The 114419-nt window shown below is 61.4% G+C and carries 109 protein-coding genes and 1 tRNA gene (2 of these 110 cut by a window edge); 82 read left to right on the top strand and 28 right to left on the bottom strand.

Annotation, left to right across the window (positions count from 1 at the left end; all coding sequences use genetic code 11):
- From PWM43_RS07815 to holA, 6 genes are all read left to right on the top strand, one after another.
- Positions 1-454: the 3' portion of a LysE family translocator gene (locus tag PWM43_RS07815; protein WP_289841936.1), read on the top strand. Its footprint begins 176 nt before the window's first position; 454 of the gene's 630 nt are visible here — the last part of the coding sequence; its start codon lies off the left edge, out of view; it ends in the stop codon at positions 452-454.
- 744 nt (positions 455-1198) lie between these two features.
- Positions 1199-3244 carry an AfsR/SARP family transcriptional regulator gene (locus PWM43_RS07810; RefSeq protein ID WP_289841935.1) on the top strand — a complete coding sequence of 682 codons (2046 nt, stop codon included), beginning with the start codon at positions 1199-1201 and terminating at the stop codon, positions 3242-3244.
- A 101-nt stretch (positions 3245-3345) separates the two neighbouring features.
- A complete protein-coding gene (locus PWM43_RS07805; protein ID WP_289841934.1) occupies positions 3346-3858 on the top strand; it encodes a DUF3576 domain-containing protein in 513 nt (170 codons plus the stop codon).
- A gap of 42 nt (positions 3859-3900) precedes the next feature.
- Complete coding sequence (leuS, locus tag PWM43_RS07800; protein ID WP_289841933.1) at positions 3901-6501, top strand: leucine--tRNA ligase; 2601 nt, start codon at positions 3901-3903, stop codon at positions 6499-6501.
- Position 6502: 1 nt separating this feature from the next.
- A complete protein-coding gene (locus PWM43_RS07795; protein ID WP_289841932.1) occupies positions 6503-7192 on the top strand; it encodes a hypothetical protein in 690 nt (229 codons plus the stop codon).
- A 30-nt stretch (positions 7193-7222) separates the two neighbouring features.
- Positions 7223-8224, top strand: a complete 1002-nt coding sequence (gene holA, locus PWM43_RS07790; RefSeq protein WP_289841931.1) for a DNA polymerase III subunit delta — start codon at positions 7223-7225, stop codon at positions 8222-8224.
- An 80-nt stretch (positions 8225-8304) separates the two neighbouring features.
- On the opposite strand, the gene PWM43_RS07785 is transcribed toward holA, so the two are convergent.
- On the bottom strand, positions 8305-10626 hold the full coding sequence (locus tag PWM43_RS07785) for a TonB-dependent receptor (RefSeq protein ID WP_289841930.1): 2322 nt from the start codon (positions 10624-10626) through the stop codon (positions 8305-8307).
- Positions 10627-10838: 212 nt separating this feature from the next.
- On the opposite strand from PWM43_RS07785, the gene PWM43_RS07780 reads away from it, so the two are divergent.
- The 45 genes from PWM43_RS07780 to PWM43_RS07560 all read left to right on the top strand — a co-directional run bounded on the left by PWM43_RS07780 (position 10839) and on the right by PWM43_RS07560 (position 49734).
- Positions 10839-11081: a hypothetical protein gene (locus tag PWM43_RS07780; protein ID WP_289841929.1), complete on the top strand. Its 243-nt coding sequence runs from the start codon at positions 10839-10841 to the stop codon at positions 11079-11081.
- A 95-nt stretch (positions 11082-11176) separates the two neighbouring features.
- Complete coding sequence (locus PWM43_RS07775) at positions 11177-12409, top strand: DNA recombination protein RmuC (RefSeq protein ID WP_289841928.1); 1233 nt, start codon at positions 11177-11179, stop codon at positions 12407-12409.
- Between the two features lie 48 nt (positions 12410-12457).
- Positions 12458-13183, top strand: a complete 726-nt coding sequence (locus tag PWM43_RS07770; RefSeq protein WP_289841927.1) for a response regulator transcription factor — start codon at positions 12458-12460, stop codon at positions 13181-13183.
- Positions 13170-14636 carry a sensor histidine kinase gene (locus tag PWM43_RS07765; RefSeq protein WP_289841926.1) on the top strand — a complete coding sequence of 489 codons (1467 nt, stop codon included), beginning with the start codon at positions 13170-13172 and terminating at the stop codon, positions 14634-14636. The genes PWM43_RS07770 and PWM43_RS07765 overlap by 14 nt, the downstream gene beginning before the upstream one ends.
- Positions 14637-14790: 154 nt before the next feature.
- Positions 14791-17976, top strand: a complete 3186-nt coding sequence (locus PWM43_RS07760; RefSeq protein ID WP_289841925.1) for an efflux RND transporter permease subunit — start codon at positions 14791-14793, stop codon at positions 17974-17976.
- Positions 17973-19304, top strand: coding sequence for an efflux RND transporter periplasmic adaptor subunit (locus PWM43_RS07755; protein ID WP_289841924.1), 1332 nt, complete (start codon positions 17973-17975; stop codon positions 19302-19304). The genes PWM43_RS07760 and PWM43_RS07755 overlap by 4 nt, the downstream gene beginning before the upstream one ends.
- Positions 19301-20953, top strand: a complete 1653-nt coding sequence (locus tag PWM43_RS07750) for an efflux transporter outer membrane subunit (RefSeq protein WP_289841923.1) — start codon at positions 19301-19303, stop codon at positions 20951-20953. The genes PWM43_RS07755 and PWM43_RS07750 overlap by 4 nt, the downstream gene beginning before the upstream one ends.
- 103 nt (positions 20954-21056) lie before the next feature.
- Positions 21057-21491, top strand: coding sequence for a 50S ribosomal protein L11 (gene rplK, locus PWM43_RS07745; protein WP_289841922.1), 435 nt, complete (start codon positions 21057-21059; stop codon positions 21489-21491).
- Positions 21492-21495: 4 nt separating this feature from the next.
- A complete protein-coding gene (gene rplA / locus PWM43_RS07740) occupies positions 21496-22188 on the top strand; it encodes a 50S ribosomal protein L1 (protein ID WP_289841921.1) in 693 nt (230 codons plus the stop codon).
- Positions 22189-22472: 284 nt separating this feature from the next.
- Positions 22473-22991 carry a 50S ribosomal protein L10 gene (gene rplJ, locus PWM43_RS07735; protein ID WP_289841920.1) on the top strand — a complete coding sequence of 173 codons (519 nt, stop codon included), beginning with the start codon at positions 22473-22475 and terminating at the stop codon, positions 22989-22991.
- A 73-nt stretch (positions 22992-23064) separates the two neighbouring features.
- Positions 23065-23436 (top strand): 50S ribosomal protein L7/L12, encoded by a 372-nt coding sequence (gene rplL / locus PWM43_RS07730; protein WP_289841919.1) that lies wholly within the window; start codon positions 23065-23067, stop codon positions 23434-23436.
- 240 nt (positions 23437-23676) lie between these two features.
- The gene (gene rpoB, locus PWM43_RS07725) at positions 23677-27852 is read left to right on the top strand and encodes a DNA-directed RNA polymerase subunit beta (RefSeq protein ID WP_289841918.1); all 4176 of its coding nucleotides are present in this window, start codon (positions 23677-23679) and stop codon (positions 27850-27852) included.
- An 88-nt stretch (positions 27853-27940) separates the two neighbouring features.
- Entirely contained in the window at positions 27941-32131 is a 4191-nt protein-coding gene (rpoC, locus tag PWM43_RS07720) for a DNA-directed RNA polymerase subunit beta' (RefSeq protein WP_289841917.1), read from the top strand.
- A 354-nt stretch (positions 32132-32485) separates the two neighbouring features.
- Positions 32486-32857, top strand: coding sequence for a 30S ribosomal protein S12 (gene rpsL / locus PWM43_RS07715; protein ID WP_042059465.1), 372 nt, complete (start codon positions 32486-32488; stop codon positions 32855-32857).
- 14 nt (positions 32858-32871) lie between these two features.
- Positions 32872-33348: a 30S ribosomal protein S7 gene (gene rpsG / locus PWM43_RS07710; RefSeq protein ID WP_289841916.1), complete on the top strand. Its 477-nt coding sequence runs from the start codon at positions 32872-32874 to the stop codon at positions 33346-33348.
- Positions 33349-33452: 104 nt separating this feature from the next.
- Positions 33453-34643 (top strand): elongation factor Tu, encoded by a 1191-nt coding sequence (gene tuf, locus PWM43_RS07705; RefSeq protein ID WP_289841915.1) that lies wholly within the window; start codon positions 33453-33455, stop codon positions 34641-34643.
- A gap of 123 nt (positions 34644-34766) precedes the next feature.
- The gene (gene rpsJ, locus PWM43_RS07700) at positions 34767-35075 is read left to right on the top strand and encodes a 30S ribosomal protein S10 (protein ID WP_007282720.1); all 309 of its coding nucleotides are present in this window, start codon (positions 34767-34769) and stop codon (positions 35073-35075) included.
- A 10-nt stretch (positions 35076-35085) separates the two neighbouring features.
- Complete coding sequence (rplC, locus tag PWM43_RS07695) at positions 35086-35769, top strand: 50S ribosomal protein L3 (protein WP_289841914.1); 684 nt, start codon at positions 35086-35088, stop codon at positions 35767-35769.
- Positions 35770-35781: 12 nt separating this feature from the next.
- A complete protein-coding gene (rplD, locus tag PWM43_RS07690; protein WP_289841913.1) occupies positions 35782-36396 on the top strand; it encodes a 50S ribosomal protein L4 in 615 nt (204 codons plus the stop codon).
- Positions 36397-36437: 41 nt separating this feature from the next.
- The gene (locus tag PWM43_RS07685; protein ID WP_289842035.1) at positions 36438-36734 is read left to right on the top strand and encodes a 50S ribosomal protein L23; all 297 of its coding nucleotides are present in this window, start codon (positions 36438-36440) and stop codon (positions 36732-36734) included.
- 16 nt (positions 36735-36750) lie between these two features.
- Positions 36751-37581 (top strand): 50S ribosomal protein L2, encoded by an 831-nt coding sequence (gene rplB, locus PWM43_RS07680; RefSeq protein WP_289841912.1) that lies wholly within the window; start codon positions 36751-36753, stop codon positions 37579-37581.
- 16 nt (positions 37582-37597) lie between these two features.
- Positions 37598-37876: a 30S ribosomal protein S19 gene (gene rpsS, locus PWM43_RS07675; protein ID WP_289841911.1), complete on the top strand. Its 279-nt coding sequence runs from the start codon at positions 37598-37600 to the stop codon at positions 37874-37876.
- 2 nt (positions 37877-37878) lie between these two features.
- Complete coding sequence (rplV, locus tag PWM43_RS07670; RefSeq protein WP_289841910.1) at positions 37879-38313, top strand: 50S ribosomal protein L22; 435 nt, start codon at positions 37879-37881, stop codon at positions 38311-38313.
- 1 nt (position 38314) lies between these two features.
- Complete coding sequence (rpsC, locus tag PWM43_RS07665; protein WP_289841909.1) at positions 38315-38992, top strand: 30S ribosomal protein S3; 678 nt, start codon at positions 38315-38317, stop codon at positions 38990-38992.
- Positions 38993-39034: 42 nt separating this feature from the next.
- The gene (rplP, locus tag PWM43_RS07660) at positions 39035-39451 is read left to right on the top strand and encodes a 50S ribosomal protein L16 (RefSeq protein WP_289841908.1); all 417 of its coding nucleotides are present in this window, start codon (positions 39035-39037) and stop codon (positions 39449-39451) included.
- A 1-nt stretch (position 39452) separates the two neighbouring features.
- Entirely contained in the window at positions 39453-39686 is a 234-nt protein-coding gene (gene rpmC / locus PWM43_RS07655; RefSeq protein ID WP_289841907.1) for a 50S ribosomal protein L29, read from the top strand.
- Between the two features lie 13 nt (positions 39687-39699).
- Positions 39700-39975, top strand: a complete 276-nt coding sequence (gene rpsQ / locus PWM43_RS07650; RefSeq protein ID WP_289841906.1) for a 30S ribosomal protein S17 — start codon at positions 39700-39702, stop codon at positions 39973-39975.
- Positions 39976-39989: 14 nt separating this feature from the next.
- Positions 39990-40358 (top strand): 50S ribosomal protein L14, encoded by a 369-nt coding sequence (rplN, locus tag PWM43_RS07645; RefSeq protein WP_007399629.1) that lies wholly within the window; start codon positions 39990-39992, stop codon positions 40356-40358.
- Positions 40358-40678, top strand: coding sequence for a 50S ribosomal protein L24 (gene rplX / locus PWM43_RS07640; RefSeq protein ID WP_289841905.1), 321 nt, complete (start codon positions 40358-40360; stop codon positions 40676-40678). Before rplN ends, rplX begins: the two co-directional genes overlap by 1 nt.
- Before the next feature lie 10 nt (positions 40679-40688).
- Positions 40689-41252 (top strand): 50S ribosomal protein L5, encoded by a 564-nt coding sequence (rplE, locus tag PWM43_RS07635; RefSeq protein WP_289841904.1) that lies wholly within the window; start codon positions 40689-40691, stop codon positions 41250-41252.
- Between the two features lie 115 nt (positions 41253-41367).
- Entirely contained in the window at positions 41368-41673 is a 306-nt protein-coding gene (gene rpsN, locus PWM43_RS07630; RefSeq protein WP_289841903.1) for a 30S ribosomal protein S14, read from the top strand.
- 11 nt (positions 41674-41684) lie between these two features.
- The gene (gene rpsH, locus PWM43_RS07625; RefSeq protein WP_289841902.1) at positions 41685-42083 is read left to right on the top strand and encodes a 30S ribosomal protein S8; all 399 of its coding nucleotides are present in this window, start codon (positions 41685-41687) and stop codon (positions 42081-42083) included.
- 10 nt (positions 42084-42093) lie between these two features.
- On the top strand, positions 42094-42630 hold the full coding sequence (gene rplF / locus PWM43_RS07620) for a 50S ribosomal protein L6 (RefSeq protein WP_289841901.1): 537 nt from the start codon (positions 42094-42096) through the stop codon (positions 42628-42630).
- Positions 42630-42992, top strand: a complete 363-nt coding sequence (gene rplR / locus PWM43_RS07615) for a 50S ribosomal protein L18 (protein ID WP_289841900.1) — start codon at positions 42630-42632, stop codon at positions 42990-42992. The genes rplF and rplR overlap by 1 nt, the downstream gene beginning before the upstream one ends.
- Positions 42993-43005: 13 nt before the next feature.
- Positions 43006-43587, top strand: a complete 582-nt coding sequence (gene rpsE / locus PWM43_RS07610) for a 30S ribosomal protein S5 (protein WP_289841899.1) — start codon at positions 43006-43008, stop codon at positions 43585-43587.
- Positions 43580-43768, top strand: a complete 189-nt coding sequence (gene rpmD, locus PWM43_RS07605) for a 50S ribosomal protein L30 (protein ID WP_289841898.1) — start codon at positions 43580-43582, stop codon at positions 43766-43768. The genes rpsE and rpmD overlap by 8 nt, the downstream gene beginning before the upstream one ends.
- A 1-nt stretch (position 43769) precedes the next feature.
- Positions 43770-44258 (top strand): 50S ribosomal protein L15, encoded by a 489-nt coding sequence (gene rplO / locus PWM43_RS07600; RefSeq protein WP_289841897.1) that lies wholly within the window; start codon positions 43770-43772, stop codon positions 44256-44258.
- Positions 44259-44365: 107 nt separating this feature from the next.
- Entirely contained in the window at positions 44366-45766 is a 1401-nt protein-coding gene (gene secY, locus PWM43_RS07595) for a preprotein translocase subunit SecY (RefSeq protein WP_289841896.1), read from the top strand.
- Entirely contained in the window at positions 45763-46431 is a 669-nt protein-coding gene (locus PWM43_RS07590) for an adenylate kinase (protein WP_289841895.1), read from the top strand. Before secY ends, PWM43_RS07590 begins: the two co-directional genes overlap by 4 nt.
- 250 nt (positions 46432-46681) lie before the next feature.
- Positions 46682-47059, top strand: a complete 378-nt coding sequence (gene rpsM, locus PWM43_RS07585) for a 30S ribosomal protein S13 (RefSeq protein WP_289841894.1) — start codon at positions 46682-46684, stop codon at positions 47057-47059.
- Between the two features lie 35 nt (positions 47060-47094).
- On the top strand, positions 47095-47487 hold the full coding sequence (rpsK, locus tag PWM43_RS07580; protein ID WP_289841893.1) for a 30S ribosomal protein S11: 393 nt from the start codon (positions 47095-47097) through the stop codon (positions 47485-47487).
- 156 nt (positions 47488-47643) lie between these two features.
- Positions 47644-48663 (top strand): DNA-directed RNA polymerase subunit alpha, encoded by a 1020-nt coding sequence (locus PWM43_RS07575; protein WP_289841892.1) that lies wholly within the window; start codon positions 47644-47646, stop codon positions 48661-48663.
- A gap of 31 nt (positions 48664-48694) precedes the next feature.
- Complete coding sequence (gene rplQ / locus PWM43_RS07570; RefSeq protein WP_289841891.1) at positions 48695-49120, top strand: 50S ribosomal protein L17; 426 nt, start codon at positions 48695-48697, stop codon at positions 49118-49120.
- A gap of 116 nt (positions 49121-49236) precedes the next feature.
- Positions 49237-49497 (top strand): hypothetical protein, encoded by a 261-nt coding sequence (locus PWM43_RS07565; RefSeq protein ID WP_289841890.1) that lies wholly within the window; start codon positions 49237-49239, stop codon positions 49495-49497.
- A gap of 57 nt (positions 49498-49554) precedes the next feature.
- Positions 49555-49734: a DUF1328 domain-containing protein gene (locus PWM43_RS07560; protein WP_289841889.1), complete on the top strand. Its 180-nt coding sequence runs from the start codon at positions 49555-49557 to the stop codon at positions 49732-49734.
- 154 nt (positions 49735-49888) lie between these two features.
- Here PWM43_RS07560 and PWM43_RS07555 read toward each other — a convergent pair whose 3' ends face one another.
- The 7 genes from PWM43_RS07555 to PWM43_RS07525 form a co-directional block, all read right to left on the bottom strand.
- On the bottom strand, positions 49889-50719 hold the full coding sequence (locus tag PWM43_RS07555; RefSeq protein ID WP_289841888.1) for an NADPH-dependent oxidoreductase: 831 nt from the start codon (positions 50717-50719) through the stop codon (positions 49889-49891).
- Positions 50720-50748: 29 nt separating this feature from the next.
- The gene (locus PWM43_RS07550; protein WP_289841887.1) at positions 50749-51300 is read right to left on the bottom strand and encodes an adenine phosphoribosyltransferase; all 552 of its coding nucleotides are present in this window, start codon (positions 51298-51300) and stop codon (positions 50749-50751) included.
- A 102-nt stretch (positions 51301-51402) separates the two neighbouring features.
- Positions 51403-51771 carry a response regulator gene (locus tag PWM43_RS07545; RefSeq protein WP_289841886.1) on the bottom strand — a complete coding sequence of 123 codons (369 nt, stop codon included), beginning with the start codon at positions 51769-51771 and terminating at the stop codon, positions 51403-51405.
- Positions 51768-53108 carry a multidrug effflux MFS transporter gene (locus PWM43_RS07540; RefSeq protein WP_289841885.1) on the bottom strand — a complete coding sequence of 447 codons (1341 nt, stop codon included), beginning with the start codon at positions 53106-53108 and terminating at the stop codon, positions 51768-51770. Before PWM43_RS07540 ends, PWM43_RS07545 begins: the two co-directional genes overlap by 4 nt.
- A gap of 174 nt (positions 53109-53282) precedes the next feature.
- On the bottom strand, positions 53283-54053 hold the full coding sequence (locus PWM43_RS07535; protein ID WP_289841884.1) for a TVP38/TMEM64 family protein: 771 nt from the start codon (positions 54051-54053) through the stop codon (positions 53283-53285).
- Positions 54054-54112: 59 nt separating this feature from the next.
- Positions 54113-54604, bottom strand: a complete 492-nt coding sequence (locus PWM43_RS07530) for an aminoacyl-tRNA deacylase (protein WP_289841883.1) — start codon at positions 54602-54604, stop codon at positions 54113-54115.
- 28 nt (positions 54605-54632) lie between these two features.
- Positions 54633-55061, bottom strand: a complete 429-nt coding sequence (locus PWM43_RS07525) for an Lrp/AsnC family transcriptional regulator (protein ID WP_289841882.1) — start codon at positions 55059-55061, stop codon at positions 54633-54635.
- A gap of 118 nt (positions 55062-55179) precedes the next feature.
- Between PWM43_RS07525 and PWM43_RS07520 the strand changes: the two genes are divergently transcribed.
- The gene (locus PWM43_RS07520) at positions 55180-56253 is read left to right on the top strand and encodes a saccharopine dehydrogenase family protein (RefSeq protein ID WP_289841881.1); all 1074 of its coding nucleotides are present in this window, start codon (positions 55180-55182) and stop codon (positions 56251-56253) included.
- A gap of 414 nt (positions 56254-56667) precedes the next feature.
- Here PWM43_RS07520 and PWM43_RS07515 read toward each other — a convergent pair whose 3' ends face one another.
- On the bottom strand, positions 56668-56883 hold the full coding sequence (locus tag PWM43_RS07515; protein WP_289842044.1) for a hypothetical protein: 216 nt from the start codon (positions 56881-56883) through the stop codon (positions 56668-56670).
- Between PWM43_RS07515 and PWM43_RS07510 the strand changes: the two genes are divergently transcribed.
- Positions 56794-57933 (top strand): Hint domain-containing protein, encoded by a 1140-nt coding sequence (locus tag PWM43_RS07510; RefSeq protein ID WP_289842034.1) that lies wholly within the window; start codon positions 56794-56796, stop codon positions 57931-57933. The two genes, PWM43_RS07515 and PWM43_RS07510, sit on opposite strands and share 90 nt — an antisense overlap.
- 348 nt (positions 57934-58281) lie before the next feature.
- On the opposite strand, the gene glnA is transcribed toward PWM43_RS07510, so the two are convergent.
- Positions 58282-59808, bottom strand: a complete 1527-nt coding sequence (gene glnA / locus PWM43_RS07505; protein ID WP_394356051.1) for a type I glutamate--ammonia ligase — start codon at positions 59806-59808, stop codon at positions 58282-58284.
- A 273-nt stretch (positions 59809-60081) separates the two neighbouring features.
- On the opposite strand from glnA, the gene PWM43_RS07500 reads away from it, so the two are divergent.
- The 3 genes from PWM43_RS07500 to PWM43_RS07490 all read left to right on the top strand — a co-directional run bounded on the left by PWM43_RS07500 (position 60082) and on the right by PWM43_RS07490 (position 63575).
- Entirely contained in the window at positions 60082-61251 is a 1170-nt protein-coding gene (locus tag PWM43_RS07500; RefSeq protein WP_289841880.1) for an aminotransferase, read from the top strand.
- 238 nt (positions 61252-61489) lie between these two features.
- The gene (locus PWM43_RS07495; RefSeq protein ID WP_289841879.1) at positions 61490-63067 is read left to right on the top strand and encodes a bifunctional protein tyrosine phosphatase family protein/NAD(P)/FAD-dependent oxidoreductase; all 1578 of its coding nucleotides are present in this window, start codon (positions 61490-61492) and stop codon (positions 63065-63067) included.
- A 34-nt stretch (positions 63068-63101) separates the two neighbouring features.
- Complete coding sequence (locus PWM43_RS07490; RefSeq protein ID WP_289841878.1) at positions 63102-63575, top strand: GAF domain-containing protein; 474 nt, start codon at positions 63102-63104, stop codon at positions 63573-63575.
- Between the two features lie 21 nt (positions 63576-63596).
- Here PWM43_RS07490 and PWM43_RS07485 read toward each other — a convergent pair whose 3' ends face one another.
- Complete coding sequence (locus PWM43_RS07485) at positions 63597-64130, bottom strand: TIGR00645 family protein (RefSeq protein ID WP_289841877.1); 534 nt, start codon at positions 64128-64130, stop codon at positions 63597-63599.
- A 289-nt stretch (positions 64131-64419) separates the two neighbouring features.
- The gene (locus tag PWM43_RS07480; RefSeq protein WP_289841876.1) at positions 64420-64698 is read right to left on the bottom strand and encodes an HU family DNA-binding protein; all 279 of its coding nucleotides are present in this window, start codon (positions 64696-64698) and stop codon (positions 64420-64422) included.
- A 161-nt stretch (positions 64699-64859) separates the two neighbouring features.
- On the opposite strand from PWM43_RS07480, the gene PWM43_RS07475 reads away from it, so the two are divergent.
- Complete coding sequence (locus PWM43_RS07475) at positions 64860-65150, top strand: hypothetical protein (RefSeq protein ID WP_289841875.1); 291 nt, start codon at positions 64860-64862, stop codon at positions 65148-65150.
- Positions 65151-65171: 21 nt separating this feature from the next.
- Here the strand turns inward: PWM43_RS07475 and PWM43_RS07470 are convergent, their stop codons facing one another.
- The gene (locus PWM43_RS07470) at positions 65172-65564 is read right to left on the bottom strand and encodes a hypothetical protein (RefSeq protein ID WP_289841874.1); all 393 of its coding nucleotides are present in this window, start codon (positions 65562-65564) and stop codon (positions 65172-65174) included.
- Positions 65561-66316 carry a prepilin peptidase gene (locus tag PWM43_RS07465; protein ID WP_289841873.1) on the bottom strand — a complete coding sequence of 252 codons (756 nt, stop codon included), beginning with the start codon at positions 66314-66316 and terminating at the stop codon, positions 65561-65563. The genes PWM43_RS07470 and PWM43_RS07465 overlap by 4 nt, the downstream gene beginning before the upstream one ends.
- Before the next feature lie 109 nt (positions 66317-66425).
- Here PWM43_RS07465 and PWM43_RS07460 point away from each other — a divergent pair, with 109 nt between their 5' ends.
- The 10 genes from PWM43_RS07460 (at position 66426) to PWM43_RS07415 (ending at position 79687) form a co-directional block, all read left to right on the top strand.
- Positions 66426-68141, top strand: coding sequence for a GspE/PulE family protein (locus PWM43_RS07460; protein ID WP_289841872.1), 1716 nt, complete (start codon positions 66426-66428; stop codon positions 68139-68141).
- A gap of 6 nt (positions 68142-68147) precedes the next feature.
- Complete coding sequence (locus tag PWM43_RS07455) at positions 68148-69395, top strand: type II secretion system F family protein (protein WP_289841871.1); 1248 nt, start codon at positions 68148-68150, stop codon at positions 69393-69395.
- Positions 69392-69838, top strand: a complete 447-nt coding sequence (locus PWM43_RS07450; RefSeq protein ID WP_289841870.1) for a prepilin-type N-terminal cleavage/methylation domain-containing protein — start codon at positions 69392-69394, stop codon at positions 69836-69838. Before PWM43_RS07455 ends, PWM43_RS07450 begins: the two co-directional genes overlap by 4 nt.
- A complete protein-coding gene (locus tag PWM43_RS07445) occupies positions 69828-70241 on the top strand; it encodes a type IV pilus modification PilV family protein (protein WP_289841869.1) in 414 nt (137 codons plus the stop codon). Before PWM43_RS07450 ends, PWM43_RS07445 begins: the two co-directional genes overlap by 11 nt.
- Positions 70238-70867 (top strand): prepilin-type N-terminal cleavage/methylation domain-containing protein, encoded by a 630-nt coding sequence (locus PWM43_RS07440; protein WP_289841868.1) that lies wholly within the window; start codon positions 70238-70240, stop codon positions 70865-70867. Before PWM43_RS07445 ends, PWM43_RS07440 begins: the two co-directional genes overlap by 4 nt.
- A gap of 279 nt (positions 70868-71146) precedes the next feature.
- Positions 71147-75196 (top strand): Hint domain-containing protein, encoded by a 4050-nt coding sequence (locus tag PWM43_RS07435; protein ID WP_289841867.1) that lies wholly within the window; start codon positions 71147-71149, stop codon positions 75194-75196.
- Complete coding sequence (locus PWM43_RS07430) at positions 75193-76119, top strand: sulfotransferase family protein (RefSeq protein ID WP_289841866.1); 927 nt, start codon at positions 75193-75195, stop codon at positions 76117-76119. The genes PWM43_RS07435 and PWM43_RS07430 overlap by 4 nt, the downstream gene beginning before the upstream one ends.
- A gap of 150 nt (positions 76120-76269) precedes the next feature.
- On the top strand, positions 76270-78201 hold the full coding sequence (locus PWM43_RS07425; RefSeq protein WP_289841865.1) for a S53 family peptidase: 1932 nt from the start codon (positions 76270-76272) through the stop codon (positions 78199-78201).
- 179 nt (positions 78202-78380) lie between these two features.
- Positions 78381-78974 (top strand): cupin, encoded by a 594-nt coding sequence (locus PWM43_RS07420; protein WP_289841864.1) that lies wholly within the window; start codon positions 78381-78383, stop codon positions 78972-78974.
- The gene (locus PWM43_RS07415) at positions 78971-79687 is read left to right on the top strand and encodes an NADPH-dependent F420 reductase (RefSeq protein WP_289841863.1); all 717 of its coding nucleotides are present in this window, start codon (positions 78971-78973) and stop codon (positions 79685-79687) included. The genes PWM43_RS07420 and PWM43_RS07415 overlap by 4 nt, the downstream gene beginning before the upstream one ends.
- A gap of 75 nt (positions 79688-79762) precedes the next feature.
- Here PWM43_RS07415 and PWM43_RS07410 read toward each other — a convergent pair whose 3' ends face one another.
- The 3 genes from PWM43_RS07410 to PWM43_RS07400 all read right to left on the bottom strand — a co-directional run bounded on the left by PWM43_RS07410 (position 79763) and on the right by PWM43_RS07400 (position 83259).
- The gene (locus PWM43_RS07410; protein ID WP_289841862.1) at positions 79763-82246 is read right to left on the bottom strand and encodes a mechanosensitive ion channel family protein; all 2484 of its coding nucleotides are present in this window, start codon (positions 82244-82246) and stop codon (positions 79763-79765) included.
- A gap of 155 nt (positions 82247-82401) precedes the next feature.
- Complete coding sequence (gene bfr, locus PWM43_RS07405) at positions 82402-82890, bottom strand: bacterioferritin (protein WP_289841861.1); 489 nt, start codon at positions 82888-82890, stop codon at positions 82402-82404.
- A 292-nt stretch (positions 82891-83182) separates the two neighbouring features.
- Positions 83183-83259: transfer RNA gene (locus PWM43_RS07400), tRNA-Asp, on the bottom strand.
- A 363-nt stretch (positions 83260-83622) separates the two neighbouring features.
- On the opposite strand from PWM43_RS07400, the gene ssb reads away from it, so the two are divergent.
- From ssb to PWM43_RS07385, 3 genes are all read left to right on the top strand, one after another.
- Complete coding sequence (gene ssb, locus PWM43_RS07395; protein ID WP_289841860.1) at positions 83623-84138, top strand: single-stranded DNA-binding protein; 516 nt, start codon at positions 83623-83625, stop codon at positions 84136-84138.
- A 220-nt stretch (positions 84139-84358) separates the two neighbouring features.
- Positions 84359-85090: a DUF4097 family beta strand repeat-containing protein gene (locus PWM43_RS07390; RefSeq protein ID WP_289841859.1), complete on the top strand. Its 732-nt coding sequence runs from the start codon at positions 84359-84361 to the stop codon at positions 85088-85090.
- Positions 85091-85189: 99 nt separating this feature from the next.
- Positions 85190-86614 carry a protein adenylyltransferase SelO gene (locus PWM43_RS07385; protein WP_289841858.1) on the top strand — a complete coding sequence of 475 codons (1425 nt, stop codon included), beginning with the start codon at positions 85190-85192 and terminating at the stop codon, positions 86612-86614.
- A gap of 121 nt (positions 86615-86735) precedes the next feature.
- Here the strand turns inward: PWM43_RS07385 and PWM43_RS07380 are convergent, their stop codons facing one another.
- The 5 genes from PWM43_RS07380 to PWM43_RS07360 all read right to left on the bottom strand — a co-directional run bounded on the left by PWM43_RS07380 (position 86736) and on the right by PWM43_RS07360 (position 94768).
- Complete coding sequence (locus PWM43_RS07380) at positions 86736-89048, bottom strand: xanthine dehydrogenase family protein molybdopterin-binding subunit (RefSeq protein ID WP_289841857.1); 2313 nt, start codon at positions 89046-89048, stop codon at positions 86736-86738.
- Positions 89035-89520, bottom strand: coding sequence for a (2Fe-2S)-binding protein (locus tag PWM43_RS07375; RefSeq protein ID WP_289841856.1), 486 nt, complete (start codon positions 89518-89520; stop codon positions 89035-89037). The genes PWM43_RS07380 and PWM43_RS07375 overlap by 14 nt, the downstream gene beginning before the upstream one ends.
- A gap of 42 nt (positions 89521-89562) precedes the next feature.
- Positions 89563-90894 carry a c-type cytochrome gene (locus tag PWM43_RS07370; protein WP_289842032.1) on the bottom strand — a complete coding sequence of 444 codons (1332 nt, stop codon included), beginning with the start codon at positions 90892-90894 and terminating at the stop codon, positions 89563-89565.
- 207 nt (positions 90895-91101) lie between these two features.
- Positions 91102-93333 (bottom strand): TonB-dependent receptor, encoded by a 2232-nt coding sequence (locus PWM43_RS07365; protein WP_289841855.1) that lies wholly within the window; start codon positions 93331-93333, stop codon positions 91102-91104.
- A 205-nt stretch (positions 93334-93538) separates the two neighbouring features.
- The gene (locus PWM43_RS07360; protein ID WP_289841854.1) at positions 93539-94768 is read right to left on the bottom strand and encodes an NTP transferase domain-containing protein; all 1230 of its coding nucleotides are present in this window, start codon (positions 94766-94768) and stop codon (positions 93539-93541) included.
- A gap of 115 nt (positions 94769-94883) precedes the next feature.
- Here PWM43_RS07360 and PWM43_RS07355 point away from each other — a divergent pair, with 115 nt between their 5' ends.
- Positions 94884-95093, top strand: coding sequence for a TOBE domain-containing protein (locus PWM43_RS07355; RefSeq protein ID WP_289841853.1), 210 nt, complete (start codon positions 94884-94886; stop codon positions 95091-95093).
- A 12-nt stretch (positions 95094-95105) separates the two neighbouring features.
- On the opposite strand, the gene PWM43_RS07350 is transcribed toward PWM43_RS07355, so the two are convergent.
- Genes PWM43_RS07350 through PWM43_RS07325 form a run of 6 tightly spaced genes read right to left on the bottom strand, consistent with a single transcriptional unit; the run spans position 95106 to position 99112 of the window.
- A complete protein-coding gene (locus tag PWM43_RS07350) occupies positions 95106-95582 on the bottom strand; it encodes a molybdenum cofactor biosynthesis protein MoaE (protein ID WP_289841852.1) in 477 nt (158 codons plus the stop codon).
- Entirely contained in the window at positions 95579-95821 is a 243-nt protein-coding gene (locus PWM43_RS07345; protein ID WP_289841851.1) for a MoaD/ThiS family protein, read from the bottom strand. The genes PWM43_RS07350 and PWM43_RS07345 overlap by 4 nt, the downstream gene beginning before the upstream one ends.
- Positions 95809-96405, bottom strand: coding sequence for an NTP transferase domain-containing protein (locus PWM43_RS07340; protein WP_289841850.1), 597 nt, complete (start codon positions 96403-96405; stop codon positions 95809-95811). The genes PWM43_RS07345 and PWM43_RS07340 overlap by 13 nt, the downstream gene beginning before the upstream one ends.
- Positions 96402-96884, bottom strand: coding sequence for a cyclic pyranopterin monophosphate synthase MoaC (gene moaC / locus PWM43_RS07335; protein ID WP_289841849.1), 483 nt, complete (start codon positions 96882-96884; stop codon positions 96402-96404). The genes PWM43_RS07340 and moaC overlap by 4 nt, the downstream gene beginning before the upstream one ends.
- 1 nt (position 96885) lies before the next feature.
- The gene (gene moaA, locus PWM43_RS07330; RefSeq protein WP_289841848.1) at positions 96886-97914 is read right to left on the bottom strand and encodes a GTP 3',8-cyclase MoaA; all 1029 of its coding nucleotides are present in this window, start codon (positions 97912-97914) and stop codon (positions 96886-96888) included.
- Positions 97904-99112, bottom strand: coding sequence for a molybdopterin molybdotransferase MoeA (locus PWM43_RS07325; RefSeq protein ID WP_289841847.1), 1209 nt, complete (start codon positions 99110-99112; stop codon positions 97904-97906). Before PWM43_RS07325 ends, moaA begins: the two co-directional genes overlap by 11 nt.
- Before the next feature lie 149 nt (positions 99113-99261).
- Here PWM43_RS07325 and PWM43_RS07320 point away from each other — a divergent pair, with 149 nt between their 5' ends.
- The 11 genes from PWM43_RS07320 to nuoG form a co-directional block, all read left to right on the top strand.
- Positions 99262-100275, top strand: coding sequence for an XdhC family protein (locus PWM43_RS07320; protein WP_289841846.1), 1014 nt, complete (start codon positions 99262-99264; stop codon positions 100273-100275).
- Positions 100276-100593: 318 nt separating this feature from the next.
- A complete protein-coding gene (locus tag PWM43_RS07315; protein ID WP_289841845.1) occupies positions 100594-101727 on the top strand; it encodes an HlyD family secretion protein in 1134 nt (377 codons plus the stop codon).
- Positions 101724-103301 (top strand): DHA2 family efflux MFS transporter permease subunit, encoded by a 1578-nt coding sequence (locus PWM43_RS07310; RefSeq protein WP_289841844.1) that lies wholly within the window; start codon positions 101724-101726, stop codon positions 103299-103301. The genes PWM43_RS07315 and PWM43_RS07310 overlap by 4 nt, the downstream gene beginning before the upstream one ends.
- Positions 103301-104914: an efflux transporter outer membrane subunit gene (locus PWM43_RS07305; protein ID WP_289841843.1), complete on the top strand. Its 1614-nt coding sequence runs from the start codon at positions 103301-103303 to the stop codon at positions 104912-104914. The genes PWM43_RS07310 and PWM43_RS07305 overlap by 1 nt, the downstream gene beginning before the upstream one ends.
- A gap of 175 nt (positions 104915-105089) precedes the next feature.
- Positions 105090-106910 carry a glycoside hydrolase family 15 protein gene (locus PWM43_RS07300; protein WP_289841842.1) on the top strand — a complete coding sequence of 607 codons (1821 nt, stop codon included), beginning with the start codon at positions 105090-105092 and terminating at the stop codon, positions 106908-106910.
- A gap of 197 nt (positions 106911-107107) precedes the next feature.
- A complete protein-coding gene (locus PWM43_RS07295; protein WP_289841841.1) occupies positions 107108-107554 on the top strand; it encodes an NADH-quinone oxidoreductase subunit A in 447 nt (148 codons plus the stop codon).
- Positions 107555-107557: 3 nt separating this feature from the next.
- A complete protein-coding gene (locus tag PWM43_RS07290; protein WP_289841840.1) occupies positions 107558-108202 on the top strand; it encodes an NADH-quinone oxidoreductase subunit B in 645 nt (214 codons plus the stop codon).
- A 10-nt stretch (positions 108203-108212) separates the two neighbouring features.
- Positions 108213-109994 carry an NADH-quinone oxidoreductase subunit C/D gene (nuoC, locus tag PWM43_RS07285; protein ID WP_289841839.1) on the top strand — a complete coding sequence of 594 codons (1782 nt, stop codon included), beginning with the start codon at positions 108213-108215 and terminating at the stop codon, positions 109992-109994.
- A complete protein-coding gene (nuoE, locus tag PWM43_RS07280) occupies positions 109981-110502 on the top strand; it encodes an NADH-quinone oxidoreductase subunit NuoE (RefSeq protein ID WP_289841838.1) in 522 nt (173 codons plus the stop codon). The genes nuoC and nuoE overlap by 14 nt, the downstream gene beginning before the upstream one ends.
- Positions 110499-111824, top strand: a complete 1326-nt coding sequence (locus PWM43_RS07275; protein WP_289841837.1) for a complex I 51 kDa subunit family protein — start codon at positions 110499-110501, stop codon at positions 111822-111824. The genes nuoE and PWM43_RS07275 overlap by 4 nt, the downstream gene beginning before the upstream one ends.
- A gap of 11 nt (positions 111825-111835) precedes the next feature.
- Positions 111836-114419, top strand: the 5' portion of a protein-coding gene (gene nuoG, locus PWM43_RS07270; RefSeq protein ID WP_289841836.1) for an NADH-quinone oxidoreductase subunit NuoG. It continues 110 nt past the right edge of the window; 2584 of the gene's 2694 nt are visible here — the first part of the coding sequence; it begins with the start codon at positions 111836-111838; the stop codon falls past the right edge of the window.

Genomic DNA, 114419 nt, shown 5'->3' with positions numbered 1-114419 from the left:
TGGATTGACCGCGCTGCTTCTGGCGGTGCCGGGAGCGTTCGAAGTGCTGCGTTATGTCGGCGCTGCCTATCTGATTTTTCTCGGCGTCAAGGCTTGGCGGACGAATGAGGCGCCGATTGACGTCGGGCGGGTAGAGCCTCCGCGTTCCATGCGGGGCTGGCGCCTGTTTCGTGGCGGCTTCAGCATTGGAATCAGCAATCCCAAGTCACTGCTTTTCGCTGCGGCGTTCTTGCCGCAGTTTGTCAATTCTCACGCTCCGAAAGCCCCTCAGTTCATTGTGCTCGTAGGGACCTTCCTGATCATCGAGTCGTTTTGGTATTTCGTTTACGCCTGGGGCGGGCGTTCGATTTCACATTATCTCGAGCGACCGACAATCAGTCGGATCTTCAATCGTGTGACTGGTGGTATTTTCGTGGGTTTCGGAATCGTTCTGCTGAAATTCCGAGAAAACTGAGGGGTATCTCGAGATACGTTCAGGCGCGATGTGTTGGTGTCCGCGGCGGGATTCGAACCCACGGCCCCAGGATTCATACCACTTCGACTTTCGCCGCCGGGCATTGCGTCAAAAAGCAACGTCCGTTCGTGGTCTGGACTGTCTCTTCACCATAGGCATCGCGCCGACAGGTGCCACCCATACAGTCTCTACACCTTCCTGCCGGAACAGGCTTGGCTCGGGATTGGCAGGGTCTCGCGACCGTGAGCGTTCCCCGAATTTGAGCGGATCCGTCATGACGTTTCCGATCATGACGCCCAATTTGGAACCAGGAATCCTGTGCTCTATCCTGCTGAGCTACGCGGACACACAATCGCGTGTTTAGTAGATCTTGCCGTCTGCGGCAAGATGTCCATGCGCCGGAAGCGTCCTGGGCGCGGAAATGCCGAATACAATCGCCACGTCCGGTATTTTTAACAAAAAGACCTCGCGCCTCTTCGAAATTCATTCTCTATCATGAGTTGCTTGCTTATATTAGATGACCTATCTGAATGACGAAATCATGAAAGTATGCAACCTGCGGCAAACGCTACTTTTGCTGTTGGACGGCGTTTCCTGAACTGAGCCGCAATCTAAGATTGTATATCGTATATTATATGATGTATGAGGAGAAATCTTATGTTCGAGGTAGGGCGGCACAGCTTGCCCAAGATGGATCCGACCCTTCTTCGGATTCGCCTCATCGGGAGTATGGAAGCGCGTTCCATGAGGAGCGAGAGCGTGTTGCCCATCGGTGGGAAGACACGTGGTCTGCTGGCTGTTCTCGCGCTCGCGAATCGTAGGCCCGTCACGCGCCCGCGCCTCGCCGAACTTTTATGGAGCCAGCGTCCGGAAGAACTGGCTCGTGCTTCGCTGCGTCAGGAAATCCATCGGCTGCTGGATGCGCTCAGCCCTCTTGGCGTGGATGTCATTGATGTGCAGCGGCATACTCTGGCGCTCAAGCCTGCTCTGACGTCCGTGGATGTCGAACGTGTCTACGCGGTTGGGCTTCCGGCGATCCGGGAGCTCGAAGAGCCGTTTGCGCCGCTTCTCGCCGATCTGAATGGGATCGATCCGGCTTTTGACGGGTGGCTTGAAGAGCAGCGCACGGGGCTCACGCGGCACATCCAGAGTGTACTGACGCGTGCGTTGCAGGAAGAGGTGGACGCCGACACCCTCTTTGCCATTGCGGATCAGCTTCTTTCCGGTGACGAATACAACGAGAGCGCCTGGCGCGCGCGTATGCAGGCGGCGGTTCTTCAGGGAGAACATGCCAAGGCTCTCGAATTCGGGCGAAAGATGCTCGAGATGTTTGAGTCCCGGTTGGGGCGTCCGCCGGGGCCGGTGACGATGGATCTGCTGAGTTCGTTGCAGGCGGCGGCCGTCCCGGCGGCGAAACGGTCCGCTTTTTCGGATTCTGATCGCGATGCTCCCTCACGGGAGCTGTTCTCGGCGGAGGATGGGGAGGGCATTCTTTCATTGACGCCGCCTTCGACCCTGCGTTCCGCCAGCGAAGCGGCGCGGCGTCTGGCGATGATTGCCGTCGCACCGGTTATGCTGCCTCCGGATATGGAGTCCGGCGTCAGTTTCGAGTTGGGTGACGCGCTTGACGTGACTTTGTCGCGTCAGCATCTTTTCGGCGTTTTGCCGGCTCCACAGAGGACGGATACGGTCGAAAGGGGTTACGCGGAGACCTGCCGCAAGGCGGGGGCCGATTTTCTTCTCACCACTGCCGTGCGTAAGATGGCGGGTGGAGCGACAGCCGCGCGTACGAGTATCATTTTCCGGCTCATCGACCTCCGTTATGATAATGGCATCGTCTGGGCGAGGAAAATTGTTTTCGACGATGGTGTCGGAGACATGAGAGCCGTGCTGCCCAGCCTGATGGGTGTTGGCATCGCGTTGCAATGGGCCGTCCTGCAGTTCGAGGGGCGGGTGCAGGCGCCTCGTTCCGTCAGGGAGCTTTCGCACGGCGGCCGCGCACTGAGAGCGCTCATGCTTCTCATGCGGTGCGACGTCGCGTTGTTCCCGCAGATCGGGATGTTGCTGGAGACCCGACAAAGCGAGGCCGGTTCGCTGCGCGATCTTGCCACAGCGCTTTTCGCTTCGGTACGTGCCGTATCTTATCGCACGCCAGATGAAGACGAGACTCAGCTGGAAGCCCTCTCCCTTCTTCAGGAGTGTCAGGCCCAGACGCCCCAAAGTCCGATTTCGCGGCTGGCTCTGGCCTATGTCACGTTCCGGATGCCCGGACATGCGCCCATGGCGGAAGCGTTGACCGCATCTTTGGTCAATGACGGTCCGGATGACGGCGGTCTGCCTCCTGATCTTCCAGCCTGCTCCCTGCTCCAGGCCTTCGCCGCCGCGCATCATGGGCACTGGGAAGAGGCGAGCAGACGTACCGAGGACTACCTTGCTGCCCGACACGAAGACCCGTCCTGCGTTCTGACGGAGCCCAGCGCGATCATGCTGCTGCTGCTCGTGGGGCGCTCCAATGAGGCTGTGCGCATGAGTCGCTCCTATGTCTGCACCTTCCCAAGGTTTCCGGCCGCGCTCATTTATTATGTCGCGGCTCTGGTCGAGGCGGGTCTCGACAGTGAGCTTGAAATTGCACGCGCGCAGCTACTTGCCCTTTGCCCGTCGCTCTCTCTCGATCAACTCATGAAACGTCATATGTTCCTCCCGGAGGAGGCTCAGGAACGTTTGCGCCGCGCATGGCTCAAGAGCGGTGTGGTCCATGAGGACAATAAGACGACGGCATGCTTGGCGTGACGGTCCGGGCGCGATATGTAGGGCGGCTTATTTAATGGTTTCCGCGCCCCTGTGGCGCGCGGGGTTTCTCCACGCGGCCATACTCGGCCTACAGGGACATCATGACGCCTCCTTCACAGCCGACCACTCTTTTGTCTTCCGGAATTCGGGTCCGTCACTGGGGGGCGCTTGGCGTCCTGCTGGTTCTTTCGGCATGCGGCAATAATCGCAGCCCGAACAGTCTGACGACGCCCCGCAATCATCTCGCCGAGTTCGACCGGGGTGCGACGGGTGGTGATGACCAGTTGAAGGGTGGCGTGAATGCCTATCTGTGGCGCGGCGCGCTCGATACGCTGTCCTTCATGCCGTTTGCTTCGGCGGACGCCGTGGGCGGCGTGATCCTGACGGACTGGTATCAGCCGCCTGGCGCGACGAACGAGCGTTTCAAGATCGCGACCTACATCCTTGACCGCCGTCTGCGTTCCGATGCGTTGCGCGTATCCGTTTTCCGGCAGGTCAGGCAGGACGGTGAGTGGAATGATATGCCGCCAGCGGTCAATACGGTTTCGGACATCACCTCGCGCATCCTTGCCCGCGCCCGCCAGTTGCGGGCCGAAAACGGCGACCGCAACTAACGGGACACGGGTGCCGCCGCGCACCCGTCACAAACGGACGATATGAACGATCAAGAGACCGCTACCTTCGATTTCGCGAAGGCCGAACCCCGTTGGCAGGAAGCCTGGGCCCGCAAGCGCGTTTTTGCCGCGGATGACCATCCGCCGACGGATCGTCCCAAATACTATGTGCTGGAGATGTTCCCCTATCCGTCGGGCCAGCTTCATATGGGACATGTGCGCAATTACGCGCTGGGCGACGTCGTCGCCCGCTATAAGCGCGCGCAGGGTTTTTCGGTCCTGCACCCGATGGGATGGGATGCATTCGGGCTGCCGGCCGAAAACGCGGCGCGGGAGCGCGGCGTTCATCCGGGCCAGTGGACGATGGACAACATCGCCGCCATGCGTGGGACGCTCCAGCGGCTCGGCTTCTCGCTCGACTGGGATCGTGAAATCGCAACCTGCCTGCCGGAATATTATGGCAAGCAGCAGAAACTGTTTCTCGACATGTGGGACAAGGGCCTCGTCGAGCGCAAGGAATCGTCGGTCAACTGGGATCCGGTGGATCATACCGTCCTGGCGAATGAGCAGGTGGTCGATGGTCGCGGCTGGCGTTCGGGCGCCCTGATTGAAAAGAAGCGGCTGTCGCAGTGGTTTCTCAGGATCACGGATTTTGCCCAGCCGCTTCTCGATGGTCTCGGTGCGCTGGACCGCTGGCCCGCGCGTGTCCGGGTCATGCAGGAGCGTTGGATCGGTCGCTCCGAAGGGGCGCGGGTGCGTTTCCCGCTGCACGGAGCCCCGGAGGGATTCGACAGTGATCTCGATTCCGTCGAAGTTTTCACGACGCGCCCCGACACGCTGTTCGGCATGAGTTTCTTGGCGATCGCGGCCGATCATCCGCTGGCGGCCAAAGTGGCCAGCGGCAATCCGGAAGTGCGCGCGTTCGTCGAAGAGTGTCAGAGGCTCGGAACATCCGAAGAGGCGATCGAGATCGCGGAAAAGCGCGGTGTCGACACGGGATTGCGTGTGGCCAATCCGTTCTCGCCGGATGAGACGTCGCCAGTCTGGATCGCAAATTTCGTCCTGATGGACTATGGCACCGGCGCGGTGTTCGGTTGCCCGTGCGGCGATCAGCGCGACCTGGATTTCGCTCGTAAATACGATCTGCCGATCCGGCCCGTGATCCTGCCTGCGGGTGAGGAAGCCGCGACGTTCACCGTTGGCAAAACGGCGGCGAGCGGTGACGGCACGCTGATCAATTCCGGCTTTCTCGACGGACTCACGACGGCGGACGGTAAGCGCAAGGCGATCGAGCGGCTCGAAGCCATGGGCGTCGGACGGGGGGTCGTGAACTGGCGTCTGCGCGACTGGGGCATCTCCCGTCAGCGCTACTGGGGCTGCCCGATTCCGGTCATCCATTGCGAGGCCTGCGGCGCCGTGCCGGTGCCGCAAGATCAGCTTCCCGTCGTTCTGCCGGAGGACGTCACGTTCGATCGTCCCGGCAATCCGCTGGATCATCATCCGACCTGGAAGCATGCGGACTGCCCCAATTGCGGCAGACCCGCGCGGCGCGAGACGGATACGTTCGATACCTTCGTCGATAGCTCCTGGTATTTCGCGCGTTTCACCGCGCCGCACGCCGAAACGCCGACCGATCCGGCGGCGGCCAACGCGTGGCTACCGGTCGATCAGTATATCGGCGGCATCGAGCATGCGATTCTTCACCTGCTCTACGCGCGTTTCTTCACGCGTGCGATGCACGCAACCGGTCATCTCGACGTCGATGAGCCATTTGCCGGGCTTTTCACGCAAGGCATGATTACGCACGAAAGCTATCGTGACGAAAACGGCTGGCTGGCGCCCGAAGATATCGAACGCACTCCGCAAGGGACGCTCGTGCGTCGTGACAACGGCGTGGCGGTCACGGTCGGCCGCTCCGAGAAGATGTCGAAATCGAAGCGCAACACGGTTTCTCCTGTGGCGATCATCGAACGTTTCGGCGCGGATACGGCGCGGTGGTTCGTGTTGTCGGACAGTCCGCCCGAGCGTGACATGGAGTGGACGGAAGCCGGGATCGCGGCTTCGGCGCGTTTCGGCCAGCGGCTGTTCCGGCTGGTCGCCAGCGTCGCCGCCCGTGACGCGGCTGACAGCGCGCACGACACGGGCGGCGAGGATCTGCGCCGCATGACGCATCGCACGATCGCAGCCGTGACGGAGGCGCTGGACGGCTTCTCACCCAATGTCGCGGTGGCGCGTCTGCATGAGCTGACTTCCGCGCTGGCCGAGGCTGAAAAATCCGATGCGTCGGGCATGGCGGCGGCGCGACGCGAAGCCGCGCTGACGCTCTGTCTGCTCTGCGCGCCCATGCAGCCGCATCTGGCCGAGGAAATGCTCTCGCATCTGGAGCCATCTGGTCCCATGGTCGTCGAGCGGGCCTGGCCCGTGGCCGACCCGCAATGGCTGGCGGTGACGCGCGTGACGATCGGGGTGCAGGTGATGGGCAAGCTGCGCGGGACCATCGAAGTCGCTCCCGATGCGCCAGCGAACGAGGTGATCGCCCAGGCGGAAGCGGACCCGAATGTTGCGCGGATGCTCGAGGGCAAACGGATCGTCAAGAAAATCCATGTGCCGAACCGTATCGTCAATTTCGTGATCGCGGGTTGATATGAGCCGCGGCCGCTATTTCCCTCGCGTTAGCCTCGTGGCCCTGCATTCTACGGTCGTGCTGGCGTCGCTACCGCTTGCCGGATGCGGCTTCCAGCCTCTTTATGGGCAGGTGGATGGCGGTCAGCCGCAGATCGCGGAGACGTTGCAGAACATTTACGTCGCCAACATACCCGAAAGAAACGGGCAGCAATTGCGTCTGGCGTTGCAGGAAAACCTCGGTGGCGCGAGCTCGGCCGCCCCCGAAGGTTACACATTGCGGGTGTCGCCCGGGTTTTCATCGGAATATATCGATATCCACTCGGACAATACATCCGGTCGCGTGCGCGAACTGGCATCGGCGCACTGGCAGCTTTATACCGTCGAACAGGCTCCCAAGCTGGTGGCGCAGGGCGATGCGAGCACGCTTGATGGTATGAATACGCAGTTCGAACAGTATTTCGCCCAGACGATGAACCACGAGACAGCGCAGGCGCGTATGGCCAAGACGCTGGCCAACGAAATCACCCAGCAGATCGCGACCTGGTTCCGCAGTCACGTCACGCCACCGAAAGCCAACAAGAAAATTCGTGAACGTTATTTCAATCCTAATGCCATGCCGGGCAAGAACGGAGCGCAGTACGACGATAGCGGTCCTGACGGCTTCCCGGCAGCGGCGACGGGTCGCCGTTCCAACGGCATTCTGGACTGATCCCGCGGCCCGGATCATGGGGGTGGCGTCATGAAGATCGATGCGCGTAATGCCGGAAAAGCGATTGCGGATGCCGCTTCATGGCGCGCCATTCTTCTCTATGGCGACGACGCGGGTCTGATTCGCGAACGTGCCGCACAGGCCGTGCGTGTCGTGGGGGAGAGTCTCGATGATCCCTTCCGCGTCGCGATGCTGGATCGTGAAACGCATGACCGGCTCGAGGAAGAGGCGACCGCGCTTTCCCTGATCGGCGGTCGGCGTGTCGTGTGGGTGCGCGAGGCGCAGGATGCGCTCGTGCCTGCTCTCAAACGTCTTTTCGAGATGCAGACCGACACATTGGTCGTGCTGGAAGCGCTAGGTCTTGCGTCGCGTTCAAAGCTCCGAACCCTGTTCGAAACCGCGAAGGAAGCCGCCTCGATCGGCTGCTATCCCGAAGAAGGACGGGCACTTTCCGCGACGATCGGCGACATGCTGACCGCGGCTGGCGTGCGGATCGACCGGGACGCCATGACATGGCTTCTGGGGCGTTTGGGTTCCGACCGTGCGGCCGTGCGGGGAGAGATCGAGAAGATCACCCTCTATGCTGGTCGGGGCGGGACGCTGACGGTTGAAGATGTGCAGGACTGCATCGGCGATGCCGCCAACGCCACGCTGGAGGATGCGACGAGCGCGGCGCTTTCGGGCGATCGCGCGGCGGCGGATCTCGCTTTGGAACGGGCCTTCGCGGATGGCGCCAATCCGATTGGCGTTCTGCGGGCCGTGCTCTCTGCTCTGACGCGTCTGCTGCGTGTCGCGCAGGCGGTTGAGGGCGGGCTCGGGCGGGCCGAAGCCATGAAGACCTTGCGACCGCCGGTTTTCTTCAAGCGCGCGGAGGCTTTCAATCGTGCGCTGGATCGGTGGACCGTATCTTCTCTGCTCGGTGCCTGCGCGCAGACGCAGGCGCTGGAACTGGCCTGCAAACAAACCGGAACGCCGGACATGGCGCTGTGTCGGCGCCATCTCGCGGTCCTTTGCGCTGGCGGGCGGCGTTGAGATCGGGGTCGTGAAACATCAAAAGGGCGGTCGGGATGTTCCTTCCGCGCCGCCCTTTCTTATCGCTTGCCCGGATTGGATCAGAAGCGCTGCGAAATTCCTGTCAGGATCGTGCGACGCAGACCATATTGGGGAGCGCCGACGCCGATGCCCGAGCCCGAGCGGATTTCGTAGGCCTTGTCAAAGAGATTGATGACGTCGAGACGCAGTTCCGTCCGCTTGAGGAAGGGAATGTGGAAGAGATCCTTGAAAGCCTGCACGGCTGCGAAGTTGAACGTCGCGTATTTCGGGACGGAAGCGCCGTTCGGCGTCGCGCCGTCGGCGCGAAGGCCCGATCCGTAGAGCATGGTGGCTGAAAGACGCAGCGGATGGCCGGTTTTATGGAAGAACGCGTAGCTCGCGCCGGCCGACGCGGTCCAGCGCTGGTCATGATCGAGATGAATCCAGTGTTGCCGGATATAGGCCAGATCGTCCGGATCGAAGTTCCACTGGGCTGACGTAATGTCTTTGCCGATGGCTCGCGACCAGGCGAAATTGCCGTAAACGGTGAAAGCGCCACGTGTGTAGTCGGTCGCGAACTCGTAACCATTGACCTGGCCGCGGCGGTAATTGAACCCCGAGAGAATGATCGGCGAACCGAACTGGCCTTCGTCGATCAGGTTGCGGGCCAGCTTGACATAGGCGTCGAAGGAGGCGTGCCAGCCGGGCAGGATATCCTGTGCGAAGCCTGCGTCGAAATAGTGGTCGCGCTCGGCCTTGACGGTTGTGTTGAGCACGGTTTCCGGAGCACCCGATGTGCCCTCGAACCTGTTGAGCTGCGTTCCGCCCACGATCTCGAAAGGCGGCGGCGTGAAGTAGCGCGAATAGCCCGCATGAAACGTGCCGCCACGCCATGGCGTGTAGACCAGATTGACGCGTGGGCTGACCTGCTTGGAATGGGTGTACTGATCCACGCCGTCGAAGCGCAGGCCGTAATTGATGGTCAGGTTGCGGACGGGCTTCCACTCGTCCTGCGCGTAAAGGCCATAATACCAGCCCGTGCGACCCGTGCCGTCATGGATGGAGGCGATCTGGTCGCTGAAAGAGGGATCGCCGTTTGCGTCGATGCCGTCCTGAAGAAAAACGGCGGAGTCCGATTTGGCGATCGTGCGCTCGACATAGGCCTGAAATCCGAAGCGCACGGTATGCTGGCTGTTCGCGTGCCAGGTCAGGTCGGTCTGGTTGCCGGACGAAAACACGGAGCGCTGGGCGCGCTGCGCCAGGCCGTTATAGACGAGTTCGCCCAGAACGTCAGGCGAATAGCCGAGCGAGCTGTAACGTACGATCGCCGAGGTCTGGAGGCTGACCTGTCCCATGTCCTTCTGGAGCGACAGAATGCCGAAATCGGTGATTTCCTTCTGGCGCTCATTAAGACTGGAACTGTCCACGGTCCCGTTGAGGCGCTGCCCGAGTGCGCTGCTGGTGTAATCCGGATTGGCGAACTGGGTCTGCTGGCCGGGATTGTTGGGCAACTGATATTGAGCGTTCGATACCCCCGCCGTGAAGCTGACGCGCGTATTTTCATCGGCCGTATAACGTAGGTGTCCGAGGAAATGGTACTGGTTGGACAGATCGTGGATCGCGTTGAAATCCGGGGTCGGATTTTCAATGCCGACACGGTTGTGCACGAAATCCGCTGTCGCGAAATAGTCCCATTTTCCGGCATGGCCGCCATATTGCAGGGATGGCAGGAAATAATCCCGCGCACCGCCATAAACCGAAGCGTTGCCGCCGGCATCGGCGCTGCCGTTCTTGGTCGTGATGTCAACGACGCCCGCTTGCAGGAAGCCATATTCACTGGGCAGCGCGCCTGTCGTCAGCGACATAGAGTGGGCAAAACGTGTCATCAGCGCCTGACCGAAGACGCTCATCCCTTCCGGAAGCATGACGCCGTCGAGACGGAACTGCACCTCGTTGTGATCGCCGCGGACATGGATCTGGCCATAGCTGTCCTGCGCGACGCCGGGTGCCTGGAGGAGAACCTGATTGAGCGGCGCATTGTCGCCCCCCGGAATTCTTTCGATATCCTGACGCGTGAAGCGATAGGTTGTCGCGCCCGTGTCCGGCTGCAGACTGGCGCGCTTCTCGTCGAGATGGGCATTGACCATGATGTGTTCTTCACCGGACTGGACGTCGTCCGTCACCGTCTGGCGCGCGCTTTCACTGTCAAACGCAACGCGGCCTTTTTCAGGCGTGGTAGCGTCTGTCGTCACGGGGGTTTTTTTTGTCTTCGCTTTTTGCACATTCGTCACGCTGGCTTCCGGCGCGCTCTGGCCTGTCTGTGCAAGGGCGTGCTGCACGGGGAAGAGCGTGGCCGTCGTAAGCAGGAACCTGAGGGAGCGGAGAGGGCGTGAACGGGTCATGGCTAATCCGGGTGGAGGTAAGATCGGGAAAGGCTATAAACCGTATGATATAACATATCAATCTATTTCGTTGCGAATTGATGCTGTATGAATTTTCCGAGACCTGTCCCGCCTTCTTCCTGCCCGGATGCGGGTCATAATGAACGAAGCGGTCCGACACCCGTTGGGCCAATGAGAGTGCCCGGAACGGGCTTACAAAGAGGGTGTGAAAGATGCGTTTTGCACGGATGTTCGCAGCGAGTGCGATGACACTTGGATGGCTCATCACGCTTTCCGGATGCACGGGCACGGCAGCGCCCGGTCCCACGCCCCCCGGCATGCAGGTCGTCGGCTATGGCTATACGTGCAAGGCGGGCATTTACACCTGCAAGATGCCGACGCAGGTGCCGCTGGGGAATCCCTGCTCGTGTCCCGGCATCGGGGCCGCGTCCTACGGGAACGTACACCAGCCCTGAGCGTCTAGCGTTCGGAGCGGTTTCCGATCTGGTTTTGTTCGTTCGATGTTCTCCATATAAGGAGAAACATCTGATGATGATTCGATCGGGAGTTCATGATGGAAAGCGGCATGGCGGTGGTGTTGCCCTGGATCGTGGCGGGGCTCGCGCTGCTGGTGGCGCTCTTCGCATGGGTCAGGCAGGGAAGCGGGGTCAATCCGGCGGACCTGCGTGATATCCTGGGGCGTTACGTGGACGAGCAGCGTGCGGAAGCGGGTTTGCAGAGGCAGGCTCTGGCCGAGGTCGAGCGGCAGCTTTCGCGGCGGCTGGATCAGTTCAGGCTGGAGCTTTCGGAGCGTCTGGGTGGCCTGACGCGTGGTCTGGGGCAGGATCAGGCCGAAGCGCGCGTGGCGCAGGCGGAGGCTTTGCGCGAAATGGCGCGCGTCAACGCCGAGCAGCTCGAACGCATTCGCAAGGCCGTTGACGAGCAGTTGCATGTGGCAATCGAACGCCAGATGCAGAGTTCCTTTCAGCGCGTGGTCGAGCAGTTCACGGCCATGCAGAAAGCCATTGGGGAAGTGACGGCCGTGACGGCGCAGATCGGCGACCTCAAGCGTCTGTTCGGCAACGTCAAGACTCGCGGCGGCTGGGGTGAGGCGCAGTTGCGCGCCATTCTGGATGACGTCCTTCCGCCTGAGTCCTACGACAGCAATTTTCGGGTGGGCGATGGGGGCGCCGTCGTGGAGTTCGCGCTCAAAATGCCGGTGCGTGGGAGCGATGCGCCCCGTCTGGCGATCGACAGCAAATTCCCGACGGAAGCCTATGAACGCCTGCTCGACGCCGTGGATCGCGCCGATGGCGATGCGGAGCGTGCGGCGCGCCGGGGACTGGAAAGTGCCGTCCGTCTGGAGGCGCGCAAAATCGCCGAAAAATACATCTGTCCGCCTGTTACCGTGGAATTCGCGGTGCTCTACCTGCCGACGGACGGCCTCTATGCAGAGGTGGCGCGCGTGCCTGGCCTGATCGACGAAATCGGGCGCACGCAACGCGTCATCGTCATGTCTCCGGCTCTGATCCCGGCTCTGTTGCGAACCGTGCATCTCGGTTACGTCACGCTCGCTCTTGAGGAACGGACGGATGCGATCGCCCATCTTCTGGGACAGACCCGGCAGGAGATGCTGCGTATGGACGGCGTCCTGGAAAAGCTCGCCCGCAATGCCGGTGCGATGGGCAACACGATCGAGGAAGCCAGGCGCCGTACGCGCGTTCTGGGGCGGCATCTGCGCGGTCTCGATATGCCGGGAAATGGCGTGCCACAGGACGAAATCATTGTGACAGAAGAGATTTAAACGGCTTTTTACTGGTCGTCGCTCTCTGTCACGTTCATTGATGGGTCGATGACTGATGACGAGACCCAAACCGGACAGAACCTCGAGTCTCCTCCGGGTCGGCGCGTCCTTTTCGTGGAAGACGACGAGACGCTGGCGGGAGAGGTGATGGAAGAGCTCATGGGACGAGGTTTTCTTCCTTTTCACGAAGAAACGGGACCTGCTGGCCTTCAGGCGGCGCTGACCGATACGTTTGACGTGATGATTCTCGACCGGATGCTGCCGCTCATGGATGGACTGGCCGTGGTCGAGCGGATGCGGACTCATAACGTTCGAACCCCGGTTCTCGTGCTTTCCGCGCTCTCAGCCGTGGATGATCGCGTCAGTGGCCTGAAGGCGGGCGGTGATGATTATCTGACCAAACCTTTCGCGATGGATGAGCTGGTGGCGCGTATCGAGGCGCTTTTGCGCCGCCCCAACGATACGCGCGCGACCGTGCTCCGTGCGGGCTCGCTGGAGATGGACCTCATCGATCGTATCGTGCGTCGTGGGGAGCGCGAGATCGAGCTGCTGCCGCGTGAGTTCCGTCTGCTGGAATATCTCATGCGTCGACCGGACCAAGTGCTGACACGGGCGATGCTGCTGGAAGATGTCTGGCATTATCGCTTCGTGCCGCAGACCAATCTGGTCGATGTGCATATCGGGAAGCTGCGCCGCAAGGTCGACGCACCCGGTGAAACTCCTCTGATTCAGAGTATCCGGGGTGCCGGGTTCATGTTGCGTGTTACAGACTGATCTCTTTCGCACAGCAACGTTTCGGCTCACGCTGGCCGTGGTGGCCGCCATGATCGGTGGAATGCTGCTCCAGTTCACCGTCATATTTGTTGAACTTTCTCAATACGAAACGACCCGCGCCACGGCGCTTCTCGAGCGTGATGCTGAAATTCTCACGCGGGAGAGCCCGACCCGGCTGGAATACATGGTGCGCGAGCGGGCGACGACCGAACTGCGTGTCGCCCTGAATGGCGCGGCTCTTTTCGATTCCGGTTTTCACTTCGTCGCCGGCGATATCAAGAACTGGCCCGACGGCCTGATCATTGACGGTCACGTTCAGCGTCTTTGGGTGCATCCGCCCGAGGATGCGCCTTACGAGATGCGCTTCCTCGCGGAACGCGTGGCGGGCGATCGTGTGCTGGTGCTTGCGCGATCCTTTCACTTGTTGTCGGAGCTGCATTTCGTGACCCGCCGCGCCATCATGATTTCGATCGTGCCGGTTGTCGCATTCGCGCTTCTGACGGGAATCATTCTCAGTCATCGTGCGTTGGCGCGTGTCAAGACGATGCACGAGGCGATCGACCGCATCATGGAAGGGGACCTTCACGAGCGTCTGCCCGCCGGGCGTGAGCGTGACGATCTCGAACGGCTCGCGGGCTCGGTCAATCGGATGCTGGATCGGCTGGAATATCTGCTCGACGAGATACGCGATGTCGGAAACGATATCGCCCATGATCTGCGCACGCCGCTCAGCCGTGTGCGCGCACGTCTGGAGCGGGCTTCATCCAGTCCTCGTGATGCGACCTATCTGACGACCGTCATAGAAAAGGCGACGCAGGATCTCGATCAGTGTTTTCTCGTGATCACGGCCATTCTGCGAATTGGAGAGATCGAGAACGGACGGCGTCGGGCCGGGTTCGGACAGGTCGATATGGCCGAGCTGATGGACGATGTGTTCGATCTGTACGAGCCGATTGCCGAGGCGAAGGGCATAACGTTGCGCGTCGTGCATCCGGTCGGGCTTCTTTCCGTGACCGGAGACAGGGATCTTCTGGTTGAGGTTCTGGCGAACCTGATCGACAATGCCGTCAAGTTCACGGATGCCGACGGCGAGGTCACTGTCAGCGCCACGCGGATTGCTGATGGTGTCGAGAGCGGGCATGTGCGGTTGAGCGTTGCCGATAACGGAATCGGGATCGCCGAAAACGAACGTGATGCGGTCCTCGGGCGCTTCTACCGGTCCGACAAAAGCCGTCATGTGCCGGGGAGCGGGCTGGGGCTGAGCCTCGTGTCCGCCATCCTTCGCTTGCATGGCGCGAGACTTGCGATTGCCTCCGCGGGGCATGATCCGGAAAGGCCGGGCGCCCTGTTTGAAATTACGTTCCCGCTCGGTGATGCGGGAACCGTTCCTGGGACGAACTGGCGGGACAATGTCTTGTCGGCGCAGGGGCAGACATCGGGAGCGATGTCATGAGAGAGCCTGATCTGAAGACTAGAGATGAGGGTAGGTTTCCTGCCCGGCATCGGGAGTGCTGCGGAATGATGATGGGATTGAGTCACGTGACGATCGGCGTATGCCGACGGCTCCGTGTCCGGATGCGCACCGTGCGCGGGGTCGGGCATCGGACATGAATCAGGTTGTTGTTGTCGCGCTCAAGCGTCCACTGACATTCGTCGTTCTTTCGATCCTGATTCTTATTTTTGGAATCAAGGCCATTTTCACGACGCCGACGGACGTCTTTCCAAACATCAAGATCCCGGTCATCGCCGTCGTGTGGAGTTATGTCGGGCTGATGCCCGAGGATATGTCCGGTCGTATCGTCTATTATTACGAACGCGCCGTGACGACGACGGTCAATAATATCGAGCATATCGAAAGCGGCTCATATTACGGACGCGGCATCGTCAAGGTGTTCTTCCAGCCTGGAACGGACACGTCGGCGGCCCAGGCGCAAATCACGGCTGTTTCGCAGACGATCATCAAGCAGTTGCCGACCGGAGCAACCCCGCCGCTCATTCTGAACTACAATGCGTCTTCGGTGCCTGTGCTGACGCTCCAGGTCGATAATCCGAAACTCAGCGGCTCGGAACTCTATAACCTGGCTTCGAATCTCATCCGCCCGCAGCTTGTTTCCGTTCCGGGGGCGGCCCTGCCGAACCCGTATGGTGGTTTGGCCAACTATGTGACGGTGGATATCGATCCATCCAAGCTGATGGCGCACAATCTCTCGGCGACGGATGTCGCCAACGCGCTTAACAGCCAGAATATCGTGCTTCCGGCTGGCGATCAGCGTATCGGACCCTTCGACTACATGGTTCACACCAACGCGCAGCCGCGCGAGGTCGAGTGGTTCAACAACATACCGCTGAAACAGGTCGGCAACTCAGTGGTCTATCTGCGTGATGTCGCTCACGTGCATTACGGCGGCGCGCCGCAGGCCAACATGGTTCTCGTGCGTGGTCAGCAGGCCGTCATGATGGTGGTGATGAAGAGCGGAGACGCCTCGACGCTTAATGTCGTGGCGGGCGTCAAGAAACTTTTGCCGCAGGTCATGACCACGCTGCCGACCGGAACGTCGGTGAAAATCCTCACCGACGCCTCCGGCTTTGTGAAGGATTCGGTTGAGGACGTGGTGCGCGAAATGGTCATCGCGGCCCTGTTGACCAGCCTCGCCGTGCTGCTTTTCCTTGGATCATGGCGCTCGACGGTCATCATCGCCACCTCCATTCCCCTGGCCATGCTCTGCTCGATCATCGGACTGGGCTGGGCCGGGCAATCCATCAATGTCATGACGCTGGGTGGCCTTGCGCTTGCGGTCGGTATTCTCGTCGACGATGCCACGGTCATGATCGAGAATATCGATACGCATCTCGAAATGGAGAAAGATCTCGAACAGGCGATCATCGACGCCGCCAACCAGATCGTGGTGCCGACCTTCGTCTCCACGACGTGCATCTGTATCGTCTGGTTGCCGCTCTTCGAACTGACCGGCGTGGCCGGATGGCTGTTCATGCCGATGGCCGAAGCCATCATTTTCGCCATGATCGCCTCTTTCATCCTCTCGCGGACACTCGTGCCGACCATGGCGAAATACATGCTCGCGGCACAGGTCGCGGCGCATCGCAATCCTCATGATTCAGGACCGCCGGGTTTCTTCGGAAGGTTTCAGCGCGGTTTTGAAAACGGTTTTGCGCGGTTTCGGGAAAACTACCGGACACTCCTCATCGAGCTGGTGGAGACGCGACGCCGGTTCGTCATTGGGTTTCTCGTCTTCGCCGTGGGCTCGCTGAGCCTCTATGTCGCTCTGGGTCAGGACTTTTTTCCTGAAATTCGATCCGATTCCCTGCAGCTTCATATGCGAGCGCCGATCGGCACGCGTCTGACCGAAGCGGGCAAGATCTCCGTGATGATCGAGAAGAAGATCCGCGAGGCTCTGCCCGGACAGGTCGAGGGCGTTCTGCAGAATTGCGGCCTGCCATTCTCACAGATGAACCAGGCCTTCATTCCCAGTCCTACGGTTGGCACGGAAGATTGCGACATCACGGTCACGCTCAGGAACGGGGAAAGCCCGACGGCGGAATATCGTCGCATGCTCCGCAAAATTCTTATCGACACGTTCCCCGGCACGCAGATTACCTTCCAGCCGGCAGATCTGACGGCGAAGATTCTGAACTTCGGTCTTCCGTCTCCGATCGATGTGCAGGTCGTTGGCCGGGACCTGTATGGCAACTTCGCCTTCGCCACGAAGATGGCACGGGCCATGCGCGCCCTGCCCGGCGTTACGGACGTTGCGGTTCAGGAGCCGATGACGATGCCGACGCTGGCGGTCAATACGCGCCGGTCGTTCGCACTGGGCACGGGCATCACCGAGCGTGACGTGGCGCAGAACGCCCTGACCGTGCTGTCGGGCAGCGCGCAGGTCGGACAGGTCTATTACCTCAACCATCAGGGCGTTTCGCAGCTGATCGACGTGCAGACCCCGGCCGAATATCTCCAGACGCTGGATTCGCTGAAAACCGTGCCGATCGACCGTGGCGACGGGAACCCGACCAATGCCCAGCCGCAGCTTCTGTCGGCACTGTCGGACATCCAGCTGACCGGCACACCCGCCGAGGTCGCGCATTATAACATCATGCCGGTGTTCGATATTTATGCGTCCAACGAGGATGCCGATCTCGGCATGGTGGCGCGGCAGGTGCAGCGCGTCGCGGACTCCATGAAGGGGGAGATCCCGAAAGGGTCGCGGCTCGTGATTCGCGGACAGGGAGTCACGATGACCGATGCCTATACGCAGCTCATCGTTGGCCTGGCGATGTCGATCGTGCTCGTTTATCTGATCATCGTCGTGAACTTTCAGTCCTGGCTGGACCCGTTCGTGATCATCATGGCGCTTCCCGGCGCGCTTGCCGGAATCGCCTGGAGCCTGTTCCTGACGCATACGACGCTGTCGGTTCCGGCCCTGACGGGCGCCATCATGTGCATGGGCACCGCCACGGCCAATGCCATCCTCGTCGTGGCGTTCGCCCGCGAGCAGATGGATCTCCACGGCGATGCGATCAGGGCGGCGGTCGAAGCGGGGTATGAGCGCATGCGCCCCGTCGTCATGACGGCGCTGGCCATGATCATCGGTATGGTGCCGATGTCGATCAGCAATTCCGACAACGCGCCTCTGGGTAAAGCCGTGATCGGCGGCCTCATTATTGCGACCATGGCGACGCTTCTGTTCGTTCCGTGTGTTTTCGCCATCGTCCATTACAGGAAGCCCCCCCACAGGAAGCCCACCGAGACCGGTGATGAAGGAGCCCACGCATGAACACGGTTTCCCCCGAAGGACGCAGCTCCGGCGATCAGAACCCCGGAGGGAAGCCCCCCGGCGGAAAGTCCCGCACGCGCCTTCTCGTCATCATCGTGGTGCTTCTGGCCGTCATCCTGGCGGCTGTGGGGCTCATCGAGCGGATGGCGCATTACCATTCGCTCGAAACGGAAGCGGACGACTGGTCTCGCGCGCGTGTCACGCTGATCGCGCCGGAGCCGGGTCCATCCGTGCGTACCTTCGACCTGCCTGCCAATCTTGCGGCCTGGTATCAGGCACCGATCTATGCGCAGGTCTCGGGCTATGTGAAAATGTGGTACCGGGATTACGGAGCGCACGTGAAGGAAGGCGACGTGCTGGCTGAAATCAGCACGCCGAGCCTTGATGCCCAGTACGAAGGTGCGAAGGCCAATTACAACGTGGTTCTGGCTCAGTACAAGCTGGCGGACATTACCGCGCGTCGCTGGGCGGCGCTGAAGGGAACGCAGGCGGTTTCGCGGCAGGAGGTCGATGTGCAGGCGGCAAATGCCGCGGCTGAAAAGGCGCGCGTCGAGCAGGCCCAGCATGAGGTCGATCGTTATGTCGCCCTGGAGAACTTCAAGAAGATCGTGGCGCCTTTCGATGGCGTCGTGACGTCCCGTCTCGTCAATGTGGGCGATTACGTGAATGCGGGCGGTGGCGACGTGAATCGCCAGGGCAATGCGACCGAATTGTTCACGGTCGCGGACGTGCATCGCATCCGCGTGTTCGTGTCTGTTCCCCAGGACTATGCGGCTGTGATTTCGGACAAGCTGTCCGCGAAGCTGACGGTGCCGCAATATCCCGGCCGCGAGTATACAGCGCAGTATCTGACGACGGCGGAAGCGTTCAATGCTGCCACGCGCACGGTGACGACGGAGTTGACCATTGGCAACGAAGACAACTCACTATGGCCTGATTCCTATGCGACGGCGCATTTCACGGCGCCGGGCGAACCAGGCGTCATGATCGTCCCCATCAACTCATTGATCTTCCGGGCACAGGGGACGCAGCTTGCCAAGGTTGTAAACAATCATGTCCACCTGGTGGACGTCACCGTCGGGATCAATTACGGCACGACGATCCAGATTCTCAAGGGAATCAGCAAGACGGACCAGATCGTGGCCAATCCGACGGCGGACATGCTCGAAGGGGACGAGGTGAAGGTAGTTTCCGCGACCCGTGGTTATAATGATGCGACCGCTGCACCGCGAAAAAACCTTCCTGAAGCGAAGCCGGAGATGCAGGGCGATACGCGAGCGATGCCCAATGATGGCGCGCCAATGCCCCAGGAGGGCGCCCATCAATGAGCGTTGAAGCTTTTTTAAGTGCGGCGCATGTGCCGCGTGGTCGAGTGGCGATGCGGCGTGGCCTGGCTCTGGCGAGCGCGGGTCTGGTGGCGCTCCTTGCCGGTTGCGACCTCGCGCCCAAATATGAAGAGCCCAAATACATATATCCCAACGGATGGGCAGGGCACGGCGTGTTCGTGGACGGTCATCCGGCTGAGGAGGCTCCCCGGGGTGACTGGTGGAAAACATTTCACGATCCCGCTCTGGATACGCTCGAAGCCCAGATGCTTCAGAACAATCCGGACCTTCAGTCCGCCGCTGAAGCGTTCACGCAGGCGCGCGATATCGCGCGCGAAACCGAAGCGCGGCTCTATCCGCAGGTGGGTACCGCTGCGGGGATGAGCGACAACAAGACGTCCCTGACGCGTCTGTGGCGCGTTCCGGCGTCGTCCGCGCCGAGTTATGAATCGAGCGTGTTCTACAGCGGGGCCGCGACCTGGGAGCCGGATTTCTGGGACAGCATCCGCAACCAGGCGCATATGCAGAAGAATGCGGCGCAGGCCACGGCGGCCCAGTATGCGCTGACGCGGCTGAGTCTGGAGGCGGAGCTGGCATCGGACTATATCGGCCTGCGGGGGCTCGACGCCCAGCTCGCCGTTTATGCCGATTCCATCCGTTACTATCAGACGGCGGTACAGATCACGCGGCTCAGACAGGCGGGCGCCATCGCCGCCGGCATCGACGTTTCACGCGCTGAAAACCAGCTTTATTCGACCATGGCGGCGCAAAGCCAGGCCGTGGCGGAGCGGCAGGTTCTGGAGCATGCGATTGCGGTTCTGACCAACAAGGTTCCGGCGGGATTTCATGTCGCCTCGATCCTCCAGCAGAAAATTCCCATGGCGGAGGCGACGTTCTCCGCCGGGCTGCCTTCAACGCTGCTGGAAAGACGGCCTGATGTCGCGATGGCCGAACGGCGCCTCGCCGCGTCGAGCCGCGCCATTGGCGTCGCGCGGGCGGCCTTTTATCCGAACGTCACGTTTTCCGCGAGCGGCGGATTCATGAACAACGGCTTCGATCTCGCGAACATGGCCAATTCCATGTGGACCGTGGCGGTTCAGGCGGTGGAGCCGCTCTTTACCGGTGGTCTGCGTCGCGCAGCCTTGCAGCGCGCCTGGTCCCAGTATCGCCAGACGGTTGACGTTTATCGTGGCACGGTTCTGGCGGCGTTCCAGGACGTCGAGGACGGGCTGAGCCAGACGGCGCAGTTCCGCGAGCAGCAAAGACGCCAGCAGGAAGCGGTCGAAGCGGCCCTGCGCACGCAGAAAATGACGATGGCGCTCTATACCGGCGGTCTGACGAACTATCTGGACGTGGTCGTCGCCCAGCAGGCGGCACTGGTGGCGAGAATCGCCGAGGTCAGGGCGCAGACGACGCAACTTCAGGCTACGGTAAGGCTGGCGCGCGCTCTGGGCGGAGGCTGGAGTCGTGATGAACTGCCTTCGATCCGGTCCATCGAACCTTTCAAGCCCCTTCAGTACGAAGGATTGCACCATCCGACGCCGGCAGGCGGTATCGATCCCCATAATTCTCCCGCGGACAACGACCTTGGCGGCGGATATGGTACGATGCTCCACGGTCAGGGCTTGACAGGAGGCTCGATAGAGCGGTAAGGGGCCGCCTCCCAATTCGGAACGCGGGAGACGGGGTCAGGGCGTATGATGCGCTTCCCGTCGTGAGAACCGCGGTCCGGGCAACCATTAAGGAGCCCCGGATATGGCCAAAAAAGTTGTTGGCTACATCAAGTTGCAGATCCCGGCAGGCAAGGCGAATCCGTCGCCGCCGGTCGGACCCGCTCTCGGTCAGCGCGGCCTGAACATCATGCAGTTCTGCAAGGAGTTCAACGCCAAGACGCAGGGTCTCGAGCCCGGCATGCCGATCCCGGTCGTGATCACCGCGTTCGCCGATCGCACGTTCAGCTTCATCACGAAGACGCCGCCGAACACCTACTTCCTGCTGAAGGCCGCCAAGATTTCCAAAGGCAGCCAGACAGTCGGCAAGAGCGCGGCCGTCGGCAAGGTGACGACGGCGCAGCTGCGCGAGATCGCCGCCGAGAAGGCCAAGGACATGAACGCCAACGATCTGGACGCGGCCGTGCGCATGCTCGCCGGTTCCGCCAAATCGATGGGCATCACGGTGGTGGAGGGCTGATCTGATGGCCAAGAACAAGCGTATGGCGGCAGCGCTCGCCACCGTCGATCTCAGCAAGGCATATTCGCTGAATGAAGCCGTGTCGCTCGTCAAGGGCAACGCGAAGGCCAAGTTCGACGAAACGATCGAGCTTTCCCTGAACCTCGGCATCGACCCGCGCCATGCGGATCAGATGGTGCGCGGCCTGATTTCGCTGCCGAACGGCACGGGCAAGACGCTGCGCATCGGCGTGTTCGCTCGCGGCCCGAAGGCCGAGGAAGCGAAGGCGGCGGGTGCGGAAGTCGTGGGCGCCGAAGACCTGGCCGAGAAGATCCAGGCTGGCGAGATCGACTTCGATCGCTGCATTGCGACGCCGGATATGATGGCGCTCGTGGGTCGTCTGGGCAAGATCCTCGGTCCGCGCGGCCTGATGCCGAACCCGCGTCTTGGCACGGTCACGATGGACGTCAAGGGTGCTGTCGAGGCGGCCAAGGCCGGTCAGGTCGAGTATCGCGCCGAAAAGGCCGGTATCATCCATGCGGGCGTCGGCAAGGCGTCTTTTGGCGCCGAGAAGCTCGAAGAGAACATCAAGGCGCTGGTCGATGCCGTCCAGAAGGCTCGTCCGGCGGGCGCCAAGGGCACGTATCTGAAGAAGGCGGCTCTGTCTTCGACGATGGGTCCGGGCGTTCGCGTTGACGTGAGCACGTTCGGCGCCTGATTTTAAGAGATGACGTTGCGCCCTTTCGGGGCGCGGCGGCGTAGGGATGCGGATTTGTCTGCGTCCCAAACCTGTCCGAGATCGCACGTGACGCCCTTTGGGTGTTCTTAAAGGATCGCAAGATCCGCGCGCGTCAGACGGGGCGCCAGGGTTTTTGGCTGAAAGGCCACTTGCGCTGGGTTCCGACCGCTGGGACAGGCGAGCGGCAGTTCCACTTCATGGGGAACTGTCATGGGTAACCCGGCTGGGGGATTTCGGTTTCCCGGCTGACGAGGAGATGGGATTTGGACCGTCAGGAAAAACGGGCCTTTGTCGAATTCCTCGCCAACGTGTTTGGCAGCACGTCGCTGGTGGTCGTCACCCAGAACAAGGGTTTGACGGTCGCGGAAGTGACGGAGCTGCGTCGGCGCGTTCGTGCGGCGGGTGCGACATATAAGGTTGCGAAGAACCGGCTGGCCATCCGCGCTCTGGATGGGACCCAATTCGATGGCATCGCGCCTCTGCTGAAGGGTCCGACCGCGCTTGCGTGGTCCGAGGATCCCGTGGTCGCGGCGAAGTGTGTCGTCGAGTTCGCCAAGACGAATGACAAGTTGGTGGTGCTCGGTGGCGCCCTGGGTAATCAGACACTCGATGTGAATGGTATCCGGGCGCTCGCGGAGCTGCCGTCGCTGGACGAACTGCGTGCGAAGCTGCTGGGCATGATCCAGACACCGGCTACGCGCATCGCGGGTCTCACCCAGGCGCCGGCCGCACAGCTTGCGCGCGTTTTTGGCGCCTATGCCAAGAGTGGCGAAGCCGCCTGAGTCTTACACGGCATCCCGCCGTGTGGCGGGTATTGTCTTTCAGAAACCAGTGCATAAATTAAGGACCATACCAATGGCCGATCTGAACAAGATTGTTGAAGAACTCTCGGCTCTGACCGTTCTCGAGGCTGCCGAGCTCTCGAAGCTTCTCGAAGAGAAGTGGGGCGTTTCCGCCGCTGCTCCGGTCGCGGTCGCTGCTGGCCCCGCCGCTGCTGCCGCTCCGGCTGAAGAGCAGACCGAATTCACGGTGATCCTCGCTGACGCAGGCGACAAGAAGATCAACGTGATTAAGGAAGTCCGCGCCATCACCGGTCTGGGCCTGAAGGAAGCCAAGGACCTCGTCGAGGGCGCGCCCAAGACCGTCAAGGAAGGCGTGAACAAGGACGAGGCCGCCAAGATCAAGAAGGCTCTCGAAGAGGCTGGCGCGAAGGTCGAAGTCAAGTAAGACTTTTTCCGACCCTGCGTTGCTTTCAGGAGCGTCGGGGGTTCGAAAGGTTTGCGATGAGGGCGGGAATCGGAATCGGTTCCCGCCCGATTTGCCGTTGCGGCGGATTGGTCTAAGATGGCCGGTCTCCAGCAAGGCTGAGCATTTTAATTGACGTACGTGACCAGTCGTTCCGGTCGGCCGGCGGTACCCTATGGTACGCGGACGACCCGAAGGTCTGGTGCGGGAAGGCAGGGATAGATGAACGCGATCACCAAATCGTTCACGGGACGGAAACGCGTCCGTAAGAGTTTCGGGCGTATTCCCGAAATCGCGCCGATGCCAAACCTGATCGACGTGCAGCGCGCGAGTTACGAGACGTTCCTGCAGATGAACGTCCCGGCTGACAGCCGCCAGCAGATCGGTCTTCAGGAAGTTTTCCGTTCCGTATTTCCGATCAACGACTTCGCGGGTCGCGGTCGTCTGGAGTTCGTCTCCTACGAGCTGGAAGAGCCGAAATACGATGTCGAGGAATGCATCCAGCGCGGCCTGACGTTTGCCGCGCCGCTGAAGGTCATCCTGCGGCTGATCGTGTGGGATGTCGATGAGGATACGGGTTCGCGCTCGATCCGGGACATCAAGGAGCAGCCGGTCTATATGGGCGACATGCCGCTCATGACTGATAACGGCACCTTCATCATCAATGGCACGGAACGCGTCATTGTCAGCCAGATGCACCGCAGCCCGGGCGTCTTCTTCGATCACGACAAGGGCAAGACGCATGCGTCGGGCAAATATCTCTTTGCCGCGCGCGTCATTCCCTACCGCGGATCGTGGCTGGACTTCGAATTCGATGCCAAGGATCTGATCTACGTCCGCATTGACCGCAAGCGTAAGCTGCCGGTCACGACGCTCCTGTACGCACTTGAAGGGCAGAATTCGATTGCCGCCCGCGCCGCCAAGGCCGCCGAGGGCGGCGATGTCGGCGCCATGCCGATCCGTGGCATGGATCCCGACGAGATCCTGTCTTACTTCTATCAAACGGTCGTGTTTTCGAGCACGCCGAAGGGGTGGGCGCGTCCGTTCGATCCCGATGCGTTTCGTGGCCTCAAACTGCTGGAGCCGCTATGCGACGCGGCGACCGGGGAAGTGGTCGCAGCCGCCGAGACCAAGCTGACAGCGCGTCTGTGCCGCAAGATCGCCGAAAACACGCGGGACGTCCTCGTTGGCCGGATGGATCTGCTGGGTCGCTTCGTGGCGCACGATCTGGTCAATCCCGATACGGGCGAGATCTATGCGGAGGCCGGCGAGGAGCTGACCGAAGCCCGTCTGGTCGCGCTTGAAGAATCCGGCGTGACCGAACTGCCGATGCTGGCCGTCGATGGGTCGCACGGCCCATGGATCCGCAACACTTTGGCCGTCGACAAGAACGCAGCCCGTGAAGATGCGCTCGTCGATATCTACCGCATCATGCGTCCTGGCGAGCCGCCGACCCCCGACACCGCCGAGGCGATGTTCCAGGGCCTGTTCTTCGATCCGGACCGTTACGATCTTTCGGCCGTCGGCCGCGTTAAGATGAACATGCGTCTCGAAGTCGATGCGCCGGACACCATGCGCGTGCTGCGCAAGGAAGACATCCTGCGCACCGTGAAGATCATGTGCGAGCTCAAGGATGGTCGCGGCCAGATCGACGATATCGACAATCTCGGCAATCGTCGCGTCCGTTCTGTCGGCGAGCTGATGGAGAACCAGTATCGCGTCGGTCTTCTGCGCATGGAGCGTGCGATCCGCGAGCGCATGGGTTCGGTCGATATCGATACGGTCATGCCGCATGATCTGATCAATGCGAAGCCCGCGGCTGCGGCCGTGCGTGAATTCTTCGGCTCCTCGCAGCTCAGCCAGTTCATGGATCAGACAAATCCGCTCTCGGAAGTCACCCATAAGCGTCGTCTTTCGGCGCTTGGCCCGGGCGGTCTGACACGTGAGCGCGCGGGCTTCGAAGTCCGTGACGTTCATCCGACGCATTATGGCCGGATCTGCCCGATCGAGACGCCCGAAGGTCCGAATATTGGTCTGATCAACTCGCTTGCGACCTATGCCAAGGTGAACAAATACGGCTTCATCGAGACGCCGTATCGCCTGGTGAAGGACGGTGTCCTGCAGGACGGCTGGAAATACCTCTCCGCGATGGAAGAGGACAAGCTGATCGTGGCGCAGGCCGATGCGGGGCAGGACAAGGAGACGGGTCGTCTGACCGACGAACTGGTCTCGGTCCGTCGGTCCGGCGACTTCCGTCTGGTGCCGCCCGAGCAGGTCACGGCGTGCGACGTCTCGCCCAAGCAGCTTGTATCCGTCGCCGCTGCCCTGATTCCGTTCCTCGAGAACGATGACGCCAACCGCGCGCTCATGGGCTCGAACATGCAGCGTCAGGCTGTTCCGCTGGTGCGCTCGGATGCGCCGCTGGTCGGGACAGGCATGGAAGCCTCCGTCGCCCACGATTCAGGCGCGACCATCGTTGCCAAGCGCAATGGCGTCGTCGATCAGATCGATGGCGCGCGTATCGTCGTGCGCGCCACGGATGCGGCCGGGTCCACGCAGGGCGTCGATATCTACCGTCTGCGCAAATACATGCGCTCGAACCAGAGCACATGCATCAACCAGCGTCCGCTGGTGCGCGTCGGCGACACGGTTCATGCCGGTGACATCATCGCCGACGGTCCGTCGACGGAACTTGGCGAACTGGCGCTCGGTCGTAACGTGCTCGTCGCGTTCATGCCGTGGAATGGTTACAACTTCGAAGACTCCATCCTGATTTCCGAGCGCATTGCGCGTGATGACGTGTTTACCTCGATCCATATCGAGGAATTCGAAGTCATGGCGCGTGACACGAAGCTGGGTCAGGAAGAAATCACGCGCGACATTCCGAATGTCGGCGAGGAGGCTCTGCGCAACCTCGACGAGGCGGGCATCGTGTATGTCGGCGCTGAGGTGAACCCGGGCGACATTCTCATCGGCAAGGTCACGCCGAAGGGCGAGAGCCCGATGACGCCGGAAGAGAAGCTGCTTCGCGCCATCTTCGGCGAGAAGGCGTCCGACGTTCGTGACACATCGCTTCGCCTGCCGCCCGGTACGACGGGCACGATCGTGGACGTCCGCGTTTTCTCGCGGCGTGGCGTCGACAAGGACGAGCGCGCGATGGCCATCGAGCGCTCCGAGATCGAGCGTCTGACGAAGGATCGCGACGACGAACGCAGCATTCAGGAACGCAGCTTCCTGAACCGTCTGCGCGAGCGCCTCGTGAACCAGACGGCGGGATCGGGCTTCAAGGGCATCAAGTCGGGAACCGTTCTGACGGACGACGTTCTGGCTGAGCATCCGCGCGGCGCGTGGCGCAACATCGTGGTCGCCGACGACGCCGTGATGTCGGAGATCGAGACGATCCGTCGCGAATATGATGCGACGATCGGTCGTATCCAGGCCCGTTTCGACAGCAAGGTCGAGAAGCTCCAGCGCGGCGACGAACTGCCGCCCGGCGTCATGAAGATGGTCAAGGTCTTCGTCGCCGTGAAGCGCAAGCTTCAGCCGGGCGACAAGATGGCCGGTCGTCACGGCAACAAGGGCGTGGTGTCTCGCGTCGTGCCGGTCGAGGACATGCCGTTCCTCGAGGATGGCACGTCGGTCGATCTCGTGCTCAATCCGCTGGGCGTGCCTTCGCGCATGAATGTCGGGCAGATCCTCGAGACGCATCTTGGCTGGGCGTGCGCGAAGATCGGCCAGGACATCGGGCGTCTTGCCGATGACTATATGCGGGACGGCGAGAAGAAGCAGGAATTGCTGGCGCGTCTGGAAGATGTTTATGGCGAGGAGGTCTACAAGACCGATATCGCCACGCTTCCGAACGAGCAGCTTCTCGAACTGGCCGGAAATCTCCGCAAGGGCGTGCCGATCGCGACCCCGGTGTTCGATGGCGCGTCCATTCCGGACATCGAGGCGATGCTGGACAAGGCGGGCGTTGATCGTTCCGGGCAGTCCCAGCTCATCGACGGTCGCACGGGCGACCGGTTCGAGCGCAAGACGACGGTCGGCTATATTTACATGCTGAAGCTGCATCACCTTGTCGATGACAAGATCCATGCACGCTCGATCGGTCCGTATTCGCTTGTGACGCAGCAGCCGCTCGGTGGTAAGGCGCAGTTCGGTGGCCAGCGCTTCGGTGAAATGGAAGTCTGGGCCCTCGAGGCTTACGGCGCCGCCTACACGTTGCAGGAAATGCTTACCGTCAAGTCCGATGACGTTTCGGGTCGAACGAAGGTGTATGAAGCCATTGTCCGCGAACAAGACGACTTCGAGGCGGGTATTCCCGAGAGCTTCAACGTTCTGATCAAGGAACTGAAGTCGCTCGGACTGAATGTCGATCTGGAGGAAAGCGGTTCCTGATGCGGTCCATCGCTTCGTTCTCTCGGTTTATTTATAACGTGGGCGCGGCGACTTCGGTCGCCCGCCTTGCGAAATGGGGTTTCGGCGCATGAACGAACTCATGAAGATCCTTGGCCAGGGTGGTCAGACCCTGGCGTTCGACCAGATAAAGATTCAGCTGGCTTCGTCGGAGCAGATCCGCTCGTGGTCCTATGGCGAGATCAAAAAGCCGGAAACCATCAATTACCGGACGTTCAAGCCGGAACGTGACGGGCTTTTCTGCGCGCGTATTTTCGGGCCGATCAAAGACTACGAGTGCCTGTGCGGCAAATACAAACGCATGAAATTTCGCGGCATCGTCTGCGAAAAATGCGGTGTGGAAGTCACGCTGGCGAAGGTGCGCCGCGAGCGCATGGGTCATATTGAGTTGGCTTCGCCGGTCGCGCATATCTGGTTCCTGAAGTCGCTCCCGAGCCGTATCGGCCTCATGGTCGACATGACGCTGAAAGACCTCGAGAAGGTTCTGTATTTCGAGAGCTACGTGGTGCTCGAGCCGGGCACGAGTCCGCTCAAGCAGTTCAGCCTGCTGTCGGAAGATCAATATCTCGACGCGCTGGACGAATATGGCGATGACGGGCTCGAAGTCGGTATCGGCGCCGAGGCGGTCAAGAAGATCCTGACCCGTATCGATTGCGATGCGGAAAAGGTGAATCTGCGTCAGGAACTCAAGGACGCCACGTCAGAGGCAAAGCGGAAGAAGCTGGTCAAGCGTCTGAAGCTCGTCGAAGCGTTCTCGGAAAGCGGTTCCCGACCCGAATGGATGATTCTGGACCTCGTTCCGGTCATCCCGCCGGAACTGCGCCCGCTCGTTCCGCTGGATGGCGGTCGCTTCGCGACGTCGGACCTGAATGATCTCTATCGCCGGGTGATCAACCGTAACAACCGTCTGAAGCGCCTCATCGAACTCCGTGCGCCGGATATCATCGTCCGCAACGAAAAGCGGATGCTTCAGGAATCCGTCGATGCGCTGTTCGATAACGGCCGTCGCGGCCGTGCGATCACGGGAGCCAACAAGCGTCCGCTGAAGTCGCTGTCCGACATGCTCAAGGGCAAGCAGGGCCGCTTCCGTCAGAACCTTCTCGGCAAGCGTGTCGATTACTCGGGTCGTTCGGTCATCGTCGTCGGTCCTGAACTGAAGCTGCACCAGTGCGGCCTGCCGAAGAAGATGGCGCTCGAACTGTTCAAGCCGTTCATCTATTCGAAGCTCGAGAAATATGGCCACGCCACCACCATCAAGGCCGCGAAGCGGATGGTGGAAAAGGAACGTCCGGAAGTCTGGGATATCCTCGAAGAGGTGATCCGCGAGCATCCGGTCATGCTCAACCGTGCGCCGACCCTGCATCGCCTGGGTATTCAGGCGTTCGAGCCGATCCTGATCGAAGGCAAGGCAATCCAGCTCCACCCGCTCGTCTGTACCGCGTTCAATGCGGATTTCGACGGTGACCAGATGGCCGTGCACGTCCCGCTGTCGCTCGAAGCGCAGCTTGAGGCGCGCGTGCTGATGATGTCGACGAACAACATTCTCAGCCCCGCGAACGGCAAGCCCATCATCGTGCCGTCGCAGGACATCGTGCTCGGCCTGTATTATCTCAGCCTCGAAGTTCCCGAATATGCGGCGACTCCGGACAAGGCCGAATATGATGCGCAGGGCGGCCTCGTAAAGGCCGGTCCTTCGGCGTTCTCGTCGGTCTCGGAGATCGAACTGGCCATGCAGGCGGGTTCACTGAAACTGCATGACAAGATCCGCCTTCGTCGCGACATGATGGATGCCGACGGCAAGGTCAGCAGCCAGGTCGTTCTGACGACGCCGGGTCGCGCGCTGATCGCGCAGATCCTGCCGCAGCATCCGGCCATTCCGTTCGCGCTCGTGAACAAGCAGCTCACGAAGAAGAACGTCTCGGACGTCATCGACGCGGTTTATCGTCATTGCGGGCAGAAGGAAGCGGTCATTTTCTGCGACCGTCTGATGGGCCTCGGGTTCCGGCATGCGGCGCGCGCGGGCATCTCCTTCGGCAAGGATGACATGATCATCCCCGTCGAGAAGAAAGAGCTCGTCGAGCGTACGCAGGTCGAGATCAAGGAGTTCGAGCAGCAGTATCAGGACGGTCTGATCACGGCTGGCGAGCGCTATAACAAAGTGGTCGACGCATGGTCGCGCTGCACGGACGAAGTGCAGGCCGCGATGATGAAGGAGATTTCCAAGCAGGAAATCGGCAAGCCAACGAATTCGGTCTGGATGATGAGCCATTCGGGCGCCCGTGGGTCGCCGGCGCAGATGAAGCAGCTTGCGGGTATGCGCGGACTGATGGCCAAGCCGTCCGGCGAAATCATCGAGCAGCCGATCATCGCTAACTTCAAGGAAGGTCTGTCGGTTCTCGATTACTTCACGTCGACGCACGGCGCCCGCAAGGGACTGGCCGATACGGCGCTGAAAACCGCGAACTCCGGCTATCTGACGCGTCGTCTCGTCGATGTGGCGCAGGATTGCATCATCGTCGAGGAGGATTGCGGGACCGAGCGTGGTCTTACTGTCCGGGCCGTGATGGACGGGGGCGAAGTCGTTTCGTCGCTTTCCGAACGTATTCTCGGACGGACGCTGGCCGTCGACGTTCTTCAGCCTGTGACGGGCGAAGTCCTTTATCCGGCGAACACGCTGGTTGAGGAGCCTGAAGCTGAGGCGATCGAAAAGGCGGGCGTCGAAAGTCTTCTGATTCGCTCCGTCCTGACCTGTGACAGTCGGGTTGGTGTCTGCGGCAAGTGCTACGGACGTGACCTGGCTCGCGGAACACCGGTAAATATCGGTGAAGCGGTCGGCGTGATCGCAGCACAGTCGATCGGTGAGCCGGGCACGCAGCTGACCATGCGTACATTCCATATCGGTGGTGCGGCGACCCGTGGTGCCGAGCAGTCGATGGTCGAGGCGTCCCGCGACGGCAAGGTCACGATTCGTAATCGTAACGTTGTCGAGAACAGCCAGGGCATGCCGATTGTCATGTCACGTAACTGCGAAATCGTGCTGACGGACGACAAGGGCGCCGAGCGCGGCCGTTTCCGTGTGCCGTACGGGGCACGTCTGATGGTGACGGAAGGGCAGGAGGTCACACGTGCCCTCAAGATGGCGGAGTGGGATCCCTATACCCTCCCGATCATCACCGAGCAGTCCGGTAAGGTCGAGTATCTCGATCTCATCGACTCCATCACGCTCGTCGAGCGTATGGATGAGGTGACGGGCCTGACTTCCAAGGTCGTGGTCGACTACAAGCAGGCATCCAAGGGTGTGGACCTTCGTCCCCGCCTCCAGCTCAAGGACGCTGCCGGCAATGTCATGAAGCTGGCGAATGGCAACGAGGCGCGTTACTTCCTCGCGCCGGACTCGCTGCTGTCGGTTGAGAATGGCGCGATGGTGCATGCGGGTGACGTGCTGGCGCGTATTCCGCGTGAAGGCTCGAAGACGCGCGACATCACGGGCGGTCTGCCGCGTGTGGCGGAGCTGTTCGAGGCCCGTCGTCCGAAGGACCATGCCGTCATTGCGGAAACCGATGGTCGGATCGAGATCGGCAAGGATTACAAGTCGAAACGCTGCATCATCGTGAAGAACGACGATACAGGCGAGGAGACCCAGTATCTGATCCCCAAGGGCAAGCACGTTTCCGTTCAGGAAGGCGACTTTGTTCAGAGGGGCGATCCGCTGGTCGACGGTCCGCGTGTGCCTCATGACATTCTCAAGGTCATGGGCGTGGAAGCGCTGTCGGATTACCTGGTGAATGAAATCCAGGACGTCTATCGACTGCAGGGCGTCAAGATCAATGACAAGCATATCGAGGTGATCGTTCGCCAGATGCTGCAGAAGGTTGAGGTTCTGGATCCGGGCGATACGACCTATCTGATCGGCGAGACGGTGGATCGCATCGAGTTCGAGGGCGAGAATGCAAAGCGTCTCGCGGCGCAGGAGCAGCCCGCGGTCGCGATGCCGGTCCTCCAGGGGATCACCAAGGCTTCGCTGCAGACGCAGTCGTTCATATCGGCGGCTTCTTTCCAGGAAACCACGCGCGTCCTCACGGAGGCGGCTACGGCCGGCAAGGTGGATACGTTGAACGGTCTCAAGGAGAACGTGATTGTCGGGCGTCTGATCCCGGCGGGCACGGGCAGCGTGATGAATCGCCTGCGCGCGGTGGCGGCCGGTCGCGACCGGCAGCGGGTGACCGGGGCGTCCAAGGAGGTTTCCGACGCCGCGGAGTGATCCGGGCGAATCCGATCGAAACAGGGTGGGGTCTCTCCACCCCGTTTCGCTATCGGGACCAGGGGTAAAGCAACCTGGCCGAATCGTTGTGCGACTCTGTTTGTCTGCTTGACTTTCAGTCGTTCTCACCGTAGGTTCCGCGCCCTCGGCTACCCCCGTCTTGCGAGACGCCAAAGCCGGTTGATAGACACCATGCACGCCTGCGGCGCCGCCCTTCCTGATGTTGGGCCAAGGCCGCAAGCGGAAAGACTGTCAGAGGCGCGCGACATTCCGTCGCACGCCGGTATTTGTTATGAGTAAGCGATCGGACCTGCTGGTTCGGTTGCGCGGATGAGCAAGGATCGGGAAGGGCGTATGCCGACCATCAACCAGTTGATCGCCAAGGGCCGCGAGCCTGCTGCCAAGCGGAATAAAGTGCCTGCTCTGCAGGGTTGCCCCCAGAAGCGCGGCGTTTGCACGCGCGTCTATACGGTGACTCCGAAGAAGCCGAACTCGGCGCTGCGTAAGGTTGCCAAGGTGCGCCTGACCAACGGGCATGAGGTCGTGAGCTACATCCCTGGCGAGGGCCACAACCTGCAGGAGCACAGCGTCGTGTTGATCCGCGGCGGTCGCGTCAAGGATCTTCCGGGTGTGCGTTATCACATCCTGCGCGGCGTTCTTGACACGCAGGGCATTGCGAAGCGCCGTCAGCGTCGTTCGCTTTATGGCGCGAAGCGTCCGAAGTAAGAGGAATATAGGGTATGAGCCGCCGTCATCGCGCCGTAAAGCGCGAGATCCTTCCCGATCCGAAATTCGGAGACGTCGTCATCACGCGCTTCATGAATGCGCTTATGTACGACGGCAAGAAGTCCACAGCCGAAGGCATCGTTTATGGTGCGCTCGAGGTCATGCGCCGCCGTGGCGGCGCGCAGGCTGACGCCGTGGCGATGTTCCACGCCGCGCTGGATAATGTGAAGCCTGCCGTCGAGGTGCGTTCGCGCCGCGTTGGTGGCGCCACCTATCAGGTGCCTGTCGAAGTTCGCACGGAGCGCCGTCAGGCCCTGGCGATCCGCTGGCTGATCGATGCGTCGCGCAAGCGTGGCGAGACCACGATGCAGGAGCGTCTGTCAAACGAGCTGACCGATGCGGTGAACAATCGTGGTTCCGCCGTCAAGAAGCGCGAAGACACGCATCGCATGGCGGAAGCGAATAAGGCATTCAGCCACTATCGCTGGTAAGAAAAACCGGCTAGCGGGCGTCGGGCTGGCATCTTCGCGCCAGCTCATGAGATTTTAGGTAGTCTTCCCCGCCGCTGACCGGCGGCGGAATCTGGAGAGAAACGATGGCAAAGGCCAAATTCGAGCGGACGAAGCCGCACTGCAACATCGGCACCATCGGTCACGTTGACCATGGCAAGACCTCGCTGACGGCGGCGATCACCAAGACGCTGGCGAAGTCGGGCGGTGCTGAATACAAGGCATACGACCAGATCGACGCAGCGCCGGAAGAGCGCGCTCGTGGCATCACGATCTCGACGGCGCACGTTGAGTACGAGACGAAGAACCGTCACTACGCTCACGTCGACTGCCCGGGTCATGCCGACTACGTGAAGAACATGATCACGGGTGCGGCTCAGATGGACGGCGCGATTCTCGTTGTGTCCGCTGCCGACGGTCCGATGCCTCAGACGCGTGAGCACATCCTGCTTGCCCGTCAGGTCGGCGTCCCGGCGCTGGTCGTGTTCCTGAACAAGGTCGACCAGGTTGACGATCCGGAGCTGCTTGAGCTCGTGGAGATGGAAGTTCGTGAACTTCTGTCGTCCTATCAGTTCCCCGGCGACGATATCCCCATCGTCAAGGGTTCGGCTCTGGTGACGCTGGAAGATGGCGATGCGACGATCGGTGAAGACCGTATTCTGGAGCTGATGGAAGCCGTCGACACCTATATTCCGCAACCGGAGCGTCCGGTTGACCGTCCGTTCCTGATGCCGATCGAAGACGTGTTCTCGATCTCGGGTCGTGGCACGGTGGTCACGGGTCGCGTTGAGCGCGGCGTTGTCAACGTCGGTGACGAAGTCGAGATCGTCGGCCTCAAGGACACCGTCAAGACGACGGTCACGGGCGTCGAAATGTTCCGCAAGCTGCTCGATCGCGGTGAGGCCGGTGACAATATCGGTGCGCTGGTTCGTGGCACGAAGCGTGAAGACGTCGAGCGTGGTCAGGTTCTGGCCAAGCCCGGCTCCATCACGCCGCACAAGAAGTTCAAGGCCGAGGCCTACATCCTCACGAAGGAAGAGGGTGGTCGTCATACGCCGTTCTTCACGAACTATCGTCCGCAGTTCTACTTCCGCACGACCGACGTCACGGGCGTCGTTCAGCTGCCGGAAGGCGTGGAAATGGTGATGCCGGGCGACAACGTCGCCATGGATGTCGAGTTGATCGCTCCGATCGCCATGGATGAAGGTCTGCGTTTCGCGATCCGCGAAGGCGGCCGCACGGTTGGCGCTGGCGTCGTGGCTTCCATCACGGCGTAACGCGCGCAAGCAAAGTCCCGAACTGACGGGCCCCGGTCGGATCTTCCGGCCGGGGCCATCTTTCGGGAGCAACGAAGGATAGCAGGGTAAGACCCGAACCTTTTGAGTTGGACGATTGGTAATATGGACAACCAGAACATCCGCATTCGCCTGAAGGCGTACGATCACCGCGTGCTGGACAACAGCACCAAGGAGATCGTCAACACGGCGAAGCGTACGGGTGCGCGGGTTCGGGGTCCTATCCCGCTGCCGACGCATATTGAACGGTTCACTGTGAACCGCTCCCCGCATGTGGACAAGAAGAGCCGCGAGCAGTTCGAAATTCGGACCCATCGCCGGCTGCTCGACATTGTCGAGCCGACACCGCAGACCGTGGACGCCCTCATGAAGCTCGACCTCGCCGCTGGCGTTGACGTCGAGATCAAACTGTAAGGTCCAGACGATGCGTACCGGATTGATCGCAAGAAAGCTGGGCATGACCCGGCTCTTTAAGGAAGACGGCACTCATGTGCCGGTTACTGTCCTTCATCTCGATGATGTTGAGGTGGTGGACGCACGTACCCAGGAGCGTGACGGCTACACGGCCGTGCAGCTCGGCATTGGCAAGGCGAAGGTGAAGAACGTCACCAAGCCGATGCGTGGGCATTATGCCCGCGGCAAGGTCGAGCCGAAGCAGCATCTCGTCGAGTTCCGCGTGGCTGAAGGCGCCGTGCTTGAGGCTGGCTCCAAGCTGTCTGCTGCTCATTTCGTCGTCGGCCAGAAGGTTGACGTGACGGGTACCAGCAAGGGCAAAGGCTTCGCCGGCGCCATGAAGCGTTGGAACTTCGCAGGTCTCGAGGCCTCGCACGGTGTGTCCATCAGTCACCGTTCGCACGGTTCGACTGGCCAGAGGCAGGACCCGGGCAAGGTGTTCAAGGGGAAGAAGATGGCCGGTCACCTCGGTGACGAGCGTATCACGACCCTGAACCTCGAGATTGCCGCCGTCGACGCGGAGCGCAACCTCCTGCTGGTTCGTGGAGCTATTCCGGGCGCGAAGAACGGTCTCGTTCTGATCCGCGATGCGATCAAGAAGGCCCGCCACGCGGAAGCGCCGTATCCGGCAGCGACCGTGGCAGCCGCCGGTTAAGGACAGAGGGTGATGGAATACGATATCAAGACCCTCGATAACGGTAGCGCCGGTTCGGTGACGCTGCCCGAGGAGATCTTCGCGGTGACGCCGCGTAGTGACATCATGGCTCGCGTTGTTCACTGGCAGTTGGCGAAGCGCCGTGCCGGTACGCATTCGACGAAGGGCATGGGTGAGGTTTCTGGCACGACCAAGAAGCCTTACAAGCAGAAAGGCACAGGTTCGGCTCGTCAGGGTTCGCTCCGTGCGCCGCAGTATCGCACCGGTGGTGTGGTTCATGGACCGGTCGTTCGCGATCACGGCTATGATCTGCCCAAGAAAGTGCGTCGACTGGGTTTGGTCTCCGCGCTTGCGATGAAGGCGCAGGAGGGCAAGCTTGTCGTGCTCGAGAGCGCTTCGGGAATTTCGAAGACCCGTGAAGCTGCGGATAAGCTGCGCGTTCTGGGTTGGAACTCGGCGTTGATCGTCGATGCGTCCGTAGACGAGGGTTTCGGCCGTGCGGTCCGTAATCTTCCGAAGATTGACGTCCTGCCGACGATTGGCGCGAACGTCTATGACATTCTCAACCACGACGTGCTGGTGCTGACGCGCGCCGGGCTCGAGGGTTTGAAGGAGCGCCTGGCATGACGGCGGAAAACGTGCTTGCGCGCCGCGTCAAGGCGGAACGCATGTCGCGCGAAGCGATGTTCGACATCATTCGCGCTCCAGTGATTACGGAGAAGGCGACGCTGCTTTCCGAACGTAACCAAGTGGTCTTCAAGGTCTCGAAAAACGCGGCCAAGCCGGAGATCAAGGTTGCGGTCGAGACGTTGTTCGGCGTCAAGGTCCTTGCCGTGAACACGTTGATCCAGAAGGGCAAGAACAAGGTGGTCAAGGGCCGCCGTGGTCGCCGCTCGGATTACAAGAAGGCGTATGTTCAGCTTGCCGAAGGTCAGTCCATTGACCTGACGGCGAAGCTGGCCTGACGCGGGATAGATTACCATGGCACTGAAGCACTTTAGTCCCACGACGCCGAGCACGCGCAACACGGTGCTGATTGATCGCAGCGAGCTCTACAAGGGCAAGCCGATCAAGACGCTGACCGAGGGAAAGAACAAGACGGGCGGCCGCAACAATCACGGCCGCACCACCTCGTTCTTCCGTGGCGGTGGTCACAAGCAGTCGTATCGTTATGTCGATTTCAAGCGTCGCAAGTTTGATGTCGGCGCAACCGTCGAGCGTCTCGAATACGATCCGAACCGTACGGCTTTCATCGCTCTCATCAAGTATGATGACAGCGAACTGGCCTACATTCTGGCTCCGCAGCGCCTCCAGGTCGGTGATCGCGTCATCGCCGGTGAGCGTACCGACGTGAAGCCGGGCAATGCGATGCCGCTTGGCTCGATGCCTGTCGGCACGATCGTGCACAACATCGAGCTGAAGCAGGGCGCTGGTGGCAAGATGGCGCGCTCGGCCGGCACTTATGGTCAGCTGGTCGGCAAGGATTCGGGCTATGCCCAGATCAAGTTGCAGTCCGGCGAGCTGCGCGTCGTTCGTGGCGAATGCATGGCGACGGTTGGCGCGGTTTCGAACCCGGACAACATGAACCAGCATCTTGGCAAGGCCGGTCGTAACCGCTGGCTCGGACGTCGCCCGCATAACCGCGGCGTCGTCATGAACCCGGTCGATCACCCGCATGGTGGTGGTGAGGGCCGTACCTCGGGTGGCCGTCATCCGGTGACGCCGTGGGGCAAGCCGACCAAGGGCGCGAAGACTCGTACCAACAAGAAGACGGATAGCCTGATCATCCGTCGCCGCAAGACCGGCAAGTAAGAGGGGGCAATTAGAGATGGCACGTTCCGTCTGGAAGGGCCCGTTCGTTGACGGGTTTTTGTTCGGCAAGGCCGAAGCCGCGCGGGCTTCGGGCCGCAACGAGGTGATCAAGATCTGGTCGCGTCGCTCGACCATTCTGCCGCAGTTCGTCGGTCTGACGTTCGGCGTTTATAACGGGCACAAGTTTCTGCCGGTGCAGGTGTCAGAAAACATGGTGGGTCACAAGTTCGGCGAATTTTCGCCGACGCGGACCTTCCATGGTCATGGCGCCGACAAGAAGTCGAAGCGAGGCTGATCATGAGCAAGCCGAAGCATATCCGCACGTTGGCGGACACCGAGGCGCTGGCGGTTGCGCGCAACCTTCGGGTCAGCCCGCGCAAGCTGAATCTGGTGGCGGCGATGATTCGCAATCAGCCCGCCGATAAGGCGATCGCGGCTTTGACGTTTTCGCGTCGCCGTATTGCTCAGCAGGTTCGTAAGACCCTCGAGAGCGCGGTCGCCAACGCCGAGAACAACCATCAGCTCGATGTCGACCAACTGGTCGTCAAGACGGCCGAAGTGGGCAAGTCGATCGTGATGAAGCGCTTTCATGCACGTGGTCGCGGACGTTCCGCTCGCATCGAGAAGTTCTTCAGTCATCTGAAGATCGTTGTCGCCGAGCGCGCCGCGGAAGAGGCGCCCGCGCCGAAGGGCCGCAAGGCCCAGGATGCAGCTGAGCAGAAGGCAGCCTGATATGGGACATAAAGTCAATCCGATCGGGCTGCGGCTCGGGATCAATCGCACCTGGGATAGTCGTTGGTACGCCGAAACCGACTATTCCAAGCTTCTGCATGAAGACCTGAAGCTGCGCGCTTATCTGCGTCGGAAGCTCTCCGGTGCTGGCGTTTCTCGCGTTGTCATCGAGCGTCCGGCAAAGAAGCCCCGTGTGACGATCTACGCCGCCCGTCCGGGCGTCGTGATCGGCAAGAAGGGCCAGGACATCGATGCACTGCGCAAGGATCTCAGCCGCATGGCCAAGGCTGATGTCGCGCTGAATATCGTTGAAATCCGCAAGCCGGAGATCGACGCTACGCTCGTCGCCGAGAGCATCGCACAGCAGCTCGAGCGCCGCGTTGCATTCCGTCGCGCCATGAAGCGTTCTGTTCAGTCGGCGATGCGTCTTGGGGCCCAGGGGATCCGGATCAATTGCTCCGGTCGTCTCGGCGGTGCGGAAATCGCGCGTGTGGAATGGTATCGCGAAGGTCGCGTTCCGCTTCATACATTGCGCGCTGACATCGATTACGGTACAGCGACCGCCAAGACGACGTACGGCACATGCGGTGTGAAGGTCTGGATCTTCAAGGGTGAAATCCTTGCTCAGGATCCGTTGGCCCAGGATCGCCGTGCCGCTGAGCAGGCGCCGCAGCGCTGAGTTGAGAGATGACGCGCCGCGAGGCGCATGAGGATAGAGACTATGCTTTCCCCGAAGCGGACGAAGTTTCGCAAGGCTCATAAGGGCCGTATCCATGGGTTGGCCAAGGGTGGGACGACGCTGAACTTCGGCGCGTTCGGCCTGAAGGCCCTTGAGCCCGAGCGTGTTACAGCACGCCAGATCGAGGCATCGCGTCGTGCGATTACGCGTGCCATGAAGCGCGCAGGTCGCGTGTGGATCCGGATTTTCCCGGATTTGCCCGTCTCGACCAAGCCTGCCGAAGTGCGCATGGGCTCCGGCAAGGGTTCGCCTGAGTTCTGGGTGGCGCGTGTCAAGCCCGGCCGCATTCTTTTCGAAATCGAAGGTGTGCCGCCGGAAGTGGCGCGCGAGGCTCTGGCTCTGGGCGCCGCGAAGCTGCCGATTAAGACGAAGTTCATCACCCGCATCGGGGAGGCGTGATATGGCTGACGCTTATAAGGTTGCCGATCTTCGCGCGAAGAGCGGTGATGAACTCAAGACGCTGCTTCAGGATCTGAAGCGCGAACAGCTTAACCTTCGGTTTCAGGCCGCGACCGGCCAGTCCGAAGGGCAGGGGCGTGTTCGCATCCTGCGTCGAGCGATCGCCCGTATCAAAACGGTGGTCCACCAGTCCAAGAACAGTGCGGGCGCAAAAACGTCCGCCACAAAGTCCTGAGAGGTAACGGGCGATGCCGAAGCGCGTCCTGAACGGGCGAGTGACCAGCGACAAGATGGACAAGACGGTGACCGTCCTTGTCGATCGTCGTGTCATGCACCCGCTCTATAAGAAGTTCATTCGCCGGTCGAAGAAGTATGCGGCCCATGATGAACTGAATGAATGCAAGATTGGCGATATGGTGCGCATTGAAGAGTGCATGCCGATTTCCAAGCGGAAGACCTGGACGGTGATTACGCGTAACGGTGCCCCTTTCGGCCCCGCCGCGGCCGACCCGGTTTCCGTCTGAAAGGGGACTGAGGAATGATCCATCCCGAGACCAACCTCGACGTGGCCGACAATTCCGGCGCGCGTCAGGTGCAGTGCATCAAGGTGCTGGGCGGTTCCAAGCGGAAGACCGCCTCGGTCGGCGACGTGATCGTCGTGTCCGTCAAGGAAGCGATTCCCCGCGGTAAGGTTAAGAAGGGCGATGTTCACCAGGCGGTGATCGTTCGTACTTCTTATCCCGTGCGTCGCGCTGACGGTTCGGCCATCCGTTTCGACCGGAACGCGGCAGTGCTAATCAACAAGCAGCAGGAGCCGATTGGCACCCGTATCTTTGGACCGGTTGTTCGTGAACTGCGCGCGCGCAAGTTCATGAAAATCATCTCGCTGGCGCCGGAGGTACTGTAATGGCTGCACGTATCAAGAAGGGCGACCAGGTTCTGGTCATTTCCGGAGCCGCGCGTGGAACGCGCGGTGAGGTACTGTCCGTCCTGCCGCAGGCCGAGAAGGCCGTCGTTCGCGGCGTCGCGGTGGCGAAGCGTCATACGAAGCCCAGCCGTACCAATCAGGACGGTGGCATCGTTGCCAAGGAGATGCCCGTGCATCTCTCGAATCTGAAACTGGTCGATCCCAAGAGCGGCAAGCCGACACGCGTCGGTTTTCGTGTTCTCGAGAATGGTCACAAGGTCCGCGTCGCCAAGGTGACCGGCGAAGTCATCGAAGGCTGAGGGGGCGACAATGAGCGATATGACACGCAACGTTCCGCGTCTCCATCAGCGGTACAAGGATATTCTTCGCGAGCAGCTCACGAAGGAATTCGACTACAAGAACCCGATGCAGGTGCCCAAGCTCGAGAAGATCGTGCTGAACATGGGCGTCGGCGAAGCGGCGGGCGATCAGAAGAAGCTCGATGCGGCCGTGGCCGAAATGGCGGCGATCTCCGGTCAGAAGCCGGTGAAAACGCTGGCCCGCAAGGCGATCGCAGGTTTCAAGATCCGCGAGGGTCTGCCGATCGGCTGTAAGGTCACGCTGCGTCGTCAGCGGATGTATGAGTTTCTCGATCGTCTCGTGACGATCGCGATGCCCCGTATCCGCGACTTCCGTGGCTTGCCGGGCAACAAGGGCTTTGATGGTCGCGGCAATTTTGCCATGGGCATCAAGGAGCAGATCGTTTTCCCTGAAATCGATTACGATAAGGTCGATTCGGTTCGCGGTATGGATATCATCTTCGTGACGAGTGCGAAGACGGATGCCGAGGCCAAGGCGCTGCTCAAGGCGTTTGATCTGCCGTTCCAGGCTTGATTTCGGAGGTTGAGCCGGCTTTTTCGCTTTCCAAGCGAAGGTCGGCCTCCTATACAGACACGCTGTTTGGAAAACCGTTGGGATTGGCCCGACAGGTTCCGGGAGAATATTGAACATGGCAAAAGTCTCCGCCGTGAACCGTAACGCCAAGCGCGCCTATATGGCGAAGCGCGATAAGGCGAAGCGGACCGCGTTGAAAGATATCATCAAGGATCGTGATCGCCCCGTAGAGGAGCGTTTCGAGGCTTCCATCAAGCTGGCGGAACTGCCCCGTAACGGTGCTGCGGTACGGGTTCGGCTGCGCTGCAAGCTGACGGGTCGCTCCCGCGCCAATTACCGGAAGTTCGAGCTGTGCCGTATAGCGCTGCGCGATCTGGCCTCCAACGGCCACATCCCCGGTATGGTCAAGTCGAGCTGGTAAGGCGGTAGTATATGTCTCTTTCTGATCCGCTGGGTGATATGCTCACCCGCATCCGCAACGCGCAGCGTGCGCGTCATGCGGCATGCATCGCACCGGCTTCCAAGCTGCGCGCCAACGTTCTCGAGGCTCTGCGTCGCGAAGGTTATATCCGTGGTTACCAGACCGAGGAGCTCCGCAAGGGCATCTCGCAGCTGCGCATCGAGCTGAAATATGCCGACGGCCAGCCGGTGATCAAGGAAATCCATCGCGTCTCCAAGCCCGGGCGTCGCGTTTATTCCAAGATCAAGGAATTGCCGCGCGTCTATGCCGGGCTTGGCGTGTCGATCCTCTCAACCCCGCGTGGTGTCCTTTCGGACATCGAGGCTCGCGCCGCCAATGTTGGCGGCGAAGTCCTCTGCCGCGTGTTCTGAGGAGAGACTCATGTCACGTGTTGGTAAATATCCCGTTGCCATTCCGGCTGGTGTGGACGTCGCGATCGCTGATGGTTCCCTGACGGTCAAGGGCAAGCGCGGCTCGCTCAGCATTCCGCTTTCGCGTCTTGTCGAGGCGAAGGTCGAGGACGGCTCGGTCGCGGTGAAGCCTGTCGGCAATCGCTCGAGCGAAAACTGGACGATGTGGGGCACGACGCGCGCTCTGATCGCCAATCTCATCAAGGGTGTTTCGGAGGGCTTCTCCAAGACGCTCGAGATTCAGGGAACGGGTTTCCGTGCGTCAGTCCAGGGTTCGAATCTCGTAATGAACCTCGGTTTTTCGCACGACGTCGTTTATCCGATCCCGGCTGACGTCAAGATCACGACGCCGCGTCCCACCTCGATCACCGTCGAAGGTAACGACAAGCAGCGTGTGGGTCAGGTTGCGCTCGACATTCGTAATTTCCGCAAGCCGGAGCCCTACAAGGGCAAGGGTGTGCGTTACGAGACCGAAGTGCTCCGTCGTAAGGAAGGCAAGAAGAAATAATGGCTACGCAGCAGGGTTTGCAGGAGCGTCGCCGTCAGCGGCTGCGCTTCCAGCTTCGCCGCAAGAGCGGTGGCCGGCCGCGTTTGTCGGTCTTCCGCTCTGGCAAGAACATCTATGCTCAGGTGATCGACGACGCCGCAGGCGTTACGCTTGCAAGCGCGTCGACGCTGGAGAAAGATCTTCGTTCGGCTGGAAAGACGGGCGCGAACGTCGATGCGGCTTCGGTGATCGGCAAGCTTATTGCCGAACGCGCCAAAGCAGCGGGCGTCGATAAGGTCGTCTTCGATCGCGGTTCGTATCTGTATCACGGTAGGGTTAAGGCCCTGGCGGAAGCTGCCCGCGAGGGCGGGCTTGCGTTCTAAGGAGAGATCACACATGGCACGAGAGCCAAGAGAAGGCGGCCGTGGTGGTCGCGATCGTGACCGCGAACAGGACGACCTGGTCGACAAGCTGGTAACGATCAACCGTGTCGCCAAGGTGGTCAAGGGTGGACGTCGTTTCGCTTTTGCCGCGCTGGTTGTCGTCGGTGACCAGAAGGGGCGTGTGGGCTTCGGAGCTGGCAAGGCTCGTGAAGTTCCCGAGGCGATCCGTAAGGCCACCGAGCGTGCGAAGCGCACGATGATCCGTGTTCCGATGAAAGAGGGGCGCACGCTGCATCACGACACGTACGGGCATTTCGGTGCTGGCAAGGTCGTTGTGCGTGCGGCCGAAGCCGGAACGGGTATCATCGCCGGTGGTCCGATGCGCGCGGTGTTTGAATCGCTGGGTGTCAGCGATGTCGTTGCCAAGTCGCTCGGAACGCGTAACCCGCACAACATGGTGAAGGCGACCTTTGACGCTCTTCAGCATTGCAGCAGCCCGCGCGCCGTGGCGAATCGTCGTGGCAAGAAGGCTTCTGAGTTGTTCGGCAAGCGCGAGACTGCGATCGAGGAACATGTGGAGGCCGCTCATGGCTGACGCTAAGAACACCGTCCGCATCAAACAGATCGCCTCGGGGATCGGTAAGGTCGCCTCGCAGAAGCAGACGCTTGTGGGGCTCGGCCTGCGCGGTATCGGCAGTGTGCGTGAGCTGGAGGATACACCTTCGGTTCGTGGCATGATCCGTAAGATCGCCCACCTTGTGAAGGTGGAGGACTAACATGAAGCTCAATGAAATTCGTGATAATGAGGGTTCTCATTATCGCAAGAAACGCCTTGGTCGCGGAATCGGGTCCGGTAAGGGCAAGACTTCCGGTCGCGGCGTTAAGGGGCAGAAGGCGCGCGAAGGCGTATCTCTCAATGGTTTTGAGGGTGGCCAGCTTCCGCTGTATCGCCGTATGCCGAAGCGCGGCTTCAAGAACATCTTCCGCAAGGTTTACGCTCCCGTGAACCTGACGAAGATTGAGAAGGCGATCGCTGATGGCAAGCTCAAGGCCGATGTGGTTGTTGACGAGAAGGCGCTGGCCGCAGCGGGTCTGATCGGGACTGGTAAATATGCCGGTGTCCGTCTGCTCGCCTCCGGTGCTCTGACCCACAAGGTTTCGATCGAGGTCTCCGGCGCTTCTGCCGCGGCGGTTGCCGCGGTGGAAAAGGCTGGCGGTTCGGTGAAGGTGACCGTGACTAAGGAAGAGGCCGCTCCGGCAGCCTGATCCTGAATGCGACACGACGCGCGCTTTACATCGGGCGGGCGTCACTGTTGAACTGGACAGCGTCCCGCGCCCGCGCGGCGGCGCTGTTTTTGTGAAAGGACCAGTAGATGGCCTCGTCTGCGGAGCAGCTCGCCGCCAATCTCAATATGAGTTCGTTTGCGAAGGCGACAGAGCTCAAGAAGCGTATCTGGTTCACGCTCGGAGCCCTCATCGTCTACCGGCTTGGCACCTACATCCCTGTGCCGGGTGTGGATGCGACGGTTATGGGACAGCTTCTGGCCCAGCATCAGGGCGGCATCCTGGGCATGTTCGACATGTTCACCGGCGGCGCTCTCGGTCGCATGACGGTGTTCGCGTTGAACATCATGCCCTATATCAGCGCATCCATTATCGTGCAGTTGCTCTCGACAGCACTTCCTTCGTTGGAAGCGTTGAAGAAGGAAGGCGAGCAGGGACGCAAGAAGCTCAATCAATACACGCGTTACCTGACGGTCTTTATCGCGTTGTTCCAGGCATACGGTATCGCCGTCGGGCTGGAGAACATGACGAGCAGCGGTGCTTCGGCCGTCGTCGCTCCAGGGGCATTTTTCCTTATTTCCTGCGTTGTGACGCTCGTCGGCGGGACAATGTTCCTGATGTGGCTTGGCGAGCAGATCACGGCCCGTGGCGTTGGTAACGGGATATCGCTGATTATTTTTGCCGGCATCGTCGCAAATCTGCCGAATGCACTCGTGAGCCTGTTTCAGCTCGGCTATACCGGGGCGCTCTCTCCGGTTTTCGTGCTGATCTTCCTGGTCCTCGCAGCGCTGACGATCGCGTTCATCGTGTTTATGGAAATGGCGCAGCGTCGCGTGGTGATTCAGTATCCCAAGCGGCAGGTCGGCAATCGTGTCTATGGTGGCGATTCCACGCATATGCCGCTGAAGGTCAACACGGCTGGCGTGATTCCGCCCATCTTCGCATCTTCCGTGCTATTGATTCCTGTCACCGTTTCGGGATTCATGAACGGGAAATCAATGCCCGGCTGGCTCTCGTTTCTTGGCCAGGAACTCGGGCAGGGGCAGCCGCTTTATATGCTGTTCTATGCGGCGATGATTCTGTTTTTCTCGTATTTCTATGCTGCGATAACGTTCAATCCCGAGGAGACCGCCGAAAATCTGCGTAAGCAGGGCGGCTTCATTCCGGGCATCCGGCCGGGCGCAAATACGGCCAGCTATTTCGATCGTATCCTGTCTCGCCTGACGACGATCGGCGCGCTTTATCTGGTGGCCGTTTGCCTGCTGCCGCAGATCCTGATCAGCCACTACAACGTGCCGTTCTATTTTGGTGGTACGAGTCTGATCATCATCGTCTCGGTAACGATCGACACCATCACGCAGGTCCAGTCGCATCTCGTTGCTCATCGTTATCAGGGGCTGATACGCAAACAGAGAAATCGGACCGGCCGCGCTGGCAGTGGGCAGCGCTTGCCCAGCGCGCGCATGCCACGTGACCGGAGGCCCTCGTGAATATCATTCTTCTGGGCGCTCCGGGTGCTGGCAAGGGAACGCAGGCGAAACGCCTCGAGGCACGCTATGGATTTGTCCAGGTGTCGACGGGCGACATGCTGCGAGCGGAAGTCGCGGCCGGGTCTGATATCGGAAAGCGCGCTGGCGCCATCATGGCGCGTGGCGAGTTTCTTCCCGATGAAATCATGATCACGATGATCGAAGCGCGCATTCAGAAAGCTGACTGCGCGCGGGGTTTCATCTTGGATGGCTTTCCTCGCACTGAGTCCCAGGCCGAGGCGCTGGACACGATGCTCGCGGCGCGCGGCAAACGCATCGACGCTGTTCTGCTTCTGGAAGTGGATGAAAAAGTTCTGACCGAACGCATCGCCGGTCGGTACACATGTGCGAAATGCGGCGCGAGCTATCACGATACGCTGAAGCCTACGCATGTTCCGGGCGTGTGCGACATCTGTGGAAGTCACGATTTCATCCGCAGGCCTGACGACAATCCCGAGACGGTCGCGAAGCGTCTGGCGGTCTACCACCGGCAGACGACGCCGATCCTGCCGTATTATGAAAAGGCGCATCGCCTGGTTCGTATCGACGGTATGGCTCCGATAGGGGAAGTTACGGGCGCGATCGATCGGTATCTCGAACACCAGGGCGCGCAGCCGATCGATTGATCAAGTTGATATCACGAAAAAGTGATCAGTTTTGTTTGACTCAAATGGGGGTGCCGTTATATTGCGCGCCCTCGACATAGGCGTCGCGCTGAAGTCTCTGACCGACCGACAGAATCGGGGCGGAGGCATTTCGCGGCAACATTTTGATCTGGCTTGGGCCGGAGAAAAAGAAACACGAGTGTGTCCGGAATTTTCGGACGAACTTTAGCAAAAGACCCCGTCACACTGTGCCGGGTGGGGAGTGAGTGGCGTGGCGCGTATTGCCGGCGTGAATATTCCGACCAACAAGCGGGTGGTGATCGCCCTCAGCTACATCTACGGTATTGGTCCGTCGACAGCTGAGAAGATCTGCCAGAAGCTTGAAATTCCTGATGCCAAGCGCGTCAATGAACTGAGCGACGACGAGATCACGAAGATCCGTGAACTGATTGATGGCGACTATCGTGTGGAAGGTGATCTTCGTCGTGAAACGGCGATGAACATCAAGCGTCTGATGGATCTGGGCTGCTATCGCGGTCTGCGTCATCGTCGCGGTCTGCCGGTTCGCGGCCAGCGTACGCATACGAATGCACGTACCCGCAAGGGTAAGGCTGTCGCGATTGCCGGTAAGAAGAAAGCGACGCGCTAATCCCGCTCCCACGACAGATTTAGGACGACCTCACGATGGCCAAGGCCGCAGCACCGCGCATCCGCAAAAAAGAGCGCAAGAACATTATCTCAGGCGTGGCGCATGTGCTCTCCACGTTCAACAACACGATGATCACCATCGCTGACGCGCAGGGCAACGCCATCGCGTGGTCTTCGGCGGGTGCGCAGGGCTTCAAGGGCTCGCGGAAGTCCACGCCTTATGCCGCTCAGGTCGCTGCCGAGGACGCGGGCCGCAAGGCGCGCGAGCATGGCATGGAGACTTTGGAGATCGAAGTGTCCGGTCCGGGTTCGGGACGTGAGAGCGCGCTGCGTGCCCTTCAGGCCGTCGGCTTTTCGATTACGTCGATCCGTGACATGACGCCGGTCCCGCATAACGGCTGCCGCCCGCGTAAACGCCGTCGCGTTTGATCGCGGGTCGTGTCTGATCTAGGTCAGGCACGATGGTATCGGGATGTTCTCGGGCTGTTGCCCGGGTGCATCTTCGTGCTTCGATTGGCCGCATGATTGATGCGGCCTTCGTTCCTTCGGGTCCCGGTGGAACGCGTTGTTTGAAAGGCCACGACATTGGTTCTCCAGAAAAACTGGCAGTCGCTCATCAAGCCGGAGAAGCTGGAAGTCGAGCCCGGCGCCGAGCCGTCCAAGACGGCTACCGTCGTCGCGGAGCCCCTTGAGCGCGGCTTTGGTTTGACCCTCGGCAACGCGATCCGTCGCGTTCTGCTTTCTTCGCTTCAGGGCGCGGCTGTGACCGCGATCCAGATCGACGGCGTTCTGCATGAGTTCTCGTCGGTTCCGGGTGTCCGCGAAGACGTCACGGATATCGTGCTGAACATCAAGCAGCTTGCCCTGCGCATGCATGGCGAGGGCCCGAAGCGCATGATCCTGACGGCGACAGGGCCTGGGGAAGTGCGCGCCAGCCAGATCCAGGCAGGCCACGATATCGAGATCACCAATCCGGATCTCGTCATCTGCACGCTCGATGACGGCGTGAAGCTGAGCATGGAACTGACGGTCAACACCGGTAAAGGCTACGTTCCGGCCGCCGCGAACCGTCCCGAGGATGCGCCGATCGGTCTTATTCCGATTGATGCGATCTACTCACCGGTTCGTCGCGTCTCCTACAAGGTCGAGCCGACGCGCGTCGGTCAGGTCACTGACTATGACAAGCTGTTGCTGACGGTCGAGACCAATGGTGCCGTCACGCCTGAAGATGCGCTCGCGCTTGCGGCTCGTATCCTTCAGGACCAGCTCCAGCTCTTCATCAACTTCGACGAACCGCGTCCGGTCCGTCAGGAAGAGCCGCATGACGATCTGCCGTTCAATCGCAATCTCCTGCGCAAGGTCGATGAGCTCGAACTCTCGGTCCGCAGTGCGAACTGCCTGAAGAACGACAATATCGTCTACATCGGCGATCTGGTTCAGAAGTCTGAGCAGGAGATGCTGCGTACGCCGAATTTTGGACGCAAATCTCTGAATGAAATCAAGGAAGTCCTGACTTCCATGGGTCTGTCGCTTGGCATGAATGTGCCGGCATGGCCGCCCGAGAACATTGAGGAACTGGCCAAGCGTCTCGACGAGACGTTCTGAGGCCAGTTTCGTATAGAAAGGAAGAACGACCATGCGTCATGGTGTTGCCGGGCGTAAGCTCAATGTTACCTCTACCCACCGCGCAGCCATGTTCCGCAACATGGCCGTCGCGCTCATCAAGCACGAGCAGATCACAACGACACTGCCCAAGGCGAAAGAACTTCGTCCGCTCGTGGAGAAGCTGATCACGCTCGGAAAGCGCGGTACGCTGCATGCGCGCCGTCAGGCTTTCGCTGAACTGCGCGACGAGACCATCGTCTCGAAGCTCTTCTCGGCGGTCGCCGAGCGCTACAAGAGCCGTTCAGGCGGTTACACGCGCGTGCTGAAGGCAGGTGTTCGCTATGGCGACAACGCCGATATGGCTGTCATCGAGATGGTCGAGCGCGATCAGGACGCCAAGGGCAAGGATAGTGGTCCGGTCCAGAACGTGACGGGTGAAGAACCCCTCGCAGCCTGATATTCCTGTCATCTTGACGCGAATGGCGGAGAAGCCGGTCCTTGGGGCCGGCTTTTTTGTTTTCGGGAACTGAGACCAGATATGGGAGTGTTTCTCCCCAACTGGCGGAACGCATAGTGACATCGATCATCCAAAGGGGAGTGAAGATGATGGCGGAAGATCTGAGGGGAGAACTGGAGGCGGATATCCGACCTTTGCAGGCAGGCGCGGGCGATACGATCGTTTGTGCGAAAATACGGTTCTTCCAGGCCTCAGTCCGCAATGTGGTATCCGGGATCTCTGGCGCGGCGGCTGATCTAACGGCGGATCAGCCCGTGGTATTCCTGGTCGTGGCGATCCTGTCCGGAATTTTTCTGGGGCGGCGCCTGCGTCGCTGAACCGGATCCAAAACGAGACGTTTCGACGTCATCGCACTTCAACCCAGGATACAAGCCATGCTGAAACTGGCCATTTTTTTTCTAGTCATATCTCTTATTGCCGGACTTTTCGGTTTCACCGGAATTTCCGCGGCTTCGGCGGGTCTGGCGAAGATCCTCTTCTTCATCGCGATCGTCCTGTTCGTCGTTTTTCTTCTGTTCGCTCTTTTTGTGGGGAAGGCTGTCAGCGGCGGGTGAGGCATCCTCCGATCAGGCCGGGATTCACTGGCCTGATCAGGCTTGCCTCCACAACAGATTCTGACGCTGACGCGGGTTCACAAGGCATGGGAATCCTTCTCATGCCTTGTGGCCTTTTTGATTCCGACCGTGTGAAACGAGGCGGAACGCGGTTTCAGCGTAGTGAGAAACCAAGTTTTTTCAGGGCTTCTTTCATGACGTCACGTCCGCTTAACCCGGCAAGCGAGCCGATACGTCGGAGCATGGTGCTCGACCACGCCCGCGGTTTCAGACCTCGTTCGATCTGGAAGCCGTTGGCGTCGACGTCGTAGCGGGCAATCCGGGCGTCCTCATGTGCCGCGTCGTAGCGCTCTCTGTGCAGGATCGCCTCCTGTGGCAGGCGAGGTTTGACGGAAGCGGGCTTCGTCGGATCTGGGTGGCCGACACACAGGCCGAAAATCGAAAACGCGCCGGGAGGAAGGTCCAACTCTTTGGCGACCTCGACAGGATGATTCCGCAAGCCGCCGATATAGACGGTGCCGAGCCCGAGGCTCTCAGCGGCGATGACGGCGTTCTGCGCCGCGAGCGTCGCGTCCACAGCAGCCACGATGAACATCTCGGTATAGTCCAGAGCTTCACGGGGGCTGTCCGCCCGTGAGGCCATGCGTCCCAGGCGGGACAGGTCGGCGACCCAGACGAGAAAGAGCGGGGCCGCAGCGATATGGGCCTGATTGCCTGCGAGATAGGCCAGACGGTCGCGGCGCTCCTGATCCTCGACGGCGATCACGCTCCAGGCCTGAAGATTGCTGGACGTGGCTGCGGATTGTGCAGCGGCAACGAGCGTCTCCAGCGTATTTTCAGGCAGGGGGTGAGGAAGATAATGCCGGACGGAGCGATGACTGAGCAAAGTCCGGACAACCGGATTGTCGATGAGCCGGGAAGATGATCCGTCCCGGTAGCGGGCCTGCCAGAGGCCGGAAAGGAAAGAGGGTGTTTCCGGCGTCATGGACATCATTATTCCTTGGTGGACGTGGCCTAGAACTCGTAATGGATCAGGCTGTGAAGAGGGATGTCGAGCTTATCGCGCCCGTGAAGCCCCGTCAGTTCAATCATCACGGAGCAGCCTACGACTTCGGCACCGACGTTGCGCAGAAGCTGGACGGAGGCCGCCAGGGTTCCTCCGGTCGCGAGCAGGTCGTCGAGAATGACCACGCGTTGTCCGGGCTTGATGGCATCGACCTGAATTTGCAGGGTGTCGTGGCCATATTCGAGGCCGTAATCCAGGGAAACCGTTTCGCCGGGCAGTTTGCCGGGCTTGCGCAGCATGACGAAGCCACATCCCAGACGCTGGGCAAGCGGTGCCGCTGTCAGGAAGCCACGGCTCTCGATACCGGCGAGGATGTCGGGCTGCCAGGGCGCGATGACCCGAGCCAGGCGACCGGTTGCGACCTGCCAGGCGTCGGCATTGCGGAGGAGCGGCGAAATGTCATGGAAGAGGATACCCGGCTTCGGAAAGTCAGGGATATTCCGGATGTAGTTGCGAAGGTCGAATTCCGGCTGTTCGACCGGCTGCGTTTGGGGCGCCATCGATAGGGGGTCCGTCAAGCGGTTGGGAAGACGGGTTCGGGCTGTAACCTGTTCGTATGGCGATGGCAAACAATGTCTGAAAACCATGCGCGGATGCGCAGCTTAAGGGGCGTAGTCACGGGCATGGGCGATCGCCTCCGTCAGGCTGGCCCGACGGAACGGCTTGGCAAGGTATGCCGTGCCGGGTGGCGCGTCCGGCAGAAAGGCATTCTCCCCGAATTCGCCGGAGATGAGCACGACCGGAAGACTGGGCAGGGTGGCTCGCAGCGTTGTGGCGAGCGTCGCGCCGTTGGCTCCTCCGGGAAGATTGAGGTCCGAGATGAGCAGGACGGGAGTCGTCCTCGTCGTAAAATCCAGAGCTTCCTGTGCGTGACGGGCCGCGTGGACGTCGTAGCCTGCCGCTTTCAGTACAGTTTCGACAATCAGCGTGATGGCCGGATCGTCCTCGACGAGAAGAACGGGTCCTGTCATGTCCGTTTCTCCTCCCGAACCGCGTGCAGGTCACTCATGGCCTGGACGACCTCTGGGTGTAGCGGGGGGCGGAAGACAGCGCACAGAGACATCAAGAGCGCGCCGGCGAGCATGAGGGAAGCCATGGGGAGCGTGGAGTTCGCCGGCAGCATGCCGATCGCGGTACTGGCCAGTGAGCCGAGCATATATTGCAGCGTTCCAGCAAAAGCCGCAGCGGAACCGGCATAATAGGGCTGATTTGAAAGGGCGCCGACCATGGCGTTAGGACCAATGATTCCCGTACATCCAAGCGTGATCATCATGCAGCCGACCATGGGCAGAAGCATGATCTGCTGGATGGCGTGCGTTTCCGGGTCGGGATGACTGCCAGCGTAAAGAGAGGTCGCGAACAGGGCGGCGCCGCCGGCCACGCAGAGCACGAGACCAGCACCCAGCATACGGCCCGCGCTGAGACGTCCTACCAGCGCCGCATTGATCTGCGACGCGCCGATCATGCAGACCGCGAACACGCCGAACAACATGCCGTAATGGGCGGGCGTAAAACCGAAGATGTGCTCGAAAATCGTGGGAGCGGCTGTCAGGTAGGAAAACGACAGAAAACCACTGAAACCCCAGATCAGGGCGTTGGTGATGAAGCTGCGATCGCTGGCGATGGTCACATAGCGAGACACCAGCGTGACCGGGTGGACTTCGCGCCGTGAGTCAGGCGGGAGGGTTTCGGGGAAGACACGCAGAAGCAGAAGAACGCAGATCGCGCCATATCCCGCTGCAACCCAGAAGATGGCGCGCCAGCTTATATAGTCGAGGGCCATCCCGCCCAGCATGGGAGCAAGGATCGGCACTACGCCCTGAATCAGCACCAGCTTGGACATGAGGCGCGCGGCGGCGTTACCCGTCGCGATGTCGCGCACGCACGCACTGGGGATGACAATGCTGGCTGAGGCCGCGACGGCGGCGATCAGCCGGAAGACGCACATCTCGGTCATGTTCGTGGATATGGCGCACCCGACGCTGCCGAGCGTGTACACGATCATGCCGAACAGCATCGGCAGCCGTCGACCGAAGCGGTCTGACAGCGGACCCATGGTGATCTGACCCACCGCAAGTCCGACCATCCAGGTCGACAGGGTGAGGCTGGCGCTTCCCGCCGAAGCGTGAAGCGATTTCTCGAGTTCGGGAAACGCCGGCAGATAAATGTCGGTGGAGATGGGTCCGACAGCTGTCAGAACGCCGAGAAGCAGCGGCAGCCAAGTCGGCAGGACAAAGGAATCGTCCCTGCGTCCTGCGACCGGTGCGGGTCCGGTTGCAATCATAGTGGTTCCGTCGGGAGAAGCCATCCAGGCGCTCCTGTTGAAAAAGGCATGATAAAGCGTAGCATGTGTTCCGTCACGGGTTCTGACGGGCGTGCGGCCTGGGGTTTCATCCGGAGCGAGCAAGGTTCGTCCGACGAGGCTATGGTTTCGTCAGATAACTGAGAAACTCAGATTTTCAATTAACTTTTTGATTTAAGTTCAAGGTATTTTCGTGTCATCGCCCTTCGGTCCGTCTGACGCGGTGCCGATGGCCGCGGCGAGTTCAGGCGTAATCTGCCGGATATGACGCAGAAGAAGAAGGCCGAGGGCGGTCGAAGCGCCGAAGAGTATGACGCCAAGTGCGAGCTGGGTGAACTGGCCGATGCGCGCGCCTGCTCCCATGAGCACGAAGACGAGATTCTGCGGCAGCGCGCCGATCAGCGTCGCCATCAGGAAGGCGGCGACCGGGGTACGAAAAACGCCAGCCGCGACCGTGACGAACAGCGCTGAACCGACCGGCATGAGGCGCAGGATGAGAATGGAGCGGAAAGGGGCGTGGACGAGCGCCGTGTGGAAGGGAGCCAGCCGGGCGCCGAATTTTCCGCGTGGTGCGAGAGGCCGTGTCGTCATGGACGTGCGGGAGCCGTATCGCGCCCATGCGAAGCCGATCAGGCTTCCCGCCAGGGTTGTGGCCGTCGCCAGAGCCAGACCTGCCAGAACGCCGAACAGACTTCCGGCCAGCAGGCAGAGCGCCTGTCGCGGGAGGCCGACGGCGCTGAACACAGTGCCGGCCAGCAGAAAATAAAGTGGCGCGAGCGGATCGTTGCGCCAGCGCGCCGCCGCCTGCTCCAGCGCCTTCACCAGAGGAAAATGGTGAGCCAGAAGCAGAACGAGCGCCAGGAGCAAGATGGCGCCGATTCCCTTCCACGGAAACGCGGCGCGTGGCGGTGGCGGGTCCTGTCTTGCGGAAGCGTTCGGATCTGTCGGCACGGGCGCTCCTGCGCGGTTGTGCCGGGAGCTGGCATCAACGGGATGGACGGTGCGCAGTACTATTCCGCGACGGCCTCGACAAGCCAGCCGCATTGCGCCGAGGCGACACGGGGATCGATACGGCATTGCTGGCCGCGTCGTCCGGCATTGACGTAAATGCGCTCCTGTTCGAGCGCGCTCGCATCGAGGATCGTCGGGGAACGCTTTTTCTGGCCGAAGGGGCTGATGCCGCCCGTCTTGAAGGCGGTGAGGCGTTCGGCATCGGCGGGGAGCATCATGGCGGCGGATTTCCCACCCTGAAGGGCGGCGACCTTCTTGAGCATCAGCCGCCTGTCGGACGGAATGATGACGCAGGCCGGACGCGTCCTGTCGATCAGTACCATGAGGGTTTTGAACACCTGCGCCGGTGGCGCGCCGAGGGCTTCGGCGGCCTGGAGGCCTTTGGCGGAGGCGTCGGCGTCGTAGTCATGCGCGTGGAGGGTGTAGGCGATGTGTTCCTTGTCCATGAAGGTCGTCGCGGGTGTGGCGCCCGGCGCGGCAGGCTTGGACATGAATGGATGTTCCTTCGGTTGAGGGGCTTCAGTTGCGGCCGAGTTTGGTGGAAAGGATCATGGCGGAATGCGTCCTCTCCACCCCCTCGATCGTGCCGATGGTGTCTATGACTTGATCGAGGCTCTCGGGGCTGTCGGCACCCAGCTGGCCGATCAGATCAGACGGCCCGCTCACGGCGTGGAGTTCGCGCAGCCCCTCGACGCCACGCAGGTCGCGCTCGATCTGCGCGGCCCGACGCGCATTGATGGTGATCATCACGAAGGCCCGCACAGGATCGCTGCTGGCGGGCTCGCTGATGGTGTAGCCCAGAATCGCGCCCTGACGCTCGAGCCGGTCCATCCGGCCCTGAAGGGTCGTGCGTGACATGCCGAGCCGACGCGCCAGAGTCGCCGCAGGCAGCCGCGCGTTACGGCGTAGCAGATCGAGCAGGGCACGGTCGGTCGGATCATCGGTCATGGAACGCGAAACTACCTGACGCTTTGCCGGAAGAAAACCGCGTGAGCCGTCGATCTGCCGGTTGAGCCTCGTCGTTTCGAGACCCGAACATAGGCGTCTCAACTTGAAGGGAATGAATATGCGTCAGATCACGGTTGTCGGTGCGGGCAAGATCGGAGCGACCATCGCGTCGTTTCTCCATGGAACAGGTGACTACAGGGTCACGTTGCTCGACCGGGACGCCGCGCATCTGCAGTCTCTCGACCTGGCCTCCGAGATCGTCCGCAAGCCGGTCGACATCGCCTCCGAACTGACTGCGGGCGATCTGCGCGGTCAGTTCGCCGTGCTGTCCGCAGCACCGTTCCATCTGACGCGCGTGATCGCCAAAGCCGCCGCGGATGCCGGTGTGCATTACCTTGATCTGACGGAAGACGTGGCGTCCACCAAGGCCGTGCGCACCCTCGCCGAAGGGGCTTCGACGGCGTTCATTCCGCAATGTGGGCTGGCGCCCGGCTTCGTCTCGATTGCGGCTCATGACATCGCGAGCCGTTTCGACAGCCTCGATACCATAAGGCTGCGTGTCGGGGCGTTACCGCGCTTTCCGGCCAATGCTCTGGGTTACAACCTGACCTGGAGCACGGACGGCCTCATCAATGAGTATATCGAACCGTGCGAAGCCATCGTGAATGGCAGGCACGTTCTGGTTCCGGCCATGGATGGCTACGAAACGCTTGGCGTGGACGGTGTCGCCTACGAAGCCTTCAATACGTCCGGCGGTCTCGGTTCGTTGTGCGAGACGTATGAAGGACAGGTCCGCGAACTGAACTACCGTACCATGCGCTACCCGGGCCATGCCGCGATCATGAAGGTATTGCTCTCCGATCTGCGCCTGTCGGAGCGGCGGCATATTCTCCATGACATCTTCACGCATGCCCTTCCGACGACCCCGCAGGATGTCGTCGTGATTTTCGTGACCGTGACCGGACAACGCGGCAACCGTTTGCAGCAGGAGACACTGGCACGCACGATTCCCGCGCAGGATTTCATGGGCGCGCCGCGCACGGCCATCCAGCTTACGACGGCGGGATCGATCTGCGCCGTGCTTGATCTGTTGTCTGAAGGGAAAATTCCCGCGAAAGGCTTCGTGCGTCAGGAAGACATCGCGTTGGACGCCTTTCTCGCCAACCGCTTCGGCGGCGTCTACCACGGTTGATGAACAGGGGATGAGGGAGCGGAGGCTGTGTCGGAATTGCGGCGCAGCCTTTCTTCTTCCCTGTAAGGGAATCTGGCAGAACACTTGGAATAAACATTTGAAATATCGTTAATAACGGTATTTAATGATATATTAACAGATTATTAACTAATAACGATTTATTAACGACAATATTTATAAAATTAAACCTATCCTCCAGCAGGTTAATCCAAACCTGTATCTGGATAGGGTCGTAATATGGCATATGATAATGGAAAGTCTTCTGGAGATGTGCGGTCTTATACAATAGATCATGGAAATACGGTTGATATATCGGCGTTTTCGTCAGGATCGGCGACAGCCAGGGTCGGGCATTCCGGCGGAAGTATTTCCGTCGATCTGAATAATATCAAGTCGTCTTTCACATTGAATATTTCAGAATTGCTGTCGAATAATTTCTCGATATATACCTTGAACGGTCACGGGAACAAAAACTCCTATTTCGACGTCATTTACAGAAACGGCTTCACCACGATCGAGATATCGGATGGCCGTCACTGCATCACGATCAGCATCAAGGGCAATCCCTTCGGATATCACCACCACCATCACGAGCATTGCTGCCCGGCGCATCATCATCATGGCTGCCACCCGATCTGTTTTCTCGAAAATGCCATGATTCGCACGCCCTCGGGCGACGTTGCAATTCAGGAGCTGGCGATCGGGGATGAGGTCGTGGCGTATGTCGAAGGTCGCGCGCAGTCGCGGTCGGTCGTATGGGCGGGCAAAGGTCATGTAAAGGTTCGCGCTGGCCTGCCTGATGACGAAGCGGGATATCCGATCCGCATTCTGGTCAACGCGATCTCGGAAGGCGTGCCTTACAAGGATCTTCTGGTGACGCCGGAGCATTGCTTTTTCTTTGACGGCGGCTTTGTGCCGGCCCGCATGCTCGTCAACGGGCGTTCTGTTTTCTACGATCGTTCCGTATCGGCTTACGACTACTTCCACGTCGAGACGCGCGAACACTCGATCATCATGGCGGATGGGATGCTGACCGAGAGCTATCTCGATACGGGCAATCGCGATGCCATGAGCCAGAATCATAATGTCGTGGTGAGGCTGAGCGCTGGCCCGCGCCGCTCGTGGGCGGATGACGCGGCCGCGCCGCTCGTGGTGGAACGCGACGCGGTTGAGCCGCTTTATCGCCGGATCGAGAACCGGGCCGTCGAAGCCGGTCTGGAAGCGATCGATGCGCCTGTTCTCACGACGCAGGACGCGGACATGCACCTCGTAACGGATCAGGGGCAGGTCATTCTCCGGACCCGCGAGGCCGGCAATCGTGTGATGTTCACGATCGCGCCGGGCATCGAGACCGTGCGTATCGTCTCGCGGACCAGCCGCCCAAGTGACGTGACCGGGCCGTTCCTGAACGATCGACGCCAACTCGGCGTGCTGGTGGGAGAGATCACGCTCTTCGATTCAGGCGAGGCGTCGACGCTGGATCGGCATCTGCAGGAACCGCAGGCGCGCGGTTGGGATGTCGTCGAGGGGACACCCTGTCGCTGGACGAACGGCGATGCCTGGGTATCCCTTGGCGATCGGGCGCCCGGCAGCGTCGGTCTTCTCGCGATTGAAGTTCTTGCGGCGGGACCGTATCTCGAAGCCGAGGCGCGGCCGGAACCTGTCGCAGTTTACGCTTGATATCAGTCCAGAGCATCACCCGGCTGGATGGACTTATTCGGTCGGGTGAAGATGCATGACAGGACAACGATGGGAAGCCATATCCGTGAGACCCTGCGAACGGATATGGTTCTCGTCTGATTGCGACCAGCGCCTGCCTCGCGGCAGGCGTTGTTGTTTCCGACGCAAGCCGCATTCGTCAAGGAACGCCGAGGCACCTTGCCATTTCAAATGTGTCGGGTTGCATGCTCGCTGCCGCTTTTTGACATCGTCGCCGTTCGATGCGCCCTGATCAGCGCCCTGCTGGACTGGCGATACGCTGTAGGGGCACGCATAAAAAAACCGGCCTTTCGGCCGGTTCTTTCCCGGTCAGACCGAGTAATACATTTCAAACTCCGCCGGATGCGGCGTGTGTTCGAATTTGTAGACCTCGTTCCACTTGATCGCGATGTAGCTCTCGATCTGGTCCTTGGTGAAGACGTCGCCTTCGAGAAGGAAGGCATGGTCGGCGGCGAGAGACTCAAGCGCCTCACGAAGCGAGCCGCAAACGGTCGGGATCTTCTCGAGTTCTTCTTTGGGCAGTTCGTAGAGATCCTTGTCCATGGCTTCGCCCGGATGGATCTTGTTGCGGATGCCGTCGAGCCCCGCCATCAGCATTGCTGAGAAGGCCAGGTACGGGTTGGCCGTCGGGTCCGGGAAACGGACTTCAACGCGCTTCGCCTTGGGATTCGTCGCGTGCGGAATGCGACATGAAGCGGAACGGTTCGCTGCCGAATAGGCGAGCAGAACAGGAGCCTCGAAGCCCGGGATCAGGCGCTTGTAGGAGTTCGTCGAGGGGTTGGTGAAGGCATTTAGCGCCTTGGCATGCTTGATGATGCCGCCGATGTAGAACAGCGCCTCTTCCGACAGGTTGGCATATTTGTCGCCTGCGAAAGCAGGCTTGCCGTCGCGCCAGATCGACTGATGGACATGCATGCCCGAACCGTTGTCGCCATAAATCGGCTTGGGCATGAACGTGGCCGTCTTGCCGTAGGAATGGGCGACGTTGTGCACGCAGTATTTGTAGATCTGCATGAAATCGGCCGACTTCACCAGCGTCGCGAATTTCGTGCCCAGCTCGTGCTGGGACTGTGCGACTTCATGGTGATGCTTCTCGATCGGCAGGCCCATTTCGCCCATCGTAGAGAGCATTTCGGCGCGTAGGTCGCCCTCGACGTCAACGGGCGCGACAGGCACGTAGCCGCCTTTCACGCCGGGACGATGGCCCATATTGCCTTCCGGATAGTCCATCATGGACGAGCCGGGGCCTTCGATGCTGTCGAGCTGGTAGATGCCGAAATTGGGGCCGGTGCCGAACTTGACGTTATCGAAAATGAAGAACTCGGCTTCCGGCCCGAAGAAGGCGACGTCGCCGAAACCGGCGTTGCTGAGATAGGCCTCGGCCAGTTTGGCCGTCGAACGCGGGTCGCGGTTGTAATAGGTGCCTGTCTTCGGATCGACGATGTCGCAGATCAGGATGAGCTGCGGCTTGGCCGAGAACGGGTCCATGACAGCGGTTGAGGGGTCCGGCAGCATCACCATGTCGGACTCGTTGATGGCCTTCCATCCCTGGATCGACGAGCCGTCGAACATGAAACCTTCCGTGAAGGTTTCTTCCTCGATGGTCGTGACCCACTGGGTCATATGGTGCCACTTGCCCTTCGGATCCGTGAAGCGGAGGTCGATGAGATCGACGGCGTGCTCCTGGATCAGCTCGAAAACGCGCGCGACGGCAGCGGCATCCGGAGCGGGCAGCCCCGTCGTCGGTTTCGCTATGGTTTTTGGTGCGGCTTTTGGTGCGCGGGGGGAGGGTTTCGCCGTCGCCGGAGCTTTGGCTGGGGTCGCTTTTTTGGCCATCTGTCGACTACCTGTTCTGCCTGTCACATGGTTCGCCTGAAAGGCCGAGATTGATCGGCTGCAAAACGATTAAGGGACGCATGGAGCCTTGTCGAGGGCGTGTGGACTGGCGAAGTCAAAAGTATGCACACCCTGACAAAAAGTTATGGTTCGGGCAGGGTTCGCAGCGCGAGGCTTGCCGGGTGGTGCGCCGGGGTGCTTTGTCTTTGTCCTTTGGATATGAAGACGCCACGATCGCCGAGTGTGGCGTCGTGATCTGCGCGAGGGAAAAAAATGAAATCACCCAATGCGTTTCTGGCCAGTCTGCCGACGACCATCTTCACGGTGATGTCCCAACTGGCCGCAGAGCATGACGCCATCAATCTGGGGCAAGGATTTCCGGATACCGAAGGGCCGGGCCTGCTCATCGATGCGGCCGTCGAGGCGCTGCGCGATTATCGCAATCAGTATGCGCCGCTGATGGGTCTGCCGGAACTGCGGCAAGCCGTGGCCCGAAGCAATCGCCGTTATGGTCTCGATGTCGATCCGGCGCGCGAAGTCCTTGTCACTTCGGGCGCGACGGAAGCCATCGCCGCCTGTCTGATGGCGGTGGTCGAATCGGGAGACGAGGTCGTCCTGATCGAGCCGCTTTACGACACGTATCTGCCGGTCCTGCGCATGATCGGCGCCACGGCCCGCTGCGTGCGGCTCCATCCTCCGGAATGGCGTCTGGATCCGGACGAATTGCGTGCGGCCTTCGGTCCGCGCACCAAAGCCATTCTCGTCAATTCCCCCATGAACCCGGCTGGCAAAGTCTTTTCCCGCGAGGAACTGGAGCTCATAGCGGGCCTCGTTCGCGAACATGACGTTTTTGCGATCTGTGACGAGGTCTATGAGCACCTGACATTTGACGTTCCGCACATACCGCTCATGACGCTGCCGGACATGCGGGATCGCTGCATGCGCATCGGAAGTGCCGGAAAGAGCTTTTCCCTGACGGGCTGGAAGGTGGGTTACGTGACCGCCTCTGCGGCGTTGACTGCACTTGTGGCCAAGGCCCACCAACTTCTGGTTTTCGCGACGCCACCCAATCTGCAACGCGCGGTGGCGGTCGGGCTTTCGATGGATGAATCCTACTTTCGGGAACTGGCTGAGGGCATGAAGATGCGTCGGGACCTGTTGGCGCATGGGTTGCACGCCCTTGGATTTCCGACCCTGCCCGCCGATGGCAGCTATTTCGTGGTTGCCGATATTCGTCAGCACGCCGCGGGTCGCGATGACGTGACGTTCTGTCGTGATATGGTTCGTGAAGCGCGGGTCGCCGCGATCCCCGTCTCGGCATTTTATGATCCGGAAGGGCCGCCACCGCCACGTCATCTGGTGCGTTTCGCGTTCTGCAAGAAACCGGAGGTTCTCAGGGCGGCTCTGGATCGTCTGCGAGCCCTCTGCCATGCCAACGATTAAATAATTTCATAAAGTATGAACCGTTTCGGGAGGCTTGGCAGGCGGGAAGGGGCGATCCTCAGGCCTCTCTCCTCTGTCCGTACTGTGACTTGACAGAGTGCATGTTGGAACTTATCCCCAAAACATTCATTCTTTCATAAAAAATGAAAGAAACCCGGATGTTGACCTGTCAGATCTGCCGTCAACGGTCGGTCGTGCGGCATTCGGGCATCCATCTGATGATTGGAGGCGCCGCATCATGACGTTCAAATTCCTCGACGATCGCTTCGCGACATCCGGTCAGGTCACGAAAGACGACCTGCCGAAGATCCAGCAAGCCGGTATCGCCGGAATCATCTGCGTGCGTCCCGACAACGAGGAGGCCGGGCAGCCCAGCGCGGCGGAGATCGGTGTCGAAGCCGAAGCGCTCGGCCTCGCCTTTGTGTCGATCCCGGTGAAGTCCGGCGTGACGCCGAGCCCGGAGAGCGTGCACGCCATGCGCCGCGCGCTCGACACGATCCAGGGCAAGATTCTGGCCTATTGCCGCAGCGGCGCGCGCGCCAGCATGCTCTATGAACTCGCCCGGAAATCCGAAAGCGTGAAGTCGGAGACACGCCGGTTTGACGTCGTGATCGCGGGCGGCGGCGCCGCGGGCATCGCGACAGCGGCCAGCCTGCTGAAACGGCGTCCAGGCACGACCGTCGCCATTATCGATCCCGCGACCGAACATTACTATCAGCCCGGATGGACGCTCGTGGGCGCGGGCGTTTTCACGCCCGAGCAGACGCGCCGCTCCGAAGTCACGCTCATCCCCCAGGCCGCGAACTGGATCCGCGAGACCGTGACGGGGTTCGATCCGGAGCATAATCAGGTGCGGCTCGGAGATGGTTCGAGCGTCGAATACACGACCCTTGTGGTGGCTCTCGGCATCAAGCTGGACTGGGCTGGCATCGAAGGGCTGGTGGACACGCTGGGAAAGAACGGCGTGACGTCGAACTACCGCTATGATCTCGCGCCCTACACGTGGAAACTCGTGCAGGGCCTCAACAGCGGCACGGCGATCTTCACGCAGCCGCCCATGCCGATCAAATGCGCCGGAGCCCCCCAGAAGGCGGCTTATCTGTCATGCGACGCATGGCGCCGTCGCGGCGTGAAAGACGCCATCTCGGTCGAATTCGATACCTGCACACCCGGCCTGTTCGGCGTCGCGGCGTTCGTGCCCGCCCTGATGGCGTACATCAGGCGCTACAATATTGCGTTCAATCCGAAGACCAGGCTCGTCAAGGTCGATGGCGCCAGCAGGATCGCGACGTTCGAGAAAACGACCGATAGCGGCACCGAGACGATTGAACGCAAATTCGACATGCTGCATGTCGTGCCGCCCCAGGCTCCCCCGGATGTCGTGCGTGACAGCAAGCTCGCCGATGCCGCTGGCTGGGTCAGCGTTGATCCGACGACATTGCGTCATACGGCATACGCGAACGTTTTTGCGCTGGGAGACTGCGCGGGCACATCGAATGCGAAGACGGCCGCCGCCGTGCGCAAGCAGGCGCCCGTCGTGGCCTATAATGTGGCCGCGACGCTGGACCACAGGGCTGTCGGCGCGGAATATGACGGCTACGGCGCCTGTCCGCTGACCGTCGAGCGCGGCAAAATCGTGCTGGCGGAGTTCGCCTATAACGGGGCCCTGACGCCAACGCTCCCGAAATGGCTGTTGGACGGACAGAAGCCGACGTGGCTGGCGTGGTTCCTCAAGGAAAAGATCATGCCGTTGCTGTACTGGGATTTCATGCTGCGCGGCCGTGAGATCATGGTCAAGCCGAAGGTGAAGGCGTAACGCCCGGACGCGACTGTTTTTGAAGGGATGAAGCATGACCGCGCCGCAACAGCGCCTAACGATGGACGAACTGGTGGATGCCGTGGAGTCCGTCATCGGAACGGAACGGGATCTGATCGCCAACATGGCCAATGCGTCCGCCATGATTTTCGAGGCGGTGCCGGACCTGAACTGGGCGGGTTTCTATCTGCTCAAGGACGGTGAACTCGTGCTCGGTCCCTTCCAGGGGCGGCTGGCCTGCACACGGATTCCGCTCGGCAAAGGCGTATGCGGCACGGCGGCGGCGAAGCGGGAGACGATCGTGGTCGAGGACGTCCATGCGTTTCCCGGACATATCGCCTGCGACGCGGCTTCGGCTTCGGAAATCGTCGTGCCGGTTCTGGATGGCGATACGCTGATCGGCGTGCTGGACATCGACAGCCCGCTCAGGGGGCGTTTTTCGGCGCGGGAGCAGGTGGTGATGGAAGCCGTCGCGCGCTGTGTCGCGCGCTCCGGAAAGGCGAACTGAGACTCGCTGTCGCGACGTCCCTCAGTGGGCGTCGGACGCTTTGTCCTCGTCGTCTTCACCGGCGCCCATGATGCGATCCATGATCGCCATCAAAACGCCGGACGCCACGAAAGCGAGGTGAATGCCGACGCTCCAGGCGAGTACCCGGTTCGGAATTTCACCCACACGGATGAAGTCCGCCAGCACATGGATCGCGGACATGGCGACGATCGACGCCATCAGCTTGATTTTGATATCGCCGAAAGTGACGTGGCCGATCCATTTGGGATAGTCAGCGTGCTCGCGCACGTCGAGGCGTGAGACGAAGTTCTCATAACCCGCGAACATGACGATCAGAACCAGATTCGCCAGCAGCACGAGGTCGATCAGGTCGAGCACGCCGACGAACAGGTCGTCGAAGTCCAGCGCGAAGAAATGCCGCCACAATGTCCATATGGTCTGGAAGAACTTGACCGGGATAAGGATCAGTCCCGCGACCAGCCCGAAATAGAGCGGCGCCACGACCCAGCGGGTGTTGAAGAACAGGCGTTCCAGAGAGTGTTCGTATCGTTTCATATCGGTATTGTTGTTAGCACCGCGCGCGGGGTGACGGGAAGGAGGAAGCGATCGAGGCCCTGGTCACGGAGAGCCGATCATGTTCCGGACGGGCGCTGGCAGGTCTGCGTCGCTTCGCATGATCGCTCGGCGCTCGGCCCGCGTCGGCTGTCCGACAAGCTCCCGTCATCGTCGTGAGGCGCAGCCGCATGGTCGCGTCTTCGCAGCCATCGCGCACGGGCGAAAACGAAAAAGGCGCCGCACGCGATCAACGCGGCGACGCCTTTTCGCTGGCAAGTTCCCGAAGGACTTACTTGACGGTCAGTGCGTCCTTGACGTGCTTGGCCGGCGAGAATGCGAGCTTCTTGGAAGCGGCGATCTCGATGGTCTCACCCGTTTTCGGGTTGCGGCCCTGGCGCGCCGCCGTGCTGCGGACCTGGAATTTGCCAAAGCCCGGTATGGAAACTTCGTCGCCCTGCGTGGCGGCTTCGACGATGCTTGCGAAGACCGTGTCCAGCGCGGTCTTGGCGTCGGCCTTCGTGCTGCCCGTGGCGGCGGCGATACGGTCGATCAGGTCGGTGGACTTCATGTCGTTCCTCTTCAGATGTAACGTGGCGAGAGCCATAGGCGCAGATCGGGGCGGAAACAAGGCTCCCGTCGATGAAAAAGTGCCGGATTTGTTGGAATATTCCTGTCCCAGAGTTCGTCGTGCTGTGACGCGAGACGAAACGTCGTGAGACGGAGACGCGAATGCGACAGGATGTGCGCTTCTATCTCGGCGATGGGCGCCATGTTCTCGATGATCTCGACCCGGTTCCGACGCTGCCGGACTGGCTGCGCCGGAACCAGGGGCGGACAGGTGCCAGGGGCGGACAGGCACGAGGGAAGGCCGCAACGAGGGCGATTGCGGCGCGCCTGCACGGTCGTGCGTATGCGTGGCGGGAGCATCTGAATCCGGCCCGCGTCCGCCAGCGGCGCAAACGACACGCACCGGTCGGCGCGTCACGTTTGTTGCCGCGGAGATCATCATGCGGTGTCTGAAGCCGACCGCCTTGCCCGATTTCAGGGTTTCGGCGTCTCCGGCGCAAAGAGCGGGTGCAGGGCGAGGATTCTGCCATCGCGTTCGAGCACAGCCGTTCGGGAATCGACGCTGCGAAGCGTCCAGTCGCCGATCCGGCTGCCGGACGCCTGCGGGCGCGGCTGCGAACCATCATGGGTTTGAAAAACGGCCAGCGTTGCGTGCGGCGTCCGGATGATGCCGGTCAGCACCGGCGTCTCGTCCGCGGGGCCTGTCGCAGCCGCATGGGGCGCGGCGCGCCGGGTCGGGCTGAAAAGGGGGCGGTCGAGAAGTTCGTCCGGCGCCGCCAAAGGCCGGGCGGCGTGCGCTGCCGTGCAGAATGCGCTCTGGAGACCCGCACACAGAATCAGCGCGCGGCTTGTCGGTCTTCGGATCATGAGATCAGCCAGCAAAGAAAAAAGGCCGCAGCCAGAAAAGGCCCGAACGGAATGGCTCTCGACCATAGGGCGCCCGTTTTTCCGCGCAGGACCATGACGCCATAGCACAGAAAACCGCCAACACAGGCGAGGAGCACGATCCGCCCGATCATGTCCGGGGCGTTCCATGCGCCGATGGCCGCGAGCAGCTTGACGTCCCCGCCGCCCAGCGCCGCCCTGTTCCGGAATTTCAGGAAGGCGACGCGGATCAGTTCGATCGTCGCCCAGGTGAGAGACGCACCGATGAGGGCCGCGAGCGCGTGCCCGTTCAGCCCGCCATGGAGAATTCCGGCTCCGATCAGAGGGAGCGTCAGCGCATCCGGCAGACGCATGGTGCGCAGGTCGATCCAGCCGAGCGCCAGCAGCCACCACCCGAGCAGGCAGGCAAGCGCCATGGCCGGAGGATCGTCGCCATGGACGAGCCACGCGGCCAGCGCCACCAGGGCCGCCGCGATTTCGACAGCCAGGTGGAACGGATCGATTGCGCAATGGCAATATCGGCATCGGCCCCGCTGCACGGCGAAGCTCACCACCGGCACGAGATCGCGGCTGCCCAGCGTGGTTTTGCAGTGTTCGCAGCATGACCGCGCCGTCGTCCAGTTTCGGCCTTCCGGCAGCCGCTGGATGATCGTCCCGAGAAAACTCCCGATGAACGGGGAGGCGGCGAGAAGTCCGATCGGCAGAAACGTGGCAGACAGGGCGGCGGGGAGCATCCTCCAAGCGTCGCATCGGGGTCGCGTCTTGGCAAGGGAATGCCCGTTGGGCAGAGTGTTCCGGCGAAACACGATCGAAATGATTCGTGACGCGGAAACAGGTGACGCGATGAACGGGCCGGAGGCCGAGAACGCGACTGGCACGATGGCCGTCTCTGAAAGCGAAGCCTTCGCGGGCTTCCTGATCGCGCAGGGAAATTGCGAGGCGCGGGCCATGGAACGCGCGCGCCGCGTTTCCGAGGAAACCGGCCAGCCGCTGGAAGGCGTTCTGCTGCAACTCGGCCTGCTCAGTGAACGCGCGCTTGCGACGAGCTATGCGGCCTTTACCCGTGATCCTCTCGTGCCGCCGGACGCGCTGGCAGCGGTCGATGAGCCGGTTTTGCCGGAATATCTGTCGGTGGCGTTTCTGCGTCATGCGCGGTGCCTGCCGTTGGGTGTTGAGGGCGGCATCCTGCATCTCGCCATGGTCAATCCGCTCGACGCCTTCGTGCGCCGGGCGATCGAGCTTGCGACCGGCCTGACGGTGGAGCCGATGGTGGCGGTGCCCATCGAACTTGAGGCGGCGTTACAGCGGTTATGGCCGCGCGAAGAGCAGGAAATATCCGACCTGCGCCATGGCGGCGATGTGGACGAGGACGCGGACCGGCTGAAGGATCTGGCGTCCGAAGCGCCCATTATCCGCCTGGTGAACCAGATGGTGTCCCAGGCCGTGGAGACGCGCGCCTCCGATATTCACGTCGAGCCCTTCGAAAACCATCTGCGCATCCGCTATCGTTATGATGGCGTTCTGAGCGAGGCGGAAACGCATCCGGCGCGCGTGGCGGCGGCGGTCATTTCGCGCATCAAGATCATGGCGCGCCTCGATATCGCGGAGCGGCGCCTGCCGCAGGACGGGCGCATCAATCTCGCCGTGCGCGGGCACGACGTCGATATCCGCGTCTCCACAGTGCCGTCGATGCACGGCGAAAGCATCGTCATGCGTATTCTCGATCGCAGCGCGGTCACCTTCGATTATGACAGTCTGGGTCTGTCGACTTCGATCATCGAGAGGCTGCGCATGGCGCTCGACGAGCCGAACGGGATCGTTCTCGTCACGGGGCCGACCGGCAGCGGCAAGACGACGACGCTCTATGCGGGGCTGAGCGGCATCAACACGGTGTCGCGCAAGATCATTACCATCGAGGATCCGGTGGAATATCAGCTCGAGGGGATCAACCAGCTTCAGGTCAAACCGCAGATCGGCCTGACATTCGCATCCCTGCTGCGCTCGATCCTGCGTCAGGACCCCGATGTCATCATGGTGGGCGAAATCCGTGATCTCGAAACCGCGCAGATCGCGGCCCAGGCGGCACTGACCGGCCATCTCGTGTTGTCCACGCTCCACACCAATTCCGCAGCCGCGGCGGTCACGCGCATGCGCGACATGGGGCTGGAAGATTATCTGCTCAGCGCCGTCCTGCGCGGCGTGCTCGCCCAGCGTCTCGTGCGCAGACTGTGTCCCTCCTGTCGCGTGCCGGACCCGAACAGCGCGACGCTGGCGGCTCGCTTCGATCTCGCGCCGAAAGAGGGCGAAGGATTCTGGCAGCCGAGCGGCTGCCCGTCCTGCCATCACACGGGCTATCGGGGACGACAGGCCATCGCGGAATTCCTCGTCCCGACGCCCGACATCGTCAAGCTGATCTTCGCGCAGGCGAGCGACGCGGAGATCGAGCGCGCCGCCATCGCCGCCGGAATGGAGACCATGTTCTCTGCCGGGCTGAAGGCTTGCCTGGCCGGTGAGACGGCCCTCGACGAAGTCCTGCGCGCGGCGCGGGGCGAGGGATAGCAACGCGTGCCGCTTTACGATTATGTCGGCATGGGCGCGGATGGCGCGACCGTTGACGGGCGGGTGGACCTGCCGTCTGAGGCCGACGTCGCGCTGAGGCTGCAACGTGACGGCCTGTTCGTTCTGCGGGTGACGCCGGCCGATGAAGAGGCTGCGAAACGTTCCGTCGCAGCATCCCTGTTCGTGCGGATTTTCGGCGCGTCTCTGGGACGCCGCAAAGCGCTGCGACACGCGGATCTCGTGGATTTCACGCGCAAGCTTTCGATGATGCTGGGCGCCGCCCACGATCTGGACCGTGCGCTGCGCTACATGATGGACGTCACGACGCGCAAGGCTCCCCGTGCCGTCATCGGCCAGATCCGCGACGCGGTCCGTGAAGGCGGCACGCTCGCCGACGCGCTTGGTCGTCATCCGGAGAGCTTCTCGCGCCTGTATGTCGGTCTGGTGCGTGCCGGCGAAGCGGGCGGCACGCTGGCGACCGTCATGGACGAACTGTCGCGCTATCTGGAGCGTCAGGCCCGGCAGACCTCCGAAATTCGTTCCGCCATGGTGTATCCCGCGCTGCTGGCCGTCGCCTCCTGTGTGGCGACGGTGTTTCTGCTCACGGAAATCCTGCCGCAATTCGTGACCCTGTTTGCCGAAAACGGTGCCCGGCTGCCGCCGCTGACACGAGGGGTCATCGCGGCGGGAGACTTTCTCAAGAATGACGGGCTGCTCATTCTCGGCGTGGGGCTGGTCGCTTTCGTCTGTGGCCGGACTGCGCTGCGCTCTCTGGCCGTTCGGCGGAAAATGGACGGGCTGCTCCTGCGGCTGCCGGTTCTGGGTGCGATCTGCACGGATGTGATGGCTGGCCGGATGACGCGCACGCTGGGCACGTTGACGGGAAACGGCGTCGCCCTGATTCAGGCCGTGCAGATGACGCTCGGAGTCGTGGAGAACGAAGCCGGAAAAGCCGCGCTGGAAAAAGCGCTGGCCGCCGCGCGCGAAGGCGACGGTCTGGCCGCTCCGCTGGCGGCGACCGGCGTCTTCCCCCGCGCGACGACCGAACTTCTTCATCTCGGCGAGGAAACAGCCCGCCTGTCGATGCTGGCGCTGAAAGCCGCCGATATTCACGAGGAGCAGGCCCGCCTCGCGACGGACAGGCTGGTCGCGCTTCTGGTTCCGGTCATCACGATCGTCATGGGCGGCATCGTTGCCCTGATCGTGACGGCGCTGCTCATGGCCATGCTCAGTCTGAACGATCTCGCGGCATGACCGGGCGACGTGCGGAAGACGGGTTTTCGCTGCTGGAAATTCTGGTGGTTCTCGCCATTCTGGGACTCGCGCTGGCTCTGCTGGCGCATGGTCGGGCGTGGAGGAGCGACACCACGGATCTTCGCGGCGCGTTGGGAACCGTGGCGCGTATCGCGAGGGCGGCGCGGGAGTCCGCGGTCGTGACGCAGCGTCCGGTCCGGCTCGGGATTGATCCCGCGCATCACGTCGTCAGCGCGGAGGGCCCTGATTCCGTCCGGGAATCCCTTCCGCGCTGTGTCACTCTGGCGTCGGACGGCGAATCGGATACGACAAGGGAGGTGCGATTCCTCGCGGGTCCCGACGGGCTGTTTTCGCGCCAGGTTCTGTCGCTCACCTGTGGTGCGCATCGTGGGAGTGTGCGCTTCGACCCCATCACCGGCAGGGTCTCGATCGATGAACACTAGCGTCGATCCATCGCGGGACGAGCAGGGCTTTACCCTGCTTGAAACGCTCGTGGCGCTTGTGATCGCGGGGGTGGCGCTCATCGTGATGTTCGAGGTCTCGGGAGAAGGGCTTTTCGCCGTCCATGACGCGGCGATGCATGAGCGGGCGCTCAGCGTCGCCCGGTCCCGTCTGGCGCTCGCCCGGGCGCGTCCGGCATTTCAGCCCGGTGAGAGGGGGGGGGAAGAAGCGGGCGGATTCCATTGGCATGAAACGGATGTGCCCATCGAACAATCCGATACGCCCGACGCCGTAGCCGGAACGCTCTTCAGGATTACGGTCCATGTGACCTGGCACGATGGGCGGGGCAAGCTTGTATTATCCACGCTCCGCGCGGCCCCTTTGCGCGAGGATGGTCGATCATGAAACACGAGACCTCCGGGGATGGCGGCTTCACGCTGCTGGAGGTGCTCGTCGTTCTCGTGGTCTTTTCGCTCCTGCAACTGGCCTTGTGGGAAGGGCTGCATCTTGGGCTGGCAGCCTGGAAACGGCAGGTCGCGGGCTCCGCCGCGCTGGAACAGCAGGTGACGGCGGAAGCCGCCTTGCGACGTCTGATCGCCAGAGCGCAGATTGGCGATCCGGAGGTCGACGCGCCTGTTTTCTGCGGTGAGGATCGTTTCCTGTTCGTCTCTTCGCTCGATCCGGGATCGCGGCCCGGGCCACGCGTCGTATCGCTTTCGCAAAAAAGTGAGCCGCAACCTGTGGAAGTGACGATAGGGCGCGACAGGGCGCATCGGCTCGTCATGCGATGGCGCCCGTGGATCAGCGGCGAGGCCCTCGCAGGTGAAGAACCCTATCGCGAGGCCGTTCTGCTGGATCACGTCGATACCGTGACGTTTCGTTATCAGATGCGTGACGGCCACTGGTTGGCGCATTGTCCCGACGGGCTGCCTGTTATGGCCGTTCGATTGCATATCGAGGGGGTGGGGCCTTTCATTCAGCCCGATATTGCGATCAATATTATCACGGGCCACCGCTGGGAGCGCGACTGATATAATCGGTCGTTTTGAAAGATTTCATCTATTTTCTTTGCTAAAAAATGACGTTGCGTGAATGAAATTCACTTGTTACAGTTTTTAAAGGAACGCGAGACTTCGTGGAGCGGCGCTTTTCTTCGGTAGCTCGCGGCGTCAGGTCGGACAGGTAAGTGCCCCAAGTCTCGTTTTCCAGTTTGTAGTGCAATGATCGGGATTTATCGCAACAGGTCGTGTGTATTCACAACATTTTGATATCGTATCATATCATATTGTGGTTGAGAGCGAGAGGCAGACATGAGTGACCGGGTCGTCAGTTCGGGCCAGAGCCTAAGCGGACAGGATATTGCCGGAGGTGACAGCCTCGTCGTTTTGGCTGGTGGTTCGATTGTGGATGCGACCATTGAAGCGCATGCGAGTGACGCCGTGTATGGCATGGCTTCCCACACCACGCTCATGGCATCGGCGTCCGAAACCGTTTTCGCCAACGGTATGGCGATCGGCACCAAAGTTGGTTCCGGTGCTGCCCAGTATGTTTCCGGAGGCGGAGCCGCCTCCGCGACCGATGTGCAGTCGGGCGGACAGCTTTACGTCAATTCGAACGGTGTCGCGCAGTCCGCGATTATTGAAAATGGTGGTCTGCTCTCGGTTTCCTCAGGGGGGTTCGCGTCGGCTGCGGATATCCACTCCGGTGGCAGTCTCCTGATCGAAGGCGGAGGTCTTGCTTCCGATACCGTGATTGAGGGCGGTGGAGCGGTCACGGTCTTATTTGGCGCGCAGACCCTCATGGACAAGGTTTCGGGCACTCTGACGGCCTCTTCAGGCAGCGTCGTGACCGAGGCGCAGGTTCAGTCGGGCGGCACGCTCGTTGTGGATTCGGGTGGTTTCGGGACCGCAACGATCGTTTCCGCCGGTGGCCTTGAAGTTGTTTCCAGCGGCGGCTTCGCCAGCGCCACTCAGTTTCTTTCCGGCGCCTCCGGCGTCGTTATGGGTAAAGCGTCTGACGCCGTTCTGAATTCTTTCGCTTTCCAGACAATCTCCGCCGGAGGCGTCGCGCTCGGCACCACGGTTGGATCCGCCGCCGCGCAGATCGTATCGGGTGGGGGACTGGCGTCCGCGACGGATGTGCAGTCGGGCGGAGAGATGTATGTGCTGTCGCTCGGCGCCGTGCAGGGCGCTACGATCGAGGACGGCGGCCTGGTCACGGTGTCTTCGGGTGGCGCGGCACTTGATATGATCGTCACCTCCAACGGCACGATGGCACTCGAGAGCGGTGGTTTCGGTTCAGGCGCGACGATTGAGGACAATGGCTGGGTAATCGTGTCCTCGGGCGCCCAGAGCCTCGGCGATACGGTACTGTCCGGCGGGATGATCATTGCCTCCGCAGGCGGTGCGGTCACTGCCACAGCCGTTTCCGCTGGCGGCTATGTCGTCGTGTCGTCGGGCGGTGAGGCCGATGATGTCGTCATTTCATCGGGTGGCATGGAGGTTATTTCCGCTGGCGGTCAGGCGAACAATACCCATCTTCTTGCGTCAGGAAAGATCGATTTCGACGCCCTGACCTATGTGTCCGGTGCTACGGCGACGTTCGATGGCAGCACGGATATCCTGACCATTCAGGCGGGCGATGTGACGAATACGGTCAGTCTCGCCGGCGATTATCAGGGCCTGTATTTTCACCTTTCCAAAGACGTCGCCGACGGATCGCTCGTCCTGACGGTCGATGGAACGCCGTGTTACTGCCGTGGCACACGGATCATGACCCAGCAAGGCGAAATCGCGGTCGAGGATCTCAACATCGGCGATTCGCTGGTGACGGCCTCTGGCGAGGCGCGTCCGCTGCGCTGGATCGGACGCCGGACCTATACGGCCGCGATGGCGGCGGGCGACGCCGAAATCCTCCCCGTCATGATCCGGGCTGGCGCGCTCGCCGAGCATGTACCCTGTCGTGACCTGTTCGTCTCGCCTCTGCATGCGATGTTCATCGACGGCAAGCTCGTGCCGGCCATATCGCTGGTGAACGGACTGAGCATCGTTCAGGCCGCGTCCATCGACAGCGTGGATTACTTTCATCTGGAACTCGAAACTCACGATGTCATCCTCGCCGATGGAGCGCCTTCCGAAAGCTTTGTCGACGACGGCAGCCGCAGCATGTTCCACAATATCGAGGATTATCATCGGCTCTATCCGGATGCCGAGACCCGTCCGGCTGTCTATTGCGCGCCACGCCTTGAAGACGGTGAGGAACTGGAAAGTCTGCGTGAGCGTCTGCTGAACCGTGCCCGTTCGACCGGAGCATCACCGGTCGGTCTCTGGCCAGTCTCGTTCCGTGGGCATCTGGATATCGTTTCCCATGATGTGATCCGGGGATGGGCACGCGATACGCTGACGCAGAATCGTGTCCGTCTGCGTATTCTCGACAACGGCCGCACGATCGGAACAGTGGACGCGAATGCCTACCGCCAGGATCTTCATGCCTCCGGGCAGGGGGATGGCTGGTACGGTTTCGAATTTGCGGTCCCTGGGGGGCTGGATCCACATCTGCGTCACGTCATTCAGGTTCAGAACGTGGTCGATCAGGCCGATGTTCTGGGATCGCCCGTGTTTCTTGACGCTTCCAGCGCAGCCGCCAATGGCAGAGGGACCACCGGGATACTGATGGAGGCGCCCGAACCGGAGATTCTTGGCGCCAGCCAGGGATATCTGGACTGCGCCACGCATAAGACGATTTCCGGCTGGGCCTGGAATCCCGAGCAGGACATGCAGGCTCTCGCCGTCCGACTGTTTGCCAATGGACGACTGCTGTCCCGCGTGGTGGCCAATGCCCTGCGACCGGATCTGATGGCTTCGGGCATTGGAACCGGACGTTACGGATTCGAACTCGATATCGACGGCGTTCTCGATCCGATGCAGCGCTATGTCATTCAGGCCTTCGTGGAGAATTCCGGTCGTCCGCTTCTGGGGGCTCCGATGGTGGTCGAGCCCGCGAATTCCTTCAATGAAGCGTTCGCCGGCAGCATTTCACGCGTCTTTTCAGCTCTTGCGAGCCAGGATGATCGCGCCCGTGCTCTGGAGTTCATGCTCGCTCAGGCCGAGCGCGTGAAGCAGCAGATGGCCGACGCCGAGGCCGGGCGTGAAACCCGCCATCGCAGCCAGCGTCGCAAGCGCGCGTTGGGTCCGGTCGCCGCCAGCCTGCCGATGCCCGCTCGCCGTGCTCTCGTCGTCGATGACCGTTTCCCGACGCCCTCGCGGGATGCTGGATCGAACGCGCTGCTTTCGCATATCCGTGCTTTGCAGGCGCTGGGTTATGCGATCAGTTTTGTATCGACCGAGGGGTTCGGGGCCGCAATCAGCGGCGCTGACATCGACATCCTGCGTCTCCTCGGTGTGAGCATCTGCGGCGCGCCGGTCTACGGAACCGTCGAAGAAGTTCTCCGTCGTCAGGCCGGCTGTTTCGACCTCGTCTATATGCACCGCATTTCGACTGCGGGCGCCTACATGAAACTGGCGCGTCAGACGATGCCGCGCGCGCGCATTCTCTACAGCGTCGCGGATCTGCATCATCTGCGTCTGAGCCGTCAGGCCGAGGCGGAAAGCCGCCCTGAACTTCTGGGACTGAGCAATCGCACGCGTCTCGAAGAATTCACGGCGGCCTGGCAGGCGGACGCCGTGCTGACTCATTCGTCGGTCGAAGCGGACATCCTGCGTCGTTCAGTCCCTGCCGCGCGGGTTTACGAGACCCCATGGGAGCATCGTCCGTTACAGGCCGATCCGGAAATTCCATTTTCGGACCGTTCGGGGATCATGTTCCTCGGCAATTACGGCCATCAACCGAACGAAGATGCCGCCTGCTGGCTGGTTGAATGTGTGATGCCCCTCGTCTGGCGGAAAGATCCGTCCATACGCTGTCTTCTGGTGGGCGCGGGTATGACGCAGCGTGTGCGGGACATCGCGCAGGCTCGCGTCGAGATCATGGGGCATGTCTCTGACCTCGACGCTCTGTGGGCGTGCGTGCGCCTGAGCGTGGCGCCGTTGCGATATGGCGCGGGCGTCAAGGGGAAAGTGCTTGAGAGCATGGCCGCGGGAGTTCCCTGTGTCATGACGGGCATCGCCGCGGAGGGGCTGGCTCTTCCCGCGATCCTTCGGGAATGGGTTGGCGACAACGCGCAGGATCTGGCGGACCGGATCGTGGCCCTGCACGGCGATGAGGCACTGTTCCGTCGGGCTGGGGGCGCCGGAGCGGCCTATATCGTTGAAAATTTCAGCGCCGATGCTGTGCGCGACGCTCTGGCGGTCGCGATCGAGGGGCGGTGCGTGGCAGCCGCCGGGGACGTCGCGGCGGAATGACCGTCCATCAGGACACAGCGTCGGCTCTGTCGGCGGCCGATCGCCTTGCGGCACTGGGAGATCTGGCGCGTCGTCAGCTTTTTTTCGTCGGCGGCGCGCCGCGCTCGGGGACAACGTGGATCCAGCACCTGATCGACGGGCATCCTGAAGCTTCCTGCATGGGGGAGGGACTGTTCTGGCAGCAGATTCTGCATCCGCTGACCGCCATGTCACAGAAACGGGTTGAGGCTCTTAAAGAGAAGAACGTCAATCTTTTCGCCCATACCGGCGGTTATCCCCTGCCAACGGAAGATGATGTGGATGCGATGCTGGCGACGGGCATTCTGATGGCGTTGCAGCGCCAGCTTTCGACGCGGCCCGATGGCGGCGCGTCCTGTCGCGCCATCGGAGAAAAAACGCCGGAAAACATTTTTTTGTTTCCGCGCCTGAAACGCCAGTTTCCGAATGCGAAGCTGATCGTGATTTCGCGTGATCCGCGCGATGTACTGGCATCTTCGTGGCACATGTTCGTGCAGCGCCATCAGCCGGACGAAGATCTCTCCGCACGGATGGAAGGCTTCATCCGCCATTCGCTCGAGCCGATGGATAAGGGCGCGCGCACGCTGTTCTCGCTTCAGGAACAGGACCCGTCGTCGTGCCTGTCGATCACCTATGAGGGGCTGCATGCCAATACGGTTGATGTGCTTGCGGACGTCTTTGGTTTTCTCGCTCTGCCGTCGACGACGGAGATTGTAGCGGGATGCATCGAGCGGAGCGCATTTTCCCGTCTCTCCGGGGGGCGCGCGCGCGGCATGGAGGCGAAACAGGCCTTCCTGCGCAAAGGTATGGTCGGTGATTGGCGTGCGACGATCCCCGAGGCCATGAACGCGATCATTCTTGAGCGCCTGGGATGGATGTTTCCCCGTTTTGGATGGACGCCCTGAAGAAGGGAGCGACATCCGGCTTGTTTGCTGGAGGTGTGGTCAAAACCGATATGATATAGGAACGTTTTTCTTCTGCATGAATCTCCGATGTTCGGGTGCGTCGTCGGATGTCAAAAAATGTGCGGCTTATACGGAATTTCAAGGAAGAACATGATGAGACGTCTCGCTGTTATGGGGTGCACGATTCTGGGAGGGCTCGCGTCCATCCCGGCGGCGTCCGCCGTCCCGCTGACGATGGTGGCGCCTTTGGCGGCCAGCGCGTCGGCTTCGTTCAACGTTGTGCTACCCTTGCGCGACAAGGCCGGACTTGAGGCGCTGGTTGCCAGACAGCAGGACCCGAATTCGTCGCTTTATCACCACTGGCTGACGCCTCAGCAGGTGGATGCCCAGTACGGCGCGGATCCGGCGACGATCGGAACGGTCACCGCGGCTCTCCAGGCGCGTGGCTTGTCAGTCACGGCGCGCGGTCGGATGCTGACGGTATCCGGCACGGCGTCCCGGCTCGGGGCGACGCTCCAGGCTCCCCTGGCGACAGGGCGCAGCCGCAGCGGCACTCTTCATACCTACGCCACGACCGTGCCGGTGATGCCGCCGGAACTGCGCAAGGCCGGCGCGATCCTGATCGGTCTTGCCAAGGATCCGCATGAAGCGCAGATCTTCTCGCGCAAGACTGGCGTGACTTCGGCGGAAATCCTCGATCCCAAGAACCGCTATGGCGGCAGTGGGCCCTACTGGTACGGGGACCTGAAACAGGCCTATCAGTATCCCTCCTATCAGACGATGATCACGAAGGGTGGCAAGTCGGTCCGCCTTGATGGGACGGGCGCGACCGTCGGTATCGTCATGGCTTCGGACATCTATGACAGCGACGTGGATGCCGTGTTCAATCACGAGCACTTCATGAAGAATTCCGGCCAGGCGGCAAATCCGAGGCTGTATAAGCGCGTGGCCATCAACGGTGGGGGGACGTTGAGCGGAAATGCGTTGGGCGAGGCCTCGCTGGATGTGCAGGAGGCGATTACCGGCGCACCTGGATCGCATGTGATCCTGTATTCGATGCCCTCCCTCTCCAACAGCAATATCATCGCGGCCTACCAGCAGGTCATCGAGGACAACGAGGCGGATGTGGTCTCGTCCTCGTTCGGAAATTGCGAGCTTTTCTACACGGCGGCCTATAACGGAGGCACCGATTACACGAGCGAATTGCAGGTCGAGCACGAACTGTTCGTTCAGGGTAACGCGCAGGGCATTACTTTCCTTGCGTCATCGGGCGACGAGTCCGGCCTCCAGTGCCCGGACACCAACTACATTCTGGAGGGGCAGAATGGTACGGACGTCCCGAGCGTCTCGACCCCGGCCAACGATCCCGATGTGACGGCCGTCGGCGGTACGAATGTCGTCACCAGCGCGGTCTCGGGCAGTCTGGATTCCACGTATGTTCGCGAGAACGCCTACAGCGATCCGCTGCTGCCGGAAGATCCATATAGCGTGGGGGCGACCGTTTCCAATGCCCGCTGGGGCGCGGGCGGAGGGGTTTCAGCCATTTTCGCGAAACCTGATTTCCAGAACCTCGGCGGTATCAATACCGGCTCGACGCAGTATCGCGCGGTGCCTGACATCGGCATGCAGGTCGGCGGTTGTCCCGGCGGCGCCTCTTACCCCTGCACCGGCGGCAATAGCGCTCTTAACGGGAATGGCAACCAGGATCGTTCCGCCGTGGCCGTCGCCGTCAATGGCAGCTTCGAAGGTTTGATCGGCACCAGCGTCGCTTCTCCGGAATTCGCAGGCGTCGTGGCGCTGCTCGTGGAAACCTCGGGACGCATGGGCAATCTGAACACCTATCTCTACACGCTTGGCGCGACGCAGGCTGCGACGGGTTCGAACAATCCCGCCAAGACCACGACCTTCTACCATCGTAGCATTCCGGGCTATAATGGCGTCGTAACCAACAACCAGCCCGTCAATACCCGCGGGAAATACTATAATTATACAGTCGGCGTTGGAACGCCCGTCGTCTATCGTCTGGTCGGTGCGTCCAATGCCGTCGTCGCAGGCACCCCGCAGACCGCAACGAACCCTTGATCTTCCATTCTGTTGCCGACCTTGAAGCGCTGTCCGTCTCGACGGACAGCGCTTTCTTTTATTCGGGAGCCGGTTGAAGCATGGCGCGGTTGTCTTCACAGGAGCGTGAGCGATGTCCCGAATAAATCGCGAATGCGTTAGACTGACGGAAAGATGAGTCACTGCCGGGATCAGGTCCAATGGAGCGTCGCCTCTTCAACTCGCTTCTTGCAGGCCTCGGCCTCGCATTCGGCGGACGCGCAGTGCGCGCACGTGCTGGATCCATGACCGCCCACATTGAAAGTTTTCTACTCAGAGAGAATGACTGGGTTCCGAACAATGCCCGGCTGCCCGTCATCCTTTACCGAAACGCCCTGGCCGTCGGCGGCGACGATCCGGCCTCAGGGTTCGAAGAGCTCTTTGTCCGAAACGGCTGGCCTCCACAGTGGCGTAACGGCGTCTATCCCTTTCATCATTATCATACGCGCGGCCATGAGGTTCTGGGATTCGCCGCCGGTTCGGCGCGTCTGATGCTGGGAGGGCCGGGCGGCCGGACGGTGGATGTGAAGGCCGGGGATATTGTCCTGCTCCCTGCCGGAACGGGCCATATGAATTTAGGTGCGGATGCGGCGTTCGAGGTGGTGGGTGCTTATCCGCCAGGACAGGCATTCGATATTGTTCGCCAGGCCCCTGACGCCGGGCAGCGCTCGCGATTGCTGAAGCTTCCTTTCCCTGCGACAGATCCGGTTCTGGGGCTTCGCGGACCCGTTACGAAAGAATGGCATATCTTATGATTCAATTGACGCGACGCGGCCTGATGGTCGGCGCTGGCAGTCTGGTCTCGTGCGCTTATGCGGGGCGTGGAAGGGCTTCGCCGCCGCACAGACTGGCAACGATCGGAGCGGGGGAGGTCGGGCGAACGTTGGGGCAGCTTTGGATCAAGGCGGGATTCAAAGTGATGTTTTCGGCATGGACACTGGAGGAGGCGCAGAACGTTGCCCGTGAGATCGGTGTGGACGCTCTCGCCGGAACGCCGGAACAGGCCGCTCTCTTCGGGGATGTGATTCTGCTTGCGGTGCCCTACGGAGCGCTCCCAGGTCTTGGTCGGAAACTGGACCCCGTTCTGAAGGGCAAGATTGTTCTGGACGCGACGAACCCGTATGTCTGGCGCGACGGAGACACCGCCGTCGCAGCGCAGAAAAACGGCGCCGGAATTATGACGCAGAGTTATTTTCCGCACGCGCGCGTCGTCCGTGGTCTGAATTCCATCAATATGAGCAGCATTCGGACCCAGGCCCATCGGGCGCCACCGCTGCTGGCTGTTCCGATCGCGGGTGACGATCCGGCTGCGGTGGCGGTCGTCGCGGAGCTTGTACGGGCAGCCGGTCTGGATCCTGTGGTTACAGGCAATCTGGCCTCCGCCACGCTCTTTCAACCGGGTCATGACGGCTTCGAGGTCGAAGCCAGTGCGCGTGAGCTCAAGGCGGATCTGAAACTGTCTCCTTGATGGCCCTGTGACGATGACGGCCAGTTCCTCTGGTCCGCAGGACTGAAAACAGCCCTTCAGGACGATCGGTTCGTTTCAGGTGCCGTTTCTGGCGGTCGGAGCCTTAAGCGTGGCTTCGTCCGCCAGGGGCGGTTCCATACGCTCCGATGAAGACGGCTCTGGTAACGGCACGTCCGTTTTCCCGTCCGCCACGATGTGAAAGGGGCCATCCGGGGGCGTCGTCGTATAGGCCGTGGGCGTGTAGAACTTGATTCCGGCCTGAGCGAACGGATTGGCGATGCGTCGATAGAATTCGCGCTGCACTTTCCATTTCATCATGGGTGCGGTCCGGATCACGCCGATGATCGTTGATCCGTTGGAATCACTGCAGTCGACACCGAGGTTTGTGTAGTCCGACAGGATCATGGGCCCGAACAGGTCGTCCCGGCGCATGTCGGCGATGGCTTTTGACATGATCGCGTTGACGCGCGAGGGATCTTCCGAGAGGTCCACCTGCTGCCTGATGACAAGCTGGTTGTAGCCGCGTGCGGTGTTGGCAATCGATGACACCGACGAGAACGGGATAATGTGCAGGTCGCCGTTGAAGTCGCGGACCTTGACCGTACGAATGGACAGGTTTTCGACGGTGCCGGACACGCCTCCTGTCGTGACCCAGTCGCCCACCTGAATCGCGTCTTCCACCAGCATGAAGAAGCCGGTGATGAAGTCTTTTACGAGGCTTTGCGAGCCAAAGGCGATGGCAGCGCCCATAATGCCCGCGCCGGTCAGAAGAGGTGTCACGTTGATGCCGATCTGCGACAGGGTCGTAACGGTCACGATCGTGACGATGAGAGCAAGGAGCACGGTGCGGATGATCGGCAGAACCGTGCGCAGACGGGTGGCGCGTGAAGCCTGATCGACGAGCTGAAAATGGCTGATCTGCCTGTTCAGCAACGTGTTCACACTCTCCCAGATGAGGACTGCGATCGTTGCCGCCGCGATCATCGTGAGGACAGCGCCCAGCAGGCGCGAGCCAAGGCCATTATGAAGGAAGAAGCTGACGGTCGGCAGGCCCCAGGCCTGTGTCAGGGCGAGGAGCGTCAGAAAGACGAGACTGCCCGTGAGGATGGCTCTCACAATCGGATAGTAGCGATCCGCCCTAACCTGAAGGTCGGGGATACGTTCAGCCATCTGCGGACTGATGCGAAAGAGTCGGTCCTGCAAGCCATAGGCGAGGATGGCGACGACACGGGACGCGATCAGGATGCCGACGGTTATGCCGGTCGTGCTGACAATCCACATATATCCGCCACGCAGGTGGGCGGCCCACACGATCCAGAGCGAAAGATCGAGAAACATCGCTGGAATCCACCAGAGCCGCCCGACTGCGCCGACGAAAACCCAGAACGGTTTTCCGTCCGTACTGGTGCCCGGCTGAAGGGCGCGTGCCGCGATATGCCTGATGCGCCAGATGAAAGCGGCGATCAGAATGTGCTCCACGAGCACCACACCGCGGATCATGGCCGCCGTACCGTTTTCGGGCATGTCGAATTCCTGGCCCAGCATGGACAGACAGACGATGACTGCGGGCGCGGCAACGAGGATGTTCCACCATCGCACGATGGTATGCGCCGTCAGGTTCGAAACGGGCAAAAGACGGATCGAGGGGGATCGCGGCGCCAGCGCCGTCTCCACCACGAGATAGAGTCCGCGTGCGATTGCGTAAGAGCAGGCGAGCGTCAACGTCACGGAATTTGCTTTGGCGCTCCAGGGCATCAGAAGCGTGGCGAGATACGCGATTCCCAGAAAGCCGAGAACGGGAATGGCTTTCAGTGCGAAGTGCCCGATAACGAAGGGGATGCGGGCGAGGAAACGGAGCACGGCAACCTGACGGCGCTGATCGTCAACCCGTTTATGTTGCGGGTCGTCCGTCGAGGCGGCATCGCTTGCAACGTTTTTGTTCTCTGTTTCGTGCTGGGGGCCGCTCTCGTCGAGGGATGCCCGATCGCGCAGATGCTCAAGCGGCTTGCGTAACGCCATGAACAGCAGGCGCTCGATGATCAGCCCGACCAGCACCGTGCCGATCGCGCCTGTAAAGGCCTCGAAAAGCGCCTGACGTGATGTTGGATTCGAAAGTTCGTGTCGCGCCCAGGGGCCGATTTGCGCGAGATCGCTAAAGAGGCCGGCGAAGTTGCGAAGATTGCCGCGCATCTGATGCCGCAGACTGACCAGACCCGTGCCGATATCCTGGTCGGCTTGTGTGGGCGACAACGGTTGGGCCGTGGCTGCGGATGTGGCGCCTGTCTTCGAAGCGGGGGGTGTCGCGGTCTTTCCTTCGACCGGTAGTCCGCGCGCCATCAATGAAAGCGTGTGGGCAAAGGCCTCGCGCCGCTGAGGGTCGTCAAGAATTTGGAGAAGCTGCTGTGCTTCCTGCCGCGAAAGTGGCGTGTCGGTGGAGATCGCGGGTGCGGCGGGAGCCGCCGTACCGGTTTCCGCAGCCAGAGCGGGGATACCGAAGAACAGGATGGCGAGAAGAACGCCGGGAAGGAGAAGCGAATGCTTTCCCAGACGGTGAGCCACGCGCATGCGGTTCACCGGTTCAGATCGAAAAAAATTCCACATCCCTCATTGCCATCGCTGGTTCTTGGCGCAAGCCAGAAGGCCAAACGTAGCGTTTTTGTGTCAGTCAGGCGAGGGACGGTGGAGACAAATCTCGTGTCTCCACCCGTGGGCAATCAATCCTGATCGGGTGCGGGAGCCGAATTGAGCTGGATGTAACGCTCGATGCCAATCTGCTTGATGAGGTCGAACTGACGATCGAGGAAGTCTTCGTGCTCTTCCTCGTTCTCAAGGATTTTCACGAACAGGTCGCGGGTGACGAAGTCACGCACCGTCTCGCAATAGGCGATTCCTTCGCGCAGATCGCCGATCGCCTTTTCTTCCAGCTTGAGATCGCATTCCAGGATCTCTTTGACGTTCTGGCCGATCAGGACCGTGTTCAGGCGCTGCACGTTGGGCAGGCCGCCGAGATAGAGAATGCGCTCGATCAGCCAGTCGGCGTGATGCATTTCCTCGATCGATTCGGCGTATTCTTTCTTGCCGAGCAGCGTGACGCCCCAGTGGCGCAGCGTGCGTGCGTGAAGAAAATACTGATTGATCGCCGTAAGTTCGTTCGTCAGCTGTGTGTTCAGGTACTCGATGACCTTCGGGTCTTTGATGGGCATGTTCATTCTCGCTTTTCTGAAAAATCTGTCAGGAGCAGAGCTATACCCCTCAAGAAGGGCCTGTAAACAGAAAAATGCATTAAAGATCAATATGATAACTGAACTGATTTGCATTCTCATGTCATTGGGATCGCGCGGGATCGACCCGGATGATGCGGAAATCCGTGGGTAATTCGTGTATCGGCGCGCGGACGGACAGGAATCAGAAAAAGCCGGTGCGATCCGCAGATCGTCCGGCGAGCGTCGCCGCGCATGACGGCTACTGAAAGCATGGCTGATTTTCAGGAGAAAATGGCGCGAGTGACGGGGCTCGAACCCGCGACCTCCGGCGTGACAGGCCGGCGCTCTAACCAACTGAGCTACACCCGCTTCGACTGCCTGACGCAGCGTTGCGACCGAAGTTTTCAAGGCCGTTCCAGACCCCACCGCTTCGGTGAGAGGGGAACTACCAGCGCTCGCGGTTGAAGGCAACAGGGCGATGCGTTTTTTTTTGACCTTTGTCCCTCTCGGCTTTCGCGTTCGTGAAAAGCGTAGGAAAAACAGTTATTTGAGTGAATGGTATCATCGATCGCCAGAATGGTTTTGCATGAGGCCGCGCGATTTGCATGCTTCCTGAGCCAATCCCTGTAGATGCCGCTGTCGCATATCGCCTGCATGCTTTAGTCTCGTCGCCCATATTCGGTGGGTGCTATCAGCCTGCCCGGACCAAGTGGATGGAAGAGCACAAATCAGATGGCAGGAAGTGTGAACAAGGTGATTCTCGTCGGTAATCTCGGCAAGGATCCGGAAGTGCGGAATGCCCAGAGCGGCGCGAAGATCGTCAATCTGACGATTGCGACCAGTGAGAGTTGGAACGACAAACAGTCCGGCGAAAAACGCGAGCGCACGGAATGGCATCGTGTGGTGATTTTCAACGACCGTCTGGCGGATGTCGCCGAGCGCTTTTTGCGCAAGGGTCGGAAAGTCTATCTCGAAGGTCAGTTACAGACGCGGAAATGGACGGATCAGTCGGGTCAGGAGCGCTACACGACGGAAATCGTCCTGGATCGCTTCCGTGGAGAACTGGTGTTGATCGATAGCGGACGCGGTGGCGAGTCCGAAGGGGGCGGTGGTTACGAAAGCGCGCCGTCTCGCCAGCAGATTGGCGCTCCGACACGGGGTGGATCATCAGCGCCGACGCCCTCGCGTGGGGGTGGTGGTGGCTGGGACGCGCCGGGCGGCGATCTCGATGATGAAATTCCGTTCTGAGCCGCCCGCTCAGAGAGGAGCAAGTCTTTCAGAAGGTCGCCGGGAGGCGGCCTTTTTTATGGCCTGAAGGGACTGTAGTCCCTGAAACCATAAAATGGCGGCACAGGCCAAATTGGGCGGCGCGCGCGCAGGAATTGTTTCGCCATGTTGGGGTTGGCACGATATTTGCTCGGATATTTTCAGCGTGTAATTGCGCATGACCCTCTGGGAGGCAGTATTGATGAGCGGATCTGTGTTTGAACGTTTTCGCCGTGTGGCCCCTCGCGTCGCTCCGCGTGTGGCCGTGGCGTCGGCGGCCGTTCTGGCCGTTTGCGCGGGAATTTCGATGGCCCATGGCGCGCCGGTCGCGATCTCGCGGATGTCGGACGATATCAGTGTTCCATCCGCGCCCGATGGCGCCAAACTCTCCACCATGGGAGGCGATATTCATCTGGGTTCGGCGGGTGCATCGTCCGCGTTGAGCACCATGGGCGGTGATATCTCCGTCGGAACCGTAACGGCATCCCTCAGTGCGTCCACCATGGGTGGTGATATCGATGTCCAATCGTCGACCGGTGCGCTGGCACTCTCGACGAAAGGCGGTGACATCAAGGTCGGTGGTACGAACGCCTCGGTGTCGGCTTCGACGCTCGGCGGCGATATTCAGGCGACGTTGCAATCGGGGAAGCAGGCACGGTCCGTAAAACTCTCATCGCTGGGCGGCGACGTGACCGTTCATGTCCCGGCGGATTTCGACGGCACGATCGAGGCACGACTCTCATTCACGCGCAACGCCCATGAGACCTATAAAATCGAGCAGCCGTTCGGTCTGGCATCAACGGTCAGTCCGGAATGGGAGACAGAGTCCGGCACGCCGCGCAAGATCATCGAGGTCAAAGGCACTGTAGGGAGTGGTCGGGACCATCTCGTGCTCAGCACGACGAATGGTTTCATCCGCATCATCAAGGATTGACGGCGCAAACGGCGACCATCGCTTGACGGGAGGCCATCGCATCGCGAACTGGAAGGTGCGGGCTGGTTGACGCCTTGCACCCGACGGAGACGGTCCCCCATGCGCCTTGCCAATCAATATACTTCGCTTCCCGCGCGTTTCTTCGCGACCATGGTGGCGCAACCCGTGCGCGAGCCTCGTCTGCTCCGGCTGAACGTGAATCTCGCGCGCCAGCTCGGGCTCGATGTCGAGTGGCTTGAAACGGAAGCGGGGGCGGCGTTTCTGGCAGGGGCAGCCTTTCCGGAGGGCATGCAGCCTGTGGCGACAACCTACGCCGGACATCAGTTCGGCCAGTTCGTACCCCAGCTCGGTGACGGGCGCGCGCTTCTTCTGGGAGACGGCATCGATAGGGAAGGGCGGCCGTACGAGATCCAGCTGAAGGGATCGGGGCCGACGCCTTACTCCCGCCGGGGCGACGGGCGCGCCGCGCTGGGGCCCGTGTTGAGAGAGTATCTGGTCAGTGAGGCGATGGCCGCCCTGGGCGTTCCCACGACGCGGGCTCTGGCCGCCGTATCGACCGGAGAAAGCGTGGTGAGGGAGCGCATGAAGCCCGGCGCGGTGCTGGCTCGCGTCGCCTCGAGCCATCTTCGCGTCGGAACATTCCAGTTTTTCGCGGCTCGTGAGGATCATGACGGACTGCGTATTCTGGCGGATTTCGCCATTCAGCGGCACTATCCTGAACTTGTCGATCGTGACGATCGATATCTCGCTTTTTTCGACGCGGTTGTTTCCGCCCAGGCCCGGCTGATCTCGCAATGGATGAGTCTGGGATTCGTTCATGGCGTCATGAACACCGACAACATGGCGATTTCCGGTGAAACCATTGATTACGGACCCTGCGCGTTTCTTGACGAATATGACCGGCGCAAGGTCTTCAGCTCGATCGACCAGACCGGCCGTTATGCTTTTTCCAACCAGCCCGACATCGGGTTTTGGAATCTCACCCGACTGGCGGAATGCCTGCTGCCTCTGATCGATCCGGACTCCGATCGGGCCGTCGCGGTCATCAAGCCGGTCCTGCTGGCATTTCCGTCCCGGTTCTCCGCCGCGTTTGAGGCGCGGATGCAGGCGAAATTCGGTCTTCTGACGAAGCGCGAGAACGATCTCTCCCTCGTCAGCGAATTTCTCGATCGATTGGAGAAAGCCCATGCGGATTACACGCTGAGCTTCCGTCAACTGAGCGTCGCTCCGGCGGCGCTGGACGCCATCGAGGGGCTGGCGGCGTGGCGCATGCGTTGGGAGGCGCGGCTGGCCAAAGAGGAAGGCGGCCTGGATGCGGCTCTGGACCGTATGCGGCGTGTGAATCCGGCCGTTATTCCGCGCAATCACCGCATCGAAGCGGTGATCGCCGCAGCGGAGAAAGGCGATATGGCGCCGTTTGAAACCATGCTTGCCGCTGTCACACGGCCTTTTTGTGACGATGCCGATTATGAAACGCCGCCCACTCAGGCTGAGCGTGTCCGGGAAACGTTCTGCGGGACGTAAAGCTGTCGCACGAAGCGAGCGCAGGTCTTGCCACGCTTTGGTCTGCGAAGAGAGAAAGACGAAAAACCCCTGCCCCGAACATAGGGCAGGGGTTTTTCGAGCCCATCCGTCAGAGCCGGGATCAGCTCGTATGGTGCTCGCGCAGCGCGGCCAGCACGTCTTGCGGACGAATCGGCAGCTTGCGCAGACGAACGCCGACGGCATTGTGGATCGCGTTGCCGATGGCTGGCGCAATCGCGGTAACGCCCGGTTCACCCAGCCCCATCGGCTTCTCGGTGCTGTCGATGAACTCGACATCCATCTCTGGCGTGTCCCCGATGCGCGCCGGTGTGTAGTTGTGCAGGTTACGCGCACGGATCGTGCCGTTTTCGATCTCGGTGCCTTCGAACAGCGCCATGCTCAGGCCCCAGAGCGCACCACCTTCGGTCTGGGCCAGCGCACCGCCCGGATCGATGATCGTGCCCGCATCGAGAACCAGCCAGAGTTTCTGGCAGGTGACCACGCCGGTCTTGCGGTCGACATGGACCTGAGCCGCCGCCGCCGTCCAGGTCGGCATGCCGCGCTCCTGGCCGAAGGTCGTCGCGACACCCAGCGCCGTATCGGCCGGAAGCTGTGTCTTGCCCCAGCCGATCTTGTCGGCGAGGCGCTGCAGCACGGCAGCCTGGCGTTTGGCGCCGCCCGTCGAGTCCGGTGCCTGACCCGCATTACGGCCGGTCGCGGTCAGCAGGGAGAGGCGGAACGCGACCGGGTCCTGCTTTATGGCATGCGCGACTTCATCAAGAGCGGATTCCAGCGCCCAGGGCGTCCAGCCTGAACTGACCGAGCGCAGCCATCCGGGACGGAAGGTTTCCTTGGCGAGATCGTTTGAAATCGCGCGAATCTGCGTCGGACCGGTGTCGTACCAGTGGTCCGCGCCCGCGATGGCGAACTGGTCATAAGGCTTACCGTCGGCGCCCTTGGACATGAACGGCGCCGCCATGACTTCCGTCGGCCAGCCAGCCGCCGCGTCATGACGCATGGCGACAATTTTGTCGTCCGCATTCAGTCCGACCTGCACCTTCTGGACTGAAGGCGAGCGAATGGAGTCGAACATCATGTCGTCGGAACGCGTCAGGATCAGCTTGACCGGCTTGCCCCCGATGGCCTTGGAAACGAGCGCCGCCGGAATTGCGTAATCTCCGTTCAGGCGGCGACCGAAGCCGCCCCCCAGAAGATAGGTCCGCATGATGACCTTGCTGTCCGGAACCTGAAGCGCCTTGGCGATCACGGGCAGGAACAGGGACTGCCACTGGTTGCCCGTGTGGATTTCCCAGGTGTCGCCCACCTGCTGCGCCAGGGCATTGAGAGGTTCGAGCTGATAATGCGCGACCGAGGCGCAGATATATTCGCGCTCGATGAGATTATGCGCTGCGTGAAGCGCATCTTCGGTGCCCTTGTCGTCAAAGACGTAGGTGCCGCCCTCTTTTTTGGCGATCAGTTCACGACCGCGATCCAGAATCTGGGCTTCGGAGACCGAATGTGTCTTGCCAGCCGTCCAGTTGACCTTCAGCGCATCGGTCGCGCGAATGGCGGCAGGATAGGTCTTGGCCAGAACGACGACCCAGCCCGGAACGGTTTCGGACGGATCTTCCAGCACGACATAGCGGAGATAGCCCGGAACTTTCTTCGCGTCCGTGTCATCCACCGAAACGACCTTCGAGCCGTAGCGCGTCGGCGGCATCTTGGGACGGCCATAGACCATCCCTTCGAGCTTCGCGTCGATGCCATAAATGGCGGCGCCGGTGGTCTTGGACGGAATATCGAGAGCGGCGACCGGCTTGCCGATGAGGCGGCGTTCGCTGACCGGCTTGAGCGGCAGCTTCGCCATCTCCTCGGGCGTGTAGCTGCGCGTCGGCTTCGAGCGCGCCACGATATCGCCATAGGAAATCGACTTGCCGTTGGCCGTGACGACACCGTTATGTGCCGAACACGCCGCAGGCGTCGTGCCGAGCAGCTTCGCGCCTTCCTCGATCATGACGGTGCGCGCGGCGGCTCCGGCCTGGCGGAACACGTCCCACGTCATCCAGACCGACCACGAACCGCCGGTGACCATCAGGCCCCATTTCGGATCGGTGTCGACCTGCGTGATCTTCACCTTGTCCCAGTCGGCTTCCATCTCGTCGGCGATGATGCGCGCCAGAGCGGTGCCGACATGCTGGCCCATCTCCGCGCGGATCACGTTGACATTGACCGTGCCGTCCGGGCCGATGGCGCACCAGATGTTCGGCTCGAACATCCCGCCACCGGGCAGGCTGGACGGGTAGACCTGCGAGGCATCGGCCTTGCGGGCGAAGCCGAACATAAAGCCCGCGCCCGCCGCCGTCAGCAGGAAGCCGCGACGCGAAAGGCCCGCGCGCCCGTCCTGGCGGGCTGCGATCTGCTCAATTCTGGCCATTGGACGTCTCCCCGCCAGGCATGTTCACGGCGGCTTCCTTGATGGCCTTGCGAATGCGGATATAGGTCATGCAGCGGCACAGAGAACCGCCCATGACGCCGTCGATATCGGCATCGGTCGGATTGGGAAAATCGTTCAGCAGCGTCACCGCCTGCATGATCTGGCCCGACTGGCAGTAGCCGCATTGCGGCACCTGCTGGTTGCGCCACGCCTCCTGCACGGGGTGATTGCCCTGCGGATCGAGGCCCTCGATGGTGGTGATCGAAGCGCCTTCGAGAGAGGAGATGGGCGTGATGCACGAACGCGTCGCACGTCCACCGACATGTACGGTGCAGGCGCCGCATTCGCCGATGCCGCAACCGAATTTCGTGCCGGTGAGATCCAGATCGTCGCGCAGCACCCACAGTAGGGGGGTGTCCGCGGGAGCGTCGATCTCGACCGGCTTCCCGTTCACTTCAAACTTGATGGTCATGTCCTATCCCCTGCGTTGCGCGGCTCGTCAGTGCCCGGCGTTTCATCGCGAAGCATTGACGGGCGGGGTTTTCAGGGTGGCGCGCGCTTCGGCGGCCTTCTTTTCGAGATCTTTCCATGCGGGGCGGTTCGTCCGCGTGCGACGCAGATAGGCGGCGATCCGGGCCATGTCATGATCGTCAAGCGCCGTATAGAAACTCGGCATTGCGACGTGGCTCTGACCTTCTTCGGCCGTCAGGCCGTGCAGCATGACCATGAACAGGTTGTTTGGCTCGTCCAGCCACAGCGCGTTGTTGAGCGCGAGTTCGGGGCGGCCCAGAACCGGTCCCTTGCCGCTGTTGTAGTGACACGCGCCGCATGCGCCCTGATAGAGCTTCGCGTCCGGATCGACGGTCGGGCCGACCAGATCGGTCCCCGAACGCTGCATGGCCGTCGTGACGGCGGCGGCGTCCCCGCTCTGACGTTCGGCCGCATGGTCCAGATCGGCGAAATAATGCGCGATGGCGTGGACGTCGGATGCCGGCAACTGCGAGAGGAAGGTATGCGGAACCGGCGACATCGGGCCACCGGCGGGGCCGTGCAGCGGGGCGACGCCGTTGCGCAGATAGGCGAACAGTTCGTCCTCGGTCCAGGCCGTGGGCGTCGGGTTGTGCGCGTTCAGCGGCGGCGCGATCCAGCCGTCAATAACGGCGCCATCATATTTGGCGCTCTGCTTTTCCGCGCCCATGAAATCGCGCGGCGTGTGGCACGAACTGCAATGCGAGGCCCCTTCGGCGAGGTAGGCGCCACGGTTCCACTCCGCGTCTTTCTGCGGGTTCGGCTTGTAGCGTCCCGGCGTGAAATACAGCAGCTTCCATGCGCCCTGTCCGATCAGACGAATGTTGATCGGAAACGGAATCGTATTGTCACGCGGTTTCAGATGCACGGCGGGGCGCGTCATGATGAACGCATAGAGGTCCGAGATGTCCTCGGCGGTCATCTGCGTGAAATGATCAAACGGGAAGGCCGGGTAGAGTTGCGTCCCTTCGCGGTCCACGCCCTTCCACATGGCGCGGCGGAAGGCTTCTTCCGACCAGGTGCCGATGCCGGTTTCAGGATCAGGCGTAATATTCGACGAGAAGAGGTCGCCGAACGGCGTTTCCATCTTGTAGTCGCCCGCGAGATCCGGACCGCCGCCCAGATCCTGCCGCGTGTGGCATTCCGAGCAATAGCCGGCCGCCGCGACCAGTGCGCCCCGCCTGATCTTGTCAGGGGAGAAGGAGGAGGGCTGGGGCGGAGTGATCGGCGCGATCGAGGGATACCACGCATATGCGAGGAATCCGCCACCACCGAGGACACCGAGACCCACCACGGCCGCTGCGACGCGCTTGATCACTGTCCAGCGACCGGATTTCTTATCGGGAGAATCTGTCACCATGTGTCACGACATGACAGATCGTTCGCGCAAATACAATCGCGCGTGGCTTTGACATGGAACAAGGCCCGAAGCCGAATCAGCGTGTTAAGCTGATTCGATCGGATTCACGTTTACGTGAATAGCACCCTTTTCATGAGATGAAAATAATAATCATTTACATCATAATCAGAAATCGATCTCCGTCGTGAAGCTATAGGTCCGGGGCAGGCCGGCGACGGCAGAGTTGTTGGCCGAACTCAGTCCGTTCACGCTGCTGGGATAAACCGATGCCCAGTAGCGTTCGTTCGCGACGTTGTTGACGCCGAAACGAAACGCGATGGGGGTCTTGTAGGCGTGTGTCGTGTAGCGCACGCCCAGATCGAGCGTGACGTAGGAGTCCGCGAAAGTCTTGTTTTCCACATCTCCGGCGCGACGCCCGACATAATGGATGGCGGCGTTCGCAGCCGCCCCTTTCGCCCATGCCGGGTGATAGTCGATAAGCGCGCTGGCCTGCACCGGCGGCACGCCGACGACCTCCTTGTGCGAGGTGGCCGTGGTTCCGGTGCTGCCAAGCTGCGCGTCCATCCAGGTCACGCCGCCAAGGACGCTGATGTCCCTGGTGATCGCACCGGAAGCCTGGAATTCCACGCCGTAATTGCGCTGGTTGCCGAACGTGCCGTAGGTGTTCGTGGTCGGGTCCGTATAGGCATAGGGGCGCGACATGCGGAAACCGGCGGCATTCAGTTGCAGACCGTTCTCGAAGCGATATTTGTAGCCGACTTCCCATTCTTCCGAACGCAGCGGCGCCAGGACGCTGTTGGCGTTCGTGACGGTGTTCGGCGCGATCGGACCGGCTTCCAGCGAGCGGCCCCAGGTGAAATAGGCCGTCTGGTTCTCGGAGACCTTGTACATCAGGCTCGTCATCGGGCTGAAGGCGGCGGACCGCCTGTACTGGGAGGTCTGCACGCTATGAACGTTGTAATTGTGCTCGCTCAGCCAGCTCCAGCCCAGCGTGCCCATGATTGCCCAGTGCTTGTCGAACCAGATCGTATCGCTGGCGATCAGCGACTGCTCCAGAACGGAGGCTGATTTGTAGTGGCCCGAATAGTACGGCTGCTTACCCTCGAAAATCGTGGGATTGGCGATATTGCCGGTCCCCAGGACGAAGGTCTCACCCTTGGTGGGGTTGTAGTTCCCCATCATGTAGCCATTGCTGCCGATCATGATTTCGTGGCGCAGCGGGCCGGTGTGGAAACGTCCGTTCACGTAAAGCGTGTTGCTGCCCGCCTTGAAATCATTGGCGGTCGCGGCTGCGGCGATGCTCGTCTTGTAGTTGCCGAGACTGTCGGTCAGCGTGTTGGTCGTCGTGAAGACCTGACGGGCGGCATTCTGGTAAAGGCCACCTGCCGTCAGGGTCCAGTCCTTGTTGAAATGATGAATGATCTTCGTCAGCGCCGTATCGGTTTCCATATTGAAACCTTCGTACGACTGGCCGTAGCCGTAGCGGCTCAGATCCGGCGCATTCGGCAGTTGAATGCCGGTCTTATAGGAGAAGCCGCCCGGATAGCCGCGCTGCGCGAAGGTATACTGGCTGGCATCGACCTGGATGACCGTGTTCGGCGAGATGTGAAAATCAAAATCACCGCTGACGAGATTGCGGCGCAGATGGGAGTCGCGCACGAAGCTCTCGCCCGTCTGGTTCAGCAGGTTGAGGCGGTAGCCGAACCAGCCGTGATGACCGACGCGCCCGGAAGCATCCAGCGCCTCCAGCGGCGCGCCGATGGAATCCACGCCCGCCGTAAAGCGCTCGGTCATGCGATCGGTCGGGCGTTTGAGGGAGTAGCTGAAGGTGCCCGCCGGATTCTGCGGCCCATACAGGGCGCCCGCAAGGCCGTTCAGGACCTGCATGTCCTCGAACTGCTCGGCGGCATAGGGCGTCGTGGAGACCATGTTGAGCCCGTCGACGCGCGAATTGGCGATGACGTCGGATTCGAAGCCGCGCGACTGGGGGCGGCTCGTATTGGGATCACCACGCTCTTCAAGCTGAACGGACGGCATGTAGCGCGCCAGATCGTTGATATTGCGCGCCTGCTGGTTGACGATCACGTCATGTGTGACCGTCATGATCGAGAATGGCGAGTCAACGGAGGGACGGTCGCCGAGCGGGCCGAGATCGGCCGTCTTCTTGCTGTACTGGGCCGTCGTGCCCGTGGCGACGCGCCCTATGACCTTGACGGTTTCTTCCTTGGGCGCGGAAGCCTTTCCGACCGGCGCTCTGTGACGCGCGGAAGAGGGCGGAGTCTTGATGGAGGCCGGTGTCACGGGAGCCGGTGTCGCAGTCTGGGCGACAGCAGCGGGAATAACGGGAACGACGGTTGCCAGAAGACAGTGTCGAAGAATGCGATGTTTGGTTTTCACGGGCCCGCTGCTCGGCTCCACAATCAAAAAGGTGTCAATTTCCTTTTCCTGTGAACGTGCCAAGGATTTTTGTCCAGAAAGCCGCATGCGTGCGAATTCCTTGAATCGGACAGGTCTTATTTCCGCAGAAAGCTGAAAACCAACGATAAAATGCGTAAAAACTCGTCAGAAAGTGCCACAATCACAAATCGGTGATGACGGCACTTCAGGAAATTCTTTTGCGTGTGTCGCTCAGGATCGTTTCCTGAAGAGCGAAGGCGCGCTGGAGAAGGGGCAGCAGTGGTTCGCGCCCCTCCTGGCGCAACCATTCGTCCAGTGCGGACCGAAAAGCGGCAATGCTGGAGCGCGCCAGCACGCGTGAAGCGAGGAATCTGTTTTCACCTTGCGGAAGGTGGCCGCGCCACGCCTCGATGATGCTTTCTTCCCATGCCGCGTATTTCCGCAGGCTGTGCTGGCGCAGGGCCGGAGACTGCTCGATGAGCTTCACGAAGGCGAAGCCTTCTTCGGGCGTATTCCCCACGCGATCAATGACGGTTGCGAAAGCATGGCACATCGCCGGGCCAGGGCGGTCGGAGCGTGAGGCCTGGGCCACCATTTCCCGCAGCACGTCCGTCATGGTCTCGGTCCACGCAAAAACGACGTCGCCCTTGGTGGGGAAATAGCGAAAGAGCGTCCGCCGCGAGATGCCGGATGCCGCGGCAATCTCGTCGACCGTCACATCGTCGTAGCCGCGTTCCGCGAAGAGATGCATGGCCTGTTCGATCAGGGTCGCACGGACGCGGGATTGCTTGATCTCGCGGAGGGTCAGGACGGTCGTCTCATCCTTCCCGGTCGCCTTGCGCCCGTCGATCCAGCGGTTGCGGACGGCCATGCGCAGTTGTGTCGGGGTGTCGAGGTCGAAGGCCAGTTCCGGCGCTTCGACGAAGCGGATGCGGTCCTGGTGGTCTTTCCAGATCTGTCCGAAGCCGCGATCGCCTTCCAGCGTTCCCGCCAGCGCCAGCGTGCGTGGTGTCACAAGAGCCGGAATGCCGAAGCTTTCGCGATCATAGCGCGACGCGATGTCGTGAACGCCGTCCGCCGCCGCCAGAAGCGCGTCGAGGTGGATGGATTGCAGTCGACACTGATCGACGCCCGTGAAGAGCGTCGGCTCGGGGCGGCCCGCGAGGGCTTCGGCGGCCAGACGGACAGACGCGGCGAGACCGCTCTTCCAGTCTGGATTTTCGAGGATATCGACATCCATCCCCTCAAGCTGCGTTGCCAGCAGAGGATCGCTCAGCACGACGATCAGGCGGCGTGGACGGGTCTCGAGAAGAAGCCGTGCGGTCCGGCGCAGGAGAGACTCGCCGTTGACGGTCAGCGCCTGCTTGGGCTGGCCGAGACGGGCGCTCCCGCCAGCAGCGAGGAGGACGGCACTATGAGCGGGTAAGCGGGTCATGCGATAATAAGGTCTTCGCGGGGCTTGGGCCGGGGCCGGATCACGGTGGTGCGGGCAGGACTGGCCGGTGACGCGACAGGCGCATCGCCCCGTTTTGGGTTGAGAGGAACAGACTATGAAAATAAGTGCGAGAAACCAATTGAGAGGCCGGATTGTCGAGATTGTCAAAGGCGCGACGACGTCGCATGTCCGGCTCGACGTCAACGGTTCCATCATCACGAGCGCCGTGACGAATGAAGCCGTTGCCGATCTGGACCTGAAAGTCGGACAGTTCGCCTATGCGATCATCAAGGCTTCGAGCGTCATGATCGGCGTCGAGGACTGATCCGGTTTATTTTCAGGGATGGTGATGTCCATGGCACTCACCATCTCCGGAATTCTCTTCCAGTCCATGTGTATGATGACACGCGACCCATTGCGTGTCGCCATCGCAATAATGCTCTTTCTTCCAGACCGGCAGACGGGCCTTGATCTGGTCGATGATGTAACGGCAGGCCCGGAACGCCGCGTCGCGATGCGGCGCGGACACGCCGATCCACACGGCGACATCCCCGACCTTCAGCGAGCCGGTGCGATGCATGGCGACGGCTTCGCTGATCTCGAATCGCTCGTGCGCCTCGTCGAGAATCGCCTGCCCTTCTGTCAGAGCAAGCGGTTCATACGATTCGTAAGCCAGGCCACGGACTTCGCGACCCTCATTGGTTTCGCGCACCCATCCTTCGAAGGCGCAGTAGCCGCCCGCGCGCGCCAGATGCAGTTCCTCGCGCAAGGCTTCCAGACCGACCGGCGCGGCGGCCATCAGAAAGCGGCTCATCCGCCGGTCACCGGCGGAATGAAGACGACGACGTCCCCGTCTGCGAGCGTCTCGTTCCACGGCCTGAAGGCCGTATTGATCGCGACCCGCATGCGTTCGGAGGCGAGAGAAAAGCCATATTCTCCGCGCAGTTCGTCATAGAGCGCCGCCGCCGTCGTGGCATCGGTGACACGCGTTTCGTGGCGTCGGCCTGCTTCTTCGCCCAGTTGGGCAAAATATTCGAGATCTATGCGCGGCATGTCGTCTCCAGACGACGCAGGGCGTCTTCGCGCTCCTGCGGCGTGTTGATGTTGTCCAGTGCGCCCGGCATGTGGGGTGGCAGAAGGAGGGTGTCGTTGTTGATGAGGCATTTGCGCGGGCAGTTCCTGCCGGTCGCAAGCTGCGCCTTCAGGGCCTCAAGCCCGGCGGGCTCCCACAACGTGCAAAGCGGTTCGGGCAATCCGTCATGTTCGCTCCGATACGCGATGGCCATATGCGTCCCATCCCGTGCGGCGATCAGGTTCTCGATCGTGCCGTCATCGAGCAGGGGCAGGTCGCAGGCCAGGACGAGCCATACAGCGTCGGGACGGGCGGCGTGAGCGGCGAGAAGGCCAGCCGCGGGACCAGAAGTGTCGGGCGCATCGACGATCTGTGGAAATCCGGCGCGGAGCGGATCGTCGTGCTGGTCCTGACGCACTGAGACGAAAGCCTTGTCCACGACGGCGCGGAGTCGCCGATAGGCCGCTTCGAGCTGCGGCGCGTCTCCATAGAGAAGGCCGGCCTTGTCCTGACCCATGCGCGTGCTGCGGCCTCCCGCCAGCACGAGGCCGTAAAGCGGGCTCATGAGGCGACCGTTCCGAAATCGCGCTTGCCGCCCGCTTTGCCGAGAAGGCGCACCTCATGAATGACCATGTCATGCGAGAGGGCCTTGCACATGTCGTAGATCGTCAGGGCCGCGATGCTGGCCCCTGTCAGCGCCTCCATCTCCACGCCCGTTTTGCCTGTGCAGCGCACGCGGCAGTCCACGATGGCCTCGTCGCCGTCGATATGGATTTCGACGCGACAGCCCGTCAGGGGAAGAGGATGGCAGAGCGGAATGAGCGTGGAGGTCGCCTTGACGCCCATCACGCCCGCGATCTGCGCGACGGTCAGGACGGAGCCTTTGGGCGTCATGAACCCGGCGTCGCTCAGGGTCCGGGCAACGTCCGGCGGAAAGCGCAGGCGCGCCTGCGCATGGGCCTCGCGGTCGGTGACCGACTTGTCGCTGACATCGACCATGCGGGGCTGCTGGCCGTTCTCGTCCACATGTGTGAGCAAAGCCATCTCAGCCTCCTATATAATGCATCTCGATTTTTTCGTGCGGGCGCGGCGCCCGCGGCGCGGCCCGCTCCTCACTATAACGGTCGCCGCGCGCGCGCCAGATTCGTGCGAGCATGTCGTGCAGGGCTTTATCATCGGCGCTTTCCCGCAGAAGCGTCCTCAGATCCGTGCCCGTCGTGGCGAAAAGGCAGGTATAGAGCTGCCCTTCCGATGACAGGCGCGCCCGCGAGCAGTCGCCGCAGAAGGGTGCGCTGACCGATGAAATGAAGCCGATCTCGCCCGCGCCGTCGCGATAGCGATAGCGTGTCGCGACTTCGCCCCGGTAGCGGGCCTCCATGGCTTCCAGGGGCCAGCGCGCGGCGATGCGGTCATGCAGTTCGCGGGAGGTGACGACCTGGTCACGCACCCACCCGTTGCGATTGCCGACATCCATGTATTCGATGAAGCGAACGACCACACCGGTCTCGCGGAACATGGCGAGCAGGTCCAGAACGCCCTCATCGTTGACGCCACGCTGGATCACGGCGTTGATTTTGACGCCGCCCGGAAATTGCGCGTCTCGCGCCGCCTCGATTCCCTGCAAAACAGCGTCGAGCTGAGCGCGGCCGCCGCTGAGTTGTGCAAAAACCATAGGATCGACGCTGTCGAGACTGACGGTGACGCGGTGTAGCCCCGCGTCTTTCAGGGCGTGAGCATGCCGCGCGAGGAGAACGCCATTGGTCGTGAGCGCCACGTCGTCGATGCCCGCAATGGCGATCAGCGGGGTGATCAGGTCCGGCAGGGAAGGGCGCAGCAGCGGCTCGCCCCCGGTCAGGCGCAGTTTGCTGACGCCGAGCGACGCCGCGATCCGGGCCACGCGCTCGATTTCGCCGAAATTCAGGCGTTCTTTCGGGTCCAGAAAGCGGAAGTGCTCGTGATAGGTGCTCTCCGGCATGCAGTATGGGCAGCGGAAATTGCAGCGGTCCATGACCGAGATCCGCAGATCGCGCAAAGGCCGTCCGAACCGATCCGGAAGGATGACGTCACCAGCCATGAAAGGGCGCCGCCATATCGGTCTCGGCGGGTTCGCGCCCGGGGGGCAGTTCCACGAATCCGTCGGTCGCGGCGAGATGGCTGAAATCGCCTGAGGTCGGAACGGGCGCGGGAATCGCGCGAACGACGCCGGACGCGTCATGCCGGACGCGGACGGGTACGAACCGGGCGAGTGTCGGGATTCGATCGGCGGGCGTGTCCAGCCTCACGGTGACCGGGGCCATACCGGATTCATGCGGGCCGAGGCCGAGCGAAGCGAGGAGCGACGGTACGACGTACCGCACGCAGCAGGTCAGGGCCGAGACTGGATTGCCGGGGAGCGCGAAGACGCGGCGCCCCTGGACATCCGTGCCGAACCACATCGGCTTGCCCGGGCGCTGCGCGATCTTGTGGAACACGCGCTGCACGCCGAGGCGGCCCAGAGCCGCGGGAACATGGTCGAACGCCCCCATGGAGACGCCGCCGCTGAGGATCAGCACGTCATGCGCGGCGAGGGCGCGCTCCAGCACAGCGACCGTCGCGTCCATATCGTCGCCGACCCAGAGGGCTTCGAGACAGGTGAAACCCCGCGCCGCAAGCGCGCCCGCGATGGCGTGCTCATTGGAGCGACGGATTTCCCATGCGCGAACGGGGCCTTCCACCGGCACCAGTTCGTCGCCGGTGGAAATAATGGCGACGCTCGGCAGACGCGCGACTTCGACCTGGGCGGCGCCGTTCGATGCCAGCACGGCCAGCGCCGGAGCGTCGAGCCGGATGCCGGGTTCGAGGAGGTTGTCGTCCCTATGGCAATCCGCCCCGCGCCGATGGACGAACTGGCCGACGTGAAAGACATAATCGTCTTCCAGGCGATATCCGTTTTCTGTCGCGACGAGCCGCTCGATCGGAATGACCGTGTCCGCGCCGGTCGGCAGGACGGCCCCCGTCATCGCGGCAAGGCAATCGGTTTCGCCCGCGAGCGTCAGGGGCGGCCTGCCGGCCTGTTGCGTGCCGAGAGTCTCGAAAGCGCGGGCGGCGCTGGCGCGGATGGCGATACCGTCCATCATCACGCGGTCATAAGGCGGCTGGTCGCGCTCGGCGCGGAGCGTCGTCGCGAGAACGCGACCTCTCGCCAGCGCGAGAGGCACGGTTTCCGATCCCGAAAACAGGGTGTGCCTTTCGATGAGGGCTTGTGCCTGCGCGACACTGATGAGGCCGTCCATGGCGCTTTCGCTGTCCTGCTTTATCTCGTCGTGGGCATGGGCCGGATGGACCCGGTCCGTCCTATATAGGCACCGGGTGTCGTAATGGAATGCACGCATTGCGGTTTATTGAGATGGAAAGACGCGGCACAGGCCATAGGATGGAGCGTATGGATGCTACTCTGGATGCTGACGAGGGGCTTGCCGTCGCCCCGATGGCGGCGTGGCCGGCCTGGCCCGAATATGGGCTTGTGGACGATCTGCTGCCGACCCTCGCCAGGTGGCATCGGGCGGGACGTCGCGTCGCTCTGGCCACCCTCACCGATATCGACGGTTCTTCCCCGCGTCCGCTGGGAAGCGAAATGGCCGTTGCCGACGATGGATCGGTGGTCGGTTACGTGTCGGGGGGGTGCGTCGAGGCGGAGGTCGCCCGTGAAGCCCTGGCGGCGCTGGCGGATGGACGGGTGCGACATCTCGATTATGGCGCCGGCAGCCCGACGATCGATATCCAGTTGAGCTGCGGCGGCCGGATCGGCATCGTCGTGCGCCCCATGATGGATTTGGGCGGATATGTCCTTGCGCGGGAGCAGGCGCGGGCGAGGCGCGAAATCTGCACCGTCCTGACGGAAAGAAAATCCGGCCGCACCTGGGTGGAGAGTGGGGATGTCGATCCGGCGCGGGGCGTTTTCGCACGGCCTCATGTCCCGCCGACCCGACTGGTTGTCGTGGGGGGCGACCCTGTGACGCTCGGACTCGCGAAGCTTGCACCGCAATTCGGGCTTGAGGTTTCCCTTCTGCGGCCTGTCGGGCCGGAACACGCGCCGCGGGACCTGGCTCTTGCGCTGTATGACCGGCGTCGACTCGACGTCGCGCTGACCGAGCTTCCTCTCGACCGATGGACAGCCGTCTACAGCCTTACCCATGACAGTTATTCCGATCGGATGGTCGCGATTCATGCCCTTCGTTCGGACGCGTTCTGCGTGGGCATTCTCGGAAGTCGTCGCAAGATCGCGCCCCATCTGCGTGCGCTTGAGCGCGATGGTCTGGATGGGACAGCCTTGAAACGGCTGCATCTGCCCGCGGGACTGACCATCGGCGCGCGCAGCCCGGTTGAGATCGCGCTCTCGATTCTGGCACAGGTGATCGGCGCGCGTGACGCCGTTCCGCAGTCACGGTCCGCATAAGACCAGCCCCGCGGACGCCGCTTTCGCGGCCCTTGCGCATGATCACGCGGATTCCGGACTCCGTGGCGCGGGCGCTCATTTCCCGGAAATTTTGAAGACTGCTCCAGGGCTATATGTCCGAATGGCAATAAACTCGTCAGGTGCCGATTGATGCACGTGGCGCTCCTGTGATAGGCGATATGGAAACTCGGCAGTTTCTTCTTCCGCAAACCTCTGTCATCGGGGCGGTCGTCTTTCTCGGACGCGGCCTCGGAGCAGGAGGCGGGAGAGGAAGTTTCCGTCGCCCGCAAGCGGGTAGATACCCCCGAAAGGACACACATGGCGCAGAACGAGGATGGTGGTGCTGACGGGCATCCGCCGACCAACAGCCAGCCCCAGGACGATGCAAACAGTGGTGAGGCCAAAGCGGGAGCAAAGAAGAAAAACCCGCTGGTCCGGGTCATCATCATAGTTTTGCTGGTCGTGGTCGTGGTTGGCTGGGGAACCTACTGGTTCCTGACGCGCAACAACATCGACACGGACGATGCCTATACGGAAGGGCGCAAGCTCGCCGTGGCTCCCCATGTCAATGGCTATGTCACGAAGCTGCTGGTCAACGACAACCAGTATGTCCACGCTGGCCAGCTTCTTCTGAAGATCGACGATCGTGATTACCTCGCCGCTCTCCACCAGGCGGAGGCGCAGGTCGAGCAGGCCCAGGCCAATCTGGCGGGGTCGCGGGTCCGCGTCGAGGTTGCCCAGGCTAACTTCCCGGGTCGTTTCGTCGCGGCTCAGGGCAGTCTCGCGGCGGCCAAGGCTCAGCTTTACAAGGCGGAGACAGATTACCGCCGCCAGCAGATCGTCTCCCGTCAGGCGACGACGCAGCAGAATATCGATTATGCGAAGGCGGCCCTCGATCAGGCCCGTGCTCAGGTCCTGCAGGCACAGGGCGAGCTTCAGCAGGCCAAGCCCGTGATCCCGAACGTCGAGAACACGAAGATCGCCATCAATCAGGAAGACGCCGCTCTCAAGGCCGCCGACGCCGCCGTGGTTCAGGCACAGCTCAACTATGGCTGGACCGAAATCCGCGCGCCGCATGACGGCTGGATTTCACAGCGTAACGTCGAGCAGGGCAATTTTGTCCAGGCTGGCCAGAAGCTGTTTTCCATCGTCGAGCCGGAAGTCTGGGTCGTGGCGAATTACAAGGAAACGCAGCTCACCCGTATGCATCCGGGGCAGAAGGTCGATATCGAGGTCGATGCCTATCCGTCGCTGGAACTGCACGGTCATGTGGATTCGGTACAGCTTGGCGCCGGCGCTGCGTTCAGTACGTTCCCGCCCGAAAATGCGACCGGAAACTTCGTGAAGATCGTCCAGCGTGTGCCGGTGAAGATCATCATTGACAGTGGTCTGGATCCAAAGGTGCCGCTGCCTCTCGGGATCTCCGTCGTTCCGACGGTTTACGTCCAATGAGCGGCGCGTCCAGCGAGCACCACGAGAGCTGGAAGCCCAAGGCGAATCCCTGGCTGATCGCCGTGGTCGTGACGCTGGGCGCCTTTATGGAGGTGCTGGACACCACCATCATCAACGTCGCCCTTCCGCATATCGCGGGTGCGCTCGGCAGTTCCTATGACGACGCGACCTGGGCGCTGACGTCCTATCTCGTCGCCAACGGCATCGTGCTCACGATTTCCGCCTGGTTCGGCAAGCTGTTCGGGCGCAAGCGCTACTTCCTCATCTGCATCGGCATGTTTACGGTATCGTCCTTTCTCTGCGGGCTTTCAGAGAGCCTGCCGATGCTGATCGTTTTCCGTCTGATGCAGGGTTTCTTCGGCGGTGGCCTTCAGCCGAACCAGCAGTCGATCATTCTCGACACGTTCCCGCCCGCGCAGCGCGGCGCCGCCTTCGGCCTGACGGCGATCGCCACCATCGTGGCGCCGATCCTCGGTCCGCTTCTGGGCGGATACCTCGTCGACAACTATTCATGGCGCTGGATCTTCTACGTCAACGTGCCGTTCGGCATCCTGACATTCATCGGCGTTTCGGCGCTGGTGGAGGATCCGCCCTGGGTGAAGCAGGTGCGCGAAAAGATCGACGTCATCGGCATCGGCCTGATCTCGCTGGGGCTTGGCTGTCTCGAGGTTATGGCGGATCGAGGCGAGGATGATGACTGGTTCGGCTCTCCGTTCATCGTGACGATGGCGGTGCTCGGCATCGGTGGCGTGATCGGCTCGGTCATCTGGTTGCTGCGCGCGAAGAATCCATTGCTGAACCTCGCGATTTTCAAGGACCGCAACTTCGCCATCGGCACATTTCTCATGGCGATGGTCGGCGCCCTGCTTTACGCCTCGGCGATCATCGTGCCGCAGTTCGCCCAGCAGGTGCTCGGCTACACCGCCACGGTCTCCGGGCGGGTGCTGGCGCCGGGTGGGGCTGTGATCATCTGTCTCATTCCCCTGGTCGGCAAGATCATGGGGAAGGTACAGATACGCTATGTCATCGCGTTCGGGTTCTTCGTGATGGGGACGGCGATGTTCTACTCGGCCCATCTCGTGCCGACGACGAATTACGGCCATCTCGTCGAATACCGTATTTTCCAGACCGCGGCGCTCGCGTTCCTGTTCGTGCCGATCTCGACGATCGCTTATTCGACGCTGCCGAAAGAACTCAACTCCGACGCGTCGGCCATGTTCAGCATGTCGCGAAATTATGTCGGGTCTCTGGCGATTTCGTTTGCAACCGCAGCGATTATCGAGACGCAGCAAAAGCGTGGCAGCTACCTCGTGCACTGGATGACGCCCTACCAGGACTCGTTCAACCAGTATCTCGCCAGCGTGAAGCAGACCGCCATCGAGCATGGATTGACCGCGTCCACTGCTCAGCAATTTGCAGAATTCAAGCTTTACCAGACATTCCGCCAGCAGGTGTCGATGCTCGCCTATAACGAAACCTTCATGGTTATCGGAGTGATCGCGCTCTGTACCGTTCCCGTCTGTTTTCTTTTCTCTCCCACAGCCAAAAAAGGCGGGGGAGGCGCAGTTCACTGATGGATCCCGTTCTGAAGTTCCGGAGACATGCCTTGATCAAAGGCCGTTCCCAGCGTGTCGTCGTCCTGCTGAGCAGTGTCGCACTCCTATCCACTCTCGGCCTCTCGGGTTGCGCGGTCGGGCCGGATTACAAAAAACCTGATCCGTGGGCACCGCCGCATTATGACAGTCATGTCCGAAGCGGCGGGGTTGCCAGCGAAACCGTGGCCGATGCACCCGATCCCGCATGGTGGAAAATCTTCAATGATCCCGAGCTGACCTCGCTGGAGGAGCGGATCGCGCATGAAAACCTCGCGGTCAGTCGCGCCGCCTCGCAACTGGCCCAGTCTCGCGCCCAGCTTCTGATGGCCGGTGCGGAGCGTTTTCCGGGTCTCAGCGCAACCGGATCGTACACCCGCTCGCAGTACAGCACGAAAGAACTCCAGCGCATCATCAGCGACGTCGGCAAGAAGATTGGAGGCAATAACGGCCAGCTTCTGCGCGACAATTCCGGGTCGGCCACCGTTCCGCTCTTCGACCAGTGGCGCGATTCCATCGATGCGACCTATGAGATCGACCTCTGGGGACGGGTGCGTCGTCAGTATGAGGCGGCCAAGGCGGATCTGGACGCGGCAGACGATGCGCGACGTGGTGTTCTGATCGCCCAACAGGCCGAAATGGCGCGTGATTACCTCATGCTGCGCGGTCAGCAGGAGCAGTTGCGCATCGCGCGTGCGAACAGCAGGTTGCAGCAGGAGACGCTCGCCCTGGCTCGGGATCGTTACAAAAGCGGCCTGGTGACGGACCTGGATGTCGAGAGCGCGCGTTCCCAGTATGAGACGACGACGGCGCGAATCGCCTCGCTCGAACAGGATGTCGCACTTCAGATGAATGCGATCAGTCTCCTGCTGGGAACGCCACCCGGATCTCTCAATGGGGAACTGACGGCCGCCACACGGATTCCTGTCGTGCCGCCGCGTGTGCCGATTGGCGTGCCGTCGGAACTTGCCCAGCGCCGTCCCGACATCCGTCAGGCCGATGCTCGGCTGCATGCGGCCGTGGCCAATGTCGGCGAGGCGGAAGCCGAGTTCTATCCGAAAATCACGATCGACGCGGGCTTTGGTTTCCAGTCGCTTTCGTTTCGGGATCTTGGCTTCTGGAATGCGCGGGCCTGGAATGTCGGGCCTTCGATCTCCCTGCCGATCTTCCAGGGCGGCAAGCTGAGAGGGCAGCTTCTTCTGAACCGCTATGCCCAGAAAGAAGCTGCGATCGCGTATCGTGAAACGGTGCTGACCGCCTGGCGGGAAGTCGATGACGCGTTGATCGCCTATCGCGATGAGCAGCGTCGTCGTGACGGTCTTGTGGCCGCGCAAGCCGCCGCCGAGCGTGCCTTCAGCCTGGCCCACGATCAGTATCGTTCGGGGCTGGTGACTTATCTCAACGTTCTGAGCGCTCAGAACGATCTTCTGCAGGCGCAGTCTCAGGTCGCCGACAGCACGACGACGGTCGCGGCCAATCTGGCGCGGCTTTACAACGCTCTTGGCGGCGGGTGGCAGACGACGTTTCCCGTGTCCGATCCGGAAAAGGCGACGGCTGCGCAACTTGCCCGTGTCGGAAGCGTCGTAACGCACTGATACGCAGGTGAGGGACACTATCGCGTGTCCCTCACGGCGGCCTTTGCGACGGCCCTTCCTCAGGGTTGATGATGACTGATACAATCCCCTGCCCAATGAACCCTCCGTTCGTTGGGCTTGTGGATTCTATGGGGCTGGTCGTCGTCTTGTGCCAGTCTGAGGGAAGGTAGACCGAATGTCCGAGAGGGCGATTGAGGATCACGCGGTTATCGGCGACCTGCGGACGACCGCGTTGGTGGGTCTCGACGGCGCCATCGATTTCATGTGCTGGCCCCGCTTTGACAGTCCCAGCATTTTTGCCTCCCTGCTGGAGCCGACGGCGGGTATCTTCGAGCTGACGGCCGTGCTGGGCGACGCCCGGTATAAACAGCTCTACATTCCCGATACCAATGTTCTGTTGACACGCACCCTCTCTCATGACGGCGTGGCGGAAATTTCCGACTTCATGCTGCCGGCGCCGGAGTTTCCGGAGCAGCGTCTGGTTCGTCGTGCGAAAGCCGTTCGTGGTGCGGTTTCTTTTCGTATGCGATGCGCGCCACGTTTCGATTACGGTCGGCAGAGCCATCGCGTCGTCATGTCCGATGAACGTACGGCCCTGTTTCTGCCCGATGACGAGCATGTGACGTCCTTTCGACTGACCGCGGATGTGCCGCTCTTTGTCGAAGGAGACGACGTCGTCGCCGTGTTCGTTCTCGGCGCCAACGAAACGGCAACCTTCGTGCTCGATCATCCCGATGACGCGCCGAGTGAATGTTTTGAGAATCACTGGGTTGCGAATGCGTTCAAACGTACGACGAGTTACTGGCGCGAATGGGTCGCGCGATCGCATTATCAGGGGCGGTGGCGCGAGCAGATGACGCGCTCGCTCCTGGCGCTGAAGATGCTGACATCGGCCGATCATGGCTCGATGGTCGCCGCCGCGACGTTTGGCCTGCCGGAAGAGATTGGCGGCGTGCGCAATTGGGATTATCGCTACTGCTGGGTGCGCGACGCGTCGTTCATGGTCTATGCCTTCATGAACATGGGCCACAAGGAGGAGGCGACGGCCTTCATTCGCTGGCTGCATCAACGCCGTCTTGAAGCGAATCCCGATGAAGCACGCCTGAAGGTGCTTTACAGTCTGGACGGGGCGCCGCTGACCGACGAAAGCGAACTGGCGCATTTTTCAGGCTATCGGCGCTCACGCCCCGTACGTGTCGGCAATGCCGCCGAAGGGCAGCTCCAGCTCGACATCATCGGTGAGGTGATGGACGCGATATTCTATGCGGACGAATATTGCGAACGTCTGAGTCACGACGAATGGACGGCGGTATCGGAAGGCATCGACTGGCTGTGCACCAACTGGCATCAGCCTGACGAAAGCATATGGGAAGTGCGGGGCGGTCGGCGGCACTTTCTGTTCTCGCGGTTCATGTGCTGGGTCGCATTCGATCGCGCGACCCGCCTGGCGGAGCGCCGCAGCCTGCCAGGTCGCGTTGCTGTCTGGAAGCGTGAGCGCGATGCGATCTATCACGATATCCACACGAATTTCTGGGACGAGGAACGGCAGTATTTCGTCCAGTACATGGGCGGGACGAGTATCGATGCGTCCTGCCTGCTGATGCCGCTGATGGGCTTTATCGGCGATCAGGATCCACGCTGGAAATCGACGCTTCAGGCGGTGGGCGACCAGCTTCTCGATGACAGCCTTGTCTATCGCTATCATGTGGACAAGGAAGGCGAGAATCACGACGGCCTGACAGGCGCTGAAGGCACGTTCACGATGTGCTCGTTCTGGTATGTCGAATGCCTGGCGCGGTCGGGTGATCTGCTTCTCGCGCGTTTCCTGTACGAAAAAATGCTCTCCTATGCGAATCATGTGGGGCTGTTTTCGGAAGAGATCGGGCCGTCCGGGGAGCATCTTGGCAATTTTCCTCAAGCATTCACGCATCTCGCCCTGATCCGCGCAGGTCGATACCTCAATGAAGCCCTCTCCGAAGAGCCTCGTTCACTTTAATAGTTGCGAACAGTTCTTAGTAAGTGTGACGAGAAGTTCACGAAACTGTGCGCTCTCATCCAGGTGATGCGCACTTTCCGGACTTCGATGCTATGCGATTGAAGAGCAGCGTCTCTTTCGGAAAGTCATTGATTTTTCGGGGATTCAGGATACGACCGGTCCACATTCCGGTCGCCTTCTTTCGGATGGTGGTGCATTTGGTTTCGGAATTCATCGCGGCGCACGTTCTGGCGATTTACATCACTTTCACGGCGTTTTTTCTCTGTGTCGTGGTCGCATTGTCAGCCGTGCTCGGGCCTCGTCGTGTCGGGGGCGCGCGCGGCCGCTCCATGAGCCTCCCGGTCGAATCCGGCATGTTGCAGACGGGCACGGCGCGGCTGCGGATGCCCACGCAGTATTATCTGATGGCCGTTTTCTTCGTCATTTTCGATGTTGAAAGCGTGTTTCTCTATGCGTGGGGCGGCGTCGCCGTTCGCGCCGGATGGACGGCCTACGTAACGGTCTGCTCCTTCATCGTCTTTCTTGCGATCGCGCTCGCCTATCTGTGGCGCAGCGGTGCGCTGGAATGGGGGCCGAAGCACCGCCGCCCCGCTCCGATCCAGTCGCAGTCCGACATATCCGCTCCGCCGCAGCGTGAGGTATAATCCATGAACTGGTCTCTGACGTCTCCTCTGGGTGAGCCGCTTTCGAAACAGCGTCCGGAGGATCTGCTCCAGCACGAAGACGTGCGCAATAATCTCGTCGTCGGGAAATTGCAGGACTTTATTTCATGGGGGCAGAAAAATTCGATCTGGCCGATGAACTTCGGGCTGTCCTGTTGCTATGTCGAAATGGCGACGGCGTTCACCAGTAAATTCGATATTGCGCGTTTTGGTTCCGAAGTGCTGCGTGCGACGCCACGCGAGGCCGATCTGATCGTGATCGCCGGGACGGTGTTCCGCAAGATGGCGCCGATCGTGAAGTATATCTACGACCAGATGCTCGAGCCCCGCTGGGTCATTTCGATGGGATCATGCGCCAATTCGGGCGGCATGTATGACATCTACAGCGTCGTTCAGGGTGTCGACTCCTTCCTGCCCGTCGATGTCTATGTGCCGGGCTGCCCGCCGCGTCCCGAGGCCCTGCTCGAAGGTCTGATGCTGTTGCAGGATTCGATCGGCAAGCAGCGCCGCCCGCTCAGCTGGATGGTCGGTGATCAGGGCGTGACGAAAGTGACGCCCGAGAGCATGCGCGACCTCAAGCGCGCCGAGCGCATGGCCGTGCGTAATCTCCGCACGCCAGACACGATCTGAGGGTTTTTCGATGAGCGAAGTTCTCGATCGCGCGGAAAGCGGGCGCGCGGTGACCGGCACCATGGGCGCGGAAGTCGCCGCCCTTCCGCCGCACATGATCCTGATGGCCGAAGAAACGCGCGACGGCGTGCCGACCTACTGGGTTTCTCGCGGCCAGATCATCGCGGTGCTGAAAGCCGTCAAGGCCGCCGGGCGTCTGCGGATGCTGTTCGACCTGACAGCCGTGGACGAGCGCCAGCGCCAGACCCGTACGCCGGGACTGCCGGACTCCGATTTCACGGTCGTCTATCAGATCACGTCCTTCGACGGGCCGCTGGATGATTTGCGCCTGAAGGTTGCGGTCTCCGCCGATGACCCGACGCTGCCGACGGCCACGGTCGTCTGGCCGAACGCGAACTGGCTGGAACGTGAAGCCTGGGATCTGATGGGGGTCGTGTTCGAGGGGCATCCGAGCCTGCGTCGCATCATGACGCCGCCGACCTGGGTCGGGCATCCCCTGCGCAAGGACCATTATGCGCGCGCCACGGAGCGGCCGCCCTATACGCTGAGCGAGGATGACGTTTTCCGCGAGCAGGAAGCGCTGCAGTTCAAGCCGGAGGAGTGGGGCATGCAGCGTCACTCCGAAAACAGCGACTTCATGTTTCTCAACGTCGGGCCCAACCATCCGTCGGTGCATGGCGTGTTCCGCGTCATGCTCCAGCTCGAGGGCGAGAACATCGTCGATGCGGTGCCCGATATCGGCTACCATCATCGCGGCGCCGAGAAGATGGCCGAGCGCCAGACCTGGCACAGCTACATTCCCTATACCGATCGCGTCGATTACGTCGGCGGCGTCATGAACAATTTCCCCTATGTCATGGGGGTCGAGAAGCTGGCCGGGATCACCATTCCGCCGCGTGCGCAGATGATCCGCATCATGCTCTCGGAGTTCTTCCGTCTGTCGAGCCACCTCGTCTTCTACGGAACGATGGTGCAGGATCTCGGGCAGCTTTCGCCGGTCTTCTACATTTTCACGGATCGCGAGCGCGTCTTCGAGATCATCGAGAAGATCTGCGGTTTTCGCATGCACCCTGCATTTTTCCGCATCGGCGGCGTGGCGATGGATCTGCCGAAGGGCTGGGAAGGAGAGGTCAAGGCGTTCCTCGATTATCTGCCGCCCCGTCTTGCCGAATACGACAAGATGGTCATGCAGAATCCGCTCTTCAAAGCGCGTACGAAGGGCGTCGGGATCTATTCCACGGAGGAAGCCATTGACTGGGGAATCACCGGTCCCGGTCTTCGCGCCACCGGCCTGGAGTGGGATTACCGCAAGAAAGCGCCCTATTCCGGATACGAACATATTCCGTTTGAAGTGCCGACGGCCGCCAATGGCGACTGCTACGACCGCGCGGCCGTTCATATCGAGGAAATGCGCCAGAGCCTGAAGATCATCCGCTTCTGCCTCGAAAACATGCCCGAAGGCCCGTACAAGGCCGAGCATCCTCTGGCCATGCCGCCGCCGAAGCCGCGTACGATGCATGATATCGAAACGCTGATCCATCACTTCGTAGGCATCGGCTGGGGGCCCATGATTCCGACCGGGGAGGTGCGGTCCTGCATCGAGGCCACCAAAGGGCTCAACTCCTATTATCTGACGTCGGATGGCGGCGGCATGTCCTATCGCACGCGCATCCGCACGCCATCCTTCATTCATCTGCAACAGCTTCCGCTGCTGGCGCGCGGCGCGTCGATCGCCGACCTCATCGCCATCATCGGCAGCATTGATTTCGTGATGGCCGATGTCGATCGCTGAAAAAACCGGAGCCGGCACCGTCATGCCGGACGTGATTGACGCCGACCTGGTCGAGACCATTCTCGACATGGCGCATCACGACGTTCTGCCGCGCGGGGCGTGCATCGAAGCGATGAAAATCGTGCAGGACCGTTATGGATGGATCTGCGACCGCCACCTCAAGCAGATCGCCGATCTGCTGGGCATGTCGCTGGCCGATATCGACGGTGTCGCGACCTATTACAATCTGATTTTCCGCCAGCCCGTCGGCGAAAACGTCATCATGCTGTGCGACAGCGTGTCATGCTGGGTCATGGGCACGGATGGCGTGCGCGAGAAGCTGTGCCGCAAACTTGGCGTGAAAATGGGTCAGACGACAGAGGACGGCAAGTTCACACTGCTGCCGATCGTCTGCCTCGGTCACTGCGACCACGCGCCCGCCATGCTGATCAACAAGGAAATCTACGGTCCCGTCCGTCCCGAAGACATTGACGGGATCATTGAAGCGCATCGGGAGAAGACGTCATGAGCTACACGGCGAAAGATCCCGAGAAGCGCCCGCTTCTGGCGCTGGTCGATCAGGCCAGTCCGCCCGATGTCGCGGCCTATGAGCGCGGCGGTGGTTTTCGCGGCCTGCGGCGTGTTCTGGCCGGCATGAGTCCGGCGGAAGTTGTCGAGGAAGTGCAGAAGTCCAAGCTGCGCGGTCGCGGCGGCGCGGGCTTCAATACGGGGCTCAAATGGAGCTTCGTGCCCAAGGAAACGCAGAAGCAGCGCAAGAAATACATCGTTGCCAATGGCGATGAGATGGAGCCGGGCACCTTCAAGGACCGGATGCTCGTCGAGGGCAATCCGCTCCAGTTGATCGAAGGCATGATCATTGCGGCCTACGCCATTCAGGCGACGCATGGCGTCATCTTCCTGCGCGGCGAATATCATCTCGGACTGGAGCGCCTGAAGATCGCCGTCGAACAGGCCAAGGCGGCCGGGTTCCTCGGCACGAAGATCCTCGGGGCCGATTTCGATTTCGAACTGATCGTCCATCCTTCAGGTGGCCGCTATATCTGCGGCGAAGAGACGGCGCTTATCACCGCGCTGGAAGGTCGTCGCGCCAATCCGCGCACGAAGCCGCCCTTTCCGCAGGTCAGCGGGCTGTGGGGCCTTCCGACGGTCGTGAACAACATCGAGACCTTCTCGAATGTGCCGCACATCCTGGCCAACGGCATCGACTGGTATCTCGGCCTCAGCGCCTGTGACGATGGCGGCACCAAGCTTTACGGGATCAGCGGTCGCGCCAGGCGTCCCGGCGTCTATGAGCTTCCCCTGGGCACGCGCATGGGCGTGCTGCTCGAGGAATGCGCGGGCGGGATGCAGGACGGCTACAAACTCCGCGCCTTCCTACCCGGTGGAGCGTCCACGGCCTTTCTGGGCGCGGAACATGCCGATATCGTCATGGATTACGCGACGCCCGAAAAGGCGGGAAGCCGTCTTGGTACGGGGCTTGCGATCCTGCTCGACGACCGGGCATCGCCCATCGGCATGATCCGCAATCTCGAACATTTCTTCGCCCAGGAATCCTGCGGTTTCTGCACGCCGTGCCGCGATGGCCTGCCCTGGGTCGAGAAATTGCTCATCGAGATCGATGAGGGCCGGGGAACGCCGGACGACATCGCGCGGCTGGAAGATGCCGCGCGGCTGATCGGGCCGATGGGACGCACCTTCTGCGCCCATGCGCCGGGCGCGATCGCGCCTCTGGCCAGCGGGCTGAAACTGTTTCGTGAAGATTTTGAAAGACTGGTCGCCCAGGGACGTCCGAGCGAAGGCGCATCGCCCGCTCAGGGCCACGCGGCGTAAGGAGAGACGGCATGGCAACGATTTATATCGACGGTCGCGCTGTCGAGGCGCGCAACGGCGAAAATCTTCTTCAGGCCTGTTTGGAAGCCGGGACGGATCTGCCCTATTTCTGCTGGCATCCGGAGCTTGGTTCCGTAGGGGCGTGCCGGCAATGCGCGGTCAAGCAGTTCCAGAACGCCGACGACAAGCGCGGTCGTATCGTCATGGCCTGCATGACGCCTGCGACGGAAGGCGCCATCATTTCCGTCGATGACCCCGAGGCCAAGGAATTCCGCGGCGAAGTCGTCGAGTGGCTGATGACGAATCACCCGCATGACTGCCCGGTTTGCGAGGAAGGCGGCGAGTGCCATCTCCAGGACATGACGGTCATGACCGGCCATCGGGAACGTCGGTTCAAGTTCGACAAGCGCACGCATAAAAACCAGGATCTCGGTCCGCTCGTCAAACACGAGATGAATCGCTGCATCGCCTGCTATCGCTGCGTGCGTTTCTATCGTGACTACGCGGGCGGCGAGGATCTGGGCGTCTTCGCGCAGCACAACAACGTCTATTTCGGCCGCTATGAAAGCGGTACGCTGGAAAGCACGTTTTCGGGCAATCTGGTTGAAGTCTGCCCCACGGGTGTTTTTACGGACAAGCCGTTCTCGAAGGTCTATTCCCGCAAATGGGATATGCGCGGCGCGCCGTCGGTCTGCCAGCACTGCTCGGTGGGCTGCAACACGATCCTCAACGAGCGCGCGGGTAAAGTCCGCCGGACGCTCAATCGCTACAATGAGGATGTGAACCGCTATTTCCTCTGCGATCGCGGGCGCTACGGCAACGGCTTCGTCAACGCGCCTTCGCGGCTGCGTTCGGCGGGTTACGTGATGGACGGCCAGATGACGCCGGTTCCGGTCGCACAGGCGCTGGAACAATTCGCGGCTTTCGCGAAGGACGGTCCGATCGTCGGAATCGGGTCCGGTCGTGCGTCCATCGAATCCAACTACGCCCTGCGTCGTTTCGTCGGCGCCGACAATTTTTCGACCGGTTGGGCCGAACCGCTTCATGGTGCGGTAACGCGGGCGGTCGATATTCTGCGCACGACCTCGGCCCGCGTCATGCCGCTGCACGAGATGGAAAGCGCGGACTGTGTTCTGGTGCTTGGTGAGGACGTCGCCGCCACAGCGCCCCGTCTCAGCCTCGCCTTGTTCCAGACGCGCCGGACGGCCTGCAACAAGCTCGCGGACAAGAACCGCCTGCCGCACTGGCTGGATGCGCCGGTGCGTACGCTCGGCTCCGATCTCAAGGCGCCGATCCATGTCGTGACTCCAGCGCCGACCGATATGGATGTCTCCGCGACGCAGGCCCTGCGTGCGTTGCCCGATGACATTGCGCGGCTTGGTTTCGCCATCGCCAACCGGATCGACGGTGCCGCGCCTGCCGTCAGCGATCTGACGGAAGAGGAGACGGCGCGTGCGACCGCTCTGGCGGACGCGCTGCTGGTGGCCGAAAAGCCGGTCATCGTCTCGGGCACGCAATATGCCTCGACGGCGCTTCTGGACGCGGCCGCGAATATCGCGGCGGCTCTGGTGACGCAGGGGAAGGCGGCGGGTCTGACGCTGGTTCTGCCGGAAGCGAACAGTTTCGGCGTGGCGACGATGGGCGGCTTGTCCCTCGACGCGGTGTGCGAGCGTGCCCAGGCCGGGCAGGTTGGCACGCTGGTCGTTATGGAAGCCGATCTCACGCGTCAGCTCGATGCCTCGGCCTTCGATACGCTGGTCCGGTCGGTCCGGCATCTCGTGGTCATCGATCATTCGGTGACGCCGACGGCGGAGCGCGGCGAACTGGTCGTGCCTGCGACGGCGTTTTCGGAATGCGGCGGCACGATGATCAGCATGGAAGGCCGCGCGCAACGCTTCCTTCAGGTGGTCTATCCCGAAGCGCCGCTCCAGGTTTCATGGCGCTGGGTTCGCGATTTCGCCCACGCAAGCGGTCACGAGGGGGTGTTGGACTGGGAAACGCTCGATCAGGCCGTCGCCGCGACGGCCGCCGGCGTTCCCGCTTTCGCCCGGATCGTGGAAGCGGCCCCCAAAGCCGATTATGAACTGGAAGGCGAGCATATCCGCAGCCAGACGCATCGTGTCAGCGGGCGTACGGCCATTCGCGCCAATATCAGCGTGCGCGACATCCCGCCGCCGACATCGCCCGATACCCCCCTGAAATCGGATATGGAGGGCACGTACACGACGGACATGCCCGCCACGCTGATCCCGTTCTATCAGGTGCCGGGCTGGAATTCGGTGCAGTCGCTCAACAAGTTCCAGCAGGAAATCGGCGGCGAACTGCGCGGCGGCGATGTCGGCGTGCGTGTGATCGGTGAACGCGGCACGGCCGGTTATGCGGGGGTCGCACCCGCGCGCATGGCGCTGCGTGAGAATGAGGTTCTGCTACTGCCGGAATACCGTGCCTTTGGTACGGGCGAAACCAGCATGTGGTCCGATCCCATCAAGGCGCGTGCGACCGAGGCCGTGATCCGCGTCGGTGGCGACGCTCCGGTGGCGCGTGTCTCCATACAGATCGGCGCGGAGGTTTTCGACGTGCCCGCCGTGAACGATC

Origin of the sequence: Brytella acorum (assembly GCF_029309905.1) — a bacterium.
GTDB classification, from domain to species: domain Bacteria; phylum Pseudomonadota; class Alphaproteobacteria; order Acetobacterales; family Acetobacteraceae; genus Brytella; species Brytella acorum.
Note: the sequence above shows the minus strand (reverse complement) of the source record. Positions and strands in the feature narration are given on the sequence as shown.

Coding starts and splice junctions, on each gene's coding strand:
- PWM43_RS07810 (WP_289841935.1), top strand. CDS start 1,199: ATGAGGAGCGAGAGCGTGTTGCCCATCGGTGGGAAGACACGTGGTCTG.
- PWM43_RS07805 (WP_289841934.1), top strand. CDS start 3,346: ATGACGCCTCCTTCACAGCCGACCACTCTTTTGTCTTCCGGAATTCGG.
- leuS (WP_289841933.1), top strand. CDS start 3,901: ATGAACGATCAAGAGACCGCTACCTTCGATTTCGCGAAGGCCGAACCC.
- PWM43_RS07795 (WP_289841932.1), top strand. CDS start 6,503: ATGAGCCGCGGCCGCTATTTCCCTCGCGTTAGCCTCGTGGCCCTGCAT.
- holA (WP_289841931.1), top strand. CDS start 7,223: ATGAAGATCGATGCGCGTAATGCCGGAAAAGCGATTGCGGATGCCGCT.
- PWM43_RS07785 (WP_289841930.1), bottom strand. CDS start 10,626: ATGACCCGTTCACGCCCTCTCCGCTCCCTCAGGTTCCTGCTTACGACG.
- PWM43_RS07780 (WP_289841929.1), top strand. CDS start 10,839: ATGCGTTTTGCACGGATGTTCGCAGCGAGTGCGATGACACTTGGATGG.
- PWM43_RS07775 (WP_289841928.1), top strand. CDS start 11,177: ATGATGGAAAGCGGCATGGCGGTGGTGTTGCCCTGGATCGTGGCGGGG.
- PWM43_RS07770 (WP_289841927.1), top strand. CDS start 12,458: ATGACTGATGACGAGACCCAAACCGGACAGAACCTCGAGTCTCCTCCG.
- PWM43_RS07760 (WP_289841925.1), top strand. CDS start 14,791: ATGAATCAGGTTGTTGTTGTCGCGCTCAAGCGTCCACTGACATTCGTC.
- PWM43_RS07755 (WP_289841924.1), top strand. CDS start 17,973: ATGAACACGGTTTCCCCCGAAGGACGCAGCTCCGGCGATCAGAACCCC.
- PWM43_RS07750 (WP_289841923.1), top strand. CDS start 19,301: ATGAGCGTTGAAGCTTTTTTAAGTGCGGCGCATGTGCCGCGTGGTCGA.
- rplK (WP_289841922.1), top strand. CDS start 21,057: ATGGCCAAAAAAGTTGTTGGCTACATCAAGTTGCAGATCCCGGCAGGC.
- rplA (WP_289841921.1), top strand. CDS start 21,496: ATGGCCAAGAACAAGCGTATGGCGGCAGCGCTCGCCACCGTCGATCTC.
- rplL (WP_289841919.1), top strand. CDS start 23,065: ATGGCCGATCTGAACAAGATTGTTGAAGAACTCTCGGCTCTGACCGTT.
- rpoB (WP_289841918.1), top strand. CDS start 23,677: ATGAACGCGATCACCAAATCGTTCACGGGACGGAAACGCGTCCGTAAG.
- rpoC (WP_289841917.1), top strand. CDS start 27,941: ATGAACGAACTCATGAAGATCCTTGGCCAGGGTGGTCAGACCCTGGCG.
- rpsL (WP_042059465.1), top strand. CDS start 32,486: ATGCCGACCATCAACCAGTTGATCGCCAAGGGCCGCGAGCCTGCTGCC.
- rpsG (WP_289841916.1), top strand. CDS start 32,872: ATGAGCCGCCGTCATCGCGCCGTAAAGCGCGAGATCCTTCCCGATCCG.
- tuf (WP_289841915.1), top strand. CDS start 33,453: ATGGCAAAGGCCAAATTCGAGCGGACGAAGCCGCACTGCAACATCGGC.
- rpsJ (WP_007282720.1), top strand. CDS start 34,767: ATGGACAACCAGAACATCCGCATTCGCCTGAAGGCGTACGATCACCGC.
- rplC (WP_289841914.1), top strand. CDS start 35,086: ATGCGTACCGGATTGATCGCAAGAAAGCTGGGCATGACCCGGCTCTTT.
- rplD (WP_289841913.1), top strand. CDS start 35,782: ATGGAATACGATATCAAGACCCTCGATAACGGTAGCGCCGGTTCGGTG.
- PWM43_RS07685 (WP_289842035.1), top strand. CDS start 36,438: ATGTCGCGCGAAGCGATGTTCGACATCATTCGCGCTCCAGTGATTACG.
- rplB (WP_289841912.1), top strand. CDS start 36,751: ATGGCACTGAAGCACTTTAGTCCCACGACGCCGAGCACGCGCAACACG.
- rpsS (WP_289841911.1), top strand. CDS start 37,598: ATGGCACGTTCCGTCTGGAAGGGCCCGTTCGTTGACGGGTTTTTGTTC.
- rplV (WP_289841910.1), top strand. CDS start 37,879: ATGAGCAAGCCGAAGCATATCCGCACGTTGGCGGACACCGAGGCGCTG.
- rpsC (WP_289841909.1), top strand. CDS start 38,315: ATGGGACATAAAGTCAATCCGATCGGGCTGCGGCTCGGGATCAATCGC.
- rplP (WP_289841908.1), top strand. CDS start 39,035: ATGCTTTCCCCGAAGCGGACGAAGTTTCGCAAGGCTCATAAGGGCCGT.
- rpmC (WP_289841907.1), top strand. CDS start 39,453: ATGGCTGACGCTTATAAGGTTGCCGATCTTCGCGCGAAGAGCGGTGAT.
- rpsQ (WP_289841906.1), top strand. CDS start 39,700: ATGCCGAAGCGCGTCCTGAACGGGCGAGTGACCAGCGACAAGATGGAC.
- rplN (WP_007399629.1), top strand. CDS start 39,990: ATGATCCATCCCGAGACCAACCTCGACGTGGCCGACAATTCCGGCGCG.
- rplX (WP_289841905.1), top strand. CDS start 40,358: ATGGCTGCACGTATCAAGAAGGGCGACCAGGTTCTGGTCATTTCCGGA.
- rplE (WP_289841904.1), top strand. CDS start 40,689: ATGAGCGATATGACACGCAACGTTCCGCGTCTCCATCAGCGGTACAAG.
- rpsN (WP_289841903.1), top strand. CDS start 41,368: ATGGCAAAAGTCTCCGCCGTGAACCGTAACGCCAAGCGCGCCTATATG.
- rpsH (WP_289841902.1), top strand. CDS start 41,685: ATGTCTCTTTCTGATCCGCTGGGTGATATGCTCACCCGCATCCGCAAC.
- rplF (WP_289841901.1), top strand. CDS start 42,094: ATGTCACGTGTTGGTAAATATCCCGTTGCCATTCCGGCTGGTGTGGAC.
- rplR (WP_289841900.1), top strand. CDS start 42,630: ATGGCTACGCAGCAGGGTTTGCAGGAGCGTCGCCGTCAGCGGCTGCGC.
- rpsE (WP_289841899.1), top strand. CDS start 43,006: ATGGCACGAGAGCCAAGAGAAGGCGGCCGTGGTGGTCGCGATCGTGAC.
- rpmD (WP_289841898.1), top strand. CDS start 43,580: ATGGCTGACGCTAAGAACACCGTCCGCATCAAACAGATCGCCTCGGGG.
- rplO (WP_289841897.1), top strand. CDS start 43,770: ATGAAGCTCAATGAAATTCGTGATAATGAGGGTTCTCATTATCGCAAG.
- secY (WP_289841896.1), top strand. CDS start 44,366: ATGGCCTCGTCTGCGGAGCAGCTCGCCGCCAATCTCAATATGAGTTCG.
- rpsK (WP_289841893.1), top strand. CDS start 47,095: ATGGCCAAGGCCGCAGCACCGCGCATCCGCAAAAAAGAGCGCAAGAAC.
- rplQ (WP_289841891.1), top strand. CDS start 48,695: ATGCGTCATGGTGTTGCCGGGCGTAAGCTCAATGTTACCTCTACCCAC.
- PWM43_RS07560 (WP_289841889.1), top strand. CDS start 49,555: ATGCTGAAACTGGCCATTTTTTTTCTAGTCATATCTCTTATTGCCGGA.
- PWM43_RS07555 (WP_289841888.1), bottom strand. CDS start 50,719: ATGACGCCGGAAACACCCTCTTTCCTTTCCGGCCTCTGGCAGGCCCGC.
- PWM43_RS07550 (WP_289841887.1), bottom strand. CDS start 51,300: ATGGCGCCCCAAACGCAGCCGGTCGAACAGCCGGAATTCGACCTTCGC.
- PWM43_RS07545 (WP_289841886.1), bottom strand. CDS start 51,771: ATGACAGGACCCGTTCTTCTCGTCGAGGACGATCCGGCCATCACGCTG.
- PWM43_RS07540 (WP_289841885.1), bottom strand. CDS start 53,108: ATGGCTTCTCCCGACGGAACCACTATGATTGCAACCGGACCCGCACCG.
- PWM43_RS07530 (WP_289841883.1), bottom strand. CDS start 54,604: ATGTCCAAGCCTGCCGCGCCGGGCGCCACACCCGCGACGACCTTCATG.
- PWM43_RS07525 (WP_289841882.1), bottom strand. CDS start 55,061: ATGACCGATGATCCGACCGACCGTGCCCTGCTCGATCTGCTACGCCGT.
- PWM43_RS07520 (WP_289841881.1), top strand. CDS start 55,180: ATGCGTCAGATCACGGTTGTCGGTGCGGGCAAGATCGGAGCGACCATC.
- glnA (WP_394356051.1), bottom strand. CDS start 59,808: ATGGCCAAAAAAGCGACCCCAGCCAAAGCTCCGGCGACGGCGAAACCC.
- PWM43_RS07500 (WP_289841880.1), top strand. CDS start 60,082: ATGAAATCACCCAATGCGTTTCTGGCCAGTCTGCCGACGACCATCTTC.
- PWM43_RS07495 (WP_289841879.1), top strand. CDS start 61,490: ATGACGTTCAAATTCCTCGACGATCGCTTCGCGACATCCGGTCAGGTC.
- PWM43_RS07490 (WP_289841878.1), top strand. CDS start 63,102: ATGACCGCGCCGCAACAGCGCCTAACGATGGACGAACTGGTGGATGCC.
- PWM43_RS07485 (WP_289841877.1), bottom strand. CDS start 64,130: ATGAAACGATACGAACACTCTCTGGAACGCCTGTTCTTCAACACCCGC.
- PWM43_RS07480 (WP_289841876.1), bottom strand. CDS start 64,698: ATGAAGTCCACCGACCTGATCGACCGTATCGCCGCCGCCACGGGCAGC.
- PWM43_RS07475 (WP_289841875.1), top strand. CDS start 64,860: ATGCGACAGGATGTGCGCTTCTATCTCGGCGATGGGCGCCATGTTCTC.
- PWM43_RS07470 (WP_289841874.1), bottom strand. CDS start 65,564: ATGATCCGAAGACCGACAAGCCGCGCGCTGATTCTGTGTGCGGGTCTC.
- PWM43_RS07465 (WP_289841873.1), bottom strand. CDS start 66,316: ATGCTCCCCGCCGCCCTGTCTGCCACGTTTCTGCCGATCGGACTTCTC.
- PWM43_RS07460 (WP_289841872.1), top strand. CDS start 66,426: ATGAACGGGCCGGAGGCCGAGAACGCGACTGGCACGATGGCCGTCTCT.
- PWM43_RS07450 (WP_289841870.1), top strand. CDS start 69,392: ATGACCGGGCGACGTGCGGAAGACGGGTTTTCGCTGCTGGAAATTCTG.
- PWM43_RS07445 (WP_289841869.1), top strand. CDS start 69,828: ATGAACACTAGCGTCGATCCATCGCGGGACGAGCAGGGCTTTACCCTG.
- PWM43_RS07440 (WP_289841868.1), top strand. CDS start 70,238: ATGAAACACGAGACCTCCGGGGATGGCGGCTTCACGCTGCTGGAGGTG.
- PWM43_RS07435 (WP_289841867.1), top strand. CDS start 71,147: ATGAGTGACCGGGTCGTCAGTTCGGGCCAGAGCCTAAGCGGACAGGAT.
- PWM43_RS07430 (WP_289841866.1), top strand. CDS start 75,193: ATGACCGTCCATCAGGACACAGCGTCGGCTCTGTCGGCGGCCGATCGC.
- PWM43_RS07425 (WP_289841865.1), top strand. CDS start 76,270: ATGATGAGACGTCTCGCTGTTATGGGGTGCACGATTCTGGGAGGGCTC.
- PWM43_RS07420 (WP_289841864.1), top strand. CDS start 78,381: ATGGAGCGTCGCCTCTTCAACTCGCTTCTTGCAGGCCTCGGCCTCGCA.
- PWM43_RS07415 (WP_289841863.1), top strand. CDS start 78,971: ATGATTCAATTGACGCGACGCGGCCTGATGGTCGGCGCTGGCAGTCTG.
- bfr (WP_289841861.1), bottom strand. CDS start 82,890: ATGCCCATCAAAGACCCGAAGGTCATCGAGTACCTGAACACACAGCTG.
- ssb (WP_289841860.1), top strand. CDS start 83,623: ATGGCAGGAAGTGTGAACAAGGTGATTCTCGTCGGTAATCTCGGCAAG.
- PWM43_RS07390 (WP_289841859.1), top strand. CDS start 84,359: ATGAGCGGATCTGTGTTTGAACGTTTTCGCCGTGTGGCCCCTCGCGTC.
- PWM43_RS07385 (WP_289841858.1), top strand. CDS start 85,190: ATGCGCCTTGCCAATCAATATACTTCGCTTCCCGCGCGTTTCTTCGCG.
- PWM43_RS07380 (WP_289841857.1), bottom strand. CDS start 89,048: ATGGCCAGAATTGAGCAGATCGCAGCCCGCCAGGACGGGCGCGCGGGC.
- PWM43_RS07375 (WP_289841856.1), bottom strand. CDS start 89,520: ATGACCATCAAGTTTGAAGTGAACGGGAAGCCGGTCGAGATCGACGCT.
- PWM43_RS07360 (WP_289841854.1), bottom strand. CDS start 94,768: ATGACCCGCTTACCCGCTCATAGTGCCGTCCTCCTCGCTGCTGGCGGG.
- PWM43_RS07355 (WP_289841853.1), top strand. CDS start 94,884: ATGAAAATAAGTGCGAGAAACCAATTGAGAGGCCGGATTGTCGAGATT.
- PWM43_RS07350 (WP_289841852.1), bottom strand. CDS start 95,582: ATGAGCCGCTTTCTGATGGCCGCCGCGCCGGTCGGTCTGGAAGCCTTG.
- PWM43_RS07345 (WP_289841851.1), bottom strand. CDS start 95,821: ATGCCGCGCATAGATCTCGAATATTTTGCCCAACTGGGCGAAGAAGCA.
- PWM43_RS07340 (WP_289841850.1), bottom strand. CDS start 96,405: ATGAGCCCGCTTTACGGCCTCGTGCTGGCGGGAGGCCGCAGCACGCGC.
- moaC (WP_289841849.1), bottom strand. CDS start 96,884: ATGGCTTTGCTCACACATGTGGACGAGAACGGCCAGCAGCCCCGCATG.
- moaA (WP_289841848.1), bottom strand. CDS start 97,914: ATGGCTGGTGACGTCATCCTTCCGGATCGGTTCGGACGGCCTTTGCGC.
- PWM43_RS07325 (WP_289841847.1), bottom strand. CDS start 99,112: ATGGACGGCCTCATCAGTGTCGCGCAGGCACAAGCCCTCATCGAAAGG.
- PWM43_RS07320 (WP_289841846.1), top strand. CDS start 99,262: ATGGATGCTACTCTGGATGCTGACGAGGGGCTTGCCGTCGCCCCGATG.
- PWM43_RS07315 (WP_289841845.1), top strand. CDS start 100,594: ATGGCGCAGAACGAGGATGGTGGTGCTGACGGGCATCCGCCGACCAAC.
- PWM43_RS07310 (WP_289841844.1), top strand. CDS start 101,724: ATGAGCGGCGCGTCCAGCGAGCACCACGAGAGCTGGAAGCCCAAGGCG.
- PWM43_RS07305 (WP_289841843.1), top strand. CDS start 103,301: ATGGATCCCGTTCTGAAGTTCCGGAGACATGCCTTGATCAAAGGCCGT.
- PWM43_RS07300 (WP_289841842.1), top strand. CDS start 105,090: ATGTCCGAGAGGGCGATTGAGGATCACGCGGTTATCGGCGACCTGCGG.
- PWM43_RS07290 (WP_289841840.1), top strand. CDS start 107,558: ATGAACTGGTCTCTGACGTCTCCTCTGGGTGAGCCGCTTTCGAAACAG.
- nuoC (WP_289841839.1), top strand. CDS start 108,213: ATGAGCGAAGTTCTCGATCGCGCGGAAAGCGGGCGCGCGGTGACCGGC.
- nuoE (WP_289841838.1), top strand. CDS start 109,981: ATGTCGATCGCTGAAAAAACCGGAGCCGGCACCGTCATGCCGGACGTG.
- PWM43_RS07275 (WP_289841837.1), top strand. CDS start 110,499: ATGAGCTACACGGCGAAAGATCCCGAGAAGCGCCCGCTTCTGGCGCTG.